108 protein-coding genes, 1 tRNA gene and 1 pseudogene (2 of these 110 running past the window's edge) are annotated in these 111026 nt (G+C 63.7%); 52 read left to right on the plus strand and 58 right to left on the minus strand.

The window, feature by feature from the left end; translation table 11 throughout:
• Together ACFSOZ_RS04670 and ACFSOZ_RS04675 are read left to right on the plus strand one after the other, a co-directional pair.
• Positions 1–34: the end of a hypothetical protein gene (locus ACFSOZ_RS04670; RefSeq protein WP_379094177.1), read on the plus strand. The gene continues 581 nt to the left of window position 1, outside the view; the window shows 34 of its 615 coding nt (coding positions 582–615); its start codon lies beyond the left edge, outside the window; the stop codon is at positions 32–34.
• 151 nt (positions 35–185) lie between these two features.
• Complete coding sequence (locus ACFSOZ_RS04675; protein ID WP_379094180.1) at positions 186–830, plus strand: glutathione S-transferase family protein; 645 nt, start codon at positions 186–188, stop codon at positions 828–830.
• Positions 831–1092: 262 nt separating this feature from the next.
• On the opposite strand, the gene ACFSOZ_RS04680 is transcribed toward ACFSOZ_RS04675, so the two are convergent.
• The 5 genes from ACFSOZ_RS04680 to ACFSOZ_RS04700 form a co-directional block, all read right to left on the minus strand.
• The gene (locus ACFSOZ_RS04680; RefSeq protein WP_379094183.1) at positions 1093–1635 is read right to left on the minus strand and encodes a hypothetical protein; all 543 of its coding nucleotides are present in this window, start codon (positions 1633–1635) and stop codon (positions 1093–1095) included.
• Between the two features lie 183 nt (positions 1636–1818).
• Complete coding sequence (locus ACFSOZ_RS04685) at positions 1819–3555, minus strand: SulP family inorganic anion transporter (RefSeq protein ID WP_379094186.1); 1737 nt, start codon at positions 3553–3555, stop codon at positions 1819–1821.
• 63 nt (positions 3556–3618) lie between these two features.
• Positions 3619–3897, minus strand: a complete 279-nt coding sequence (locus tag ACFSOZ_RS04690; protein WP_183446797.1) for a helix-turn-helix domain-containing protein — start codon at positions 3895–3897, stop codon at positions 3619–3621.
• A 281-nt stretch (positions 3898–4178) separates the two neighbouring features.
• Positions 4179–4880: a phosphatase PAP2 family protein gene (locus ACFSOZ_RS04695; RefSeq protein WP_379094190.1), complete on the minus strand. Its 702-nt coding sequence runs from the start codon at positions 4878–4880 to the stop codon at positions 4179–4181.
• A gap of 13 nt (positions 4881–4893) precedes the next feature.
• A complete protein-coding gene (locus ACFSOZ_RS04700) occupies positions 4894–5235 on the minus strand; it encodes a hypothetical protein (protein ID WP_379094193.1) in 342 nt (113 codons plus the stop codon).
• Between the two features lie 167 nt (positions 5236–5402).
• On the opposite strand from ACFSOZ_RS04700, the gene ACFSOZ_RS04705 reads away from it, so the two are divergent.
• Positions 5403–6794, plus strand: coding sequence for a sensor histidine kinase (locus ACFSOZ_RS04705; protein ID WP_379094196.1), 1392 nt, complete (start codon positions 5403–5405; stop codon positions 6792–6794).
• Entirely contained in the window at positions 6791–7453 is a 663-nt protein-coding gene (locus tag ACFSOZ_RS04710; RefSeq protein ID WP_379094199.1) for a response regulator, read from the plus strand. The genes ACFSOZ_RS04705 and ACFSOZ_RS04710 overlap by 4 nt, the downstream gene beginning before the upstream one ends.
• Positions 7454–7568: 115 nt before the next feature.
• Here the strand turns inward: ACFSOZ_RS04710 and ACFSOZ_RS04715 are convergent, their stop codons facing one another.
• Together ACFSOZ_RS04715 and ACFSOZ_RS04720 are read right to left on the minus strand one after the other, a co-directional pair.
• Entirely contained in the window at positions 7569–7946 is a 378-nt protein-coding gene (locus tag ACFSOZ_RS04715; RefSeq protein WP_379094201.1) for a hypothetical protein, read from the minus strand.
• A gap of 354 nt (positions 7947–8300) precedes the next feature.
• Positions 8301–8669 carry a hypothetical protein gene (locus ACFSOZ_RS04720; protein WP_379094203.1) on the minus strand — a complete coding sequence of 123 codons (369 nt, stop codon included), beginning with the start codon at positions 8667–8669 and terminating at the stop codon, positions 8301–8303.
• A gap of 40 nt (positions 8670–8709) precedes the next feature.
• On the opposite strand from ACFSOZ_RS04720, the gene ACFSOZ_RS04725 reads away from it, so the two are divergent.
• The 3 genes from ACFSOZ_RS04725 to ACFSOZ_RS04735 all read left to right on the plus strand — a co-directional run bounded on the left by ACFSOZ_RS04725 (position 8710) and on the right by ACFSOZ_RS04735 (position 11408).
• Positions 8710–8877: a hypothetical protein gene (locus ACFSOZ_RS04725; RefSeq protein WP_379094205.1), complete on the plus strand. Its 168-nt coding sequence runs from the start codon at positions 8710–8712 to the stop codon at positions 8875–8877.
• Between the two features lie 170 nt (positions 8878–9047).
• A complete protein-coding gene (locus ACFSOZ_RS04730) occupies positions 9048–11051 on the plus strand; it encodes a PhoX family protein (RefSeq protein ID WP_379094207.1) in 2004 nt (667 codons plus the stop codon).
• A gap of 132 nt (positions 11052–11183) precedes the next feature.
• On the plus strand, positions 11184–11408 hold the full coding sequence (locus ACFSOZ_RS04735) for a hypothetical protein (protein ID WP_379094209.1): 225 nt from the start codon (positions 11184–11186) through the stop codon (positions 11406–11408).
• Between the two features lie 20 nt (positions 11409–11428).
• Here the strand turns inward: ACFSOZ_RS04735 and ACFSOZ_RS04740 are convergent, their stop codons facing one another.
• The 3 genes from ACFSOZ_RS04740 to ACFSOZ_RS04750 all read right to left on the minus strand — a co-directional run bounded on the left by ACFSOZ_RS04740 (position 11429) and on the right by ACFSOZ_RS04750 (position 13894).
• Positions 11429–12109: a GNAT family N-acetyltransferase gene (locus ACFSOZ_RS04740; RefSeq protein ID WP_379094211.1), complete on the minus strand. Its 681-nt coding sequence runs from the start codon at positions 12107–12109 to the stop codon at positions 11429–11431.
• Positions 12106–12591: a MarR family winged helix-turn-helix transcriptional regulator gene (locus tag ACFSOZ_RS04745; protein ID WP_379094213.1), complete on the minus strand. Its 486-nt coding sequence runs from the start codon at positions 12589–12591 to the stop codon at positions 12106–12108. The genes ACFSOZ_RS04740 and ACFSOZ_RS04745 overlap by 4 nt, the downstream gene beginning before the upstream one ends.
• Positions 12592–12697: 106 nt before the next feature.
• Positions 12698–13894, minus strand: coding sequence for a flavin-containing monooxygenase (locus ACFSOZ_RS04750; protein WP_379094216.1), 1197 nt, complete (start codon positions 13892–13894; stop codon positions 12698–12700).
• Between the two features lie 346 nt (positions 13895–14240).
• On the opposite strand from ACFSOZ_RS04750, the gene ACFSOZ_RS04755 reads away from it, so the two are divergent.
• Positions 14241–15278 (plus strand): phosphatidylglycerol lysyltransferase domain-containing protein, encoded by a 1038-nt coding sequence (locus ACFSOZ_RS04755; protein WP_379094218.1) that lies wholly within the window; start codon positions 14241–14243, stop codon positions 15276–15278.
• Positions 15279–15296: 18 nt separating this feature from the next.
• Here ACFSOZ_RS04755 and ACFSOZ_RS04760 read toward each other — a convergent pair whose 3' ends face one another.
• Together ACFSOZ_RS04760 and ACFSOZ_RS04765 are read right to left on the minus strand one after the other, a co-directional pair.
• Entirely contained in the window at positions 15297–16058 is a 762-nt protein-coding gene (locus ACFSOZ_RS04760) for an ABC transporter permease (protein ID WP_379094220.1), read from the minus strand.
• Entirely contained in the window at positions 16055–16981 is a 927-nt protein-coding gene (locus tag ACFSOZ_RS04765; RefSeq protein ID WP_379094222.1) for an ABC transporter ATP-binding protein, read from the minus strand. The genes ACFSOZ_RS04760 and ACFSOZ_RS04765 overlap by 4 nt, the downstream gene beginning before the upstream one ends.
• Positions 16982–17286: 305 nt before the next feature.
• Between ACFSOZ_RS04765 and ACFSOZ_RS04770 the strand changes: the two genes are divergently transcribed.
• Positions 17287–18648: a cytochrome ubiquinol oxidase subunit I gene (locus tag ACFSOZ_RS04770; protein WP_379094224.1), complete on the plus strand. Its 1362-nt coding sequence runs from the start codon at positions 17287–17289 to the stop codon at positions 18646–18648.
• A gap of 10 nt (positions 18649–18658) precedes the next feature.
• Positions 18659–19663, plus strand: a complete 1005-nt coding sequence (locus tag ACFSOZ_RS04775; protein WP_379094226.1) for a cytochrome d ubiquinol oxidase subunit II — start codon at positions 18659–18661, stop codon at positions 19661–19663.
• 97 nt (positions 19664–19760) lie between these two features.
• Here the strand turns inward: ACFSOZ_RS04775 and msrA are convergent, their stop codons facing one another.
• From msrA to ACFSOZ_RS04800, 5 genes are all read right to left on the minus strand, one after another.
• Positions 19761–20495, minus strand: a complete 735-nt coding sequence (gene msrA / locus ACFSOZ_RS04780; protein ID WP_379094228.1) for a peptide-methionine (S)-S-oxide reductase MsrA — start codon at positions 20493–20495, stop codon at positions 19761–19763.
• A gap of 137 nt (positions 20496–20632) precedes the next feature.
• Entirely contained in the window at positions 20633–20989 is a 357-nt protein-coding gene (locus ACFSOZ_RS04785; RefSeq protein WP_379094230.1) for a hypothetical protein, read from the minus strand.
• Between the two features lie 136 nt (positions 20990–21125).
• Complete coding sequence (locus tag ACFSOZ_RS04790) at positions 21126–21824, minus strand: DUF1223 domain-containing protein (protein ID WP_379094232.1); 699 nt, start codon at positions 21822–21824, stop codon at positions 21126–21128.
• Positions 21825–22087: 263 nt separating this feature from the next.
• Positions 22088–22459 (minus strand): endonuclease domain-containing protein, encoded by a 372-nt coding sequence (locus ACFSOZ_RS04795; RefSeq protein WP_379094234.1) that lies wholly within the window; start codon positions 22457–22459, stop codon positions 22088–22090.
• A 141-nt stretch (positions 22460–22600) separates the two neighbouring features.
• Positions 22601–23674 (minus strand): TadE/TadG family type IV pilus assembly protein, encoded by a 1074-nt coding sequence (locus ACFSOZ_RS04800; protein ID WP_379094236.1) that lies wholly within the window; start codon positions 23672–23674, stop codon positions 22601–22603.
• 183 nt (positions 23675–23857) lie between these two features.
• Between ACFSOZ_RS04800 and lepA the strand changes: the two genes are divergently transcribed.
• Both lepA and ACFSOZ_RS04810 read left to right on the plus strand, forming a co-directional pair.
• The gene (gene lepA / locus ACFSOZ_RS04805; RefSeq protein WP_379094238.1) at positions 23858–25663 is read left to right on the plus strand and encodes a translation elongation factor 4; all 1806 of its coding nucleotides are present in this window, start codon (positions 23858–23860) and stop codon (positions 25661–25663) included.
• A gap of 558 nt (positions 25664–26221) precedes the next feature.
• Positions 26222–26734 carry a hypothetical protein gene (locus tag ACFSOZ_RS04810; protein WP_379094240.1) on the plus strand — a complete coding sequence of 171 codons (513 nt, stop codon included), beginning with the start codon at positions 26222–26224 and terminating at the stop codon, positions 26732–26734.
• Positions 26735–26995: 261 nt separating this feature from the next.
• Here ACFSOZ_RS04810 and ACFSOZ_RS04815 read toward each other — a convergent pair whose 3' ends face one another.
• The 9 genes from ACFSOZ_RS04815 to ACFSOZ_RS04855 all read right to left on the minus strand — a co-directional run bounded on the left by ACFSOZ_RS04815 (position 26996) and on the right by ACFSOZ_RS04855 (position 37899).
• Positions 26996–28633 (minus strand): ABC transporter substrate-binding protein, encoded by a 1638-nt coding sequence (locus ACFSOZ_RS04815; RefSeq protein WP_379094242.1) that lies wholly within the window; start codon positions 28631–28633, stop codon positions 26996–26998.
• A 373-nt stretch (positions 28634–29006) separates the two neighbouring features.
• The gene (locus tag ACFSOZ_RS04820; RefSeq protein WP_379094244.1) at positions 29007–29951 is read right to left on the minus strand and encodes an alpha/beta hydrolase; all 945 of its coding nucleotides are present in this window, start codon (positions 29949–29951) and stop codon (positions 29007–29009) included.
• An 18-nt stretch (positions 29952–29969) separates the two neighbouring features.
• The gene (locus tag ACFSOZ_RS04825) at positions 29970–30650 is read right to left on the minus strand and encodes an isochorismatase family protein (RefSeq protein WP_379094246.1); all 681 of its coding nucleotides are present in this window, start codon (positions 30648–30650) and stop codon (positions 29970–29972) included.
• Positions 30647–31942, minus strand: coding sequence for a M24 family metallopeptidase (locus ACFSOZ_RS04830; protein WP_379094248.1), 1296 nt, complete (start codon positions 31940–31942; stop codon positions 30647–30649). Before ACFSOZ_RS04830 ends, ACFSOZ_RS04825 begins: the two co-directional genes overlap by 4 nt.
• Positions 31943–32082: 140 nt before the next feature.
• Complete coding sequence (locus ACFSOZ_RS04835; RefSeq protein WP_379094250.1) at positions 32083–33054, minus strand: GlxA family transcriptional regulator; 972 nt, start codon at positions 33052–33054, stop codon at positions 32083–32085.
• A gap of 128 nt (positions 33055–33182) precedes the next feature.
• On the minus strand, positions 33183–34373 hold the full coding sequence (locus ACFSOZ_RS04840) for a trans-sulfuration enzyme family protein (protein ID WP_379094252.1): 1191 nt from the start codon (positions 34371–34373) through the stop codon (positions 33183–33185).
• Positions 34370–35794, minus strand: a complete 1425-nt coding sequence (locus tag ACFSOZ_RS04845) for a pyridoxal-phosphate dependent enzyme (RefSeq protein ID WP_379094254.1) — start codon at positions 35792–35794, stop codon at positions 34370–34372. The genes ACFSOZ_RS04840 and ACFSOZ_RS04845 overlap by 4 nt, the downstream gene beginning before the upstream one ends.
• Positions 35795–36083: 289 nt before the next feature.
• Entirely contained in the window at positions 36084–37418 is a 1335-nt protein-coding gene (locus ACFSOZ_RS04850) for an FAD/NAD(P)-binding protein (protein WP_379094256.1), read from the minus strand.
• Positions 37419–37449: 31 nt separating this feature from the next.
• Positions 37450–37899 (minus strand): RrF2 family transcriptional regulator, encoded by a 450-nt coding sequence (locus ACFSOZ_RS04855; protein WP_379094258.1) that lies wholly within the window; start codon positions 37897–37899, stop codon positions 37450–37452.
• A gap of 708 nt (positions 37900–38607) precedes the next feature.
• Here ACFSOZ_RS04855 and tauA point away from each other — a divergent pair.
• The 8 genes and pseudogenes from tauA (at position 38608) to ACFSOZ_RS04895 (ending at position 45608) form a co-directional block, all read left to right on the plus strand.
• A pseudogene (gene tauA / locus ACFSOZ_RS04860) lies at positions 38608–39617 on the plus strand (taurine ABC transporter substrate-binding protein).
• 183 nt (positions 39618–39800) lie between these two features.
• The gene (locus ACFSOZ_RS04865) at positions 39801–40574 is read left to right on the plus strand and encodes a taurine ABC transporter ATP-binding protein (protein ID WP_379094260.1); all 774 of its coding nucleotides are present in this window, start codon (positions 39801–39803) and stop codon (positions 40572–40574) included.
• Positions 40571–41431 (plus strand): ABC transporter permease subunit, encoded by an 861-nt coding sequence (locus ACFSOZ_RS04870; protein ID WP_379094262.1) that lies wholly within the window; start codon positions 40571–40573, stop codon positions 41429–41431. Before ACFSOZ_RS04865 ends, ACFSOZ_RS04870 begins: the two co-directional genes overlap by 4 nt.
• Before the next feature lie 20 nt (positions 41432–41451).
• The gene (locus tag ACFSOZ_RS04875; protein ID WP_379094264.1) at positions 41452–41640 is read left to right on the plus strand and encodes a hypothetical protein; all 189 of its coding nucleotides are present in this window, start codon (positions 41452–41454) and stop codon (positions 41638–41640) included.
• Positions 41641–41891: 251 nt separating this feature from the next.
• Positions 41892–42788: a sulfonate ABC transporter substrate-binding protein gene (locus tag ACFSOZ_RS04880; protein WP_379094966.1), complete on the plus strand. Its 897-nt coding sequence runs from the start codon at positions 41892–41894 to the stop codon at positions 42786–42788.
• A 75-nt stretch (positions 42789–42863) separates the two neighbouring features.
• Positions 42864–44027 carry an FMNH2-dependent alkanesulfonate monooxygenase gene (gene ssuD, locus ACFSOZ_RS04885; RefSeq protein WP_379094265.1) on the plus strand — a complete coding sequence of 388 codons (1164 nt, stop codon included), beginning with the start codon at positions 42864–42866 and terminating at the stop codon, positions 44025–44027.
• Entirely contained in the window at positions 44024–44800 is a 777-nt protein-coding gene (locus ACFSOZ_RS04890; RefSeq protein WP_379094267.1) for an ABC transporter permease subunit, read from the plus strand. Before ssuD ends, ACFSOZ_RS04890 begins: the two co-directional genes overlap by 4 nt.
• A gap of 10 nt (positions 44801–44810) precedes the next feature.
• The gene (locus ACFSOZ_RS04895; protein WP_379094269.1) at positions 44811–45608 is read left to right on the plus strand and encodes an ATP-binding cassette domain-containing protein; all 798 of its coding nucleotides are present in this window, start codon (positions 44811–44813) and stop codon (positions 45606–45608) included.
• 228 nt (positions 45609–45836) lie between these two features.
• On the opposite strand, the gene ACFSOZ_RS04900 is transcribed toward ACFSOZ_RS04895, so the two are convergent.
• Complete coding sequence (locus ACFSOZ_RS04900; RefSeq protein WP_379094271.1) at positions 45837–46022, minus strand: hypothetical protein; 186 nt, start codon at positions 46020–46022, stop codon at positions 45837–45839.
• Between the two features lie 309 nt (positions 46023–46331).
• Here ACFSOZ_RS04900 and ACFSOZ_RS04905 point away from each other — a divergent pair, with 309 nt between their 5' ends.
• The 4 genes from ACFSOZ_RS04905 (at position 46332) to ACFSOZ_RS04920 (ending at position 49524) form a co-directional block, all read left to right on the plus strand.
• On the plus strand, positions 46332–46697 hold the full coding sequence (locus ACFSOZ_RS04905) for a septal ring lytic transglycosylase RlpA family protein (RefSeq protein ID WP_379094273.1): 366 nt from the start codon (positions 46332–46334) through the stop codon (positions 46695–46697).
• 315 nt (positions 46698–47012) lie between these two features.
• Positions 47013–48290, plus strand: a complete 1278-nt coding sequence (locus ACFSOZ_RS04910; RefSeq protein WP_379094275.1) for a polyhydroxyalkanoate depolymerase — start codon at positions 47013–47015, stop codon at positions 48288–48290.
• 193 nt (positions 48291–48483) lie between these two features.
• Positions 48484–49101, plus strand: coding sequence for a transglutaminase-like cysteine peptidase (locus tag ACFSOZ_RS04915; RefSeq protein WP_379094277.1), 618 nt, complete (start codon positions 48484–48486; stop codon positions 49099–49101).
• A gap of 189 nt (positions 49102–49290) precedes the next feature.
• On the plus strand, positions 49291–49524 hold the full coding sequence (locus ACFSOZ_RS04920; protein ID WP_379094278.1) for a hypothetical protein: 234 nt from the start codon (positions 49291–49293) through the stop codon (positions 49522–49524).
• 93 nt (positions 49525–49617) lie between these two features.
• Here ACFSOZ_RS04920 and ACFSOZ_RS04925 read toward each other — a convergent pair whose 3' ends face one another.
• From ACFSOZ_RS04925 to ACFSOZ_RS04940, 4 genes are read right to left on the minus strand one after another with little or no spacing between them, the layout of a single operon-like run.
• Positions 49618–49986, minus strand: a complete 369-nt coding sequence (locus ACFSOZ_RS04925; protein WP_379094280.1) for a helix-turn-helix domain-containing protein — start codon at positions 49984–49986, stop codon at positions 49618–49620.
• A gap of 10 nt (positions 49987–49996) precedes the next feature.
• A complete protein-coding gene (locus ACFSOZ_RS04930; protein ID WP_379094282.1) occupies positions 49997–50527 on the minus strand; it encodes a Smr/MutS family protein in 531 nt (176 codons plus the stop codon).
• Entirely contained in the window at positions 50524–51630 is a 1107-nt protein-coding gene (gene mltA, locus ACFSOZ_RS04935) for a murein transglycosylase A (RefSeq protein WP_379094284.1), read from the minus strand. The genes ACFSOZ_RS04930 and mltA overlap by 4 nt, the downstream gene beginning before the upstream one ends.
• Before the next feature lie 25 nt (positions 51631–51655).
• A complete protein-coding gene (locus ACFSOZ_RS04940; RefSeq protein WP_379094286.1) occupies positions 51656–52363 on the minus strand; it encodes a Tim44/TimA family putative adaptor protein in 708 nt (235 codons plus the stop codon).
• A gap of 215 nt (positions 52364–52578) precedes the next feature.
• Here ACFSOZ_RS04940 and ACFSOZ_RS04945 point away from each other — a divergent pair, with 215 nt between their 5' ends.
• Both ACFSOZ_RS04945 and secB read left to right on the plus strand, forming a co-directional pair.
• Positions 52579–53079: an FxsA family protein gene (locus tag ACFSOZ_RS04945; RefSeq protein WP_379094288.1), complete on the plus strand. Its 501-nt coding sequence runs from the start codon at positions 52579–52581 to the stop codon at positions 53077–53079.
• A 124-nt stretch (positions 53080–53203) separates the two neighbouring features.
• Positions 53204–53707 (plus strand): protein-export chaperone SecB, encoded by a 504-nt coding sequence (gene secB, locus ACFSOZ_RS04950; RefSeq protein WP_379094290.1) that lies wholly within the window; start codon positions 53204–53206, stop codon positions 53705–53707.
• Between the two features lie 92 nt (positions 53708–53799).
• Here secB and ACFSOZ_RS04955 read toward each other — a convergent pair whose 3' ends face one another.
• Entirely contained in the window at positions 53800–55125 is a 1326-nt protein-coding gene (locus tag ACFSOZ_RS04955; protein ID WP_379094292.1) for an adenylate/guanylate cyclase domain-containing protein, read from the minus strand.
• A 37-nt stretch (positions 55126–55162) separates the two neighbouring features.
• On the minus strand, positions 55163–55852 hold the full coding sequence (locus tag ACFSOZ_RS04960; RefSeq protein ID WP_379094294.1) for a tetratricopeptide repeat protein: 690 nt from the start codon (positions 55850–55852) through the stop codon (positions 55163–55165).
• A gap of 193 nt (positions 55853–56045) precedes the next feature.
• On the opposite strand from ACFSOZ_RS04960, the gene ACFSOZ_RS04965 reads away from it, so the two are divergent.
• Positions 56046–56177: a GIY-YIG nuclease family protein gene (locus tag ACFSOZ_RS04965; RefSeq protein WP_379094296.1), complete on the plus strand. Its 132-nt coding sequence runs from the start codon at positions 56046–56048 to the stop codon at positions 56175–56177.
• An 83-nt stretch (positions 56178–56260) separates the two neighbouring features.
• Here ACFSOZ_RS04965 and dnaQ read toward each other — a convergent pair whose 3' ends face one another.
• The 5 genes from dnaQ to ACFSOZ_RS04990 all read right to left on the minus strand — a co-directional run bounded on the left by dnaQ (position 56261) and on the right by ACFSOZ_RS04990 (position 59981).
• Positions 56261–56965 (minus strand): DNA polymerase III subunit epsilon, encoded by a 705-nt coding sequence (dnaQ, locus tag ACFSOZ_RS04970; protein WP_379094298.1) that lies wholly within the window; start codon positions 56963–56965, stop codon positions 56261–56263.
• A 76-nt stretch (positions 56966–57041) separates the two neighbouring features.
• A complete protein-coding gene (gene coaE / locus ACFSOZ_RS04975) occupies positions 57042–57647 on the minus strand; it encodes a dephospho-CoA kinase (RefSeq protein WP_379094300.1) in 606 nt (201 codons plus the stop codon).
• A complete protein-coding gene (locus ACFSOZ_RS04980; RefSeq protein ID WP_379094302.1) occupies positions 57644–58486 on the minus strand; it encodes a shikimate dehydrogenase in 843 nt (280 codons plus the stop codon). The genes coaE and ACFSOZ_RS04980 overlap by 4 nt, the downstream gene beginning before the upstream one ends.
• Positions 58479–59078: a Maf-like protein gene (locus ACFSOZ_RS04985; RefSeq protein WP_379094304.1), complete on the minus strand. Its 600-nt coding sequence runs from the start codon at positions 59076–59078 to the stop codon at positions 58479–58481. The genes ACFSOZ_RS04980 and ACFSOZ_RS04985 overlap by 8 nt, the downstream gene beginning before the upstream one ends.
• Positions 59079–59159: 81 nt before the next feature.
• Positions 59160–59981, minus strand: a complete 822-nt coding sequence (locus ACFSOZ_RS04990) for a pyruvate, water dikinase regulatory protein (RefSeq protein ID WP_379094306.1) — start codon at positions 59979–59981, stop codon at positions 59160–59162.
• 404 nt (positions 59982–60385) lie between these two features.
• Here ACFSOZ_RS04990 and hemE point away from each other — a divergent pair, with 404 nt between their 5' ends.
• From hemE to yddG, 4 genes are all read left to right on the plus strand, one after another.
• Positions 60386–61417 carry a uroporphyrinogen decarboxylase gene (gene hemE / locus ACFSOZ_RS04995; RefSeq protein WP_379094308.1) on the plus strand — a complete coding sequence of 344 codons (1032 nt, stop codon included), beginning with the start codon at positions 60386–60388 and terminating at the stop codon, positions 61415–61417.
• A complete protein-coding gene (gene hemJ, locus ACFSOZ_RS05000; RefSeq protein ID WP_379094310.1) occupies positions 61417–61962 on the plus strand; it encodes a protoporphyrinogen oxidase HemJ in 546 nt (181 codons plus the stop codon). The genes hemE and hemJ overlap by 1 nt, the downstream gene beginning before the upstream one ends.
• Before the next feature lie 176 nt (positions 61963–62138).
• On the plus strand, positions 62139–63404 hold the full coding sequence (rho, locus tag ACFSOZ_RS05005) for a transcription termination factor Rho (protein ID WP_109663581.1): 1266 nt from the start codon (positions 62139–62141) through the stop codon (positions 63402–63404).
• A 174-nt stretch (positions 63405–63578) separates the two neighbouring features.
• Positions 63579–64505: an aromatic amino acid exporter YddG gene (gene yddG / locus ACFSOZ_RS05010; protein ID WP_379094312.1), complete on the plus strand. Its 927-nt coding sequence runs from the start codon at positions 63579–63581 to the stop codon at positions 64503–64505.
• 2 nt (positions 64506–64507) lie between these two features.
• Here yddG and ACFSOZ_RS05015 read toward each other — a convergent pair whose 3' ends face one another.
• The gene (locus tag ACFSOZ_RS05015; protein ID WP_379094314.1) at positions 64508–66526 is read right to left on the minus strand and encodes a thioredoxin domain-containing protein; all 2019 of its coding nucleotides are present in this window, start codon (positions 66524–66526) and stop codon (positions 64508–64510) included.
• 62 nt (positions 66527–66588) lie between these two features.
• Between ACFSOZ_RS05015 and mnmE the strand changes: the two genes are divergently transcribed.
• The 5 genes from mnmE to ACFSOZ_RS05040 all read left to right on the plus strand — a co-directional run bounded on the left by mnmE (position 66589) and on the right by ACFSOZ_RS05040 (position 72669).
• Complete coding sequence (mnmE, locus tag ACFSOZ_RS05020) at positions 66589–67920, plus strand: tRNA uridine-5-carboxymethylaminomethyl(34) synthesis GTPase MnmE (protein ID WP_379094316.1); 1332 nt, start codon at positions 66589–66591, stop codon at positions 67918–67920.
• Positions 67921–68332: 412 nt separating this feature from the next.
• Positions 68333–70240 carry a tRNA uridine-5-carboxymethylaminomethyl(34) synthesis enzyme MnmG gene (gene mnmG, locus ACFSOZ_RS05025; RefSeq protein WP_379094318.1) on the plus strand — a complete coding sequence of 636 codons (1908 nt, stop codon included), beginning with the start codon at positions 68333–68335 and terminating at the stop codon, positions 70238–70240.
• On the plus strand, positions 70237–70869 hold the full coding sequence (gene rsmG, locus ACFSOZ_RS05030) for a 16S rRNA (guanine(527)-N(7))-methyltransferase RsmG (RefSeq protein ID WP_379094320.1): 633 nt from the start codon (positions 70237–70239) through the stop codon (positions 70867–70869). The genes mnmG and rsmG overlap by 4 nt, the downstream gene beginning before the upstream one ends.
• Before the next feature lie 42 nt (positions 70870–70911).
• Entirely contained in the window at positions 70912–71712 is an 801-nt protein-coding gene (locus ACFSOZ_RS05035) for a ParA family protein (RefSeq protein ID WP_379094322.1), read from the plus strand.
• Positions 71713–71781: 69 nt separating this feature from the next.
• Entirely contained in the window at positions 71782–72669 is an 888-nt protein-coding gene (locus ACFSOZ_RS05040) for a ParB/RepB/Spo0J family partition protein (RefSeq protein ID WP_379094324.1), read from the plus strand.
• Between the two features lie 59 nt (positions 72670–72728).
• Here ACFSOZ_RS05040 and holA read toward each other — a convergent pair whose 3' ends face one another.
• A complete protein-coding gene (gene holA, locus ACFSOZ_RS05045; protein WP_379094326.1) occupies positions 72729–73772 on the minus strand; it encodes a DNA polymerase III subunit delta in 1044 nt (347 codons plus the stop codon).
• Positions 73773–74145: 373 nt separating this feature from the next.
• Between holA and ACFSOZ_RS05050 the strand changes: the two genes are divergently transcribed.
• The 4 genes from ACFSOZ_RS05050 (at position 74146) to lpdA (ending at position 79349) form a co-directional block, all read left to right on the plus strand.
• Positions 74146–75378: a 3-methyl-2-oxobutanoate dehydrogenase (2-methylpropanoyl-transferring) subunit alpha gene (locus ACFSOZ_RS05050; protein ID WP_379094328.1), complete on the plus strand. Its 1233-nt coding sequence runs from the start codon at positions 74146–74148 to the stop codon at positions 75376–75378.
• Positions 75379–75380: 2 nt separating this feature from the next.
• Positions 75381–76394, plus strand: a complete 1014-nt coding sequence (locus ACFSOZ_RS05055; protein WP_378921550.1) for an alpha-ketoacid dehydrogenase subunit beta — start codon at positions 75381–75383, stop codon at positions 76392–76394.
• Between the two features lies 1 nt (position 76395).
• On the plus strand, positions 76396–77718 hold the full coding sequence (locus tag ACFSOZ_RS05060) for a dihydrolipoamide acetyltransferase family protein (protein WP_379094330.1): 1323 nt from the start codon (positions 76396–76398) through the stop codon (positions 77716–77718).
• A gap of 239 nt (positions 77719–77957) precedes the next feature.
• Positions 77958–79349, plus strand: coding sequence for a dihydrolipoyl dehydrogenase (gene lpdA / locus ACFSOZ_RS05065; protein WP_379094332.1), 1392 nt, complete (start codon positions 77958–77960; stop codon positions 79347–79349).
• Between the two features lie 201 nt (positions 79350–79550).
• Here lpdA and ACFSOZ_RS05070 read toward each other — a convergent pair whose 3' ends face one another.
• Positions 79551–80750: a saccharopine dehydrogenase family protein gene (locus ACFSOZ_RS05070; protein WP_379094334.1), complete on the minus strand. Its 1200-nt coding sequence runs from the start codon at positions 80748–80750 to the stop codon at positions 79551–79553.
• Between the two features lie 22 nt (positions 80751–80772).
• On the opposite strand from ACFSOZ_RS05070, the gene ACFSOZ_RS05075 reads away from it, so the two are divergent.
• Positions 80773–81201 (plus strand): Lrp/AsnC family transcriptional regulator, encoded by a 429-nt coding sequence (locus ACFSOZ_RS05075; protein WP_379094337.1) that lies wholly within the window; start codon positions 80773–80775, stop codon positions 81199–81201.
• A gap of 58 nt (positions 81202–81259) precedes the next feature.
• Here the strand turns inward: ACFSOZ_RS05075 and ACFSOZ_RS05080 are convergent, their stop codons facing one another.
• The 3 genes from ACFSOZ_RS05080 to ACFSOZ_RS05090 all read right to left on the minus strand — a co-directional run bounded on the left by ACFSOZ_RS05080 (position 81260) and on the right by ACFSOZ_RS05090 (position 84192).
• On the minus strand, positions 81260–82630 hold the full coding sequence (locus ACFSOZ_RS05080) for a HAMP domain-containing sensor histidine kinase (RefSeq protein ID WP_379094339.1): 1371 nt from the start codon (positions 82628–82630) through the stop codon (positions 81260–81262).
• Positions 82627–83304 carry a winged helix-turn-helix domain-containing protein gene (locus ACFSOZ_RS05085; protein WP_379094341.1) on the minus strand — a complete coding sequence of 226 codons (678 nt, stop codon included), beginning with the start codon at positions 83302–83304 and terminating at the stop codon, positions 82627–82629. The genes ACFSOZ_RS05080 and ACFSOZ_RS05085 overlap by 4 nt, the downstream gene beginning before the upstream one ends.
• Before the next feature lie 93 nt (positions 83305–83397).
• Positions 83398–84192 carry a COG4705 family protein gene (locus ACFSOZ_RS05090; RefSeq protein ID WP_379094343.1) on the minus strand — a complete coding sequence of 265 codons (795 nt, stop codon included), beginning with the start codon at positions 84190–84192 and terminating at the stop codon, positions 83398–83400.
• A gap of 236 nt (positions 84193–84428) precedes the next feature.
• Between ACFSOZ_RS05090 and ACFSOZ_RS05095 the strand changes: the two genes are divergently transcribed.
• The gene (locus tag ACFSOZ_RS05095; RefSeq protein WP_379094345.1) at positions 84429–85064 is read left to right on the plus strand and encodes a methyltransferase family protein; all 636 of its coding nucleotides are present in this window, start codon (positions 84429–84431) and stop codon (positions 85062–85064) included.
• Positions 85065–85169: 105 nt separating this feature from the next.
• Here the strand turns inward: ACFSOZ_RS05095 and ACFSOZ_RS05100 are convergent, their stop codons facing one another.
• Positions 85170–85655: a hypothetical protein gene (locus tag ACFSOZ_RS05100; protein ID WP_379094347.1), complete on the minus strand. Its 486-nt coding sequence runs from the start codon at positions 85653–85655 to the stop codon at positions 85170–85172.
• A gap of 219 nt (positions 85656–85874) precedes the next feature.
• Between ACFSOZ_RS05100 and ACFSOZ_RS05105 the strand changes: the two genes are divergently transcribed.
• Complete coding sequence (locus ACFSOZ_RS05105) at positions 85875–86240, plus strand: RidA family protein (RefSeq protein WP_379094349.1); 366 nt, start codon at positions 85875–85877, stop codon at positions 86238–86240.
• Positions 86241–86280: 40 nt separating this feature from the next.
• Complete coding sequence (locus tag ACFSOZ_RS05110) at positions 86281–87516, plus strand: amidohydrolase/deacetylase family metallohydrolase (protein ID WP_379094351.1); 1236 nt, start codon at positions 86281–86283, stop codon at positions 87514–87516.
• Between the two features lie 33 nt (positions 87517–87549).
• Here the strand turns inward: ACFSOZ_RS05110 and ACFSOZ_RS05115 are convergent, their stop codons facing one another.
• The 3 genes from ACFSOZ_RS05115 to ACFSOZ_RS05125 form a co-directional block, all read right to left on the minus strand.
• Positions 87550–89343 carry an NAD(P)-binding domain-containing protein gene (locus tag ACFSOZ_RS05115; RefSeq protein ID WP_379094353.1) on the minus strand — a complete coding sequence of 598 codons (1794 nt, stop codon included), beginning with the start codon at positions 89341–89343 and terminating at the stop codon, positions 87550–87552.
• A gap of 81 nt (positions 89344–89424) precedes the next feature.
• The gene (locus tag ACFSOZ_RS05120) at positions 89425–90369 is read right to left on the minus strand and encodes a MurR/RpiR family transcriptional regulator (RefSeq protein ID WP_379094355.1); all 945 of its coding nucleotides are present in this window, start codon (positions 90367–90369) and stop codon (positions 89425–89427) included.
• Between the two features lie 95 nt (positions 90370–90464).
• Entirely contained in the window at positions 90465–91709 is a 1245-nt protein-coding gene (locus tag ACFSOZ_RS05125; protein ID WP_379094357.1) for a M24 family metallopeptidase, read from the minus strand.
• Positions 91710–92170: 461 nt separating this feature from the next.
• On the opposite strand from ACFSOZ_RS05125, the gene ACFSOZ_RS05130 reads away from it, so the two are divergent.
• On the plus strand, positions 92171–92965 hold the full coding sequence (locus ACFSOZ_RS05130) for a SapC family protein (protein WP_379094359.1): 795 nt from the start codon (positions 92171–92173) through the stop codon (positions 92963–92965).
• A 192-nt stretch (positions 92966–93157) separates the two neighbouring features.
• Here ACFSOZ_RS05130 and ACFSOZ_RS05135 read toward each other — a convergent pair whose 3' ends face one another.
• The 4 genes from ACFSOZ_RS05135 to ACFSOZ_RS05150 all read right to left on the minus strand — a co-directional run bounded on the left by ACFSOZ_RS05135 (position 93158) and on the right by ACFSOZ_RS05150 (position 99614).
• Positions 93158–93499 (minus strand): hypothetical protein, encoded by a 342-nt coding sequence (locus ACFSOZ_RS05135; protein ID WP_379094361.1) that lies wholly within the window; start codon positions 93497–93499, stop codon positions 93158–93160.
• Between the two features lie 781 nt (positions 93500–94280).
• Positions 94281–95612, minus strand: a complete 1332-nt coding sequence (locus tag ACFSOZ_RS05140; RefSeq protein ID WP_379094363.1) for a gluzincin family metallopeptidase — start codon at positions 95610–95612, stop codon at positions 94281–94283.
• Positions 95613–95745: 133 nt separating this feature from the next.
• Positions 95746–97623 carry a TPR end-of-group domain-containing protein gene (locus tag ACFSOZ_RS05145; protein ID WP_379094365.1) on the minus strand — a complete coding sequence of 626 codons (1878 nt, stop codon included), beginning with the start codon at positions 97621–97623 and terminating at the stop codon, positions 95746–95748.
• 269 nt (positions 97624–97892) lie between these two features.
• Positions 97893–99614, minus strand: a complete 1722-nt coding sequence (locus ACFSOZ_RS05150; protein ID WP_379094367.1) for an adenylate/guanylate cyclase domain-containing protein — start codon at positions 99612–99614, stop codon at positions 97893–97895.
• Between the two features lie 111 nt (positions 99615–99725).
• On the opposite strand from ACFSOZ_RS05150, the gene ACFSOZ_RS05155 reads away from it, so the two are divergent.
• The gene (locus ACFSOZ_RS05155) at positions 99726–99944 is read left to right on the plus strand and encodes a helix-turn-helix domain-containing protein (RefSeq protein ID WP_379094369.1); all 219 of its coding nucleotides are present in this window, start codon (positions 99726–99728) and stop codon (positions 99942–99944) included.
• Between the two features lie 16 nt (positions 99945–99960).
• Here ACFSOZ_RS05155 and ACFSOZ_RS05160 read toward each other — a convergent pair.
• Positions 99961–100035: transfer RNA gene (locus tag ACFSOZ_RS05160), tRNA-Gly, on the minus strand.
• A 311-nt stretch (positions 100036–100346) separates the two neighbouring features.
• On the opposite strand from ACFSOZ_RS05160, the gene ACFSOZ_RS05165 reads away from it, so the two are divergent.
• From ACFSOZ_RS05165 to ACFSOZ_RS05180, 4 genes are all read left to right on the plus strand, one after another.
• Positions 100347–100844: a prolyl-tRNA synthetase associated domain-containing protein gene (locus ACFSOZ_RS05165; protein ID WP_379094371.1), complete on the plus strand. Its 498-nt coding sequence runs from the start codon at positions 100347–100349 to the stop codon at positions 100842–100844.
• Between the two features lie 84 nt (positions 100845–100928).
• The gene (gene trxA, locus ACFSOZ_RS05170) at positions 100929–101930 is read left to right on the plus strand and encodes a thioredoxin (RefSeq protein ID WP_379094373.1); all 1002 of its coding nucleotides are present in this window, start codon (positions 100929–100931) and stop codon (positions 101928–101930) included.
• A gap of 155 nt (positions 101931–102085) precedes the next feature.
• Complete coding sequence (locus tag ACFSOZ_RS05175; protein ID WP_379094375.1) at positions 102086–102757, plus strand: LON peptidase substrate-binding domain-containing protein; 672 nt, start codon at positions 102086–102088, stop codon at positions 102755–102757.
• A 19-nt stretch (positions 102758–102776) separates the two neighbouring features.
• Positions 102777–103019, plus strand: a complete 243-nt coding sequence (locus tag ACFSOZ_RS05180) for a Trm112 family protein (RefSeq protein WP_379094377.1) — start codon at positions 102777–102779, stop codon at positions 103017–103019.
• Positions 103020–103100: 81 nt separating this feature from the next.
• Here the strand turns inward: ACFSOZ_RS05180 and ACFSOZ_RS05185 are convergent, their stop codons facing one another.
• The 4 genes from ACFSOZ_RS05185 to ACFSOZ_RS05200 all read right to left on the minus strand — a co-directional run bounded on the left by ACFSOZ_RS05185 (position 103101) and on the right by ACFSOZ_RS05200 (position 109613).
• Positions 103101–106448, minus strand: coding sequence for an error-prone DNA polymerase (locus tag ACFSOZ_RS05185; RefSeq protein ID WP_379094379.1), 3348 nt, complete (start codon positions 106446–106448; stop codon positions 103101–103103).
• Entirely contained in the window at positions 106445–107920 is a 1476-nt protein-coding gene (locus tag ACFSOZ_RS05190; protein WP_379094381.1) for a DUF6504 family protein, read from the minus strand. Before ACFSOZ_RS05190 ends, ACFSOZ_RS05185 begins: the two co-directional genes overlap by 4 nt.
• Positions 107862–108869 (minus strand): ImuA family protein, encoded by a 1008-nt coding sequence (locus tag ACFSOZ_RS05195; RefSeq protein ID WP_379094383.1) that lies wholly within the window; start codon positions 108867–108869, stop codon positions 107862–107864. Before ACFSOZ_RS05195 ends, ACFSOZ_RS05190 begins: the two co-directional genes overlap by 59 nt.
• A gap of 111 nt (positions 108870–108980) precedes the next feature.
• Positions 108981–109613 (minus strand): LysE family translocator, encoded by a 633-nt coding sequence (locus tag ACFSOZ_RS05200; RefSeq protein ID WP_379094385.1) that lies wholly within the window; start codon positions 109611–109613, stop codon positions 108981–108983.
• A gap of 136 nt (positions 109614–109749) precedes the next feature.
• Between ACFSOZ_RS05200 and ACFSOZ_RS05205 the strand changes: the two genes are divergently transcribed.
• A complete protein-coding gene (locus ACFSOZ_RS05205) occupies positions 109750–110172 on the plus strand; it encodes a metallopeptidase family protein (protein ID WP_111544069.1) in 423 nt (140 codons plus the stop codon).
• Between the two features lie 22 nt (positions 110173–110194).
• On the opposite strand, the gene ACFSOZ_RS05210 is transcribed toward ACFSOZ_RS05205, so the two are convergent.
• On the minus strand, positions 110195–110848 hold the full coding sequence (locus tag ACFSOZ_RS05210; protein ID WP_379094387.1) for a TetR/AcrR family transcriptional regulator: 654 nt from the start codon (positions 110846–110848) through the stop codon (positions 110195–110197).
• A 138-nt stretch (positions 110849–110986) separates the two neighbouring features.
• Between ACFSOZ_RS05210 and ACFSOZ_RS05215 the strand changes: the two genes are divergently transcribed.
• Positions 110987–111026, plus strand: partial view of a hypothetical protein gene (locus tag ACFSOZ_RS05215; protein WP_379094389.1) — the beginning only. Its footprint extends 644 nt past the window's final position; 40 of the gene's 684 nt are visible here — the first part of the coding sequence; its start codon is at positions 110987–110989; its stop codon lies off the right edge, out of view.

The raw sequence follows: 111026 nt of genomic DNA on the forward strand, positions 1-111026 counted from the left end.
GGACGCGTTCGAAGACGAGGGACTGCTGCGCTAGCGCGGCTGTAAGCGGAGCCGGGAGCACTCGGGTTCGGGCGACGAAACAGGTGGCAAAAAGCAGGCTGGTTGTCGGAAATCACGCCGGCCGTTCGTCCTGTGGGGCAAGCAAGAACTGGACACCTCACCGAGCAACCACCAGGAGCCTTCCAATGACACCCACCATCACAGCCTTTGAGCGCTCGCCCGACCGCGGCAGAGGACAGGCACGTGACATGCGTGTTCGCTGGGCACTCGAAGAAGTGGGCCAACCTTACGACGTTCGCCTTGTTTCGTTCGCAGAGATGAAGGAGCCCGCGCATCGTGCGCTGCATCCTTTCGGGCAGATTCCGACCTATGAAGAAGGCGATCTCGCTCTGTTCGAGTCAGGCGCGATCGTGTTCCATATCGCGCAGCGCCATGCGGGCCTGCTGCCGGACGATGCCGATGCCCGGGCGCGCGCGATCACCTGGATGTTCGCCGCGTTCGGCACGGTTGAGCCGCCGATCCTTGAACGGGAAACCGCGAGGTTCCTTGAGCGCGACGAGATCTGGTACGAGCAGCGTCTGCCGCTTGTCGAGAAGCGCATCCGTGACCGGGTGGGCCAGCTTTCCAATCGCCTGGGTGATGCCGACTGGCTCGATGGTGCGTTCAGCGCGGGCGACCTCGTGATGGTGGGAGTCCTGCGCCGGTTGAGCGGATCGGGTCTGCTGGATCCGAACCTCGCCGCCTATGTCGCCCGCGGCGAAGCGCGGCCCGCCTTCAAGCGTGCTTTCGACGCTCAATTGGCGGTTTTCACCGCCGCATCGACCGGCTGATGAACGCGATTCTGGGTTCGAAAGTTGACATTCAACCAGCGGACAATTTGTGCCGGCAAGCGAGGCGACCGCGGCAGCATTCTGCGACCTCCGCGGCGGCTAATAGCCCAGGCGCTTCAGTTCAGCCTTGACCGCCGCGATCGTCTTGAAGCGGGAATGCTCCGTCGCTCGTGCTGTGTACGAAAGACCCTCACCGACAAAGAGCCTTGGGCCGACAGGCGCGGGCGAAACAAGCGTTTGCGCCCGCGTGGCCTTTATTCAGCTACTTAACCGGGATCATGAGATGTGCGTAGGGAGTGCCCGCCCACATCACATAGGGCTTGGACGTGTCCGGCTTGGCATCCGTCGGATAGCCCCGCATCATGTCCATTGCGTTGACGATCATCACGTGCGGGCCGGTCTCTACCCAATTGTTGCCTTCCGCGGGCTTCGTCGCATAAGGGTCGGTGTTGCTGCCGTCGGTGCCGCCGGACAGCATATACATGAAGCCGACCTTGCCCTTGGGCGGTTCCTTTTTTTCGATCCAGGCCATTGCCCATTCCATCGAGTTGGCATCGCCACACATCGGGTCTGGACCAGGCGTGGAAGGGCTGTCCGGCATGCACCAGAAGCCGTTTTTGCCCTCGCGCAGCGTTCGCGTGGCACCCTTCTCATCCATGGCGTAGATCGCAGCGCCGCTTCCCACTGTGGCGGGCGCGGCGGATTCAGCGCTCTTGATCATCGCAGCATCATCGGCCGCTGCTCTATGCATTGTAAACAAACTGCTCGCCGCCAAAAGGGCAGCGACCGTCAGAAGCCGTTTCATGGCCGTTCTCCGGTTTGAGTTGGTCTTGTGCATGATGTCGGACGCGCGGCTATCCAGAGCCGTTTGTCGGTATCAAAACAGTAGCAGATCGCATGCTTCCGGACAATGAAGCCTTAGCTATACCTAATGTACGGCGAGTGGTTCATGCTGATGGTGCAACCACCGGCCGGCAAGTCCTGCTTGCTATTCCGTCTCCCGTTTCCCGTTCAGCTGCGCTCGTGCATCCCGGATCGAAGCGGCGTAGGTCACCAGCGGTCGCTTGACGCCGTGGTTGATCAGCATGCGCCGGGTCTGCGGCGAGGCGCCTGATATGATGAAGCGGACGCCGGCGCGCTTGGCCTTGTGCGCGGCGCCCTCGATGACATTGGCCGCCGTCGAATCGAAGAACGGCACGGCCGAACAGTCGAGGATGAAGTTCCTGCGCTGGTCGGCGATGCGGTCGAGCACGGTGCCGACAGTCGAGGCAGCGCCGAAGAAGAAAGCGCCCGAAATGCGGTAGACGACGGTGTCGGCGTCGCTGGCCTCGCTGGCATCATAGGCGCGGCCGCTGCTGTCGGCGACATCGTCCTGCACCAATGGCAAATCCGCCTCCACCGCGATCGACTTGGCCATACGGTCGATGAACAGGATCGAGCCGAGCGCGAAGCCGACGACGATGCCTTCGGTCAAGTCGCGGAAGACGACGATCAGGAAGGTTGCCAACAGCACCAGCGCGTCGCCGCGCGAGGCGCGCAGCAGCGTGGCGAAGGCCTGCTTCTCGAACATGTTCCAGCAGACCACCGCCAGCACGCCCGCAAGGGCGGCAAGTGGGATGTAGCTGGCGAGCGGTGCGGCCACCAGCATGAAGGCCAGCAGGAAGACAGAGTGCAGCATCCCCGAAACCGGCCCGTGCGCGCCGGCCCGCACATTGGTCGCGGTGCGGGCGATGGTGCCGGTGGTGCAGATGCCGCCGAACAGGGCTGAGGCAATGTTGGCGAAGCCTTGCGCCACCAGTTCGCAATTGGAACGGTGCCGACGTCCCGTCATGCCGTCTGCGACGACCGCCGACAGCAGCGATTCGATGGCGCCGAGCAGCGCGAAGGCGAAGGCGTCCGGCAGCACGGCGATCGCCTTGTCGAGGCTGAGCGCCGGCAGCGCCGGAAACGGCAGGCTGCGCGGAATGCCGCCGTAGCGCGTGCCGATCGTTTCCGCCGGCAGCGCCAGCAGCGCCACCATCAGCGAGGCGATGCCGACGGCGATCAGCATGCCCGGCCAGCCCGGCCGCCAGTGTTTCACCGCGACAATGGTGACGATGGTCAGCACCGCCACCAGCGTCGCCGAGATGTTGAGCGTGCCGGCCGCCTCGCCGATCGCTACCAGTTTCGGCAGCAGCGGCCCGGGCTCCGGCCGGCCGAGTTTCAGCCCGAACAGTTCGACGATCTGGCCGGAGAAGATGATGATCGAGATGCCGGCGGTGAAGCCGACCGTCACCGGATAGGGGATGAATTTGATGTAGGTGCCAAGCCGGAGATAGCCGATGGCGAGCAGGAAGACGCCCGACATCATCGTCGCCAGCAGCAGCCCGTCGACGCCTTCGCGCTGAACCGTTGCTGCCACCAGCACGATGAAGGCGCCGGCCGGCCCGCCGATCTGGAACCGGCTGCCGCCCAGCGCCGAGACGATGAAGCCGCCGACGATGGCGGTGAACAGCCCACGCTCCGGCGTCACGCCCGAGGCAATCGCAATCGCCATCGACAGCGGCAACGCGACGATAGCGACGGTCAGGCCGGCCATGAAGTCGGCCTTGAACTGCGGCAGGCGGTAACCTTCGCGCCAGACCGTCACCAGTTTTGGCGTGAACAATTCGGAAAATGTCGGCTTCGCCGACCTTTGGGCCGACTTCTGGGTCGGTCGATGCACTGCCCGCTGCGTCTGATCCATGGCCTTCCGCTCCAGAAGGCGGCGGGATCGTCGGCAGGACTGTCGGCGGTCGCCGTCGCGACTTTATGCCGGCTCAGCTTTCGGATCTGGCGGCACGACCGGCTTGAGGCGCACGCCCCTGCCGCCGCGCTCGCTGGTCTGGTTCTCGCCGATCAGCTCCACCCCGGCCTCGTCGAGAGCCTGGATGACCTTCATCAGCGTATCGACCACGCCCCTGACCACGCCGTCGCTCGCCTCCATGCGCTGGATGGTCGGCAGCGAAACGCCGGCGCGTTCGGCGAGCGTCTTCTGATCGATGCCGGCCAGCGCCCTTGCGGCGCGCATCTGCGCGGCAGTGATCATCGGCCGAAATCCCCGTCTGAGTCTGCAGGTCTAGCGTATAATACCATTATTGTGATGTTTCAAGCATCAATATGAATGTCTGAGGCGTAAGTGGCATGCCTGCTTGTCCATTTTTCAGATACTTCCTGAGGAATGCGAGCTAGAGGTGTTCCATCTGGGGTAGGGGGTAACGCGGTTGACTATTTTCAGGACCTTCATGACATCGGCATGCTTGCTGTCGGTGGTTTTCCTGCTGACGGGCTGCGGACACCTGATCAACAGGCTGATCTGACGGCGGCCGGTCAGGCCTTGTCGCCCTGTCCGCGCCATCGTTGCAGAGCCCGCGCCGCCAGCCAGCACAGCATCGCCCAGGCGAAGCCGGCGCACCAGCCGGCCAGCACATCCGATGGCCAGTGGACGCCGAGATAGATGCGGCTGACGCCGACCAGCACCGCCGTCAGCACGGCGAACGACAACACATAGATCTTCGTCACCCGGCCTGGCAGGAAGCGGGCCGCCAGCGAGCCGAGGGTCAGATAGGTCACTGCCGACAGCATGGCATGCCCGCTTGGGAATGAGAGCGACGTCTCGTTGACGAGATGCGAAACCAGCTCGGGCCGCGGCCGGTCGACGCCGAGCTTCAGCAGGCTCGACAGCATCTGGCCGCCCGCCACCGCAACGAAGATGAGCAGCGCCGTCGCCGGCCGGCGGATCAACAGAAGATAGACGATCGTCGCCGCCGTGATCAGCACCAGCACGCTGGCGCTGCCAAGGCTGGTGATGTCGCGCATCGCGCCCTCCAGCCAAAGCGGGCCGATTGGCACCCCCGGCTGGCCCGGCTGGCGGAAGGCGAGCAGGATTTCGGTGTCGAAGGCGTGCGGCGTGGTGGCCCGCGCCACCTCCATCAACTCCTCGAATCCCCACAGGCAGCCGGCGATGACCATGCCGGCCAGCAGCACCGGGAATTCGACCCGGTTCATGAGAGCGTTCGCGGCGTTCTTCATCGGCACTCGCCTGTTACAACCGCCCTTGCAGATAGGGCCCGAGCGTGATCAGCGCCACGGCGGCGATCGCCAGAACGATGCCGGTCGCCTGCAGCGCGTTGACGCGCTCGCCGAAGAAGACCAGGGCGACGACATTCACTGACACTAGCTGGATGACGGCCGAGAGGCTGAACGACACCGACATGCCGAATTCGCGGATCAGCCGCAGCATGACCAGATTGCCCAGCGAATAGAGCGCAAGCGTCAGCAGGATCTTGCCGAGGCTTGGCGCCAGACCCCATTGCTTGGCCGCCGTCGCTGCCAGCAGGAAGATCACCGTCGAAAAACCAAGCTGCAGCAACCCCGAAAAGCTCACGTCCCACCCCTCTCGAAGCGGCTCGCGCCGCGTGTCTCGCGGACCTTGTTTCCGAAGCGTGCCGGGACGTCAAGCGACGTTGATCAACGTAGGTCTTGGCAACAGCAAGAGGGAGGCTCAATGTGCTGGCATCGCCCAGCTATCGATTGAAGGGCGGTCAGGGGGCCATGATTCGTTTTTTTCAAGACTTGGCGCGGCGCTGGAGCGAGCTTTCTCTTGCCCTGCAATTCGTCATTGCCGGCGGCTTTGGCCTGCTGGCCGTCATGCTGGTGGTGGGTGCCTGGGTGACGACACAGATCCGGGAAGGCGTCATGCGCAATTCCGCCGCCACGACGGCCCTCTACGTCGACAGCGTGATTGCGCCGCTGCTGCCCGACTTGCGCAAGAGCCAGGAGCTCAGCGACTCCGTCAAGCAGGCGCTCGACGAGACGCTTGGCCAGGGCGCGCTCGGCAAGCGCATCGTGTCGTTCAGGCTCTGGCGCCGTGACGGCACGGTACTCTATGCGAAGGAGGCGGCCTTGATTGGCCGCCGCTTCGATCCGAGCATCGGTCTGCGTTCCGCCTTCCAGGGCAATGTCGTCGCTCAATTCGATACGTTCGATGAGAACGAAAGCCAGGAACAGGCGATCGGCGTGCCGTTGCTGGAGATCTACAATCCCGTGCGCGAGCCGTGGTCCGGCGAAGTGGTGGCCGTCACCGAATTCTATGAGATCGCCGACGACTTCAAAGCCACACTGGCTTCCGCTCTCCTGTCAAGCTGGCTGATCGTGGCCAGCGCGACCCTGGCGGCATTTCTGCTGCTGTCTGGCATAGTCTTGCGCGGCAGTCGCACCATCGACGATCAGCGCGGGGCGCTGCGCCGCCAGGTGTCGGAGTTGCAGGGCCTGGTGGCGCAAAACAGCGCCTTGCGGCTGCGCGTGCAGCGGGCGTCCCGCCGCGCTACCGCGCTCAACGAAAGCTACCTGCGTCGCATCGGCGCCGACCTCCATGACGGTCCGGCCCAACTCGTGGCGCTGGCGGCGCTGCGCATGGATAGTCCGGTATTTTCCGGCGATGGTCATTCAAGCGAAAGCCGAACGACCGAGGTCGCGATGATCCGCAAGACACTGGAGGATGCGATGCGCGAAATACGCGGTATCTGCACCGGCCTCGTCCTGCCGCAGATAGAGACGGCTGCCGCAACGGACATTCTGCGGCTGGCCGTCAACGAACACGAGGCGAGGACGGGAACGTCCGTGACACTCACGCTGGCCGGACAGTTGCGAGAGCCCGGCGCCTCTGAGAAGATCAGCATCTATCGCTTCGTGCAGGAAGGGCTGAACAATGCCTATCGCCACGGGCGAGGCAAGGATCAAGCGGTGACTGCCGGGATGAAAGGTGGCAGGCTCTTTGTCGAAGTATCGGACGGCGGGCCAGGCTTCGATCCGGCACGGGTCGAGGGCCTGGGCCTCGCCGGCCTCAGAGAGCGGGTTGAAAGCATTGGCGGCCAGTTCGAAACCGTCACCGGGCCGCAAGGCACGCGATTGGTGATCCGTTTATCGGTCGAGGAGCAAGCATGATTGGTGCCATTCGTATCGCCATTGTCGACGATCATCCCCTCTTTCGCGAAGGCGTGACGCGCAGCCTGGCGGAAATCGGAGGCTTCGAGATGGTTGGCGAGGGCGCCACTGCGCAGGATGCCGAACGCATCGTCTCGACGATACGGCCCGACATATTGCTGCTCGATATCTCCATGCCGGGCGGCGGTCTGGCCGCGGTTGCGACCATCCTCGACGGCCATCCAGCCCAGAAGATCGTCATGCTGACCGTTTCGGAGGCCAATGCCGATGTGACCAGGGCCCTGAACGCAGGGGTGCGTGGCTATGTCCTCAAAGGTATCGGGTCGCGCGCGCTGGCCGACATTCTGCATAACGTGGCGGCCGGCGAAAGCTATCTTTCGCCGACGCTGTCGGCCCGCCTGCTTTCGGATCTCCAGTCCCTGCAGCCGACCAACGGCATAGAGGACCGGCTGCGGCAACTCACCGAGCGTCAGGCGGAAATTCTGCGGCTGGTGGCGGAGGGGCTAAGCAACAAGGAAGTGGCCTTGCGGCTGGAGTTGCAAGAGAAGACCGTGAAGCATCACATGACCGGCGTGCTCTCGAAACTCAACGTGCGAAACCGCACCGAAGCCGCCTTGATGATGCGTGAGGCGCGCGACCGAGACCGGAACCATTCGTAGAGGCTTCCGTCATCGCACTGCTGGAAAACCGGGTGACGCCGGGCAAAAACGAGGTCACCTCCGCCGGGGGCGGCGGAGGTGACGTGTGAAGCCGGCCGTTGCCTGTTGGCCGACTTCACAAGGCCTTGAGGCGGCTGACATCCGCCGGCGTGACCTGGCGATCGATGATCGTACGCCCCAGCGCATCCTCCATCCTGAAACGGCCGTTCTCGATCGTTTCCGTTATGCCGTCGGGATGCTGGACCGTGATCTTGTTGCCGTCCACGTCAACCTCGTCACCGGTCTCGGCGTTGACATGATGGCCGTTGTCGTTCTGCCCCTTGCTGGCCCCCTTGCCGTTGCCACCGCTGCTGTTGCCGCCGCTGTTGCCACCATTGCCGTTTCCGCCGCCGTTTCCGCCGCCGCCACCGCCGCCCTTGCCGGCCTGTGCACTAGCGGCGTAGATCCCGGGAGCGTAGCCGTGGAAGGCAATTTGATAGGGAGCGATGATCAACGCCAGCGCGGCTGCGGATCTGAGTGCCAGCCGGCAACAACGGGGCGTGATCGATCTGTGCATCCTGATCTCCGTCGATTGAGCTGGCGCGCCCACCGTCGACGTTGCAGTTGCACCAGCATCGCCGAAAGAAGTGATCCCCGAAAGCCGCGTCCGACCGTTGCGCTTGTTACCCAGGACCTTTGCAAGCACAAGATTGGACTAAAGTCCCAAGAGTGTGATAATAAATACCTCTTATGAACGGCGGCGACCGCCATCGCCGACGGGAAGCTGGCTTTCCTGACGCCTGGCGGCGGCAGATGCCGAACATCAAGTCACCTCCGCCGGGGGCGGCGGAGGTGACTTGTAGGACCTTCACAAAGCTTGGAGACGACTGATGTCGTCCGCCGTCGCCGGACGTTCGACAATCGTGCGGCCGAGTGCATCCTTCATCTCGAAGCGACCGTTCTCGATCTCCTCCGTGATACCGTCGGGATGTTCGACTTCGATCTTGTTGCCTTTCACTTCGACCCTGTCGCCGGTCGCCGCATTGACATGATCCCCATCATCGTCGTGGCCTTTGGAGTTGCCGACATCGCCGTCGTTTCCGCTGTTGCTGTTGCCACTCCCGCCGCTGCCGCTGCCGCCACCATGTCCGCCATCCTTGGCATGCGCGCTTGCCGCTAGGATGCCGGGAGCCGCGCCGTGGAAAGCGAGTTGACAGGGGGCGATGGCGAGCGCCAATGCCGACGTCGCCCTCAGTGCCAGCCAGCAATAACGGATCGTGATCGATCTGCGCATCCTGGTCTCTTCTTCAATCGGGCCGGCGGATTTCAAGCAGGCGAATTTCAGGGCCGGCGTTCGCAAGTGGCCGACCATGGCCGACAGCGCGGCCTCGCGTAATCGGCCCACGACCGATGCGATGCCGCCAAGGGACCTTTGCCGGGCCTGACAAGGGACCTTTGTCCCAGCGCTGCGTGCTGCTCCCAGAATGCTTGGCCAACGGCGCGCAATGCCTGTTGCGGCTGAACGGTCTCGATGTCACGAAAATGTGATCAGGCGACTATAAGGGGGTTGAACAGGCAACCCGCTCCAGCCACCCTAAAGCCAGAGGCAAGCCAGATGACCGAACACCGCTCCCCCGACGCCAAATTCCGCACCAGCCTGCTTGAGGAAAATGACGGCCCGGCCACCAATCCCTCCGACAACCGCACCATGGGCGAGATCATCGCCGCACGGTTCTCGCGCCGTGGTTTCCTCAAGGGCTCGCTGGCCGTCTCGGCCATTGCCGCCACCGTCAGCCCACTGGCGCTGGTCAGCGCCGACCAGGCCCGCGCCGCCGAAGGCTCGGCCTTCGCGTTCGACGAGTTGGAGGCCGGCATCGACGACAAGCATCATGTCGCGCCGGGCTACGATGCCGATGTGCTGCTGCGCTGGGGCGATCCGCTGTTTGCCGATTCGCCGGAGTTCGACCCGACCAAACAGTCGGCGCAGGCGCAGTCCAGACAGTTCGGCTACAACAACGACTATGTCGGCTACATCGCAATCGACGGCTCGGCCGAACACGGCCTGCTGGTCGTCAACCACGAATACACCACCCCGCATCTGATGTTCCCGGGCATCGTGAAGATCGTCGAGAAGGACGGCAAGAAATCGGCCGACGTCGCACCGCTGAGCAAGGAGCAGGTCGATGTCGAGATGGCCGCGCATGGCGGTACCATCGTCGAGATCCGCAAGGACGGCGGCAAATGGCAGGTGGTGCGCGACGGCAAGCTCAACCGCCGCATCACCTCCAACACCGAAATGGCGCTGTCCGGCCCGGTTGCCGGCCATGACCGCGTCAAGACCAACGCCGATCCGTCCGGCACCAAGGTGTTCGGCACCTTCAACAACTGTGCCGGCGGCGTCACCCCCTGGGGCACCTATGTGATGGCCGAGGAGAACATCCACGGCTATTTCTCCGGCGAATTGCCCGAGGGCCACAAGGAAGCTGCCAACTACAAGCGCCTCGGCATTCCCGAAGGCGCCTATGAATGGGCGGCACACCATGACCGTTTCGACCTGTCCAAGGAGCCGAACGAGGCCAATCGTTTCGGCTGGATCGTCGAGGTCGACGTCAACGATCCGACCTCGACGCCGAGGAAGCGCACCGCCATGGGCCGCTTCAAGCATGAGGGCGCAGAATCGATCGTCGCCAAAGATGGCCGCGTCGTCTTCTATCTCGGCGACGACGAGCGCTTCGACTATGCCTACAAGTTCGTCACCAAGGCGGCCTTCAATCCGAACGACCGCGCCGCCAACAAGGATCTGCTCGACGACGGCACGCTGCATGTCGCCAAGTTCGCCGAGGATGGCTCCGTCGAATGGCTGCCGATCGTCTTCGGCCAGGGCCCGCTGACCCCCGAGAACGGCTTCGCCAGCCAAGCCGACGTGCTGATCGAGACTCGGCGCGCCGCCGACCTGCTCGGCGCCACCAAGATGGACCGCCCCGAGGACATCCAGCCCAACGGCGTCAACGGCAAGGTCTATGTCATGCTGACCAACAATTCGAAGCGCAAGGCAGACCAGATCGACGCCGCCAACCCGCGCGCCGAGAACACCTTCGGCCACATCATCGAGATCGCCGAGGGTGGCGGCGATTTCGCCGCCACCCGAGGCAAGTGGGAAGTGCTTTTGAAATGCGGCGATCCGGCGGTTGCCGATGTCGGCGCCACCTTCTCGACCGCAACGACGGCCAATGGCTGGTTCGGCATGCCCGACAATTGCGCGGTCGATTCGGCCGGACGCCTGTGGGTCGCCACCGACGGCCAGGGCCCGAAAGCCACCGGCCGCACCGACGGCCTGTGGGCGGTCGACACCGAAGGGTCGGCACGGGCGACCTCAAAACTGTTCTTCCGCGTGCCGATCGGTGCCGAAATGTGCGGCCCGCTGTTTGCGCCCGACGACCAGACCGCCTTCGTCGCCGTCCAGCATCCGGGCGACGGCGGCGAAGACTGGGAAGCGTTCGGCCGCCCGTCCTACTATGAGGACCTGTCGACGCGCTGGCCCGACTTCAAGCCCGACATGCCGGTGCGGCCGGCGGTCGTCGCCATCACCAAACAGGGCGGCGGCAAGATCGCGGTCTGACACGCCGATTCGCAATCTGAAGGAGGGGCTGCGGTGACCCGAGGCCCCTCCTTTTTCGCGTTAAATCAGTCAAGCCTCAGGAAAGATTGGCAATTTACACATGGCGCCCTAGGTCTTTACCAGGAGATCGCCATGCCGAAGTCCGTCTATGACCGTGGCCTGCTCAAACCTGCCGAAGTCGCCACCTTGCAACGTGTGTTCGACGAAGCCTGCCGGAGGCGCGAAGCGCATCCCGAATCGGCCGAGGCGCGCGAACTGGCTCTCACCCTGCTAGCGCTGCACAATGCCGGCATGGTCGAAGAGGACATGCTGATGGAGGCCGTCGGTTTCCGCCGGCTCGAACCGAAGTCGGCCTGAAGCCCGACAAGCGGGTTCGCTCACCCTGCGCGCTGAACCACAGCCACATTCATCATGCTTCTCAAGCTGAAGCCGATGGTCTCGTACAATCCTATGGCTGCGGCGTTGCTGGCATAGGCGTGGAGATAGGGTATCTCGCCGCGCGCCATGATCTGATTGGCCACGAAAAGGGAAAGCAGCCGGCCGAGGCCGCCGCCGCGAAACTCGGGGTGCGAGCACACGCCGCTGAGTTCGGTATAGCCAGGCTGCTTCATGCGCTCGCCGGCCATCGCCACCAGCCTGCCCTCGACTTTTACACCCCAGAAGTCGCCAAGGCTCAACGCCCCGAGCGTGAACGGGCCAGGCTTGGTGAGTGACGCCAGAGCGAGCATCTCGGCTGCATCGTCTTGTGTCAGGCGCTGCACGCGTTCGTCCGCCACGGCCTGCAACGGCGCCTCGGCAACCATCTGCACAGCGGCGGTCGTCGAGATCGCCGACAGCTCCACAGGAAGAGCAACGGCATCCACTTGGGCCATGACGACGCTCTCGCCAGGGGAAACAAGTGCTGCGAGCGCCCGCAGGCTTTCGGCATCGTCTGTGGCTGTGGCTATGAAGGGCGCAATCGACGGTGGATACCGCCGGGCGAGACGGCCACCTTGCGCAAGGGCCTGATGGCGGGTGTCGAGAGCACTCCACACGGGGCGATCGAGTATATGTCTCATTGCACTGCGCCCTTCTCCACACGGCGATCGAGCGGGGCCGCGGCCAGAGCGTCTTCGATGGCGGCCAGCTGATCGAGCAAAGGCCCCGAAAGACCTTGGCACAGATCGGCGACGGCCTTGTCGATGCGCGGCCAGACGTCTCGTTTGGCAATATCGACCAGGCGCCGACCGGCCTTGGTCAGAGTAACCATCCTGCGCCGCTGGTCATCGTTCGACGGGATGGCCTCGACCAGTCCCAACTCGACCAGAAGCGACACGCTTCGTGTCACGCCCGGCTGGGTTACTCCGAGCGATTGCGCCAGTTCGCCGACAGCCAGCGGCCCCAACTTGTCGAGTGCCGCCAAAAGCGGGTATTGGCTGGACTGAAGTGGAACGTCCAAGCCGTCAAGCAGGCGCTGCGCATCGGCCTGCAATTGCTCGCCGATACGCTTCAGCCTGCTGCCCAGGCACAGATAACCAAGAGACCGCAACACGTCTTCCATCGCCAGCTCGCCTGCATTTAAAAACCATTACATGTTATATAACATGACAAGAAATAGATGAAAATTTCTGGCTTTTCAAGGGGAGGCTCGGCTGCTCACGTCGAAATCAGCGTGAGGCACCGGATTGGCGGGACGCACCGGCTGAGCCGGCAATCCGCTTGGCGATTGCTTTGGCCATGATGCCGGCATTGGCGAAGCAGCCGCGAATGCTTGGCCGCATGCCGGTGAACCACAGGCCGGGCAAGTTCGGATCGGCTTGCCCGCCGTTGAAGAGCGGAACGCCCTTGCCGTCGAGCACGCCGAGCTTGCCGACCATGGGCTCCAGCCCGGTGCGGTAGCCCGTCGCGGCAATGACGATGTCGGGATAAATCAGGCTGCCATTGGCCAGGATAACGCCGTCACGGGTGAATTCGCGTATGACCGGCACCACGGTGATCTTGCCGGTCTTGATGGCGCCAACGGCTCCGTCATCGGCGGCGATCGCGGTGTAGTCCGAGGTCAGGCGGCTGGCGCCGCCCGACGGCGCGGGCGGCAGGCCGAACTTGGTCAGGTCGCCGAAAACCAGGCGCTTCGTTGCCGCCATCACCGCATCGGCGACCCGCAAGGGCAAACGCGCCATGAACGGCGAAAGCCGGTGCACGGCGATCTTGCCGATCCGCTTGGGCAGGATGGCGGGGCCGTTGCGGGCCGACAGCCAGATGGCGGCCGTGTTTATGCCGGCCAGATGATTGAGGGCGTCGAAGCCTGAATTGCCGGCGCCGACGACCAGCACTTTCTTGCCGGCATAGTCCTGCGCATCGCCGAAATCCGCCGCATGGATGATGCGGCCGGCGAAACCCTTCATCCCCCTCCATTCGGGAATGAAGGGCTGCCTGTCGCGCCCGGTGGCGATGACGACATGGCGGGCCAGGCGCAGTCCGGCGTTGGTCAGCACCGCCCAGTGATCGCCCTTGAAGGCGATCTCTTCGACGGCAACGCCAAACTGCACCGGCAGCCGGTTCTCCTCTCTGAAATCATTCATGTGGCGGATGACGACCGTCCTGTGCGGAAAGGCAGGGGTTCCCGGCGGATAGGCAAGACCTGGCAGCGAAGAAAGATCCCGATGTGTGTTGAGGTGCAACTGCCGGTGCCGCCGGTGCCAGGGCTCGGCCAGCCGGCTTTCCTTTTCCAGGATCGCCGTCGGCACGCCGGCGTTCATCAGGGCATGCGCGACGGCCAATCCGGCAGCACCGGCGCCGACGACGATTGCCGGCTCGACTGTCACCGGCTGGTCCGCCACCCATCTGATTGTCGTATCAGCCATTCACTCTCGAGTTCCCTGTTCGACCGTCGCGGCCAAAGCGTCGCAGGACGCTGTAACCGTTTGATCCCTCGAAAGGAGAGATCCATATAACAAACCGCTGCCGATTTTCGAGCCATACGCCGGGGCCGCGGTTGCGCTCTATATGGCATATGCGCGATATCAGCGGTAATCAGGTCGCGGCAATGTGATTGATTCGAGGCCTCGGGGGCTGGCGGGTCTCTGTTATCCCCCACGCGCATGCTCGAAATCGCGTTCGATTTCCGAGGTCATGCGCAGAATCAAAGTGTTACGGCACCTTTGCGCGTCCTCGACGCGCGGCGCTGTAGGCGGCACCGGAATCTCGACCATGCCCTCCTTGCGGATCTATTTCGACAAAATCCTTGAGGGCGCCGCACCCAAGGTGGCGCGGCAGGAGCTGACCCATGTCGAGCGCCTGGCGCTCGCGCGCCGCCATGGCGACTTCTCGCTTGCCTATTCGACCGCGGTCCAAAACAAGCTTTCCTATTTCGGCGATGCCGACGGCTACATCGCCTTCGGCACCAAGATGAAGCATCATTTCGCGCTCGGCGATCCGGTGGCGGATCCAATGCTGCGGCCCGATTATATCGGACGCTTCGTCGAGAGCGCCGGCAGCCCGTGGTTCGTGCAGATCGGCGAAGCGACGGCGCGGGTGCTGGCCGGGCTCGGCTACAAGGTCAATCGTCTCGGCATCGACACCCGCCTCAACCTGCCCGACCATGATTTTTCCGGCAAGCGCAACGAGACAGTGCGGTACTCCGAGCGCTGGCTGCTGAAGAAGGGCTTTTCGTTCGCCGAGGACAGACGGACGGTCTTTTTGGATGAAATTGCCCGGCTCTCCGAAAACTGGCGCGGCGACCGGATCGTCAAGCGCTGGGAGATGGGCTTTCTCAACCGCCCGTTCGCCGACCATCTCGGCATCGACATGCGCCGTTTCGTCCTGCATGGCCCCGATGGCGAGCTGATCGCCCTGCTCGACTTCGACCCGCTGTTTGCCGACGGCAAGGTCATTGGCTACACCACGGCTTTCAAGCGCAAGCACATCGACGCCTCGCCGCATGCCGAGATCGGCCTGACCAAATTCGCCGTCGACCGTTTCCGCGAGCAAGGCATCTCGGTGGTCACGCTTGGCCTGTCGCCGCTCGTCGACATCGGGCCAAGCGGATTTGCCGAAAGCGATTTCTGGCGCAACACCTTCCAGCGCGCCTACACTTCGCCATGGGTCAACCGCCGCAGGTTCAACCTGCAAGGCCAGGCGGCCTTCAAGCGCCGCTTCCACGGTGTCGAGGAGCCTGTCTACCTCGCCTTCCGCGAGGGGACTTATGTCGAGATGCTGGGGCTGCTGCGGCTGGTCAAGGCCATTTGAGGTCTGAGCAGGACCCGCTCAGTTCCTCAGCCGGTAGCCGGTCCTGAAGATCCAGGCGACGATCGCGATGCAGACCAGCAAGAAGACGATGGTCATGCCGAGGCTGATGCCGACCGAGACATCGGACTTGCCATAAAAGCTCCAGCGGAAGCCGCTGATCAAATAGACGACCGGGTTGAACAGCGTCACCGTGCGCCAGATTCCGGGCAGCATGTTGATCGAATAGAAGCTGCCGCCGAGGAAGGTCAGCGGCGTGATGATCAAGAGCGGCACCAGCTGCAGCTGTTCGAAACTCTTCGCCCAGATGCCGATGATGAAGCCGAACAGGCTGAAGGTCACCGCCGTCAGCACCAGGAAGGCGACCATCCAGAACGGGTGCAGGATGGTGAGCGGCACGAACAGCGAGGCGGTGGCGAGGATGATCAGGCCGAGAATGATCGACTTGGTTGCAGCACCGCCGACATAGGCGATGACGATCTCCAGATAGGAGACCGGCGCCGACAGAAGCTCGTAGATCGAGCCGACGAATTTCGGAAAGTAGATGGCGAAAGAGGCGTTGGAGATCGACTGCGTCAGCAGCGACAGCATGATCAGTCCCGGCACGATGAAGGCGCCGTAGCTGATGCCGTCGATCTCGGTGATGCGCGAGCCGATGGCCGAGCCGAAGACGACGAAATAGAGCGATGTCGAGATGACCGGCGAGACGATGCTCTGCAGGACGGTGCGAAAGGCACGCGCCATTTCCATCCGGTAGATCGCCCATACTGCGCGCAGGTTCATGGCTCTCTCCTCACCAGATTGACGAAGATCTCCTCGAGCGAGCTGTTTTGCGTGTCGATGTCGCGAAACTGGATGCCGCCGGCCTCGAGGTCGCGGATCAGCGAGGCGACGCCCGGCCGCTCGGCCTGGTTGTCATATGTGTAGGTCAGCTGCCCGCCATCCGGCGACAGCTCCAGCGCGTAGTGCGAAAACGCCTCCGGGATGGCCGTCAGCGGGCTGCGCAGCTCCAGCACCAGCCGCTTGCGGCCGAGCTTGTGCATCAGTTCGGCCTTGTTCTCGACCAGGATGATCTCGCCTCGATTGATGACGCCAACGCGGTCGGCCATCGCTTCGGCTTCCTCGATATAGTGGGTGGTGAGGATGATGGTGACGCCGTCCTCGCGCAGCCGGCGCACCATCGCCCACATGTCCTGGCGCAATTCGACGTCGACGCCGGCGGTCGGCTCGTCGAGGAACAGGATGCGCGGCTCGTGCGACAGCGCCTTGGCGATCATCAGCCGGCGCTTCATGCCGCCCGACAGGGTGATCGCCTTGGCGTCCTTCTTGTCCCACAGCGAGAGATCCCGCAGCACCTTCTCGACGAAGGCCGGGTTGGCCGGCTTGCCGAACAGGCCGCGGCTGAAATTGACCGTTGCCCAGACGCTCTCGAAGGCGTCAATGGTCAGTTCCTGCGGCACCAGCCCGATCAGGCTGCGCGCGGCGCGGTAATCCTTGTTGATGTCGTGGCCGTCGACGGTGACGGTGCCCGACGAGCGGTTGACGATGCCGCAGACGATCGAGATCAGCGTTGTCTTGCCGGCGCCATTGGGGCCGAGCAGCGCGAAGATCTCGCCGCGCTCGATATCGAGGTTGACTTGCTTGAGCGCAGTGAAACCGGTGGCGTAGGTCTTGGAGACCCCGGAAATGGACAGGATGGAGGGCATGGTTGAAAACGGCTGCCTGAAAGAGGTCCCCTGATATAGGCTGTATGTCGGTGCGTGCAACCGCAAGTCGGTGCCGCTGCTGACAGTTCTCGACAATCGTTGCCGGACGGTGGGGCCTGCGACTGATGCACAAGTTCGCGGATGCGCTTGGCGAGGCGCCGGCCACCGGCGCGTAGGCTGGGCGCTGCGGCGCATGCGTCATCTTGCCCGAGCGCTGCGGCGTTCCGCCTCGCGGCGGGACGCCGCTTTGACCGACCAACGCGACAGGCCTATTCTTGCCTCATTAGAAGCAGCCGGAGCCCAGCATGGACCCGCTCATCCTGTCGCGCATGCAATTCGGCGCGAATATTTCGTTCCACATCCTGTTTCCGACGATCACCATTGCGCTTGGCTGGGTGCTGCTGTTCTTCAAGCTCCGTTACAACGCGACCAACGATTCCGCCTGGATGCGCGCCTATTTCACCTGGGTGAAGGTGTTCGCGCTGTCCTTCGCCATGGGCGTGGTGTCGGGCGTCACCATGAGCTTCCAGTTCGGCACCAACTGGCCGGGCTATATGGAAAAGGTCGGCAACATTGCCGGGCCGCTGCTGGCCTACGAAATCCTTACCGCCTTCTTCCTCGAAGCCGCCTTCCTCGGCATCATGCTGTTCGGCTTCCGCCGCGTCTCCAACCGCATCCACACGCTGGCGACGGTGCTGGTGGCCGGCGGCACGACCGTCTCGGCGTTCTGGATCATCGCGCTCAATTCCTGGATGCAGACGCCGGCCGGCTTCGAGATGCGCGACGGCGTGGCGCACGCCGTCGACTGGTGGGCGATCGTCTTCAACCCGTCGATGCCCTACCGGCTGGTCCACATGCTGCTCGCCTCCGGCCTGACGGTATCGTTCCTGATCGCCGGCCTGTCGGCGCTGCGCTACCTCAACGGCGACCGCTCGGAATCGATGTGGAAGGCACTGCGCACCGGCGTCTTCACCGCGGCGATCCTGATCCCGATCCAGATCTTGGCCGGCGACCAGCACGGGCTGAACACGCTGGAGCACCAGCCGCAAAAGATCGCCGCCATGGAGGCCAACTGGAACACCGGCCCCAACGTGCCGCTGGTTCTCTTTGCCCTGCCCGACGAGGCGGCGAAGGAGAACAGGTTCGAGATCGCCATTCCCGACGGCGCCAGCCTGGTGCTGCGGCACAGCACCAGCGGCGTGGTGCCGGGGCTGAACGACTATCCCGGCAACCATCCGCCGGTCTTTCCAATCTTCTGGAGCTTCCGCATCATGGTCGGCACGGGACTGCTGATGCTTGCCGTTTCCTGGTCGGCCGCCTTCTTCCTCAAGCGCCGGCATAGCCTGCCGAAACCGCTCGCCATGCTGATGGTGCCGATGGCGCTGTCGGGCTGGCTGGCGACGCTGGCCGGCTGGTACACCACCGAGATCGGCCGCCAGCCCTGGCTGGTGACCGGCGTGCTGAAGACCGCCGACGCCGTCGGCCCGGTGGGCGGCAGCCATGTCGCGCTGACGCTCGCCATCTACCTCATTCTCTATGTGCTTTTGTTGATCGCCTATCTCGGCGTGCTGGTGCATCTGGCGCTGAAGGCGGCGAAGGACGGCGATTCATCGCCGCTGCCGGGCGTGATGAACGCAGCTCTGTCGCAGCCGGCGGCGGGCGCGTGAGGAGAAGAAAATGACCTTCGACTGGCCAACCCTGCTGCCGCTGATCTTCGCCGGCCTAATGGGCCTCGCCATCCTGATCTACGTCATTCTCGACGGTTTCGATCTCGGCATCGGCATCCTGTTCGCCGCCGCTGAAGACGCCGAGCAGGACACGATGATCGCCGCGATCGGTCCGTTCTGGGATGCCAACGAGACCTGGCTGGTGCTGGCCGTCGGCCTGCTGCTGGTCGCCTTCCCGCTGGCGCATGGCGTCATCCTGTCCGCGCTCTACATTCCGGTGTTCGTGCTTTTGATCGGGCTGATCCTGCGCGGCGTCGCTTTCGATTTCCGCGCCAAGGTGCCGAGCGGCAAGAAGCATCGCTGGAACCGTATTTTCTTCCTGGGTTCCGTCATCGCCTCGCTGGCGCAGGGCTATATGCTGGGCGTCTATGTGCTCGGCCTCGACGTCGGCCTGGGCGGCATGGCGTTCGGCGTGCTGGTGGCGTTCTGCCTTGCCGCGGCTTACGCGGCGATGGGCGCCGCCTGGGTGATCTACAAGACCGAAGGCGACTTGCAGAAGAAGGCGGTACGCTGGCTGCGCACCGCACTGGTGGTGACCGCGCTCGGCATGGCCGCGGTGTCGCTGGCGACGCCCTTCGCCAGCCCGCGCATCTTCGACAAATGGTTCGTCTGGCCCTCGATGCTCTATCTGTCGCCGCTGCCGATCCTGTCGGCGCTGCTGTTTCTGTGGCTGTGGCGGCAAACCTTCCATCTGCCCAGGCCCGACGACCGCCATTCGCTGACGCCGTTCCTGACGCTGGCCGCGATCTTCGCGCTCGGCTTTGCCGGGCTCGCCTGGTCGTTCTACCCGTTCGTGGTGCCCGATCGTCTGACCATCTGGCAGGCGGCTTCGGCGCCGGAAAGCCTGGCCATCATCCTGGCCGGCACCGTGGTCGTGCTGCCGGTCATCATCTTCTATTCGTTCTATGCCTACCGGGTGTTCGGCGGCAAGGCGACCGACCTGACCTACGACTGAGAGCGGTTGAACGCACGGACCTCAGACGCGAGGCGCCCCCTCTGGCCGGCAGGGCAGAGGGGGCGCTGACCCGCCGACATCTCTTCGATAAGCCGGCTCAGTTGCTGGCCGACAGCACCAGCACCGGCTTCTCGCTGTACAGCGCCGGGAACAGCTGCTTCAGGTTCGCCACCTTGGGCAGGTCGTTGTAGACGATGTAGGGATAGGTCGGGTTCAGCGTCAGGAAGTCCTGATGATAATCCTCGGCCGGATAGAAGGTCTTGCCGGTTTCCAGCGTGGTGACGATCGGCTTGGGGAACACCTTGGCCTGGTCGAGCTGGGCGATGTAGCTCTGCGCGATTTTCATCTGTGCATCGTTTTCGGCAAAGATTGTCGAGCGGTACTGCGTGCCGCTATCGGGCCCCTGGAAATTCAGCTGGGTCGGGTTGTGGGCGACCGAGAAATAGACCTGCAGCAGCTGGCCATAGGTGACCTTCGATGGGTCGTAGGTGATCTCGACGGATTCGGCGTGCCCGGTGCGGCCTGAGCCGACCGTCTCGTAAACGGCGGTGTCCTTGCTGCCGCCGGTGTAGCCGGAGACGGCCTTGCTGACGCCCTTGACGTGCTGGAAGACGCCTTGCACGCCCCAGAAGCAACCACCGGCAAAGATTGCCTTTTCATTGCCGCTGGCCGCCTTTTCATCGATCGACGGCGGCGGGATCACCACCGCGTCCTCCGCGGAAACGGCCGGCGTCAGCCAGAAGGCGGCGCCCGCGGCGGCTAGGGCAAGGGCTGCGAGCGCGCTCCTGAAGAAATTCGACGATCTGGCGGCTGGTTTTTGCATGTCGGTCATGGCTGAGCTCCTGTGACGTCCATCATGTGGAGTCTATTGGATAAGAGTGGATCATGCGACGGGTGAGTCGTGGCCGAAGCCTCACTTTCGCGTGCGTCCGGATCCGGACCTGGTCGGGACCGAATCCGGAAACAGCGCTAATTGGCCGGAGCCATGGCATCCGCCGCCGGTTTCATCGCGTCGGCGGCCGGCTTCATCGCATCGGCTGCTGGCTTCATGGCGTTGGCGGCGGGCTTCATCGCATCCGCCGCCGGCTTCATCGCATTGGCGGCGGGCTTCATGGCGTTCGTGCTCATCGCGTCGGGCGCCATCGCGCCGGCCGGTTTCATCGCGTCGGTCGCCGGTTTCATGGCATTGACGGCGGGCTTCATCGCGTTGGTCGCGTCGTCGGCGCGGGCGATGCCGCCGGCAAACAGTGCCGTCGAGCATAGTGCGAGAGCGAGCGCCGGCAGCGTCAGGCGGGCCAACAATGTTAGCCGGGAGAAAGTGGTCATGATGGTCTCCTTGAGGGGGTTTGGTCGTTGGAAGGTGGCGCACCTTTCAGTGGCCGGGCTGTAGCGGCGCCGCTCGTGCGGCGTTGCGCGGGTCGTTGCCTGCGCATGATTCTTTCTGGGATCATGCGCTGGGAATTCAGTTGGTGGCGGCGGCGAGGATCGGTCCGCCGCCCTGCGACTGCACGAGCACGGCGGTGCTCAGTCCGTCCGAAGCCGCCGGTACATCCAGCGCCGTGGCGGTGCCGGTCCAGTTGCCGAGTTTCTTCAGCGCATGCACGACATTGGCGTGCGGCAAGGTACGGCCGGTGTTTTCGCCGCGCGCCACCGGCACATCGATCACGCCCTTGGCGTAGCGCACCAGCCAGACATCGGCCCGGCCGCCCGGCGCCGAACCGGTGCCGATGCTGACCTTGCCGCCATCAAGCGACAGCGACGGGCCGCTGATATGGCCGGCGCTCGAGATCAGCTGCTGGATTTCACCGGGTGCGGCGCCGACGACATCGGCATGGCCGTTGACCACCACCTGCGGGGTGAACGGGCCGTCATGGCCGAGCGGCGGCTCGTAGGTGACCTGGCGCTGGGTGAATTCCTGGCGGCCGAACGTGTCCTTCCAGCCGAGATAATCCCAGTAGGTGACGTTGAAGGACAGCGCCAGCACGCCGGGCTGGTCCTTGACCTTGATCAGATTGGCATTGGCCGGCGGACAGGACGAGCAGCCCTGGCTGGTGAACAGCTCGACCACGGTGAGCGGCTGGGCGGCGGCCGCGCCAAGCGACACTGCCAGCGCAAGCATGCCCAGGCTGGACACTGCGACGAACTTTCTGGATCCCGACATCGGCTTGCTCCGTGGGTGGCGGCGCCCGGATGCGCCGCTGATATCCCCACTTCGCCGCTGCCGCGGACTTCGTTACAGCGCTCACCGGTTTGTGATCGGGTTCTTTTCCCTTCTCCCTCTTGTGGGAGAAGGTGGATCGGCGCGCAGCGCCGAGACGGATGAGGGGTGTTGGACGGAGTGCCGTCGGTGCCAAGCTGGAGCACCCCTCATCCGTCGCCTTCGGCGACACCTTCTCCCACAAGGGGAGAAGGGAAGTCGGAGCCCTACCGCCAAGGCTGCAAATTCGTATCCCGTACATAGGCGATGATCGTATCGCAGACGGCGTTCAGGTCTTTCAGAACATCGTCGTTCCAAAAGCGCAGAATGCGAAAGCCTCGCGCCTTTAGCTCAGCCTCGCGGATCCGATCAGAATCCGACTCCGCGTGCTGGCTACCATCGACCTCGATGATCAGGCCAGCTTCAAGGCAAACGAAATCGGCAATGCATTTTCCGAATGGAACCTGGCGACGAAATTTTATCCGGTCGAGCCTGCGGTCACGCAGTTCATGCCGCAGCCTGTCTTCCGCCTCGGTCATTTCGCGTCGCAGCGAACGGGCAAAGCTGCGTTTGGCCGGAGGGACAGGTTGATGCGGCATAGTGCCAGATCAACCGGCCTTTGCGTTCCGTCCAGCACCCCTCATCCGTCTCTGCGCTGCGCGCCGATCCACCGCCCTGGGCGAGTCACGGGTCTCGCCCCTTTGGCCCCCACAAGGGGGGAGATGGCAAGAGCGTCACCCTTACTGCGTCAGCAGCGTGTCGGAGGGCCGCTTGTTGAAGTCGCACTTGCCGGTGACGTTGTAGAAGAAGTCGGCCTGGGTCGTGCCGACCGCGGCACTCGTCGGCACCGTGGAGCCGCCGTCTTCCCAGGCCTGGCTGCTGGGCTGGCCGCAGGGCACGGCGGTGAAGATGTCGACGATCTGGCCGGTCGCCACCTCGGTGCCGTCGATATAGAGCCGGTTGGAGGTGGTCGGATCGTTCGACTTGAGGTTTTGCGGGTTGCCCGACGGCACGTTCATCTGCAGGTAGAGGCCGCCCATCTGGCTGACGTCGATCGCCGCGCCGGCGCTGTTGGCCGGATACATGGTGTTGGCGCAGGTGGTCAGGTACTTCTTGTTACCGCTGGTCTGGGTGATCCCGCCGGTGGGCACATTGTTGAAGTTGTTCACCGTGCCCGTCGAGCAAACCTGCGACTGGACGACGGTGCTGATGTCGGCGCCGCCATTGTTGGTGATCGTGGATACGGTGGTCGTGCCATAGCCTTTCGGATCGCCGGCGCCGTTATAGGTGTAGGTGATCGTCATCAGCGGCTTGGCAACGGTCGCACCGAATTGCGTGCCGTACAGCGTCATCGTCTTGTTCCACCAGCCCGACACCTTCTCGACCTTGAAGGTGCTCTGCACCAGCGCCGGCGTCTTGCTCACCGCCGACCCGACGGCGACCGGCACAGCGGTGATCCTGGCGATCTGCATGAAGACGGTCGGCATGGAGAAGCTTGCCGTGGCCTGCGCGGTGGCGGTGCCGCCGGCGTCAACCACGAAGTTCTTCAGCGTCGTGGTGCCCTGTCCACCGTTGGCGTCGTAGGAAGTCTGCAGCGCCACCTGGCGCTGCGCCAGCGTCGAATTCGTCGCCATCGTGGTGATCGACAGGATCGCGGCATCGAGCGCTGCCTGCATGTTCGACCGGGTCTGTACCGCCGAGGTGTAGTCGACCGAAAAGCCGATGGCGGCAAGTATCGGCATCATGCTGAGGACGAGTATCGGCGCGAACGAGCCGCTCCTCGACCTGATAAACCTGCCTGCTAACCCCCGCATGCCGTGATCCTTACAAACGAATATCTCCCGTCGCTAACATGCCACTCACAAATTATGCTCTAACGGACTTGGTTAAAATTTATCGACTTTCTGACAGATCCCAGGGAAAAGCCGACAAATGCCCGCGCTGGCAGCGGGCTGCGCCGCTTGCCCGGGCAAGCTGCCCCTGCTAAAGCGCGCGACATGAGCACGCCCCTCGACCACATCCGAAATTTCTCCATCGTCGCCCATATCGACCATGGCAAATCCACGCTTGCCGACCGGCTGATCCAGCTGACCGGCGGGCTGGAGCTGCGCGACATGAAGGAGCAGGTGCTGGACTCGATGGACATCGAGCGCGAGCGCGGCATCACCATCAAGGCGCAGACCGTGCGGCTGAAATACCACGCCAACAACGGCGAGGACTATATCCTCAACCTGATCGACACGCCCGGCCATGTCGACTTCGCCTATGAAGTGTCGCGCTCGCTCGCCGCCTGCGAAGGCTCGCTGCTGGTGGTCGACGCCAGCCAGGGCGTCGAGGCGCAGACGCTGGCCAATGTCTACCAGGCGATCGACAACAACCACGAGATCGTCGTGGTGCTGAACAAGGTCGACCTGCCGGCCGCCGAGCCCGAGCGCATCCGCGAGCAGGTCGAGGAGGTGATCGGCATCGACGCTTCCAACGCGGTGCTGATCTCGGCCAAGACCGGGCTTGGCATTCCCGATGTGCTGGAGGCGATCGTCCACCACTTGCCGCCGCCGCGCGAGGGCGACGCTTCGGCACCCTTGAAGGCCATGCTGGTCGACAGCTGGTACGACGCCTATCTCGGCGTCATCGTCCTGGTGCGCATCATCGACGGCGTGCTGAAAAAGGGCCAGACCATCCGCATGATGGGCACCGGCGCCAAGCATCTGGTCGAGCGCACCGGCGTGTTCACGCCGGCCCGCATCAATGTCGACGAGCTCGGCCCCGGCGAGTTCGGCTTCTTCACCGGCTCGATCAAGGAAGTGGCCGACACCCGCGTCGGCGACACCATCACCGAGGACAAGCGCCAGACGGCCAAGGCGCTGCCTGGCTTCAAGCCGGCGCAGCCGGTGGTGTTCTGCGGCCTGTTCCCGGTCGACGCCGCCGATTTCGAGGATCTGCGCGCCGCGGTCGGCAAACTGCGCCTCAACGACGCCAGCTTCTCTTATGAAATGGAAACCAGTGCGGCGCTCGGCTTCGGCTATCGCTGCGGCTTCCTTGGCCTGCTGCATCTCGAAATCATCCAGGAGCGGCTGGAGCGCGAGTTCAACCTCGACCTGATCGCCACCGCGCCGTCGGTCGTTTACCGGCTGCTGCTCACCGACGGGTCGATGAAAGAGCTGCACAACCCGGCCGACATGCCCGACGTGGTCAAGATTTCGGCCATCGAGGAGCCGTGGATCCGCGCCACCATTTTGACGCCCGACGACTATCTCGGCGGCATCCTGAAACTCTGCCAGGACCGGCGCGGCATCCAGGCCGACCTGTCCTATGTCGGCAAGCGCGCGATGCTGATCTACGACCTGCCGCTCAACGAGGTCGTGTTCGATTTCTACGACCGGCTGAAGTCGATCTCCAAGGGCTATGCCTCCTTCGACTACCACCTCACCGACTACAAGGAAGGCGACCTGGTGAAGATGTCGATCCTGGTCAATGAGGAGCCGGTCGACGCGCTGTCGATGCTGGTCCACCGCACGGCGGCGGAAAAGCGCGGCCGGCAGATGTGCGAGAAGCTGAAGGAGCTGATCCCGAACCATCTGTTCAAGATCCCGATCCAGGCCGCGATCGGCGGCAAGGTCATCGCCCGCGAAACCATCTCGGCGCTGCGCAAGGACGTCACCGCCAAGTGCTACGGCGGCGACGTCTCGCGCAAGCGCAAGCTGCTGGACAAGCAGAAAGAAGGCAAGAAGCGGATGCGGCAGTTCGGCAAGGTGGATATCCCGCAGGAGGCGTTTATCCAGGCGCTGAAGATGGGGGACTGAGCGGTCCGGCCTTCGGCCGGACGCATCGACCCGGTGGGTCGATGCGAGCGCAAGTCCGGGTGGGAGCTGCCGTAGGCAGCGGGTCCCACCCCGGGTGTTGCGGCAGTGCGGTCCACCTCCCTTACGGTTGGAGCTCCATCGCCTCTATCTCTCGGCACCTCACCCGCCATGTCCGCCCCGTCTAAATCAGCAACTCCGGGAAGCTCTTTCCCGCACGTGGGCCGCTCATCGGCGCAGCGCTCGGCTGTGTCCCAGGGAAGGGTTGGTACAAGTCCGCACCAACCCTGAGTTGGTTGATCCTGCAGCACCGGAGCGGTAGAAAAATCGCGCGGCGGACCTTAATCAGTTCGCCAGTGGCCGGCGCGGGGCTCAGGCAATTGTCTCACCGGCATCCGCGCCGGCCATTTCCCCGGACGGTGCGGGGCGGGTGGCAATCACCCAAAGCAGGCGGCGACCTCTCGACACCTCTGCCGGTTCCGTTTCGCGACTGCCCTCCGGACAACGGCTTTTAGATCACGCCGCCTGGGAGTATCCTCTGCACGGCTTGGGGGATCTCAAATGCGTTCCACTTCGGACATCGTTGCCGCAACGGGCCTCGCCATCGGTGGCGCTTTCGGGCTGGCTGGCACCTTCGTGGGCAGCGACGCGCTGCGCGAAACGCTGTGGACGATCGACGGCGTGGCACTGGTGGTGGCGACCGCGCTGCTGACGATGAAGTATCAGCGGCTGGGCAATGACTGCGTCGCGGCCGGGTTCCTGACCTTCCTCGCCGGCGAGAGCCTGCTGCTGGCCGGCAACGCGGCAGGTCTCGAGGCCAGCGTTCCCTCCTATGTCGGGGGCATCTCGCTCTGGGCGGCAGCACTGGTCATGGTCAGCGCGCCGAAAACTTTTGCCTTGTGGATGCGGCTGACCGCTGTCGTGGCGGCCGCGCTGTTTGTCGTCTCAGTGGGTATGGTCCTCTGGGGCGCGCCTCTGCTGCCGACCTCGGCGCCGCTGCCCGCCGCCGGCTATCCGTTCCTGGTGCTGACCTTTATCGGCTGGATCTGGACCTTGCTCAGGCCTGGGCGGTGATGGGGGCGGCGGGACTGCGCCCCTTGCCTTCTCCCCTTGTGGGAGAAGGGAGGATCGGCGCGCAGCGTCGAGACGGATGAGGGGTGCTGGACGGAATGAGGCGTTGGTGGTTCTCGCTCAAATGCAGGTCACTGTTGACGTACAGCCAAGCTGGAACACCCCTCATCCGTCTTGCCGCTTTGCGGCAATCCACCTTCTCCCCTTGTGGGAGAAGGTAAGATCGCGCTCCGCCTTCACCAGCGATGAGGACCTAAGTACAGATCAGCTCTCAATCCACACTTTCTCAAAATGCTGTTCCAGCGCCTGGTGCTGCTCGCAACCCTCAACACCCTTGCGGTAGGTGCGGTAGACCGAGCGCCAGTAGGGTTGGATGATGATGCCGCTGTCGCGCAAATTCTGCTCGATCTTTCCCATGATCTCCTTGCGCGCCTTGGCGTCCGGCGTCGCCAGCGCCTTGTCGAGCAGGGTGTCGAACTCGGGATTGGCGTAGGCGCTTTCGTTCCAGGCCGCACCCGATTTGTACGCCAGAGCCAGCACCTGGACGCCGAGCGGACGGCCGAGCCATTCGGTGCAGGAGAAGGGGTATTTGCTCCAGTCGTTCCAGAAGGTGGCGGCGGGCAGCACGGTGCGCTTGATCTTCAGGCCGGCCTCTCGCATCTGCGCGGCGATGGCGTCGCCGGTGCTCTTTTGCCATTCGACATCGACGGAGATGAGGTCGAACTCATGGTCGGCCTTGCCGGCCTCGGCGAGCAGTTTCTTCGACCCCTCCACGTCACGCTTGGCCGGGCCGATATCGGCATATTCGGGGTGCATGGGGCCGACGTGATGGTTGTCGGCGGGCTTGCCGCGGCCGCCGAGACCGAGCGTCAGCACCGCCGAATTGTCGACCGCGAGCTGGGCGGCGCGGCGCACCTTGACGTCATCATAGGGCGCGTTGCCGACATTGAAGCGGGCGACGATGGTGGAGCCGGTGGCGATCTCGGAATTTTTCAGCCCCATCTGATCGGTCTGCGAGACGGCATCGGAGGCGGTTTCGTGGTCGGTGTCGATCTCGCCGGATTCGAAGGCCGACAGCATGGCATTGGGGTCGGAGCCGTAATCGACCCATTTGATGCCGTCGAGCCAGAACTCGCCCTTCCACCATTTGTCTTTGCGTTTCACCTCGGCGCCGGTCTCGGCATCCCAGCTGACCAGCTCGCAGGGGCCGGTGGTGATGGAAAGCGCCTTCTTGGGGTCGCCGTCGCCCTCATAGGAGCGGTGCATGATCAGCGCCGGATAGTCGGCCATGCCGGCGATCAGCGAGATGTCGGGTTTGGGCAAATTGAGTTTTATCGTGAAGTCATCGACCTTCTGGATGCCGCCGTCGACCAGCTTCTTGGTGTCGGCATTGACCAGCGCGCCCATGCGCGCGGCCACCGAATTGCCCGGCACCGAGGCGTCGCACCAGCGGGTGAGGTTGTGGATGACATCGTCGGCGTTGAAGGCATCGCCATTCGACCAGGTGATGCCCTTGCGCACATGCAGCGTCAGGGTCCTGGCGTCGTCGCTGGCCTCCCAGCTTTCGAGCAGCCAGGGCTCGAAGGAGAAGTCGGTGTTCCAGCGCACTAGATATTCGTTGCAGTGGCGGGCGACGTTGGACATCTCGACGCCGTCGAAGGTGCGCGGGTCCTTGAAACCCTTGACGTTCATGGCAACGCGCAAGGTGCCGCCGCGCTTGGGCTCGGCCGCGCGGGCAGGCGTGGCGGCAAGGCCGCCCAGCGCCAGCGCGCCGGCGGCGCTCACGCCGAGGCCGGCCATCAGCGCGAGATATTCACGGCGGTTGATGCCGCCCGTCCTGAAATCGTCGGCGACGGGTTTGGCCTGCAGGTGCAATTTGCGGTCGGTCAGCATGAATTTCATCGTCGTTCCCTCTTGTTGGGCGCCCCGGCCGATCGACAGACGCGGGGGCGGACGCGACCGCCGGGACGCCATTGCCTGGAGGGATGATAAAGCGGGGTGACGCTGGGGAGTGTTCGGATTTCCGCAGTGATTGTGCGGTGCTCCGCAAGGGGGGTGACGGCCGATCTCCCCCTTGTGGGGGAGATGTCCGGTAGGACAGAGGGGGCGCTGTCCCGCCCGACCTCTCAGCCAAGGTCAACTGAGCCCTCAAAGAATTTCGGATGATCAGAGGATCGAAGGCTGGCGATCCTTCGCGCCCCCCCTCTGCCCTGCCGGGCATCTCCCCGACGAGGGGGGAGATTGGCGCCGGCCGCTGGCGCCTCTCCTCAGCCGCTCAATACGGCCACTCGCCCTTACCCAGCGCAGCAACCGCCGCGATGATCCGCTCAAATGCTTCTGCCGCCGCCGGCACCGTCGCGCGGCCGCGCAGGAAGCTGTGCACGAGGCGGGGCTCCTCGTGCCAGAATGCCTTGCCGCCGGCGGCCAAAATGCGGTCGCGATAGGTCTCGCCGTCCGACGACAGCGGATCGCATTCGGCGGTGACTATCACCGTTGGCGGCAGGCCGGAGAAATCGGTGTCGCGCAGCGGCGAGAAGGTCGGATCGTCTGGCGATTGGCGCTTGGCCGAGCGGACGTCTCGGTAGAAGGCGATGTCGTGCAGCGATAGCAGCGGCGCGTCGGCGTGCTCGACATAGGAGCCGGCGCTCTCGTCGCCGCCGAGCTCGGGATAGATCAGCACCTGGCCGATCACGGCGCCGCGTCGCGTCGCCTGCGCCACCCCTGCTGCGAGATTGCCGCCGGCGCTTTCGCCGCACAGCACGAGCGGCAGGCTGGTGGCCGCCGCCGCCCATTCGAAGGCGGTGACGGCATCGTCGAAGGCGGCGGGGTGCACATGCTCCGGTGCCAGGCGGTAGTCGACCGACAGCACGTCGAAGCCGGTGCCGGCGCAGATTTCGGCGCAGATGTCGTCATGGCTTTCGAGCCCGCCCAGGATGAAACCGCCGCCGTGGTAGTAGAGCACCGTCGCCCGCGCGGCCTTGCCGGCAAGCTGGTAATGGCGGACCGGGATGTCGCGGCCGGCGGCGGCAATCAGGCCGTCGCTGGTCTTGACCCCGGGTGGGCGGCCCCGGTGGAAGGCCCGGCACATCCTGTCGTAGACCGCGCGCTGCTTGTCGATCGGCAGGCCGATGATCTCGGGCGGATACCAGGCGTTGACGGCATCGATGTACGCCCAAAGAGCTGGATCGAGCCGGGTTTCGTATTTGCCACGGCTGGTCATTTTAGTTTGCCCAACCTGTCATAGATCCGCGTAGAGCTCCGCCGCGTTTGCAAAGCTGAAGCGCAGCGGCACCGAGCCTTCGACCTGCCAGACGGTGACGCTTTCACCAGCCAGCAGCCGGCAGGCGCCATCGGTGTCGGTGACGGCGCCGCCATAGAGCCGGTTGGCGAGGTTGAGGATGCCGGTCTGGTGCATGGCGGCACTGCCGCTGCCGCAGGCATCCTTGACCAGCAGCACGCGAAAGCCTTTCGCCACCGCATCCTTGACGGTGGCGTCGATGCAGGCCTCGGTCCACACGCCGGCAACGACCAGCCATTCGAAGCCGGCCGACTTGAGGTCGCGGGCCGCCGGCCCGGATCGGAAGGCGCTGGCCTCGGCCTTGATCAGCAGGGGCTCGCCATTGACGGGCGCGACCTCGTGGCAGATTTCGGTCAGCGGGTCGCTCTTGTCGGAAAAGGCCGACTTGCCGTCGGCACCGAGCGGATGAAACGGTCGGTCCTGCTTGTCCAGATCGACGATGTAAGCCCAGTGGTAGAGCGGCACATGGTTCTGCCGCGCCGCCGCCTGCAGGCGCTGGACGTTGGCGAGGATGCCGGCAAAGCCCTCGACCAGATAGCGCTGGTCCTGCCGGTGCTCTTCCTGCAGGTCGATGAAGACCGCGGCCACCGTGCCGCGTTTGAGGGAGATGGGAGCCTTCACGCGAGGAACTCATCCTCATAAGGAAAGCGCGACAGGAGTTCGGTGCCGGTGTCGGTGATCAGGATCTCGTCCTCCAGCTTGACGCCCTCGCGGCCGCCCTTCTCGCCGATATAGCTTTCGACGCTGACCACCATGCCTGGCACGATATGGCCGTCGCGGCCATAGGTCTCGTAGTCCATGGCATGGGCGATGAACGGCGTTTCGCCATGCATGCCGACGCCGTGCATGACCGAGGTGTAGCGCTGGTCGACGAAGCGGTCGGGGATTTTCCAGGCCTTCTCGGCGATCTCGCGAAAGGCCATGCCGGGTTTGACGACCCCGATGTTGTGCTGAACCTGGTCGTGCGCCATGCGGTAGAGCGACTTCTGGTAGGGGGTCGGCTTGCCCGGTCCGCAGCGGAAGGTGCGGGAGAAATCGGAATAATAGCCGTAGCAGCCGATGGTGTCGGTATCGAGCGCCAGCAGTTCGCCGGGCCGAATCTTGCGGCCGCTGGCCTCGTTGAACCACGGGTTGGTGCGCTGGCCGGAGGTCAACAGCCGCGTCTCGATGAACTCGCCGCCCTGGCGGATGACCTCTCCATACATGATGGCGAACAGGTCGTTTTCGGAGACGCCGGGCTTGATCGCCTCGCGCACCGCATAGACCGCGGCCTCGGCGCCGGCCATCGACACCTGCAGGCATTTGACCTCCTCGGGCGTCTTCACCGCGCGCACGGCGAGGATTTCGCCCTGGCAGTCCCGGACCTCGCAGCCGCGCTTTTCCAGCGCCAGCGCCTGCAGATGGCTGCAGCGGTCGAGGCCGAGCTTCATCGACCCGCCGCCATGCTGCTTCAGCAGCTCGGCGATCTCGTCGGCGAAGGGGCCGGCGGTCTCGTCGTCGCGGCCGGAGACCGACGACCAGACCAGCTTGGACGGCCGCGCCTCGTCGATCGTGTCGAGCACCATCGAGACATGGTAGCTCTGCGGGTATTCGAACAGCACGATCGGCCCGACGGTGGGCACGAAGAAATAGCGGGTCGAGTTGCGCAGGAAGTAGCCGAACATGTTGCGCGAACCGGTGGCGTAGCGCTGGTTGTAGGGGTCGAACAGAACCACGCCGCCATAGCCGGCCTCGCGCATCCAGCCGCGCAGTTTTGCCAGCCGGCCTTTACGCAAAGCATCCGCATCGATGAAGGACGGCTCGGTGTCGGACAGCCACATGCCGCCGGCCGGATCGGCCGCTGCGGGGTGGCGCATGCGATCCTTGAAGTCGACGTCCTGCGTGCTGTCGGGGTCGAATACGACGATGCTCATGGGGGTACGGCCTTGCGTGGGTTGCGAGGTCTGAGCATGGCGCAGAAGGGGCGGAGGGATTGTGCGGAAAACCGCGTGGGTTATGCGGGATGCCGCTGGCAGGTGAGTAGCGTCGAGATCCTTCGCGCCAGCATCAGCCCCTAATGTCTTCTCGCCAGCTTCGGCGGATGGCCATGTTCCTCGCGAAAAGCCCGAGCGAAGCTCGACATCGAGGCGAAGCCGCAGGCCAGCGCCACGTCGCGCACCGCGAGCGTCGAGTGCGCCAGCAGGTCGGCGGCGCGCTTCAGCCTGAGGCGGCGGTAGTAGCCATTGGGCGAGATGGCGAGTTCGGAACGAAAACTCCGTTCGAGCTTGTCGGACGACACGCCGAGCCTGGCGGTGAGCTCGGCCATGCCGAGCCGCTCCTCGACCGCATCCTCCATGATGGCGATGGCCGACAGCACCAGTTCGTTCTGGACGCCGGTGCGCAGGCGCAGCGGCATCATCTTGCGGTCGATGCTGGAGCGCAACTGGCTGTGCACGAACCATTCGGCGACGCCGGCGGCGAGCTCGGCGCCATAGTCGCGGGTGATGATCTCGAGCATCATGTCGAGGCTGCCGACGCCGCCGGCCGAAGTGAAGCGCTTGCGGTCGATGACATAGAGGTCGCGCCTGAGCTCGATGTTGGGAAACGCCTCGGTGAAGGCGGCCTGGCTGGTCCAGTGCAAGGTACAGGCATGGCCGTCGAGCAGGCCGGCGCGTGCCAGGAAGAACGCCGCATCCGCCACCGCGCCGATATGGGCGCCATTGCGCAGGCTTTTGCGGATCCAGCTGGCGGCGTCCTCGGCGACGAGGTGATCGGCGTCACCGCCCGAGCAGACGACGATGCGGTCGACCTTGGGCGCGTCCTCGGCGTAAAAGCCCGGCTGGATGACGACGCCGTTCGAGGCCTCGACCGGCCCCCTTGTGCCGCCGACGATGATCCAGCGATAGCACTGCCGCTTGGCCAGCACATTGGCGGCGCGCAGCGGCTCGATAACGGAACTGAACGCCATCATCGGAAAGCCGGGGAACACCAGCACGGCGAAGGTGAGGGGTGTTTCCGTGGGTTTGGGTAGGTCGCGCGTGGCCATGGCGTCCGGAGCCGGGAGGATCGGGGCGCTACAATTCGGGCAGATGGGGTTCGGGGTCAACCGGGGGATAGGCCCATGTTACCTGAGAGGTTGACGCTGCCCCTTGGCCATTAAATCGCGAGTACTTTCTAACCCCCCAGCGCCTGGTCCAGATCCGCGATCAGATCATCGCCATCCTCGATGCCGGCCGACAGCCGCACCAGCGAATCCGAAATGCCGATCTCGGCCCGCTTCTCCACCGGGATCGAGCCATGCGTCATCAGCGCCGGGTGCTCGATCAGGCTCTCCACTCCGCCGAGGCTTTCGGCCAGCGTGAACAGCTGCGTGCGTTCGAGGAAGCGTTTGGTGCCGGCAAGGTCGCGGTCGAGCACGGCTGATATCATGCCGCCGAAGGCATGCATCTGCCTTTTGGCGATGTCATGCTGTGGATGGCTGGCGAGGCCGGGATAGATGACGCGGCGCACGTCCTTGCGGCCTTCCAGCCACTGCGCGATCTTCAGCCCGTTGGCGGAATGGCGCTCCATGCGCAGTGCCAGCGTCTTCAGGCCACGCAGCGCCAGAAAGCTGTCGAACGGGCTCGAGATGGCGCCGATGGCGTTCTGCAGGAATTTCAGCTGGGCGGCGAGATCCTTGTTGTCGCCGACCACGGCGACGCCACCGATCATGTCGGAATGGCCGTTGAGGTATTTGGTCGTCGAGTGGATGACGATGTCGATGCCGAGCTCCAGCGGCCGCTGAATGTAAGGGCTGCAAAAAGTGTTGTCCGCGACCGTGAGCACCCCCTTGCGTTTGGCGAGCGCGGCGACACCTTCGAGGTCGACGATGCGCAGCAGCGGGTTGGTCGGCGTCTCGACCCAGAGCAGCTTCGTCTCCGGGCGGATCGCCGCCTCGACGGCGGCCAGGTCGGTGAAATCGACGAAGCTGACCTGCAGATTGGCCGAGCGCTTGCGCACCCGCTCCATCAGCCGGAACGAGCCGCCATAGATGTCGTCGGTGGCGACGATGTGGGCGCCGGAATCGAGCAGTTCCAAAACAGTGGCGATCGACGCCAGGCCGGAGGCAAAAGCGAACGCGTTGCTGCCGCTTTCGAGGTCGGCCACGGCGCGTTCGAAGGCAAAGCGGGTCGGGTTCTGGCTGCGGGCGTATTCGAAACCCTTGTGCACGCCGGGCGACTGCTGGCCATAGGTCGAGGTGGCGTAGATCGGCACCATCACCGCGCCAGTCAGCGGGTCGTGACTCTGGCCGCCATGGATGGTGCGCGTCGAAAAGGCCAGGCGGTTCTTGCCCGATGGGCCGGCTGGCGGGGTGTTGCTGGTCATCGTGCGCGCCTCAGATGGTTGATCAGGTCGATGCGGGTTATCAGGCCGACGAACTCGTCGCCGTCGAAGATGATCGCGACCTCGTTGCGGTCGAACACCGGCAGCAGAGCGTCCAGCGTCTGGCTGGCCTGCAGCGTGTGCAGGTTGGAGGTCATCGCCGTGCGCACCGGGCCATTGAAGCGCTCCCAGCGGCCGTCATGCGGGCCATCGACCTTGGCCAGGATGTCGCTTTCGTCGACGATGCCGACGAGCTTGCCATTGTCGAGCACCGGCAGCTGCGAGACATCGGAGCGGCGCATGCGGCCATAGGCGTTGAGCAGGCTTTCGTCCGGGCCGACAGCGACGGTATCGCCGGTGCGGTGCGAGCGCATCACCAGGTCGCGCAAATCGCCATGCTGCTCCTGCTCGGCCAGGCCTTGCTCGGCCAGCCAGAAATCGTCGAACACTTTCGACAGATATTTGTTGCCGCTGTCGCAGACGAAGGTGACGACGCGCTTGGGCACCGTCTGTTCGCGGCAATAGCGCAAGGCGGCCGACAGCAGCGTGCCCGACGAAGAGCCGGCCAAGATGCCTTCCTTCGAAAGGAGGTCGCGCACCGCCAGCATGCTCTGCTTGTCGGGAATGGCATAGGCCTTTTTCACCAGCGACAGATCGGCATTGGGCGGCACGAAATCCTCGCCGATGCCTTCGACGGTCCAGCTGCCGGCCTCTTCCATCTTGCCGGTCTTGATCAGCGGCGCCAGCACCGAGCCGACCGGATCGGCCAACACCATCTCGGTCTTCGGCGAGACCTTGGCGAAGTAACGGCCAAGCCCGGTCAGCGTGCCGCCGGAGCCGACGCCGACGACCACCGCGTCGACATCGCCCTCGAGCTGGGTGAAGATCTCCGGCCCGGTCGTCGTCTCATGCGCCAGCGGATTGGCCGGGTTGGCGAACTGGTTGGCATAGAAGGCGCCAGGCACCTCAGCGGCGATCTTCTCGGCCATGTCCTGGTAATATTCTGGATGACCCTTGCCGACATCGGAGCGGGTCATGCGCACCTCGGCACCGAGCGCACGCAGATGCTGGATCTTTTCGCGCGACATCTTGTCGGGCACGACCAGCACGATGCGATAGCCCTTGGGGATGCCGACCTGCGCGAGACCGAGACCGGTGTTGCCGGCGGTCGCCTCGACGATGGTGCCGCCCCGCCTGAGCTTGCCCTGTTTTTCAGCCGCCGCGATCATCGACAGCGCGATGCGGTCCTTGATCGAGCCACCGGGGTTCTGGCTTTCGAGCTTGATGAACAGCCGGCATTTGCCGGTGTCGAACTTGGTCAGTTCGACCACCGGCGTCTGGCCGATCAGGTCGAGAACCGACGCATAGGGCGGACGCAGGCGGGACACTGTGCTTTCCGACGCGGCGATCTTGTGCTCGCTCATATCGATGCTCCATGATCAAGCGACCGCCTCGGGGCAGAGCGGCAGCGTATCCTCTTTTCCAGTCCTTTACAGTCGGAAAGAAGATAGATCGTACCAATCAACCGGCCAGATGGGGAATGAAATTCCAGCTTCGCCTCAAGGGCTCCGAGGGTGCGTCGAGATTCAGGTCAGGCCGATCCGAGAATGGTGGATTCCGAGAACCGGAGCGGAGCGTACTTAAAGTACGTGAGCACCGGAAGCGCAGGTATCAGCCATTCGCATGCCGGCATCACCTGAATATCGACACACCCTAACCCAGCAGCTGCTTGCTCAGCCTGGCGCATTGAACGCGAATATCGGGGATGGCGTCGATCTCGAAGAAGGTGCCGCGCGTCAGCGGGCCGACCGCCAGGATCTTGGCGGACACGCCGCCGTCGCTGGCGATGATCCCGCAATTGGCCGACACGTCGAGGCCGATGCGCAGGGGATCCGGCCGCGCCAGGCCGCGATCGACCAGCGAGCGCACCACGCTGTTCGACGAGGTCGAAATGTCCCTGACGATGCCCGAGCAATCATAGATGCGGGCGACCTCGAATGTCTCGAGGCGCTGCGTGTGGCGCGACTGGACCTGGACCGTGAACTCGCCATTGCGCGCGATGTCGACGACGCGCCCGGCGACAAGTCGGATGCGGCCGGATTGCACCGCCTCGGTGACGCGGGCATAGACCTCGGGCGCCATGCGATGGCGGTGGATGTCCCACCAGGCCTTGGTGTGTTCGACGAAGCGGCGCTTTGCGGAAGCCGGCCAGTTCTGCCAGATCTTCTGGTTGAACGGCCGCAAGCCGTCGACGACGTCGCGCCAGTCGATGCCGACCTTCTGGTTCTCCTTGATCAGGTCGCGGAACCAGCCGACGAAATAGGACAGCTGGGTGCCCAATGGAATGTCGGCGACGTCGAGCTTGATCGGATTGCCCTTGCGATGCGGCGAGGGCAGCAGGCCGCGACGCGACACCGCGATGATTTCGCCGCGATGGCCGCGCTGCTCCAGCGCGAGGAAGGCGTCGACCATGCTGAGACCGGTGCCGAGCACCATGACGCGACTGTCCGAGGGCAGTGCCGTGTCGGCTTCCGAGCCCATCCTGATTGCATGTCCCTGGGCCGGCTCCTCGTCATGGCCGGTGGCCAGCACGCCGAGATGGGCGACGACGCTGGTGCCGTTGGCGAGCGCGACCTCAACGCCGGACGGGGTGGGCGTGATCGAGAGGCTTTCCTCACGGATCAGGCGCAGCCGCCCGGATTCGCGCTCGCGCGTTTCCAGATCGTCAAGCAGTTCCTTGAGGTAGCGGGCATAGAGGCTGCGCGGCGCGTAGACAGGCGCCTGGTCGGGGGTCGCCAGGCCGCGCTCCAGCAGCCAGCGCCAGAAATTGCCGGGATCGTCGGCATAGGCGCTCATGCCGGCGGCACTGACATTCAGCACATGCGCCGACAGCAGGGTCGAATAGGCGATGCCCTGGCCGAAATGCGGGCGCTTTTCGATCAGCGTGACACGCAGATCGGGATTGGGGGATTTCAGGAGATGCGCGGCCATCACGACGCCGCTGCCGCCGCCGCCGACAATGATGATCGAGTTGGCGCGCCCGGTCATGCGCAGGACTGCCTTGGCCGAAGCGCCGGTGTCAGGCCTGGATTTTCAACCCCGTCGACAGCTCGTCGCCAGCCATGTCGCGCATTTCGGCGAGGCTGCGCTGATCGAGCACCTCGGCGATCGCCTGCCGGACCTCGAGCATCAAATGTCGGACTTGGCATGTCGCCTCGTTGCAATCTTCACAGCGCTGGTACTGGGTGCGGCTGGCGCAGGGAATTGGCGCCAGCGGCCCGTCGAGCACGCGCACGACATGGCCAACCTTGATCTCATCGGCAGGCCGCGCCAGGCGATAGCCGCCATCCTTGCCCTTGCGGCTCTGGACGAAGCCGGCATTGCGCAACTCGCCGAGGATGGCGTCGAGGAATTTCTTCGGGATGTTGTTGCCGGTGGCGATGTCGTTGACGAAAGCGAGCTGTCCGACCGGCAGTTGCGCGAGGTGTACGAGCGCCTTGAGGCCGTACTTGCCCTTTTTCGTGAGCATGAAATCAAAATTTCTCTGTCATGCGACGGCGCGAAACCATCGGTTGCGAAACGCCTGGCGTGCGTCTCCGCCGCGTCCAAGCCCACATGACACATAAATTCTAGTGACATGATGTACAAGCCGAGAGTTGTTGATTTTGCTTCGTTTTCAAGCCGCTATGGCCATTTTGTCGGGACTTTGTGCCCGTGAGGACACAAAAGCGCACGACTTTGGCGCCCGAAGCGCGTTGCCCGCGATGATCGCGTTACGGTGGCCGCTCATCGTCGCCTCCAGTTCCCAATGTCGATAAGGTTACTATACTTACCCCCGAACACGCGAAACGGGATTTTAAATCCGCCGCTGTTTGAGGCATGGATTTGCCTGAAATTGGGCGGGATGGGAATTCTCGTTCGCGGTGGGTAGCGCGGACGGTTGTCGATAGGGCCGGCCCTCCTGACTTTCGTCATCCCAGGCCGGAGGAGGAGCGAAGCGACGTCGCGGAGACCCAGGGATGATGACGCAGTCGCGAGGTTCGCAAAGCGCCCCATTCCCGGCGGGCTAGTCGTCCTAACAAGTCGGCCGCAGCCGCCCTATCCCCTCCAGCAGCCCGCCACCGGTGGCTTTTTTCTAACAAGACCGCTTCGGCTAGAAGGATTTAACTCTACAAGAGCGATAGAATTAGCTGACTATCATGGGGCATTCCGGTTTTCTCTTTTTCAGGAGCCCTTCATGTCCACCATTTCGCGACGCATCATTCTCCTCTCATCGGCGGCACTCGCGGGTGCCGCCTTCCTCGGCCCGGCCATGGCCGACGACCTCAAGATCACCATCGGCTACCAGACGGTGGTCGAGCCCTCGAAAGTGCCGCAGGCCGACGGCACCTATGAAAAGGCGACCAAGGCAGCAATAGACTGGCGCAAATTCGATTCCGGCGCCGATGTCATCGCCGCGGTCGCTTCCGGCTCGGTCGACATCGGCTATGTCGGCTCGAGCCCGCTGGCGGCGGCGGCCAGCCGCGAGCTGCCGATCCAGACCATCTTCATCGTCGGCCTGATCGGTGAATCCGAGGCGCTGGTCGCCCGCAACGGCGCCGGCATCGAGAAAATCGCTGACTTCGCCGGCAAGAAGGTGGCCGTGCCTTTCGTCTCGACGACGCATTACAGCCTGCTTGCCGCGCTGAAGCATGAGGGCGTCGATCCGAAGTCGGTCTCCTCAATCTCAGGCCACCGGAAATCGCCGCGGCTTTCGCGCGCGGTGACATCGACGCCGCCTATGTCTGGGATCCGGCGCTCGGCCAGATCAAGACGACGGGCAAGGTCGTGCTGGATTCTTCGCAGGTCGCCGCCTGGGGCGCACCGACCTTCGATGCCTGGATCGTGCGCACCGACTTTGCCGAAAAGAACCCGGAAGCGGTGCGCGACTTTGTCAAGGTGACGGGCGCGTCCTATGCCGAATTCCTGGCCAAGCCGGATGCGTGGTCGGTGACGTCGCCACAGGCGGCCAAGATCGCCAAGCTCACCGGCGCCAAGCTGGAAGAGGTGCCGCAGCTGCTGAAGGGCTATGTCTTCCCCACACTCGAAGAGCAGGCCTCAAACAAGTTCCTCGGCGGCGGCACGGTCAAGGCGGTCGAGGCAACCTCCGCCTTCCTCAAGGGGCAAGGCAAGATCGACGCGGTGCTGCCTGACTATTCGAAATACGTCTCCTCGAAATACGTCGCCGAGGCGCTGGCCTCGAACTGAGCCCCTGACTGAAACGGAACGCGCGCGGATCTCCTTCCCTGACGCCGCGTGCTGCCTGCCCCGGAACCGCTGACGAGGAGCGGTTCCGGGGCAGACGGATTATCCATTCATTTGAGCATGATCTCTGGCGAAAGCCGGACGCCACTTTTCGGGATCATGCTCTAGAACCTCCTGCGAGGCTCAATGCCGCATCTCGTGCTCGACAAGGTCTCGATCCACTATGACGGTCAGGCGGCGCCGGCCGTCGAGCGGGTGTCGATCGATGTCGCCAAGGGCGATTTCGTCGTGCTTGTCGGCCGCTCCGGCTGCGGCAAGACCTCGCTGCTCAATGTCGCCGCCGGCCTGGTCGCACCGGCGCGTGGCGCCGCGACGATCGGTGGCAGGCCGATCACAGCGCCGGGGTCGGACCGGGCGGTGGTGTTCCAGAACGATGCCTTGTTCCCATGGCTGACGGCGCGCGAGAACGTTGCCTTCGCGCTGCGGCTGCGTGGTGTCGGGCCAGCCGAGCGGGCGCGCCGCGTCGATGAATTGCTGGATCTGGTGAAGCTCGCGGATGCCGGCGACAAGCGCATCTGGGAACTTTCCGGCGGCATGCGCCAGCGTGTCGGCCTGGCCCGCGCCCTGGCCGCCGAGCCTGAATTCCTGCTGCTCGACGAACCGCTCGGCGCGCTCGATGCGCTGACGCGCGAGCGCATGCAGACGACGCTGCTCGATTTGTGGACGGCCAGCGATGTCGGCGTGCTGATGGTCACGCATGGCATCGAGGAGGCGCTGGTGCTCGCCACCCGCATCGTCGTGCTGGCTCCCGGACCGGGCCGCGTGGTGCAAACCTTCGAGCCCGGCTTCAGCCGTCGCTATGCAGCCGGCGAGGCCATTCGCACCATCAAGGCCGACCCGGCCTTCGCCTCGGCGCGCGGCGAACTGACCGACGCGATCTTCGAGGGAGAAGCGGCATGACCATTTCCTCCTACACGGAACGGCCGAGCCACCAGATCGACGAGGCCGACGGCCTGTCGGTGCCATGGTCGCGGCCCAGCCCGAAGCGCAGAGCCATTTCGGCGCGCATGGTCAGCGCGGTCACCATTCTGGTGGTGCTGGCGGTGTGGGCGCTTTCGGCCCGCCTGCAGGTGGTATCGCCGGTCTTCCTGCCCTCGCCGGCCGCCGTGTGGAACAAGTTCATCGTCGTTGCCCGCGACGGCTTCGTCGATGCGACGCTGCTGCAGCATGCCGTCGCCAGCCTGGCCAGGGTGTTCGCCGCGCTGATCGCCGCCATCCTCATTGGCGTACCGGTCGGGCTGGCGATCGGCATCAGCACCATCGGGCGCGGCATTTTCGATCCGCTGCTGGAATTCCTGCGGCCGATCCCGCCGCTCGCCTATCTGCCGCTGGTCATCATCTGGTTCGGTATCGGCGAGCCGTCGAAGATCCTGGTGCTCGCCATCGCCATGCTGGCGCCGGTGGCATTGTCGACCGCATCGGGCGTTCGCGGCGTTTCGCAGGAACGCATCAACGCGGCGCGTTCGCTTGGCGCGACGCGCGCGCAAGTGGTCCGCCACGTGATCCTGCCGAGCGCGCTGCCGTCGATCCTGACCGGACTGCGCATCGCGCTCGGCGCCGGCTGGTCGACGCTGGTCGCCGCCGAACTGGTGGCGGCGACGCGCGGGCTTGGTTTCATGATCCAGTCGGCCGCCCAGTTCCTCGTCACCGACGTGGTGGTGATGGGCATACTGGTGATCGCGGCCATCGCCTTCGTGCTCGAATTCACCATCCGCAGGATCGAGCGCGTGCTCGTCCCGTGGGCGGGACGCGAATGATCGGAAAAGGGAGAATGACGATGCCCCATTCCACCGCCGTGTTGCTCAGCCATTTCGGCGCCTGGCTGCTCAGCCTTTCCAGGGACAAGCCGAACAGGCCGCAGGAGGACGGCCTGGCGGCGCCGATGCCAGTCCAGCCGGCCAGGCACAATCGCCTGCCGCCGCGCGACGAGAGTTTTTACTGGGCCTGGCAGTATTGGTCGCAGTGAAGGGCGGTCCGGTTGGCGCACCATTGGAACGAGCGCTGGCGATCTGTCCCGCCAATCGCGGAAAATGATTCCCCTTCTCCGACTCAACTCGCAAAATCGTTTCTCTACTAAGTTTATAGACCTACCTAGCCTGATCCATCTTCCACCCGGCGAGGACATTTCCCGACGCCGATCCGCATCGAAGGAGAGGGATCATGTTCAATCTAACAAGACGTGTTTTCGGCATCGGCCTGCTGGCGGCGAGCGTTGCCATGTCGTTTGGCGCTACGGCGCAGGAATTGAAGCAGTTCAGCATCGGCTATCAGAAGACCGGCCTGCCGGTGATCGCCAGGCAGCAGCAGGTGATCGAAAAGGTGCTGAGCGACAAGGGCGTCACGGTCAAATGGGTCGAGTTCACCGCCGGTCCGCCGCTGGTGGAGGCGCTCAATGTCGGCGCCATCGATGCCGGCTGGACCGGTGATGCACCGCCGATCTTCGGCCAGTCGGCCGGCGCCAACATCGTCTATGCAGCCGCACTGCCTTCCAATGGCGACGGCGAGGCGATCTTCGTCAAGCCGGCGTCGCCGATCCAGTCGGTCGCCGACCTCAAAGGCAAGCGCGTCGGCGTCGGCAAGGGCACCAGTGCGCATAATCTGCTGGTCGCGGCCCTGGAAAAGGCTGGCGTCCCCTTCGACCAGATCACGCCGGTCTATCTCAGCCCGGCCGATGCCGCCGCCGCCTTCGCGAGCGACCAGATCGATGCCTGGACCGTCTGGGATCCGTTCTTTGCCATCGCCGAAACCCGCTACCAACCGCGCGTGCTGGCTCGCTCCAGCGAGGTACTCAAGGTCAACACCTATTTCCTCGCCAACAAGGATTTCGCCAAGGCGCATCCCGAGATCGTCACCACGACGATTGCAGCCCTTGGCGAGGCGGCGAAATGGGCGGACCAGAACCGCGACAAGGTGGTCGCGGCGCTGCACGAGGTGACCGGCGTGCCGCTCGACGCACAGACCATCGCCGCCAACCGCACCAAATTCGGTATCTTTCCGATCACCGACGAGATCATCGCCGGCCAGCAGGCGACCGCCGACCGCTTCTACAAACTCGGGCTGATCCCGAACGCGGTGCGGATTTCCGACGCGGTGTGGACCGCACCAGGCAATTGATTTTTGTCCAGGCGGCGCCGGGTGAGACCGCCCGGCGCCGTTTCCCGTTTTCGCCTGCATCTCCGAGAGGCCGTCATGACCGCGTCAGCCAGCACCGCACCACTTGATTTCTTCTGGTTCATCCCGACGCATGGTGACGGCTCCTATCTCGGCTCCGAGCAACAGCAGCGGCCGCCGGAGTTCGGCTACTTCAAGGAGATCGCCCAGGCGGTCGACCGGCTCGGCTTCCCCGGCGTGCTGTTGCCGACTGGGCAGAACTGCGAGGATTCCTGGATCACCGCGACAGGCCTCGCGACGCTGACCGAAAAACTCAAATTCCTCGTCGCACTGCGGCCCGGCGTGACGCTGCCGACCTTCGCCGCGCGCCAGACGGCGGCGCTTGACCGGCTGAGCAACGGCCGCCTGCTGCTCAATGTGGTGGTCGGCGGCAACCCGACCGAACTCGCTGGCGACGGCGTCTTCCTGCCGCATGACGAGCGCTATGCCCAGGCGCATGAATTCCTGACCATCTGGCGCGGCCTGGTGTCAGGCGAACGCGTCAATTTCGACGGCAAATACTACCGCGTCGAGAATGGCCGCCTCGACCTGCTGCCGTTGCAGGAGCGGCCGCCGCTCTATTTCGGCGGATCGTCGGACGCAGGCCAAGACCTCGCCGCCGACCTGGTCGACATGTATCTGACCTGGGGCGAGCCGCCGGCACAGGTGGCCGAGAAACTCGCTTCGGCACGCAAGAAGGCAGCGTTGCGCGGCCGCACGCTGCGCTTCGGCATCAGGCTGCATTTCATCGTTCGCGAGACCGAGGACGAAGCCTGGCGGGCCGCCGACCGGCTGATCAGCCACGTCACCGATGCCCAGATCGAAAACGCGCAGGCGCGCTTCCTCAACCAGATGGATTCGGTCGGCCAGCGCCGCATGGCCGAACTGCATGGCGGCCGCCGCGACCGGCTGGTCGTCTCGCCCAATCTGTGGGCCGGGGTCGGGCTGGTGCGCGGCGGCGCCGGCACGGCGCTGGTCGGCACGCCGGAGCAGATCACTGAGCGCATCCGCGAGTACCAGGCGATCGGCATCGATACCATCATCGGCTCGGGCTATCCGCATCTGGAGGAAGCCTATCGCGTCGCCGAGCTTTTGTTCCCTCGGCTCGGGCTCGGCAGCAGGCGGCTGCGGGCGCGCGAAGAGATCGCCAACGAATTCTCGGTCGGCTTCCATGGCGCGGCCCGCCTGCAGGCCGGGTCATGAGCTTTTCCGCGCGCCTCCACAGGAACGGCATCGGCTGGCTGCTGCCGGTGCTGGTGATTGCCGGCTGGGAGATTGCCAGCCGCGCCGGCGTCATGCCGCCTAACGTGCTGCCGGCGCCAAGTGCCGTCGCCGAGGCCTTCTGGCGGCTGACGTTGTCGGGCGAGCTTATCCGCAACATCGGTGTCAGCACGGCACGCGCGCTTGCCGGCTTCGCCGTCGGCGGCTCGATCGGCTTTGCGCTTGGCCTTGCCAACGGGTTGTCGACGCTGAGCCGTGGCCTGACCGACACCACGCTGCAGATGATCCGCAACATCCCGCACCTGGCGCTGATCCCGCTGGTCATCCTGTGGTTCGGCATCGACGAGGAAGCAAAACTGTTCCTGGTGGCGCTCGGCGTGTTCTTTCCGATTTACGTCAACACGCTGCTCGGCATCCAGAGCGTCGACCCGCAGCTGGTCGAAATGGGCCGCGTCTACGGCATGGACCGCTCGACACTTTTCTTCCGCGTGATCCTGCCCGGCGCGCTGCCGGCGATCTTCGTCGGCCTGCGCTATGCGCTGGGCATCATGTGGCTGACACTGATCGTCGCCGAAACGATTTCGGCGAGCTCCGGCCTCGGCTACATGGCGATGCAGGCGCGCGAGTTCCTGCTGATCGATGTCGTCGTGCTGTCGATCCTGATCTACGCGCTGCTCGGCAAGCTTGCCGACAGCCTCGCCCGCCTGCTCGAGCGGTTGTCGCTCGGTTGGCATCCGGCGTTCCAAAACGGATAAGACAGTGCCCATGACAGCCGCCAGCCTGACCGCAGCCCGCTCCTTCATCGCCACGCCCGCACCGTCGCGGCCGATCGGCTCCGTCGAAGGCCGGCGGGCCTTTGCCTTCAGGAATGTCGGCAAGCGCTTCGGCGACAAGATCGTGCTCGATGGCATCGATCTCGACGTGCCGATCGGGCAGTTCGTCGCCGTGATCGGCAAGAGCGGCTGCGGCAAGAGCACGCTTTTGCGGCTGCTCGCCGGGCTCGACCGGCCGACGGCCGGGTCGCTGACATTTGGATCGGAAGCGGAAGGCCACAGCCGCACGCGCTTCATGTTCCAGGAGCCGCGGCTGCTGCCGTGGGCCAGCGTGGTGAAAAACGTCGAGGTCGGGCTGACCGGCATCGCCTCCGGCGCGGACGCAAGGCAACGGGCGCTCGCCATTCTTGGCGAGGTCGGGCTCGCCGATCGCGCCGACGAATGGCCGTCGGTACTGTCCGGCGGTCAGAAGCAGCGCGTGGCGCTGGCCCGCGCGCTGGTCGGCCACCCGCAGATCCTGGCGCTCGACGAGCCGCTGGGGGCGCTCGACGCCTTGACCCGCATCGAGATGCAGCAGTTGCTGGAACGCATCTGGCTCGCGCAGAAATTCACCGCCGTGCTGGTCACGCATGATGTCGCCGAAGCGGTTGCACTGGCCGACCGGGTCGTGGTGATCAATGCCGGCAAGATCGCGCTTGACCTGGATGTGCCGGTGGAACGGCCACGCCGGCGCGGTTCGGTCGAACTTGCCCGGCTTGAGGGCAATATTTTGGATCGGCTGTTCGGGTAGATCTCCGGCGCAGAAGCTGCCTTCGAGAGGTCGGCGGGACAGCGCCCCCCTCTGCCCTACCGGGCATCTCCCCCACTTGGGGGGAGATTGGCCGTCACCTCTGCTTTCGCCAATCGCTAGCATTGAAAGAAGGACGGCGAGGTCGAAGCCGCCAATCTCCCCCCTCGTGGGGGAGATGTCCGGCAGGACAGAGGGGGGCGCGCCGGATCGCCAGCGCTTGTTCGCAACTCACCCTCTTGAACGGTTTGCCCAGACCAGGCCCACCAGGCCGACCAGCGTGGTGACGAGGCCGACATAGAGCCATTGCGACTGGCCGGTCATGAAGCTGCCGCCGACCACGCCGACGCCCTGCAGCGACCACAGCACACCGATGGCGAGCACGATCAACGCCAGCAGATTTTTGGTCAGTCTCATTGACGGATCTCCCTTTCGAAGTCGATCGGTTGCGGCGTTGTGGGCACGATGAAAGAACTGAAGGAAGGGACCCGACCGCGTTCACTTCTACTTGGATATCAACGCTCGATCTTGTCAAACAAGTCCCCGACTTCAGCACGAAGATCATCGAGAATTGATTACCGGCCTGGCGAAAATCCCTAACAGACTGTTACCCAGCGACTCCAAACGTGTGCCGCCGCCATGGAACCGCCAGATACTTGCCGCATTTGTTGCCTTATTCGACACATAACGGCTGGGGTCTGTCAAAAACGGAGCCATCCCCCAAATATGAATACTACAAAACAGACCGCGCTTGTCGCGGTAACGATTGCTGCTGGCCTGATGGTCGGCGCTTCCGCCACTTCGGCAACCGCCGCCGGCCAGTGCGGCCGTGCCTCCTGGTACGCGCTGCATTCGAAGACCGCATCGGGCGAGCGCATGAATCCTTCGGCGATGACCGCCGCGCATCGCACCTTGCCCTTCGGCACCAAGCTCAGGGTGACCAACAAGAACAACGGCCGCAGCGTCGTCGTGCGCATCAACGATCGTGGCCCGTTCATCAAGGGACGCGTGCTCGACCTGTCGAAGGGTGCCGCCGGCCAGCTCGGCTTCATCGGCTCCGGCCATACCTCCGTCTGCATGGCGCGCGTTTGACGCTGCTGTTGCTTGGACCATGATCTCTGGACAAAACGGTTTTCCGTTTGTCCGACAAAAACCGCAAACCACGTTTCGGGATCATGGTCGGAGTGTCCGGCACCAAGTCCGGACACATTTCGTACACACTTCGCAACGCACAGTGAGCCGGCTGCGCCGTTCGGGCCGGATTTTCAAGGCCTTGGACGAAAGAAGCGTTGATCACGCCAAGTGACGTATTGCGTCGCAGCAATTAGTTGTTAACCTCCCCGCGAGATATCAAAGGCATGGCGCTGCTCGTCGTCCCTTCGGTCGCATGCAGCAGCGGGGTTCTTTATGTTCTACCAGCTCTATGAAATGAACCACGCGGCCATGCAGCCCGCGCGCCTCTATGCCGATGCGGTGCGCCTGTTCTACACCAATCCGCTCAATCCGTTTTCCCACACGTCCTGGGGCCGTTCGGTCGCGGCGACCGCCGAACTGTTCGAGCGCACCACGCGCCGCTACAGCAAACCGACATTCGGCCTCGACAAGACCGTTGTCGACTGGAAGAGCGTCGAAGTCGCCGAGAAGACCGTGTGGTCGCGGCCGTTCTGCAATCTCGTCCGCTTCGAACGCGCCGTGCCCGCCGGGCGCCGGCCGGATCCGAAGCTGTTGATCGTGGCGCCGATGTCGGGCCACTACGCGACGCTGCTGCGCGGCACGGTCGAGGCAATGCTGCCCCATGCCGACGTGCACATCACCGACTGGGTCGATGCCCGCATGGTGCCGCTCGCCGACGGCAGTTTCGATCTCGACGACTACATCGACTACATCATCGACATATTGCATACGCTCGGCCCCGACACGCATGTGATGGCGGTGTGCCAGCCTTCGGTGCCGGTGCTGGCCGCGGTGGCGCTGATGGAAACGCGCGGCGATCCCTTCGTGCCCTCGACGATGACGTTGATGGGCGGGCCGATCGACACCCGCCGCAACCCGACCGCGGTCAATCTGCTGGCTGAGGAAAAGGGCATCGACTGGTTCCGCGACAATGTCGTGATGCGGGCGCCCTGGCCGGTGCCGGGCTTCGGCCGCGAGGTCTATCCCGGCTTCCTGCAGCTGTCCGGCTTCATGAGCATGAACCTCGACCGCCACATCATCGCCCACAAGGACTTCTTCATGCACCTGGTGAAGCATGATGGCGACAACGCCGAGAAGCACCGCGATTTCTACGACGAATATCTGGCGGTGATGGATCTGACGGCGGAATTCTACCTGCAGACCGTCGACACCGTCTTCGTGCGCCATGCCTTGCCCAAGGGCGAGATGACGCATCGCGGCACCAGGATCGATCCGTCTGACATCCGCAACGTCGCCCTGTTCACGGTCGAAGGCGAGAACGACGACATTTCCGGCCTTGGCCAGACCAAGGCGGCGCATGATCTGTGCCCCAACATCCCCGCCGACAGGCATGCCCACTACATGCAGCCGGCGGTCGGCCACTACGGCGTGTTCAACGGCTCACGCTTCCGCTCCGAAATCGTGCCGCGCATCGTCGATTTCATCACCAGCTATGGCCGCCAGGACAGGGTGGCGGTGAAGCCGAAGCTGGTCCGCACCGCCAAGAGATAGTGCAAACAAAGCTTAACAGCGACAATCCCCGCCAATTGGCCGGCAAAATGCGGCCGGCCGGCCGATTCTGTTGCACAAGTGCCGCTGTCCTACCCCTCGGGTAACCATGCCATCAATCCGACCGTCGTCGTAATTGACACGGACTGTAAATCCCCTTTAACCTTTCGTTAATAACAAAGGGCGAGCGGGGACAATGATTTCCTCACCAATGGCGCGAAGGCTGCGCGCGTATGTGGCGGCCGGGCTGGCAGTAACGGGAGGCTGGGTGGCACCGGCTTTGGCGGCTGGAGCGATGGCGACCGGGGGCCTCACCTCGCAGCCGATCGGCCACTATGATTTCTGCAAGCTCCATCCGGGCGAATGCTCGATCCGCCCCGCCAATCTCGCGCCGGCCGCGATGACCGACGGGCTGATGCGCAAGCTGATCAACGTCACCGCCAGGGTCAATGCCGCCGTCAAGCCGATGAGCGACATGGAAATCTACGGCAAGGACGAAGTCTGGGCCTATCCCGACAAGGGCGTCGGTGACTGCGAGGACTACGTGCTGGAGAAGCGGCGCCAGCTTTCGCGCATGGGCATATCGCTTGCCGACCTTCTGATAACCGTCGTGCGCAAGCCGGACGGCGAGGGCCATGCGGTGCTGACGGTGCGCACCGACGACGGCGACTATGTGCTCGACAATCTGAACGACAAGGTCAAGGCGTGGGACCAGACCGGCTACCGCTTCCTCAAGCGGCAGGCGATCGACAACACCGGCCGCTGGGTCTCGATCCGCGGTGGCCAGCAGGTCCTGGTCGGCTCGGTTCAGTAGCCGTACGCAAACAGAGCGACTTCGGCGAAGGGTCGGCGATCCTTCGCGCTGTCCTGCCGGCGTCTCGCTATTGGCCCAGCGCCGCGCGCATCATGCCAACCCCCGACAAATCTCGCATTTCTCCGTGAACCATTTCCTCCCGGCCGACGACACATGGCCGTAGACGGAAACCAACCATGGAGACTTCAGATGACTGCACTTTTGCGCAATGCACTGCTTGCCGCCGTCGCGGTGTCTGGCATGGCCGGATCGGCCTTGGCCGATCAGACCATAAGCTGCGCCAAGACATCGACCAACGATTTGTGGAGCGGGCGCTGCTGCAGCAACGGCGACGCGAACTGCCTGGGCGGCGGAAACAACGGCAACGACCATGGTGACAAGGGCGGCCGGGGAAACAATGGCGGCGCGGCCGGCAAGAAATGATCTCATCACTGCTGAACGCCGGCGGGCTCTTCAAGTGAAGCGGACGCCGGCGCCAGCAGGAAACTCGCGCCCCACTGGCGCACCACCGCCAGCTTACGCCTGGCGACCCAGTGCCGCGCGGATCGATGCGGTGATGCGGCGCAGTTCCGCCTCGTCGAGTTTTTCGATGTTCTCGGCCAGCAGATTGGCGAGCTCGGTGGCGGCGGGGCTGAGACCCGACGTGTCGAGCTTCACGCGCGGATGCGAGGCTTCGGCCAGCCGCGCCAGCTCCTCGGCGTCATCCCAGATGACGTTGAAATAACCGATGATCTTCTGAATCAGCGTCCAGGTCGGCGCACCACGCCTTCCATGCTCCAGTGCCGACAGATAGGCGGCGCTGACACCGATGGCCGCCGCCATGTCCTTCTGGCTGACGCCGCGCTCGCTTCTGAGCGTCCGCAGCTTCTCGCCGAACGGGGTCATGCGCCCATCCTCATGCGCGCTGCCGCCGCAGCCGGATGTAGAGCGCGCCCGAACCACCATGGTTGCGGGCGGCATGGTCGTGGCTGGAGACCAGCGGCCGAAAGGCAGGCGTCGACAGCCAGGCGGGCACGGCCCGCCGCAGCACCCCGTCGCCGCCGGAGGACGAGCCCTTGCCGGTGATGACCAGCACATAGCGGATGCCGCCGGCATGCGCCCGGTGCAGGAACGAGAACAGCAGCGAATAGGCCTCGTCCTGGGTCAGGCCGTGCAAATCGACGCGGCCCTCGATCGGCAGCCGGCCCTTCGACAGTTTGTCCAGCGTCGGTTCGTCGAGCGCATGGGCGACATGCTGCGCCTTCGGCTTTGCCGCGCCTGGCTGATTGGCAATAGGCTGGGCCGGCTGCGACGGCGTTGGCCTGTTTTCAGCCGGGATATCGGGGATATCGACGGCAATCCTGCCCTTGAGCGGCTTGGCGGTGCGCGCCACCAGGTTCCACAGCACCCGGTCGTCTTCGCTGAGCTTATCCGAGCGCCGGGTCATCGATTCGCACCCGGAACGAGAACGCGCGGGATCAACGCATAAAAATCCGCCGCATGGCGCACCACGCCGGCGACCTCGCCGGCTCCATCGCCCGAGCCGGCGAAGAGATCTCCCCGCGCCGGTCCGGTGATTGCGGAGCCGGTGTCTTGCGCAATCATCAGGCGCCGGAACGGTTTTGCGTCGAACGCGGTCAGCGATGGTGCATCGATATGGAACGGCGTGCCGAATGTGTGCAGCAGGCGGTCGACAGCGATGGAGCGGCCCGGCGTCAGCGGCACCTTGGCGGCGGCGATCGGACCAAGGCCCGCGTCCTCCACATCAGCCTCGCGGAAGAAGATGTAGGAGCGGTTCTGCCAAAGGATCTCGTCTACACGATCCGGATGCGCCTTGAACCAGGCGCGGATCGACTGCATCGTCACCTTTTCCAGCGGGATTTCGCCAATCTCGCTGAGGATTTTGCCAGGCCCGGTGAAGCGCTGGCCGGATTTGGCGGCATAGGTGACACGGCGAAGCCGGCCATCGGTCATCTTCAGTCTGGCAGCACCCTGCACGTGAATGAAGAAGGCATCGACCTTGTCGGCCAGCCAGGCGATTTCCAGACCCTTGCCGGCGAGCGCGCCGCGCTCGATCTCGCCGCGGTCGGGATATTCGACCGGTCCATCCGGCGTCTGGCGGGCAAAAGCGAAGTAGGGATCCATGCCTGGCGGCCGGTTGGCGTCATCGATATCGACGAGATCGACTGGACGCGACAGCAGCGGCACCGAGAAGCGGTCCGTCCGCACCGGCGATGCCTCGACCTCGGGTTCGTAGAAACCGGTGACGAGGCCGGCGCCCCCATTCTCGGCGCGGATGTGCACGGGGATGAAATGGCGCTCGAAGAAGGCGCGGGCCTGCGACCGATTCGCCGGCGAAACAATGCGGGCCTCGGCGTAGGCCTCGGCAAAAGCGTCGAAGTCGACGCCAAGCGAACCGCTGCGATAGGGCTTGATCAGGACATGAAAGGCGGAACGGCGAAAGGCTGCAAAGGCTGCCAGATGGTCATCGTCGCCCCAGCCGGGGAGATCGGCAAAAGACCTGGCGACAAAGAGAGGCGATAGCGACACCGGAGCCTCGCCGCTTGTGCCGGGTTCAGTCTTCTTCCTCGGTGGCGACGAGCTTCCAGTTCGGATCGCGCGAGCGCGTGTCGCGGGCGAAGGTCCAGACGTCCTTGACCTCGGCGACGGTTTCGGGGTCGCCGTCGATAACGGCGCCGGCCTTGTCGCGGGTCGCCGAAATCAGCTCGCTGATGATGCGCAGCGTGACATGCGCCTCGCCGCCCTTCATCTCGGCCGAGACGATGTCGGCCTTGTCGATGCCGACGAAAGAGGACTGGATCTTTTCCGCCTTGGCCTCGCGTTCGCCGATCGCGGCGACAAAGCCGTCAAAGACTTCGCGCGACAACAGGTTCTTCAGCGTTTTGCGATCGCCGTCGGCATAGGCCATGACGATCATCTCATAGGCCATCTTGGCGCCGTCGACGAAGCCCTTCGGCTCGAAGGACGGATCATTGTCCTTGATCGTGCGCAGACCCTTGTTGAGGTCGGTGTCGGGTTTGGCGAAGGCGTCGATCGCCGCATAGGTGTCGGCCGCCGGCTCGCCCGGCAACCGCTTGCGCGGCAGCGACACGACATTTTCGGATTTCTGGGCGGCATCCTTGTCGCCGCTGCGGGCCGCCGTATAGGGGTCGAAGGGTGGCCGTTCGCTGCCGGTGCGACGGCCCAGCACATTGCGCAGCTGGAAAAAGATGACCACCGCCGCAATCAGGAAGAAAATCGTGCCGAAGTCGAAGAATCCCATATCTTCCGCCAATCAATCCCTGCCCTGTGGCCAGACCGCCGGCCCCAAAGGCCACGGTCGCATAGCGTTCAACATTCAAAGCATATAGAACGCAAGGCGCAATCATTCAAATCAAAGGCAGGCATACCTATCTAACAGCCTCAGTGCCAGCGGCGATTGCTCGCCGGCGGCCAAAACACCGAAACGGCCAAAACCATCGAGAGGGTTGGCAAGAGTTGCGCATTTCGTTCCTTCCGCTTTTTGTCCTCGCGCTACCGCTGCTGGAAATCGCCGGCTTCGTGGTTGTCGGGCGCCAGGTCGGCGCGCTGGCGACTGTCGGCCTGGTGCTGGCGTCGAGCATCGCCGGCGCGCTGCTGCTCCGACACCAGGGGTTCAGCGTCATGACGCGGATCCGGGCCGAGATGGACGCCGGCCGCGATCCGAGCCGCCAGCTCGCGCATGGCGCGATGATCGTGCTGGCGGCGATCCTTTTGATCATCCCCGGCTTCATCACCGACATTATCGGCCTGCTGCTGTTCCTGCCGCCGATCCGGGATCTCGCCTGGCGGGCATTGAAGGGCCGCGTGGTGCTGGCTACCAATTTCAGCACTGGCGGCTTCCGTGGCCGGCAACGCGACAAGACCATCGACCTCGACGATGGCGATTATTCGCGCAGCGACGACTATGCGCGCGGCCCGGACCACAACTCTCCCTGGCGCCGCCTCAAGGACGAGTAGGCAGCGTCTGGCCTGCTTCGCCCGAAGCAAGGCGGCAAACCTTGTCTTGTCATGCCGACCATGGTAGCGAACGCCCGATTTCAATTCGGTCAGCGATGCTGCCCAGGCAAGAGGACGAAGGCTTATGGCCAGCAAGGATGACGCGCCGGTCGGCGCGGCCAACGGGAACGGCAACACTGCGGCGCAGCCGTCGCTCAACGTGCTGGCCCAGTATGTGAAGGACCTTTCCTTCGAAAGCCCCGGCGCGCCGAATTCGCTGCGCGGCCGCGACAAGGCCCCCGGCATCGCCATCAACGTCAATGTCAACGCCAACCCGCTCTCCGACAAGCAGTTCGACGTCAACCTGACGCTGAACGCCAAGGCCTCCTTCGACCAGGAAGTGCTGTTCAATGTCGAGCTGGTCTATGGCGGTGTGTTCGCGATCGCCGGCTTCCCGCAGGAACACATGCTGCCGATCCTGTTCATCGAATGCCCGCGCCTGCTGTTCCCCTTCGCCAGGCAGATCATCGCCGAGGCGACGCGCAATGGCGGCTTCCCGCCGCTGATGCTCGACCCGATCGATTTCGCGCAGATGTTCCAGCAGAAGCTGGCCGAAGACCAGGCGGCGTCCAACGTCAAGGTGAGCTGAGGCATGCCTTGCAGAATTCATGAAAAGCCCGGCCTTGTGCCGGGTTTTTTGTATCGGAGGCTAGGTCGTATTCGTAGCTTGCTCTGTGGCCATCATCGAACTTCTCCGACGCCGGGATCGTTGGTGGACCTACCCGTGAGGAAGAAAAGTGGCATTTGGCCCTTACCCTTCACGTTGACCGTTCCACGCTCCTCGAACGTGTAGCTTGCTCCTAAGACGCGCTTCACTTCTGGTGTAATTTGAATGCGCCCGGGAACGCCGGAGGATTCCATCCGAGCCGCTACATTTATCGTATCACCCCAAACATCGTAGAATGGCTTGCGACGGCCTATGACACCTGCGACAGCAGGCCCGGAGTGGAATCCAATGCGAACTGCGACTTCCTCACCGAATTCGACGGTCAGGCGCCCTGCCACATTGATCATGTCCAGAGCCATGTTCGCGACCGAGTTTGTGTGCCCCTCAGCAGGAATCGGCATTCCTCCGGCCACCATGTAAGCGTCGCCAATCGTCTTGATTTTCTCCAGGCCGTGCTTTTCTGCCAACAGGTCGAATTCCCCAAAAATGCGCTCAAGGAATGCCACCAGTTCCTCTGGTTGCTTGCGCGCTGCGCTTGATGTGAAACCGACAACATCTGCGAAAAGAACGGTCACCGAATCGAACTTGTCCGCAATGACGCCGTCAGGACGCTCCTTGAGGCGCGTTGCTATGGGATTTGGCAGGAGGTTCTGCAGGAGAAGCTCAGACCGAGCGTATTCTCGCTGCAGGGATGCTTCGGCCGACTCCGCCAGGCGGAAGGCAACAAACGTTGTGCAGGCCAAAACTGCCTCAAGGGCGAACATCGACAAGATGAAGACGCTATCGTCAAATCCAATATCCAGCGACTCGGAAAACGGATTGCGTATTTGCGGAAGCCAAGGGCGTCCGGTGAACACCAGCGTCGGTAGTGTGAATTCAAGCACCAAGAACGTCGAAATAGCAATAAATGTAAACGCTGCAACAAGTATGGGCCGCCGGGTACCCAGTAGCAGCGGTAGAATCGGTCCGGCGGAAATTAGAAAGAAGTGTGCTCCGGCATCCCTCCCAGACAGCAGCGCCAACAGCACCACAATCGCGAACATGAAAGCCAGCAGAAGGTAAGCTGCAACGGCGTTTGAGAAGCCGTTTGTGAATGGCACCGACAGAAATAACAAACTGGCGACAAAGTTTATCGCCAGGAACCTGTCGTGATGAACGGCTCCTGCAACCATATTGAAGCCGCAGAAAAACAGACAGATCGAAGCCGCTCCCAACGCAACCACGTTTACCAGATAAACGCGCCGGCCCGATGCCACCCCATCATGCGGAATCCCTCGGCGTAGCACCGCTTGGAGGACCACATTAAACCGCATGACCAATCGACGGATGTGAGTTTTCATCGGCCGCCCAATCCGCACAAGCGCTCAGAGTGGCACCCTAACGGAAATTTCGCCTCCTATTCCATTGCTTTGCCTCTGAGGGATCGACGGGAGCGGCTCTGCCCGACCGATACATGTACTCCACGTTCCAGCCCGCGGATGTGTTGCCATTCTTCACCGCTTGTCGGTACCAGGCAATCGCCTGATCATCGTTTTGCGAAGTTCCAAGCCCGGTTTCGTACATCCAACCCAGTTCATTCTGGGCAAATGGCAGACCCTGGTCGGCAGCCAATTGCATCAGACGAAATGCCTCGTCTGCGTTCTGTCGGACGCCGCGGCCGTCAAGGTGAGCGAAACTTAGTTCAACCAGCGCCCACGGAAGACGCTGGTCAGCCGCAGCGCGAAGCCAAGTTGTCGCTTTGGCTTCATCAGCGCTAACGCCGCGGCCATTCAGATACGCATCCCAAAGGTTCAACTGCGCAGCCGGCTGGCCTTGGGTTGCGGCCTTGAGGAACCAATTCACCGCACGGGCTTCATCGCGAGCGACGCCTAAACCTTCATAGTAGAGCCATCCAATATCGTTCTCAGCCACTGCGTTCCCAGCGTCTGCAAGCGGCTCCAGCATTCTCATTGCCGCTGCATAATCTGCGCGCGCGATTGCGTCTTCAGCGTCATCTATCATGGAAGCGTGCGCGAACGACGAAACGCCGATCAATACAGCCGCAATGATTTCTCGCCGCCAGCTCATGAATGGTAGTCCTTTGACGCGGGACAACCTGGGCGCAAACTTATGGCATAGCTAATACTAGTTCGATCATGATCTCGCTCTAGGTGGTCGGTCAAGGCGCAAATGCGACCCAAGGCTTGGTCGAGGCGACGGCCGGTCCGAAGCGCAGTGTCAGCGGCGCGCGGGGTGTCCGCGCGAGTTCAGGGACGCGCTCATGACTGCGAGCCAGAAGGGCGGCATCTATATCGGCGTCACCAACGATCTCGGCCGCCGCATGCCAGAACACAAATCCGGCGAGGGTTCGGGTTCTACCTGTCGCTACGGCGTCCAACGGCTGGTTTGGTAATCGGCAATTCGCCAGAAGAACAGGCCAGGTCTCGAAGGTCTGCCCGCATAACCCCGCGCTGCCAACCAACCTCCAGCTGGTCGCTAGTTCCCAAGAACCTTCAGCCACAGCGCCTTTTCGCCGAGCGTGGCGACCATGCCGGCATGCGCGTCGCGCTCGGCGTCGGTCAGGCGCGGCGGCAGGGGCGCCGGGCGCTGGCTGATGGTGATTTCGATCTGGCGGACGTTCTCATTGCCCTGGGCCGGCGCGGTTGCGCTGTCGAGGATGAGGGCTGCCTGCTTGCCGCCGATCAGCTCGATATAGACCTCGGCCAACAATTCGGAATCGAGCAGGGCGCCGTGCTTGGTGCGCCTTGTGTTGTCGATGCCGTAGCGCCGGCAGAGCGCGTCGAGGGAATTGGGGCCCATCGGGTGCTTGCGGCGCGCCAGCGCCAGCGTGTCGACGACACGGCCATTGTCGATGACCGGATGACCGAGCCGGCCGAATTCGACATTGAGGAAGCCGACGTCGAACGTGGCGTTGTGGGCGACCAGCTTGGCGCCGTCGATGAAGGTCAGCCACTCCTCGGCAATCTCGGCAAAGGTCGGCTTGCCCGCGAGGTCCGCCATGCTGATGCCGTGAACCGCCTGCGCTTCGGCGTGGATCGCCCGGCCTTGAGGGTTGATATAGTGGTGGAAGGTCTTGCCGGTCGGAAAACGGTTGACCAGTTCGATGCCGCCAAGCTCGATGACGCGGTCGTCGCGCGAGTCAAGGCCGGTGGTTTCCGTATCGAAGATGATCTCGCGCATCGAATCAGTCCGCTCCAAGCGAGCAGAATCATGAGACCGGAACAAAATGGCAATGGGCAATACTGACGGCCTGCCGTCAGGAGCCGGCCTTGCCCGACTTATCCCCGGAGAGTTCGGCAATGATCGCCGCGACGGCGGCGCGGGCCGCATCCAACCCCTGGCCGGTGTCGATGATGAAATCGGCCCGACGGCGCTTTTCCGCATCAGGCACCTGCTTGGCCAGGATCGACGCCAGCTTTTCTTCCGTCATGCCCGGCCGCGCCAGCACGCGCTGGCGCTGCACTTCGGCCGGCGCGGTGACGACGACGACCTTGTCGACGCGGTTGCGGCCGCCGGTTTCGAACAGAAGCGGGATATCGAGGACGGCAAGCGGCGCGCCGGCGGCCCGATTGCGAGCGAGGAAGGCATCGGCATCGGCACGCACCAGCGGGTGGATGATGGCCTCGAGCCGTTTCAGCTCGGCGGCATCGGCGAGCACACGCTGGCCAAGCTTTGCGCGATCGACCACGCCGGAAACGGTCGTGCCGGAAAAGGCGGCCTCGACCAGGGGTGCAGCCTTGTCGGAATAAAGGCGATGCACCGCCTCGTCGGAATCGTGAACCGGCACGCCGGCCTCGGCAAACATCTTTGCCGTGGTCGACTTGCCCATGCCGATCGAGCCGGTGAGGCCGAGCACGATCATGGTTTCGGCACCAAGTCGGCCACGATGAGCGCGCGCAGTTCGGTTGTTACCTGCGGCTTGACGCCGAACCAGCGCTCGAAGCCGGGCACGGCCTGGTTGAGCAGCATGCCAAGCCCGTCGACGGTTTTCAGCTTCCTTGCACGCGCAGCGGCAAGCAGCGGCGTCTCCAGCGGCACATAGACGATGTCGGTGACGATGGCGTGGTCCGGCAGCAGCGCCGGATCGGCAGACAAGCCTTCATTGCCATGCATGCCGAGCGCCGTGGTGTTGACCAGCAGGCCGGCGTCGGCAAGCAATTCGCCGGTCGCCGCCATGCCATGCGCCGAAACGCCGGCGCCGAAACGATCGCGCAATTCCTGCGCCCTGGCCAGGGTGCGGTTGACGATGCGGATGTCGGCGACACCACGTTCCTTCAGCGCGTGGATGACGGCACGCGACGCGCCGCCCGCGCCAAGCACCACCGCCGGGCCGTTGCTTGCCCAGCCCGGCGCATGGTCATCGAGGTTGGCGGCAAAGCCGTGGCCGTCGGTGTTGCCGCCCCACAGGGCGCCATCCTCAAACCACAGCGTGTTGACGGCGCCGATCTCGTCCGCCGCCTGATCGCGGCGCTCGACCAGCGCGAAGGCGGCTTCCTTATGCGGGATGGTGACGTTGCCGCCCTGATAGAAGTTCGTCTGCAGCGTCGCCAGGAATTCGGCAAAGTCTTGCGGCTCTACGTCGATGGCCTGGTAGCTGCCGTCGATGCCATGCTTGGCCAGCCAGTGGCCATGGATCTTCGGCGAGCGCGAATGCTTGATAGGATGGCCGGTGACGAAGGCCTTTTTCGTCGCCTCAGCCATCGATCGCTCCGAGGTCACGAAGTTCGGCCAAAAGCGGCAGGAGCGGCAGCCCGACAATGGTGAAATGGTCGCCCTCGACCTTCTCGAACAGCTGGATGCCTTCGCCCTCGATCTGGTAGGCGCCGACGCTGGCCAGCGCCTTGGGACCGACGCGGGCGAGATGGCGGCCGATGAAGGCTGGATCGAGCTTGCGCATAGTCATGCTGGCGATGCCGACATGCCGCCACAGCACCGCGCCATCGCGGACCAGCACTGCGGCGCTGTTGAGCTGATGGGTCTGGCCCGACAGCGCCAGCAGATGACGGCGCGCGCCTTCCATGTCGGCCGGCTTGTGGAAGACCTCGTCGCCGAGCGACAGCGTCTGGTCGCACCCAAGCACCAGAGCGCCGGGCCGGCGCTCGCTCACCTCGGTGGCCTTGGCTTCGGCCAGCACAAGGGCGACGTCCTCCGGTGAAACACCGCTGTCCTGCAAGGGCGCCTCGAGAGCGCGCTCGTCGACATCGGCCGCAACCGCCTCGACGTCGACACCGGCATTGACGAGCATCGCTTTGCGGAACGGACTGCCCGAAGCGAGGATGATTGTCTCGGTCATGATTTTTCGCGCCTGACTTCTGGCACCGCCCAGGTGTGTTGAGATTCAGGTCAGGCCGGCATCACCTGAATATCGCCACGCCTAGCGCGTCTTGCCGCGCAGGGCAACGATCGCCGCCGCCGTTTCCTCGATCGAGCGGCGGCTGACATCGATCATCGGCCAGCCATGGCGCGTGCAGATCTGGCGGGCGTAGGCAAGCTCCTCGGTAATTGCCGCCCGGTCGACATAGTCGCTCGCCTCGTAGGTGCTGCTGTTGCCGAGAATGCGGTTTTGCCGGACATGCGAGATGCGCTCGGCGGTGGCGATCAATCCGACGATCAGCGGCGTCGTCGCGTTGACCAGGCTTTCCGGCACCGGCACGCCGAGGACGATTGGAATGTTGGCGGTCTTGATGCCGCGGTTGGCGAGATAGATGCTGGTCGGCGTCTTCGACGTGCGCGAGATGCCGATCAGCACGATGTCGGCATCGTCCATGTTGGCCGGCAGCTGGCCGTCATCATGCTCCATGGTGAAGTTGAGCGCGTCGATGCGGCGGAAATATTCGGCATCGAGGACATGCTGGGCGCCGACGCGGCGGCCGGCCGGCGTGCCGAGATAGGACTGGAACACGGTCAGCACCGGCTCCAGCACAGACACACAGGGCAGGCCCATGGTCGCGCAGCGCTCGTCGATGCCGCGCGCAAGCTTCTGGTCGACGACCGTATAGAGGATGATACCGGGCTCCTCCTCGATGTCTTCGAACACCTTGGCCACCTGCTTCTCCGTGCGGATGAGCGGATAGATATGCTCGATGGCGCGCGCATCCTTGTATTGCGCCGAAGCCGCCCGGCCAGCGGCGAGCAGCGTTTCGCCGGTCGCGTCGGAAATCAGGTGCAGATGGAAGAAGCTCTGGGGTTTGTTCACAGGGGGTCACTCCAGGCTGTGGGCGGCTGTGGATAAAGCGGGATGGAAAAACGCGCCGGTCACAGGCGACTGTATCAGATGGCAGTTTGTCCACAATTCGTTGTGCTGTCAGCTTCGTCGGGCGGCTGGGGACAAGTCTGGGGACGGCTTCCTTTGGCTTTCGTCTGTCCACAGGGCCGGCTTTCCCCGGCACTTCCTAACGCTTTGACTCCAGTGATGGATTCCCGGTCTTCCCCAGAACCCTACAGTTTGGAAAGAGAAGCGCGCGACAATATGCTGGCTGGTGTTTTTCAGGCCAAAGCGGGACAGGTGACAACCACCACAACCAACAGACTCTTAGAATCAGAAGAATCTTAGATATAAGAATATTTGATTATAGAGAGGCTTGGAGAAGCGAGCGCTCGATGCCCCAGAACCGGATCATGCTGGACGTCCTGAAGGGCAAGGCGGTGTTCCCTCCTCCGCTTTGGATGATGCGTCAGGCCGGGCGCTACCTGCCGGAATATCGTGAGACACGCAGGCGCGCCGGTTCGTTCCTCGACCTTTGCTACGATCCCGACCTGGCCGTCGAAGTGACGCTGCAGCCGATCGAGCGCTTCGGCTTCGATGCCTCGATCCTGTTCTCGGACATCCTTGTCGTTCCGCATGCGCTGGGCCGCGACGTGCGCTTCGAAGAGGGTCGCGGGCCGCTGCTGACGCCGATCACGGCGCCGGAGATTGCGGCTCTGGAAAGCAAAACGTTTCACGTGAATCTCGAACCGGTCTACGAGACGGTTCGCCGGTTGCGAACAAAACTGCCCGATGAGACAACGCTGATCGGCTTCTGCGGCGCGCCGTGGACGGCGGCGACCTATATGATCGCCGGCCACGGCACGCCCGACCAGGCGCCGGCGCGGCTGTTCGCCTATCGTGAACCAGCGGCCTTTCAAAACTTGCTGAAAGTGCTTGCCGATAACTCGGCCGCCTATCTCATTCGCCAGATCGAGGCAGGGGCGGATGTGGTGCAGATCTTCGATTCCTGGTCAGGCGTGCTCGATGATGAGTCCTTCGACCTGTTCTGCGTTCAGCCGGTGGCCGAGATCGTTGGCCGGATTCGGGCGGTTCATCCCGACGTTCCGATCATCGGTTTTCCCAAGGGGGCCGGTGCGCGCTACCGGACTTATCGCCAGAAGACCGGCGTAACGGCCCTGGGGATCGACTGGACGGTGCCCCTGATGGCGGCGAAGGATTTGCAGCGCTTGGGTGCGGTCCAAGGCAACCTCGATCCCTTGCGGCTCGTGGCTGGCGGCAAAGCGCTGTCCGATGGTGTCGAGGCGATCCTCGGCGCACTCGGAGACGGGCCGCTGATCTTCAATCTCGGTCACGGCATCACGCCGGAGACGCCGATAGCCCATGTCGAGGCGATGGTGAAACTGGTGAGGAGCGCGACACGCTGATGGCTCAATCGAACAACACTGGCAACACGAACAGCACCGGCCAGGCGATGATGCGCATGACCGTAGGCATTGCGGTGCTGGTTGTGCTGACGGCGCTTTTGTATTTTGCCGCGCCGGACAGCTTTTATCCATGGGCGAAAGCGATCCACATCCTTGCCGTCATCTCGTGGATGGCAGGCATGCTCTATCTGCCGCGGCTGCTGGTCTACCACGCCGATGCCGAGAAGGGCTCGGTGCAGTCCGAGACCTTCAAGGTGATGGAGCGCCGTCTGCTGCGCGGCATCATCAATCCGGCGATGATCGTGACCTGGGTTTTTGGTCTGTGGCTGGCCTGGAAAGCCTTTGGTTTCCAAGGTGGCTGGCTGCACGCCAAGATCGGGGCGGTGCTTTTGCTGTCCGCCGTTCATGGCTATCTCGCCGGCGCGGTGCGCAAATTTGCCGAGGACCGCAATGAAAAACCGGCACGGCACTGGCGAATCGTCAACGAGATCCCCACATTGCTGATGATCGCAATCGTGATCCTGGTTGTCGTCAAGCCGTTCTAGTCCATTTGGGCCTTATAAAACGCAGCTTGCTCTTTCATCCGACCGACGATAAAAGACGGGTCTTCCTTCCCGTCATGCGCCGCCCTTCGTTGCTTTCGGCCGCGCCCGGCATTTGTCGCATCCCGCCGATATTTTTCCCAAAGCTTACCCAGACTCCATCTATTCAAGGTCCGTCTATGCAAGAAATGAAACTCGCCGAGTTCAAGAACAAGAAACCGCCAGAGCTGATCGCTTATGCCGAATCGCTCGAGGTCGAGAACGCCAGCGTCATGCGCAAGCAGGAGCTGATGTTCGCGATCCTGAAGAAACTGGCCGCCCAGGACGTCGAGATCATCGGCGACGGTGTGGTCGAAGTGCTGCAGGACGGTTTTGGCTTCCTGCGCTCGGCCAACGCCAACTATCTGCCAGGTCCCGACGACATCTACATTTCGCCGTCGCAGATCAGGCGCTTTTCGCTGAAGACCGGCGATACGGTCGAAGGGCCGATCCGCAGCCCGAAAGAGGGCGAGCGCTATTTCGCGCTGCTCAAGGTCAACACGATCAATTTCGACGATCCCGAAAAGATCCGTCACAAGATCCACTTCGACAATCTGACGCCGCTCTATCCGACCTCGCGGCTGAAGATGGAAATGGAGGTTCCGACCTCCAAGGACATCTCGGCCCGCGTCATCGACCTGGTGGCGCCGCTCGGCAAGGGCCAGCGCGCCTTGATCGTGGCGCAGCCGCGCACCGGCAAGACGGTGCTGCTGCAGAACATCGCCCACTCGATCACCACCAACCATCCGGAATGCTATCTGATCGTGCTTCTGATCGACGAGCGGCCGGAAGAAGTGACCGACATGCAGCGCTCGGTGAAGGGCGAGGTCGTTTCCTCGACCTTCGACGAACCGGCGGTGCGCCACGTGCAGGTCGCCGAAATGGTCATCGAGAAGGCCAAGCGGCTGGTCGAACATGGCCGCGACGTCGTCATCCTGCTCGATTCGATCACCCGCCTCGGCCGCGCCTACAACACCGTGGTGCCGTCATCCGGCAAGGTGCTGACCGGCGGTGTCGACGCCAACGCCCTGCAGCGGCCGAAGCGCTTCTTCGGTGCCGCCCGCAACATCGAGGAAGGCGGTTCGCTGACCATCATCGCCACCGCGCTGATCGATACCGGCAGCCGCATGGACGAGGTCATCTTCGAAGAGTTCAAGGGCACCGGCAATTCGGAAATCGTGCTCGACCGCAAGGTTGCCGACAAGCGCATCTATCCGGCCATGGACATCCTGAAGTCCGGTACCCGCAAGGAAGACCTGCTGGTCGCCCGCCAGGACCTGCAGAAGATCTTCGTGCTGCGCCGCATCCTGGCGCCGATGGGAACCACCGACGCGATCGAGTTCCTGATCGACAAGCTCAAGCAGACCAAGACCAATGCGGATTTCTTCGATTCGATGAATACGTAACGGTCTGGCCGCAATCTTTCGGCCTGCGCATTGAAACCCCATTCCGGAAAGCCGGGATGGGGTTTTTCGTTGCCGGGATCAGGTCGCATTCCCGATACGGCGTGGCTGTATGCGGCAGCGGATAGCTCCGCAACCATGCGACAACTCGCATTTCCAGTGCTCGGAAGTGGCGACGTGAAAAAGGCAATCCCGACCCTGATCGGCTTTTCAGCCATCCTGACCTGGTCCTTCCTGGCGCTGCTATCTGCGGCCGCGGGCCCGATCCCGCCCTTTCAGCTGGCGGCCATAACATTCTTGCTGGGAGGGTTGGTCGGAGCGACGAGCTGGATTTTTCGTCCGGCCGCGATCCGGTCACTGTGGCAGCCATGGCCCGTCTGGGTGATCGGCTGCGCGGGATTGTGCATCTATCACTGCGCCTACTTCTTCGCGATCCAGTCGGCTCCGCCGGTCGAGGTAAGCCTGATCGCCTATCTCTGGCCTTTGCTGATCGTTGTCTTTGCTGCTTTCCTACCGGGAGAAAGACTGAAAGTTCATCACGTGGTGGGGGTGATCCTCGGTCTTGCAGGTGCGATCGTCGTCATCACCAAGGGTGGTACTGTCGGCCTGGCCAACGGCGTGATGAAGGGCCACGTCATCGCTCTGTTCTGCGCCTTCATCTGGGCCGGCTACTCCGTCCTGTCGCGCCGCTTTGGCCAGGTTCCGACCGATGTCGTGGCTGGTTATTGCTTCATCACGGCGGCGGTTGCCTTCGCGCTGCACCTGACCCTCGAGACCACTGTCTGGCCGCAGGCGCCGACACAGTGGAGCGCCATTCTCATCCTGGGCACGATTCCTCTCGGCGCCGGCTTCTACGCTTGGGACTATGGCTGCAAGCACGGCGACATCATGATTCTGGGCGCCCTCTCCTACGCCGCGCCGCTGTTTTCGGTGATCGTGCTTCTGCTGGCGGGGTTTGGTGTGTTCCACTGGTCCGTGGCGCTCGCTTGCATCCTGATCACTATCGGCGCGGTGGTTGCCGCCAGGGATCTGTTGTTAAAGCCACGGGACGCTGCGGCGTCGGCCGAGGCTTTCGCCTCGCCGAAGGAAAGCGAAGCATCCTGACCTTATTGTCGATGCAGGAGACGTTCGAGTTCTTCGGGATCGGTCACGGCAGGGAGACACACCTGCCCGGTGCAGAGCCATGCACCCGGCCTGTCGGTTGGTGGCAAGATACCGCCGGGCAGCACAGGTCGATTCGTTTCCGAACCGATTGAAACCACGATGTCGACACGACGGGGGTCAGGATTTCGATTCGTAACCGGAACAAGTTGTGGTTCGGTCAGGTCATCGATCAGCACGAGCTTCAGCGGTTCGATCGCTATTGCGCAGGCGTTGACGATGCCGGCTTGGCCATAGGCCTGCTGCGCGGCCCGGCCTGCGGCATGCTCGGCGATCTTCCAGGCTCGCTCCTGCAAATCGAGATTGCCAGTAACGGAAGCGAGCCGGACCAGCGCCTCGATGATCTGGCCGCTGGCGGAGGGAATGGCCTCGTCGACATCGCCGCGGATACGGATCGGCACGTCGCTGCTGTCCGATGCGGTCAGATAGTAGCCGGTCTTTTCCGCGTCGGCGTGCCAATGGTCGAGTTGCGCGATGAATTGACTGGCCTGCTCGACGTAGCTCCAATTGCCCGTTGCCTCGAACAGTGAAATCGCCGCGTTGGTCATGGCGGCGTAGTCGCTCGACAGGGCGGGGAATAGCTTCCTGGCGCCGAGCATCGAATGCGGCAAACGGTTGTCGCGGCTGGCGGCGCTGATATGGGCGAAGGCCTTTGCCGCGGCGTCGACCCAGTCCCGCCGCGCCAGCGACCGGCCAGCCTCGGCCAAGGCTGCAATCATCAGGCCGTTCCAGTCGGTGAGGGTCTTTGCGTCGAGCCCAGGCCTGACCCGTTCTTCCCTTATGGCGAGAAGTTTTGCCTTGAGCGGAAGAAGTTGGTCACAATCGACCACACTTTGTGCTTGCTGGGAGCGGGTCTGATGGACAACCGGCTTGCCTTCCCACCCATGCGGGCTCGACAGCGTGAAGTGCTTGAAAAACAAGGCGGAATCGTCGCCGAGGGTGGCTTCGATCTCTTCTCTGCTCCAGGTGTAGAACAGCCCCTCCTCGCCATCGCTGTCGGCGTCGAGGCTGGCGGCAAAGGCGCCGCCGTCAACACGCATTTCGCGCAGCAGCCAGTCGACCGTCTCTTCGATTCGTACCCGGAACAACTCATTGCCGCTCGCAGCATAGGCCCAGTTGCAGAAGCGGATGGACTGGGCGTTGTCGTAGAGCATCTTCTCGAAATGCGGCACCAGCCATTCGGCATCTGTCGAGTAGCGGCTGAGCCCGCCGCCAATATGGTCGTAGATGCCGCCGCTCAGCATCCGGTCGAGGCTGAGCAGGACGTCGTCGCGATGCGTCGCGTTGCCGTCGCGCAGCCAGGATAGCCAGAGTGTCAGCATGAATGGTGCATTGGGGAATTTCGGCGCCCCGCGCAGGCCGCCGAGATCGCGGTCGATCATGCCGTCGATGCCCCTGGCAAGGTTTTCCAGCGTGTCGCGGGCCAGCACTGTTTTCGCGTGTGAACCGGCGAGCCGCGCCTCGACATGCGTGGTCAGGCCGTCGGCGCTCTGGTTCAGGCTCGCCCGCTTCTCCCGCCAGGCCTTGTCGACCGCCTGCATCACCTGGATGAAACCCGGGCGGCCATAGCGCGGCTCGCGTGGGAAGTAGGTGCCACCCCAGAACGGCTTGCCGTCCGGTGTCAGGAACATGGTCAGCGGCCAGCCGCCTTGCTCGCCCATCGAGGAAAGCGCCGCCATGTAGATCTGGTCGATGTCCGGCCGCTCCTCGCGGTCGACCTTGATATTGACGAACAGACGGTTCATGACGGCGGCGACGTCGTCGTTCTCGAAGCTTTCGTGGGCCATGACATGGCACCAGTGGCAGGCGGCATAGCCGACCGAGAGCAGGATCGGTCGGTCCAGAGCCCTCGCCTCTTCAAGCGAAGCCGGCGACCAGCCCCGCCAATGGACGGGATTGCCGCTGTGCTGCTGCAGATAGGGGCTGGCTTCTTCGGCAAGCAGGTTTTGCGGAGGCAATGTCACGATGGCTTACCCGGCGGTCCATGATTGCGGGGGAAGCTAGGGCGGTTCGGGTGAGCGGGCAAATGATTTCAAGGGATTCGATTGTTGCGCTGTCGAGCGGCCGGCTTCCAGCTGGCGTCGCCGTCATTCGCATTTCCGGCCCAGAGACTCGATTCGTTGTCGAAACGATCGCCGGCGCTATGGTTAAGGATCGGGCGGCGGTTTTGCGAAAGCTCCAGGCGCCGGATGGAACCGTGCTCGACAATGGGCTGGTTGTCTTTTTTCCTGGCCCGGCAAGCTTCACCGGCGAGGATGTCGCGGAATTCCATGTCCATGGCGGCCGCGCCGTGGTGGCGAGGATGCTGGAGACGATCACCAGTTTTTATGGTGTCAGGCATGCCGAACCCGGCGAATTCACCCGCCGCGCCTTCCTCAATGGCAAGATCGACCTGGTTGAGACCGAGGCGCTGGCTGATCTCGTCAATGCCGAAACCGAGGCGCAGCGGCGCTTTGCGGTCCAGAATGCTCAAGGCGTGCAGAGTGAACTCTATCTCGGCTGGCGCCGCCGCCTGATCCATGCCCGCGCCATGATCGAGGCTGAGATCGATTTTACCGATGAGGATGATGTGCCGGGTTCCGTTTCGGATACGGTTTGGTCAGATGTCCGGACAATGATCGGCGAGATCAACCGGCACCTGTCGGGATTTCGCGCTGCCGAGATCATCCGTGACGGCTTTGAGGTCGTTATCCTCGGTGCGCCCAATGCCGGCAAGTCGAGTCTCTTCAACGCCTTGGCGCGGCGCGATGCTGCTATTGTAACGGATGAGCCGGGCACCACCCGCGACCTGCTTGAGGTGGTGCTGGATCTCGAAGGGTTGCGGGTCCGGTTGACCGACACCGCCGGACTGCGCGATGCGCCGGGGAAGATCGAGGCAATCGGCATCGAGAAGGCTCGAGCCAAGGCCGATCGCGCCGATCTTTTGCTGTTTTTGCAGGACGTTGCGGATCCGAACAAGGTTGATTTGATCTCGGCTGCGTCACCGGTTTTGCGTGTCGGCACCAAGATTGATCTGCTGGACAGGCTGTCGGCTCGCGATGCTGACAAGCGCTATGATCACACCATCTCAGTGGTTAACGGGACAGGTATAGAGGAGTTGCTGGCGGAAATCGGCCAGCGTGCAGCGAATGCTGCCGGCAATGCCGGCGATATTCTGCCGTCGCGACTGCGCCATGTCGAACTCCTTGGTGAGGCGAACCGGCATCTGCGCCGTGCGAGCGACGGCCAGTCGTTCGGGCAGGAGTTGCGCGCCGAGGAGTTGCGGCTCGCCGCTGATCGCCTGGGCCGAATCGTTGGCGCCATCGATGTCGAAGACATGCTGGACGTGATTTTTGCGCAGTTCTGTATTGGGAAATGACTCACGTGAAACAATCGCAGCCCGCTTAGAGATAGGTGGGATGACTCACGTGAAACGTAGTGGAAGATGTTGGCGCCGCCCCTCATTGCCTTGCCGGGCATTTCTCCCCGTATAGGGACGGGGAGAAATAGGTTGCCCGCAACGCCGTCGCTTCTCCTGCAACGTTGGGGGTTGCGAAGCCATCGATGACAGCGCCCCTCTCCCCGTCACTATAAGGGGAGAGGACGCCGGCAGGCAGAGTGAGGGTTGGCGCTGACCAGCAATAGATTGCCTCCTTGCGCTGATTCAGGTGAAGCATGGCTGCAAGGCCTCGTCACCTGTTTCACGTGAAACGACTCGCGGAGTTTTCTTGACAGCACAGCCTCGCGGGGACATGTGTCACTCAATCTTTTTGAGTCCAGGACGTATGGAAATGACCGATCACTATGATGTGGTTGTGGTGGGCGGCGGCCACGCGGGTTGCGAGGCGGCCAGTGCGGCTGCGCGCGCCGGCGCCAAAACTGCCCTGGTGACGCTGCGCGTCGACACGATCGGCGTAATGTCGTGCAATCCGGCCATCGGCGGGCTCGGCAAGGGTCATCTCGTTCGCGAGATCGATGCCATGGACGGGTTGATGGGCCGGGTGGCGGATGCCGCCGGCATCCAGTTCCGCTTGCTCAACCGCCGCAAGGGGCCGGCGGTGCGCGGCCCGCGCACGCAGGCTGACCGAAAGCTCTATCGCCTTGCCATGCAAGAAGCGATTCGGCTCCAGAACGATCTCGACGTGGTCGAGGGCGAAGTGCTCGACTTCGAAATCGTCGACGGGCAGCTCACGGCTGTTCTCCTGGCTGACGGCAGGCGGCTGGCCTGCGGCGCCGTGGTTCTGACGACCGGGACATTCCTGCGCGGGCTCATCCATATCGGCGACAAGAAGATCGTCGCCGGCCGCATGAACGAGCAGGCCAGCCTCGGCCTGTCGGCGACAATGGACCGTGCCGGTTTCAAGCTCGGCAGGCTAAAGACGGGCACGCCGCCAAGGCTGGATGGAAAAACCATCGATTGGGCCTCGCTGGAGAAGCAGGCGGCGGATGAAGATCCGGTGCCGTTCTCGCTGATGACCGATCGCATCACCACACCCCAGATCGAGTGCGGCATCACGCGCACGACCGTGGCGACGCATGATCTGATCCGCGCCAATCTCGGCCGCTCGGCGATGTATTCGGGCTCGATCGAAGGGGTGGGGCCGCGTTATTGCCCGTCGATCGAGGACAAGATCGTTAAGTTCGGCGATAGGGACGGGCACCAGATTTTTCTCGAGCCGGAAGGCCTCGACGACGATACGGTCTATCCCAACGGGATTTCGACCTCGCTGCCGCAGGATGTGCAGCTCGAGATTCTTAAAACCATCCCCGGGCTTGAGCACGCCGTCATGCTGCAGCCCGGCTATGCCATTGAATATGATCATGTCGATCCGCGCGAATTGCATCAGACGCTTGAGACGAAGCGGGTTGGCGGTCTCTTCCTAGCCGGGCAGATCAACGGCACCACCGGATATGAAGAGGCGGCCGGGCAAGGCCTCCTCGCTGGCTTGAACGCCTCGCGGCGCGCGGCGGGGAGCGAGCAAATCGTGCTCAGCCGCACCGAAGCCTATATCGGCGTCATGGTCGACGATCTGACCAGCCGCGGCATTAGCGAGCCCTACCGGATGTTCACCTCGCGGGCCGAATTCCGGTTGTCGCTGCGCGCTGACAATGCGGATGAGCGGCTGACGCCTGTCGCCGCGAAGCTGGGGATCGCCTCGGATTTGCGGCTGAAGCGCTACGGTGGTGTCATGCAGCGCCTCGACGAGGCGCGGGAGCTGGTGCAGGCCCTCACCTTGACCCGCAATGAAGCGGCGCGGCATGGGCTGGAGATCAATCGGGATGGCGTGCGCCGCTCCGGCTATGAGTTGCTGGCCTATCCCGGGGTCGACGTCGCCTGGCTGGCTCGTGTCGAGCCTAGATTTGCGGATATCGACGCCAAGACGGCGGAGCGGCTCGAAACGGAAGCGAAATATTCGGTCTATCTCGATCGCCAGAAGACGGATGTGGCGCAGATCCGGCATGAGGAGAGCCGCCTGATTCCGGAGACGGTCGACTTCGCCGGCGTGCCTGGGCTGTCCAACGAGCTGAAGCAGAAGATGCAGGCGCGGCGGCCGCGCTCGATCGCCGATGCCCAGCGCATGGAAGGCATGACGCCGGCGGCGCTGGCGATCATTGTTGCGCATGTCCGCCACGCCGAGAGCGCGAAGAGGCCCGAGACTGACCAAAGGCCCAATGGGACTCAAAGGATTGTTGCGTGAGTTCTTTTTCATGGGAGAGCCTGCAGGACGCGGCCGGCCCGGTTTCACGTGAAACATTCGATCGACTGGTGGCGTTCGAGCAGATGTTCCAGAAATGGAATCGCAGCATCAACCTGGTTGCGCAGTCGACGTCCGGTGATGTCTGGCAGCGTCACATATTGGACAGCGCGCAACTCGGGCGCATCGAGCCCACGGCCACACGCTGGGTCGACATAGGCTCGGGTGGCGGATTTCCGGGTCTTGTCATGGCCTTCCTGCTTGCCGAGCGCGACGCCGCCAGCATCGATCTGGTTGAAAGCAATCGCAAAAAAGCGTCGTTCCTGCAGACCGTCATCGGTCAGTTCAGCCTGCCGGCGCGGGTCGTGGCGCGCCGCATTGAAGACAGCCATGCGCTTGTTTCGACGCCACAAATCGTCACCGCGCGCGCCTTGGCCTCGCTTTCGACCTTGCTGGATCTATCAGCGCCCTGGCTGACGTCAGGCGCGCGAGGCCTGTTCCACAAAGGCCGGGATTACCGCGCGGAAGTGCAAGAAAGCGTTCACCGATGGGCCTTCGATCTGGTAGAACATCCAAGTGTGACCGACCCGCACGGCGTCATCCTTGAATTGTCCGATGTACGACCTGTCTGATCTGCTCCAGGCGACCCGAAAATGAATTTCTGGCATAGACCCATGATGAAGAATGGCCCTCGAATCATCACCGTAGCCAACCAGAAGGGCGGCGTCGGCAAGACGACCACCGCCATCAATCTGGCTACGGCGCTCGCGGCAATCGGCGAAAAGGTGCTGATCGTCGACCTCGATCCGCAAGGAAATGCGAGCACCGGCCTCGGTATCGACCGCAAGGATCGGACGGTGTCGTCCTATGACGTGCTGACGGGTGAACTGGATCTCGAAGCCGCGGCGATCCCGACGGCGGTGCCCGGCCTGTCGATCGTGCCGTCGACGCTCGACTTGCTCGGCATCGAGATGGAGATCGCCTCGGCGCCGGACCGGGTGCTGCGGCTGCGCAACGCCTTGCGCGCCTCGGCCGAACGATCGGCCGGCTTCGGCTATGTGCTGATCGACTGCCCGCCGTCGCTCAACCTTCTGACGCTCAATTCGATGGCTGCCGCCGATTCGGTGCTGGTGCCGCTGCAGTGTGAATTCTTTGCGCTCGAAGGCCTCAGCCAGTTGCTCGAAACTGTCGAGCAGGTGCGCCGTTCGATCAATCCGAACCTGACCATCCAGGGCATTGTGCTGACCATGTATGACGGCCGGAACAATCTCGCCAACCAGGTGGTACAGGACGTGCGCGCCCATATGGGCGACAAGGTCTACGAGACCATCATTCCGCGCAATGTGCGGGTGTCCGAGGCGCCGTCCTACGGCAAGCCGGCGATCCTCTACGACCTCAAATGCTCGGGCAGCCAGGCCTATCTGCAGCTGGCGTCGGAAGTGATCCGCCGTGAACGCAAATTGCGCGCCGCTTGATTGGCTGGCATGCATAATTAATAGCCGATTCGATACCGAAACGATCTGGAACAGCCAACTGGAAGTGTTATGAGCGAAGACCTTTCGAGAAAAAGACTGGGCCGTGGGCTGGCGGCGCTGATCGGCGAGATCGATCGTCCGGCCGCACCCGAAAAACCTGGTATGAGCGGCGACGGCAAGGTGCCGATCGAGTTCCTGACCCCCAATCCGAAAAATCCGCGCCGGCATTTCGGCGAAGCGGAGTTGACCGATCTTGCCCAGTCCATCCGCGAACATGGCGTGGTGCAGCCGGTGGTGGCGCGGCCTTCGCCGACGCTGGCTGGCCGCTACGAGATCATCGCCGGCGAGCGGCGCTGGCGAGCGGCGCAGCGCGCCGGGCTGACCGAGATCCCAGTCATCATCCGCGAGGTCAACGACCGCACCGCGCTCGAGTTGGCGATCATCGAGAACGTCCAGCGCACCGACCTCAATGCGGTCGAGGAAGCGCTTGGCTATCAGCAATTGATCGACGATCACGGCTATACCCAGGCCGACCTCGGCCAGGTGATCGGCAAGAGCCGCAGCCATGTCGCCAACACGCTCAGGCTGCTGAAGCTGCCGGATGTGATCCGCGACATGCTGGTCGACGGTGCACTGTCGGCGGGCCATGCCCGTACGCTGGTCACGGCGGAGGATCCGGCCGGGCTTGCCAAGCGCATCGTCGAAGAAGGGCTTTCGGTGCGCCAGGCCGAGGCGCTGGCGCAGATGCCGGCCGGCCCTACTCCAGCCAAACCGAAGCAAGCGCAAAGCACGCCGGAAAAGGATACCGATACGCTGGCGCTGGAAAGGCTGATGACCAACACCATCGGCATGATCGTGTCGATCGATCACAAGAGCAAGGGCGGCACGCTTCGTGTAGCGTATCGGTCGCTGGAGCAGCTCGACGAGCTGTGTCGGCGACTGAAGCAGGAGCGGTAGTTAGCCGGCAAATTATTGATGCTCGCCGGCCTTCCCTTCAAGGAAGAAGGAAGAAACAACTATCGCTGCGCCAGCCGGCTGCTCTCCACCACAATGCCGAGCAGCGCCTGGCGCGCCAGCGCGACGGAGAGGTCCGGCCGCCGACGCGTCTGCAGCACCGCGGTCTGCAACCGGGTCAGTGCGCGGCCGAGCGCTTCGCTGCTCCAGCGCTCCAGCGCTTTCTCCACCAGCTTGCGCCGCGAGAAAAACACCGGAGGCCGCGCCGCGGCAACGACCGAGGCTGCGTTGCGGCCCGCTGAATCCATCTGGCCACGCATGGCCTGGATCGACTGCAACTGCCGCATAGCCGAGGACAGCACCAGGAAGGGCTGGCCGCCGGACTGGCAATGGCGGGTGAAGGCGGTGTCGAAGTCGCCGACCTTGCCTTCGAGAAGCGCGTCGACCGCGTCGTCGAAAGAGGCGCCGGACACGTCGCCCGACATCGCCCGGACCTCTTCCAGGCCGATCTCCGTCTGGCCGTGGGCGTAGAGGATGAGCTTTTCGATCTCGCCGCGCGAGGCCAGCCGGTCGCCGCCGAGATTGCGGCGCAGCGCCTGCCTGGCTTCCATGGTCATCGACATGCCGGCCTTGTGCAGTTCGCCGTCGATGACGGTGTCGATATCACGGGCCTCATCGGCATAGCATGGCAGCGCCATGGCGCTATCAGCCGCTTCGACGATGGCACGCAGGCCGACGCCCTTCTTGAGATCGCCGGCCTCGATCAGGATGATGGCGTCACGCGGCGGCTCGGCCGTCAGCGCCTTGACGTCGTCGGCCAATGCCTTCTGGCCGCTGGCATTGCGCACCCAGAGCAGCCGCCGATCGGAAAACATCGGCACGGTGCGCGCCTCGTCGAGCAGCCGGCCCTCGTCGCGGTCAACCTCCGAGCCGTCCAGCCGGACCACCGAAAAGGGATCGTCGAGCGGCAGGCCGGTTTTCTCGGCAAAGGCTTTTGCGCGCTCGGCGACGAGGCCGCGATCGGGGCCATAAAGCAGGACGATGGAGATGCGCTGGTCCGGTCGGGCCAGCCAGGAATCGACCTCGAAAGCTTTCTTCTGTGCCATGGAGGTTGGTTAGCATGATGCGGGGTCGGAGTGAACGGCCTCAAGCTTGGGTTCCTCGCCCCCACGAAAGTGGGGGCGAGGAACCCAAGTCTTGAGAGGAGATTGGCGGCTTCTGCCGCAATGCCAAGGCCACGCAATCCGCCCCCAATCACCTTATCTTCCGGAAAACCCTGGGCAATCTTGCCCCTAATTGCGCATCCCCGCCCAACATCGACAAGAAATTTCGCGGACATATCTTCATCTTGTGCTGGGGAGGCTCATCGGCCGGCGCGGCCGGGACCGAGGCGTGACGGCTTGCCCGACGAATTCGCACTGGTCTGGAAGCGCAGATATGCAAATATCCTTGGCCAGGCAACATTGGAGGACAAAGGTCATGGCCGATGCTGGGATGTTGCGTTTTCACGTTCCGGAACCGGAAGTGCGGCCGGGCGGAACGCCCGACTTTTCCAACGTACCCATCCCGAAGGCCGGCTCGGTGCCGCGCCCCGACATCGATGTCGATCCGCGCACCATCCGCGAGCACGCATTCTCGATCATCCGGGTGCTGAACCGCAATGGCGAAGCCGTCGGCCCCTGGGCCGGCCTGCTTTCCAGCGACGAGCTTCTGGCCGGCCTGCGCCACATGATGACGCTGAGGACCTTCGATGCCCGCATGCAGATGGCGCAGCGCCAGGGCAAGACCTCGTTCTATATGCAGCATCTGGGCGAAGAGGCGGTGGCCTGCGCCTTCCGCAAGGCGCTGGCGCCCGGCGACATGAATTTCCCGACCTATCGCCAGGCAGGCCTGCTCATCGCCGACGGCTATCCGATGGTCACGATGATGAACCAGATCTATTCCAACGAAGCCGACCCGCTGAAGGGCCGGCAATTGCCAATCATGTATTCGTCGAAAGAGCACGGCTTCTTCTCGATCTCCGGCAATCTGGCGACGCAGTACATCCAGGCGGTTGGTTGGGCGATGGCCTCGGCGATCTCGAACGATTCGAAGATTGCCGCAGCATGGATCGGCGACGGCTCGACAGCAGAGTCCGATTTCCATTCGGCGCTGGTGTTCGCCTCCACCTACAAGGCGCCCGTCGTGCTCAATGTCGTCAACAACCAGTGGGCGATCTCGACCTTCCAGGGCATTGCCCGTGGCGGCTCGGGCACCTTCGCGGCCCGCGGCCTCGGTTTCGGCATTCCGTCACTGCGCGTCGACGGCAATGACTATCTCGCTGTCCATGCGGTGGCCAAATGGGCGGCCGAGCGGGCACGCAGCAATCTCGGGCCGACGCTGGTCGAATATGTCACCTACCGCGCCGGCGCTCATTCGAGCTCGGATGATCCTTCGGCCTACCGGCCAAAGACCGAATCCGACGCCTGGCCGCTCGGTGATCCGATCGTGCGGCTGAAGAACCATCTGATAGGGCTCGGGGTCTGGTCGGACGAGCGGCACGCGCAGGCCGAGGCGGAAATCCTCGACACGGTGATCACGGCACAGAAGGAAGCCGAAAGCCACGGTACGCTGCATGCCGGCGGCAAGCCGTCGACGCGCGACATGTTCGAGGGGCTCTATGCCGAGATGCCGCCGCATCTGCGGCGCCAGCGCCAGCAGGCGGGGGTCTGACCATGCCAAGACGGACCATGATCGAGGCCATTCGTGATGCCATGGATGTGTCGATGGGACGTGACGAACGCGTTGTCGTGTTCGGCGAGGATGTCGGCTTCTTCGGCGGCGTCTTCCGCTGCACGCAGGGCCTGCAGGCCAAATACGGCAAAAGCCGCTGCTTCGACGCACCGATCAATGAATCGGGTATTGTCGGCTCGGCCATCGGCATGGCCGCTTACGGGCTGAAGCCGTGCGTGGAAATTCAGTTTGCCGACTACATGTATCCGGCCTACGACCAGCTGACCCAGGAAGCGGCGCGGCTGCGCTACCGTTCGAACGGCGATTTCACCTGTCCGATCGTGGTGCGGATGCCGACCGGCGGCGGCATCTTTGGCGGCCAGACGCACAGCCAGAGCCCGGAGGCGCTGTTCACCCATGTCTCGGGGCTGAAGACCGTGGTGCCGTCCAACCCGCATGACGCCAAGGGGCTGCTGATCGCGGCGATCGAGGATCCCGATCCGGTGATCTTCCTCGAACCGAAGCGGCTCTACAACGGCCCGTTCGACGGCCACCACGACCGCCCGGTGACGCCCTGGTCAAAGCACGAGCTCGGCGAGGTCGCCGACGGCCACTACACGGTGCCGCTCGGCAAGGCGGCGATCCGCCGGGCGGGCTCGGCGGTCACGGTGCTGGCCTATGGCACCATGGTCTATGTCGCGCAGGCCGCCGTCGAGGAGACCGGCATCGACGCTGAGATCATCGATCTCAGGACCCTCTTGCCGCTCGACCTCGACACCATCGTCGCTTCGGTCAAGAAGACCGGGCGCTGCGTCATCGTGCACGAGGCGACGCTGACCTCCGGCTTCGGCGCCGAGCTGTCGGCGCTGGTGCAGGAGAACTGCTTCTACCATCTGGAGGCGCCGGTGGCGCGGGTCGCCGGCTGGGACACGCCCTATCCGCACGCGCAGGAGTGGGACTATTTCCCCGGTCCCGCCCGTGTCGGCCGGGCACTGCTCGAAACCATGGGAGCCTGAGATGGGCGAACACATCATCAAGCTGCCCGATGTCGGCGAAGGCGTCGCCGAGGCCGAGCTGGTCGAATGGCACGTCAAGATCGGCGACATCGTGCGCGAGGACACCGTGCTCGCCGCCGTCATGACCGACAAGGCGACGGTTGAAATCCCGTCGCCCGTCGATGGCGAAATCCTGTGGCTGGGCGCCGAGATCGGCGACACGGTGGCGATCGGCTCGCCCATCGTGCGGCTGAAGGTGGCGGGCGAGGGCAATGTGAAGCCGCAAGGCGGCGACGTGGAAGCGGTGGCCGCCGAGCCGCCGGCGAAGCTGCCGACCCCGAAGCCCGAGGCCGCCGCGCCAGCCGCGAAGACGCCGCCAAAGGCAGGCGGGACGGACGTGAAACCTGCTCCGGCAGTCGCGAAAAGCCCGCAACAGCCTTCCGTCTCCGGCGCGCCACGCCCCGAAGGCGAGAAGCCGCTGGCGTCGCCGGCCGTTCGCCTGCGGGCAAAAGAGGCTGGCATCGATCTGCGGCAAGTTGCGGGAAGCGGCCCGGCCGGCCGCATCGGCCACGAAGACATCGAGGCCTTCCTGGCGCGCGGTCCGCAGGTCGCCAGGGCCTCCGGCCTTGCCCGCAATGACGCCATCCAGGACATCAAGGTGGTGGGCCTGAGGCGCAAGATCGCCGAGAAGATGACGCTGTCCAAATCGCGCATCCCGCACATCACCTATGTCGAGGAGATCGACGTCACCGCGCTGGAGGATCTGCGCGCCGCGCTCAACAAGGAAAAGCGCGCCGGCAAGGTGGAGCGGCCAAAGCTGACGCTGCTGCCATTCCTGATGCGGGCGATGGTCAGGGCGATATCAGACCAGCCCAATCTCAATTCGCTGTTCGACGACGAGGCCGGCATCATCCACCAGCATGGCGGCATCCATATCGGCATTGCCGCGCAGACGCCGTCGGGGCTGGTGGTGCCGGTGGTCAAGCATGCCGAAGCGCGCGACATCTGGGAGTGCGGCGCCGAGGTGATCAGGCTTGCCGAGGCGGCCAAGTCGGGCACCGCGACACGCGACGAGCTGTCCGGTTCGACCATCACCATCACCTCGCTCGGCGCCATGGGCGGCGTAGCGACGACGCCGGTCATCAACCATCCGGAAGTGGCGATCATCGGCGTCAACAAGATGATGGTGCGGCCGGTGTGGGACGGCACCCAGTTCATCCCGCGCAAGATGATGAACCTGTCGTCCAGCTTCGACCACCGGGTGATCGACGGCTGGGACGCCGCCGTCTTCATCCAGCGCATCAAGGCGCTGCTGGAAACGCCGGCGCTGATTTTTGTGGATTGAGGGGTGATGGAGTTGATCGTCCCTCCCACCACCGATTGCCAACCGAGACGCTGGCTTTCCCTTCTCCCCTTGTGGGAGAAGGTGTCGCTGCAGGCGACGGATGAGGGTTGCTCCAGCTTGGCGCCGACGGCACTCCGTCCAACACCCCTCATCCGTCTCGGCGCTGCGCGCCGATCCACCTTCTCCCACAAGGGGAGAAGGGACCGCGCGCATTGGCCATCGCCGAAAGGACAGCTGATATGAAAGAAATCTCCTGCAAGCTGCTCGTCATCGGCGCCGGCCCCGGCGGCTATGTCTGCGCCATCCGCGCCGGCCAGCTCGGCGTCGATACGGTGATCGTCGAAGCCGGCAAGCCGGGCGGCACCTGCCTCAATGTCGGCTGTATACCCTCCAAGGCGCTGATCCACGCGGCGGAAGAGTTCGAGAAGGTGTCGCACATGGCCGGCGGCAACAGCCCGCTCGGCATCTCGGTCACGGCTCCCGTGCTCGACCTAGCGAGGACCGTCGCCTGGAAGGACGGTATCGTCAGCCGGCTCAACAGCGGCGTCGCCGGCCTGCTCAAGAAGGCCGGGGTCAAGACGGTGCATGGCTGGGCGTCGTTTCGCGACGGCAAGACCGTCGCGGTCGAGACCGAGACCGGCGTGCAGGTGATCCGGGCTGAGGCGATCGTCATCGCCACCGGCTCGGCACCGGTCGAATTGCCGTTCGTGCCGTTCGGTGGCCCGGTGATTTCCTCGACCGACGCGCTGGCGTTGAGCGAAGTGCCGAAGAAGCTCGCCGTGGTCGGTGGCGGCTATATCGGCCTCGAACTCGGCATCGCCTTTGCCAAGATGGGGGCTGAGGTGACCGTGGTCGAGGCCTTGCCGCGCGTGCTGGCGCAGTATGATGCGGAGCTGACGCGGCCCGTCGTCAAGCGTCTCACCGCCCTCGGCATCGAGGTGATGCTGGGTGCCAAGGCCAAGGGGACCAAGGGCGACGCGCTGCTGGTCGAGACATCGGATGGCAAGAGCGCCAAAATCGCTTCGACCAAGATCCTGGTGACGGTCGGCCGAAAGCCGGTCACCGAAGGCTGGGGGCTCGAGCAGATCGATCTCGACATGGCGGGAAAGTTCATCCGCATCGACGACCAGTGCCGCACCTCGATGCGCGGCGTCTTCGCCATCGGCGACGTCACCGGCGAGCCGATGCTGGCGCACCGGGCGATGGCGCAAGGCGAAATGGTCGCCGAGCTCGTTGCCGGCCACAAACGCAGCTGGGACAAGCGAAGCATTCCCGCGGTGTGCTTCACCGATCCGGAGCTGGTGACGGCTGGCCTGTCGCCGGAGGAGGCGAAGGCCCTGGGCGGCGAGATCAAGATCGGGATGTTCCCGTTTGCCGCTAACGGCCGGGCGATGACGAAGCTCGGCGAGGATGGTTTCGTCCGCGCGGTGGCACGCGCGGACAATCATCTGGTGCTCGGCATCCAGGCGGTCGGGCAAGGCGTGTCGGAACTGTCGGCGGTCTTTGGGCTGGCGCTGGAGATGGGCGCGCGGCTGGAGGATATCGCCGGGACGATCCATGCGCACCCGACGCAAGGCGAAGGGTTCCAGGAAGCAGCGCTCAAGGCGCTGGGGCACGCGCTGCATATTTGAGGCGGTCGCCTTCCCTTCTCCCCTTGTGGGAGAAGGTGTCGCCGAAGGCGACGGATGAGGGGTGATCCAGCTTGGCACCACCTGCGCTCCGTCCAACACCCCTCATCCGTCTCGGCGCCGCGCGCCGATCCACCGCCCTGGGCGAGTCACGGGCCTCGCCCGCCCTGCGGGCCCCACAAGGGGAGCAGGGAAGGCGGCGCCTCAGCTCGCGAGCCGGCTCACCATTTCATGCTGCGCATAGGCGCGGCCAAAACGGTTGGCGAGGAAGGCGTCGAGTGCGATGTCTTCCTGCTTGACGAAGCCAGTCGCGGGCAAAGTCCCGTCGGCCAGCATGTCGAGCACGGCGCAGATGCCGGAGGCGGTGGTGATCTGGATGGCGCTGCGCACGACGTCACCTACCCGCTTTGAGTAGATCTTGTTGGCGTAGGTCTCCTGCAGCAGGCGGCCGTTCTTGCGGCCCGAGACGGTGACGAAGACGATGACGACGTCCTGCAGCGTCGCCGGCAGGGCGCTCTCGAAGATGTCCTTCAGCACGTCGCGGCGGTGGCGCAGGCCAAGGTCGTTGAGCAGCGCCTTCATGATCGCCGCGTGGCCGGGATAGCGGATGGTGCGGTAGTTCAGCGTGCGCACCTTGCCCTTCAGCGTCTCGGCCAAAGTGCCCAGTCCGCCGGAGGTGTTGAATGCCTCGTAGGTGACACCGTCGAGCGAGAATTCCTCGCGCTCCTCGAGCGGCGGCACTTCGATCAGCTCGCCCTCGACGATCGCCTCGCAAGGCTCGCAGTATTCGTTGATGACGCCGTCGGTGCTCCAGGTCAGATTGTAGTTCAGCGCATTGGACGGGTATTGCGGCAGGGCGCCGACGCGCATGCGCACGCTTTCCAGCGAATCGAAGCGGCTGGCCAGATCATTGGCGACGATCGAGATGAAGCCTGGCGCCAGGCCGCATTGCGGGATGAAGGCGCTCTTGCCCGAACGCGCCAGTTCCTTGACCCGCCTGGTGCTGACGACATCCTCGGTGAGGTCGAGGTAATGCACGCCGGCGTTTGCCGCCGCCTCGGCGATGCGTGTGGTCAGGTGGAAGGGGGCGGCGCTGAGCACCGCGAACTTGCCGGCCAGGGCCGCTTCGAGCGCGCCCGAGGCTTCGATGTCGAGTTCCAGCGTGGAGACCGTTGCCGGCAGTTCGGCAGCAGTGAACTGTGCCGCCGAGCGGTCGACGAGCGTGACCTGATAGTCCCCGGTGGTGGCGAGCATCTCGGCAATGGTCGAGCCGATCTTGCCGGCGCCGACAACAACAATTTTTTTCATGACCGATCCCTCAAAAGCTGATTGTGCGCACAGATTGGCAGCTTGCCCGTCGAAAGGAAGCGTGGAATTGTTCGAAACGAAACTCTGATTGCGCACTATGCCGAAGGGAATCGTCGAAATGCTCAGTGAAGCCGAACAGGCCCTGCTTTCCCTGCTGCGCGACAATGCGCGCGCCTCGACCGCCGAACTTGCGCGCAAGCTTGGCGTCTCACGGACAACGGTGCAGAGCCGGATCGAGCGGCTGGAGCAGCGCGGCATCATCACCGGCTACGGCGTCCGGCTGGCGCCGGACTACGAACAGGGGCTGGTGCGGGCGCATGTGCTGCTCACCGTGACGCCCAAACTCGCCGACAAGGTGGTGCGTGGCCTGCGGGCGCTGGCGCCGGTCAGGACGCTGCATTCGGTCAGCGGAAATTTCGACATGATCGTCATCGTCGACGCGCCGTCAATCCGGGACCTCGACATGCTGCTCGACCAGATCGGCGCCATGGACGGGGTCGAGCGGACCTTATCGTCGATCATCCTGTCGACGCGCATCGACCGTTGAGCGGACTTCTGAGGAACCCAAGCTGAACTAGCGCCGCCAGCACCAGGCACTTCGCCGGCTAGTCCATGGCCAAGGGAAAGCTCACCACCACGGCGAGGCCCGGCCGACAATCCTCGAGGGCAATGGATGCGCCATGCAGGTCGGCGATGGCCCTGACCAGGCTGAGGCCGAGGCCGCTGCCCGGTGTCGACCGGCTGTGGTCGAGCCGGTAAAGCCGCTGGAACACCTTCTCGCGCTCGTCGGCGGGAATGCCGGGCCCGTTGTCGGCAACGCTGGCGACAACGCGTTCGCCCCGGCGCGTCACCGACAGCTTTATCGTCGTGCCGGGCGGGCAATGGCGCAGCGCATTCTCGACCAGATTGGCGAACATCTGCGTCAACAACTCGCGATCGCCGTGGATCCGCTCCGCCTTTTGATGCAGTTGCGACGCCGACAGCGACTTGCCGTCATCCTCGGCAACGTCTGTGTAGATCTCGGCGATGATCTTCAGGATCTCACCGAGATCGACCTCGGTGAACCGCGCCCTGCGCGCGCCGGCCTCGATCTGCGCGATGCGCAGCAGGGCGTCGAAGGTCTCGTTGATCTGCAGGCTCTCGGCATGCGCCTCAGCCAGTTCGCTGGAAATCTCTTGGCCCGACAGGTTCTTTTCCGACGCGGTGTCGAGGATCATCTGCAGCCGGTTGAGCGGCGTCTTCAGATCGTGGGCGATGTTGGCGCTGACCTGTTTCATGCCTTCGACCAGCGCCGACAGGCGGTCGAGCGCCGCATTGACCTGCCTGGAGACGATGTCGATATCGTCGCCCTTGCCGGTCAGCGGGATGCGGGTATCCAGCCGGCCATGCGAGACATCCACCATGGTGGCGGCGATGCCATCGAGGCGGCTCTGGACGCGCGAGGCGAGCAGAGCGCCGCCGGTGACCGCCAGACCAGTGATGATCAGCGTTGCCCAGCCGAAACTCATCAGCATGATCGTTTCCAGTTCCTCCGTCTCGTCGAGGCTGAAGGCGACCGTCAGATTGTTGCCGCCGATCGAGCCGGAATAGGCCCGATATTCGGCACCCGGGGGCACGCCGGGCATTTCGGCGTTGAACATCGAGAAGCCGTCGGGAAGCCCTGCCGCGATGAAATTGCCGGCCAGGCGAGTCCCGGCCGCGTCGGTCAGCGAAAACAGCTGTTCCTTCCTGGGGCTGCGCATGGAGTGGCTTTCGATGGTCTCCACCAGCTCCTTGAGATCGTTGTCGGCATAGGTCGCGGCGACGACCGCGTAGGTTTCCTTGATGGTGTCGTCGAGCCGTTCGGCAAGATCGGCGCTCATCATCTGGTAGACGATGGCGCCCGACAGCACGAAGGCCAGCATGAACAGGAAGGCGAAGGTCAGAGCGAGCCGGAACGGCGTGCTGCGCAGCAGGCGGGACCATGTTCCGGTCATGGCGGTGCGTGCAGGCTGTAGCCGGTGTTGCGGACCGTGTGGATGAGCTGGGTTTCGAACGGCTTGTCGATCTTGGTCCGCAGCCGGCTGATATGGGTTTCGACGACGCTGGTCCTGGGATCGAAATGAAAATCCCAGACCCGCTCCAGAAGCATGGTGCGGGTGATGACGCGGCCTTCGCCGCGCATCAGCACCTCCAGCAGGCTGAACTCCCGCGGCTGCAGGTCGATCGGCTGGCCCTGCCGCGTAACGCGCCGCATGATCAGGTCCATCTCGAGATCGGCAACCCGCAGAACCGTCTTCTGCTCTTGCGCAGCGGGCCGCCGGCCAAGCGCGTTGATGCGGGCGAGAAGCTCGGAAAAGGCGAAGGGCTTGACCAGGTAGTCGTCGCCGCCGGCCTCGAGTCCCTCAACGCGGTCGTCGACGCCGCCGACGGAAGTAAGAAAGATCGCCGGTGTCCGGACGCCGGCGGCGCGGATCGCCTTGACCATCGACAGGCCGTCGAGGCCCGGGATCATGCGATCGGCGATGATCACGTCATAGCTGCCGCTGGTCGCCGCGAACAGCGCGTCGTGGCCGTTGCGCAGCAAGTCGCAGACATGGCCGGCCTCGGTCAATCCCCTGACGACATAGTCGGCCGTCCTGTGGTCGTCCTCGACAAGAAGAAGTCGCATGGCAGTTCCGGTCCGTTGCCGAGATCGGCGACAGGCTAGCACCGGCATGGGTTCGTTCCTAGGATGTCCACGGGCTCCCGTTCTCCGCTGGAGTCAGTCCGATTCCGCCAAGAGCTCGTCGGCCTCGTCGGTTGTGTCCTTCAGGGTCATGTGGAGGACGAGGGCGACGATGCAGCCGAGGAAGAGCAGGCTGGTAAAAATCGTGCCGAAGCCCAGGCCGCCATGTCTGGCCGACCGCGACAGCAGGTCGCCGAAGGAGGCGCCGAGCGGCCGCGTCAGGATATAGGCGAGCCAGAAGGCCAGGATGCCGTCGAGGTTGAGCAGATACCAGGCGAGCGCGATGAGGGCGATGACGCCGCCGAACAGCAGGCCGGCGGTCCGATAGCCCATGTCGAAGCTCTCGGCGACGAGGTCGCCGGCGGCAGTGCCGAGCGAGAAGGTGAACAGGATCGCCAGCCAGTAGAATATCTCGCGCCGGGTGGTGAAGATGGTGTGGATCGACAGCGTTCTTTCGCTGGCGTACCAGACCGCGAATGTCGCGGCGAGCGCGACTGAGAAGGCAATGGTCGTCGTCTGCAGGCGCACGCCGAAATTATCGACGAGGTTGTCGGTGACCAGCGTGCCGACGACGCTGATCAGCACCACCGCCAGCCAGTAGGCCCACGGCACATAGCGTTTCTGCGCGAACTGCAGGACAAGCGCGGCGATCAGGATGCCGGTCATGATCAGCGACGTGACGGTCAGTCCAAGGCTGAGTTTGACGGCAAGGTAGTCGGCCGCCGTCTCGCCCATGGTCACCGCCATCAGCTTGATCAGCCAGAAATCGACGGTGACGTCCGGGACCCTGTTGTGGCTCGGTGCGGCGTGTTGCGCATTGGGCGAGAGCATGGCGGACGTCCTGACGGATGCGGCGGAGCGGAAGCAGCATCCGTAGGCAGCGGAGTTCTCGCCCGCCTGTCCGGCGGCATACAAATTCGTAAGAATGGGCGTGGGCCGCGCGAAAGGCTTGCGAATGCCCCGCGGTGCGCCGATAGAAGGCTGGTGCCTTGCATCCGCCATCAATGTGGTGGCCCAGTGCCTGCGGGCTTGCCGGCGCTCGCTTGTCAGTGCCCCAGGAAAACGTGATGACCTCCGCTTCCCTAAAACCGGTTTTACAACCCTTCGTCCAGCGCAAGCGGCTGATCTTCGTGCGGGTTGCGGCTGTGCTCGCGGTGCTGCTGCTGTTTCTCACCAAACCGGCGCTCAGCGAAGGCTCGAATGGGCACGAAACGCTCGAATTCCTCGGCCTCGCCCTGGTGCTCGTCTGCGTCGCCGGACGGCTGTGGAGCAGCCTCTATGTCGGTGGCAGGAAGAACGAGGAAGTGGTTTCGACGGGACCGTTTTCGTTAACGCAGAACCCGCTCTATTTCTTCTCGACGGTGGGTGCGGTCGGCGTCGGATTGCTGTTCGGTTCGCTGCTGGCGGCCGTGGCGCTGGGGACTGCCAGCTTTTTCATCTTTCGCGTCACGGCGCGCAAGGAAGCCGAATTCCTGCTCGGCAAGTTCGGCCCAAGCTACCTTGCCTATGTCAAGAGCACGCCTCGGTTCTGGCCAAATCCTCGTCTGTACCACGACCATGTCCAGATGCAGTTCTCGACGCGCGCGCTCAAACGCACGTTCTTTGACGGGCTCTATTTCCTTGCGATCTTCCCGGCCATCGAACTGGTCGAGTATTTGCGGGCGACCGGCTTCTTGTTCCCAGCCTTCGTCACGCTCTACTGATCAGCGGCGCCATACCTCGCGCCCTATCTCTTTGCTTGACGCAATTCCGGACGGTTTGAGCATGATCTTTCCCGAAATCCGGATTCCACACTTCGGGATCATGCTCTAGCTGCCAAGCGGATGCGGCATGTAGCCGACGAAGCCCGCGATCTTCCAGCTGCCGCCGACCCTGGTGCAGAAATACAGCGTCTGCCATTTCAGCCTGTCGACGCTGCCGTCCGCCTTGGCGACCGAGCCGTCGAATTTCTTGTGCAGCACGGCGCGGTCGCCGTCGACATCGATGTCGCGCATGTTGGTGACGCGAAACAGTGCCTCGCGCAGCGGCTCGGCGAATTTTGTCGCCGCGGTCTCCTTGGCCTGGCGCAGCCACTCGTCGCGATAGATGTCCAGCCGCGGAAACTGCAGCCGCCACGCGTCGGCATTGCTGAGGAAATGCGCATGCATGCCGAAGAAGCTTTCAGCTACGAAATCATGCTCGACCATCGACCAGTCCTGGCCGATGAAGGCGTCGATGTCGCGCCGCACCAGCATTTCCCAGAGCGCGTGGCGATCGGCATCGCCGGCCGGAAACGGGTTCCTGTCGTAGGTCATTCTCGGTCTTCTCCGGTCTGAAAATGCGTCTGTCCGTTGCGGCTGCAAAGCAACCCGCGGGCGCGCACGATGCAAGCGCTTCTGTAAGAAAGCAACATGAATTCCTGGGAATGTTGCTTTCCAACATGGCCCCTATGAGGAACGCGCCGATCGGGGTAAATGTCGACCGAAGCGGGAGCCGCCACGGCATCCCATCCTGTCATCAGAGGAGGTCATCCCTTGCCGAAGCAGTGTTTTGGAACGTCGCATGTGCCGCTGTCGCCGGCAGTACGCGCCGGCGATCTGGTCTATGTCTCCGGCCAGGTACCCGTCGGCAGCGACGGCATCGTGGTCAAGGGCGGCATAACAGAACAGACCGAGCAGGTGCTCGCCAACGTGAAGGCAGCGCTGGCGCTCGCCGGCTGCACCCTGGACGATGTCGTCAAGACGACGGTCTGGCTGGAAGACGCGCGCGATTTCGGCGCCTTCAACGCTGTCTATGCCAGGCACTTTCCGAAAAATCCGCCGGCCCGCAGCACGGTCGAGTCGCGGCTGATGATCGACATCAAGATCGAAGTCGAGGCGGTCGCCTACCGGCCAGTCTAAAAGACTGAGCCGGCAAAACAATGAACTGGAGGTGACCTCAATGCAATTCGACCTCCTGCTGAAGGGCGGACGGCTGATCGACCCGGCGTCGGGGCTCGATGCGCCGTGCGATGTCGCCATCGCCAATGGCCGCATTGCCGCGGTCGACGCCGACATTCCGGCCGACCGCGCCGCTCAGGTCGTCGATGCCGGCGGCTGCATCGTCACGCCGGGCCTCGTCGACCTGCACAGCCACGTCTATTGGGGCGGCACCTCGCTCGGCGTCGATGCCGACCGGCTGGCCGCCAAGAGCGGCACCACCACCTTCATCGATGCGGGCAGTGCGGGTGCCGGCAATTTCCTCGGCTTCCGCCGCCATGTCATGGAGCGCTCGAAGGTCCGCGTCCTCGCCTATGTCAACATTTCCTTTGCCGGCATTTTCGGCTTCTCGCAGACGGTGTCGGTCGGTGAGTGCAGCGATCTCAGGCTCTGCGAGCCGCGCGAGGTCGTTGCGGCGGCGCGCGAGCACCGCGATGTCGTGGTCGGCGTGAAAGTCCGTTCCGGACGCCATGCCGGCGGCACCAGCGGCATCGCCCCGGTCGACCTGGCGCTGGAGGCAGCCGACCAGGCCGGCCTGCCGCTGATGGCGCATATCGACGAGCCGCCGCCCGGCCGTTCCGAAGTGCTGCCGCGGCTGCGCAAGGGCGACATCCTCACGCACTGCTTCCGGCCGTTTCCCAATGCGCCGGTGTTCGCCTCCGGCGCGGTGCGGCCGGACATGCGGCTGGCGCGCGAGCGCGGCGTCATCTTCGATCTCGGCCATGGCATGGGTTCGTTCGATTTCGCCGTCGCACGAGCCATGCTCGAGGAAGGACTGGCGCCCGACGTGATCAGCAGCGACGTGCATCTCTACTGCGTCGACGGACCGGCCTTCGACATCCTGGTCTGCATGTCGAAGCTTTTGGCGCTCGGCATGCCGCTGGTCGAGGTTTTGCGCGCTGCGACGCAGGCGCCGGCGCGAGCGATCGCCAGGCCTGATCTCGGCACGCTGGCGGTCGGCACCGTCGGCGACGTCGCCGTGCTCCGGCAGCGCCCGGGCCGCTTCACTTTCGTCGACGCGGTTGGCGCTTCGCTGGTCGCCGACCAGCGGCTGGTCTGCGAAGGCATCGTCATCGGCGGCACCTGGTGGCCGAACGAGGCGGCAAACGATCTCAGCGAGACCGAGCGTTTCGAGGCACATGCGCACCACACCCATGTCGAGGTCGCGGCCCGGCACTTCGGACACCGGCATGAGTGACAGCTGATCTCCGACCTCGTGGGGGAGATCACCTTACGACCGGCCGGAGTTACTCGGCGCCCCATAAACCGGCGTCGCGATGCCTTCCATCCGTGCCTTGATCTGCAGCGCCACGTATTTCGAATAGAAGCGCGACAGCGCCAGGTTGCCGCCGTGGAACCACAGCGAGTCTTGCGCCGTCGGCTTCCACATGTTGCGCAGCTCGCCTTGCCATGGGCCGGGGTCGCCCTTCACGCCCGAGCCGAGCCCCCAGCACGGACCGACCTTGTCGGCGACCTCGCGCGAGACGATCGCGGCCACCGTCTCGTTCATCGACTGATAGCCGGTGCAAGAGATGATCGCGTCGGCGGCCAGCTCGCTGCCATCCTCAAAGAGAATTCCGGTCGGCGTCAGCGATTTGATGGCGACGCCGCTGCGGACGCCGATCTCGCCGTCGATGATCAACTCGGAAGCGCCGACGTCGATGTAGTAGCCGGAGCCGGTGCGGTAGGCCTTCATCAAGAGCCCGGTCTCGTCGTCACCGAAATCGATGGCGAAGCCGGCGGCGCGCAGGCGGTCATAGAAGGCCGCGTCGCGCGCCTTGATGACCTCGTAGAGCGCCCGCTGGCCCTTGGGCACCAGCGCGAAGGGCGTCGAGGCGACGATCATGTCGGCCTTCTCGGTGGTGATGCCGCGCGCCAGTGCGTTTTCTGAGAAGATCTCGAAGCCCACTTCCATCAGCGTGTCCGATTTGACCACCGTCGTCGGCGAACGCTGGATCATGGTGACGTTGGCGCCGCTCTCCCAGAGATCGACGCTGACATCATGCCCCGAGCTTGCCGCGCCGATGACCGCGACTTTTTTGCCGCGAAATTTCTCGCCGCTGGAATACTGGCTGGAATGCAGCAACTCGCCTTTGAACGTGTCGGCGTCTGGCAGATCGATCCGCCGCGGCGCACCATAGGCGCCAGTGGCGAAGACGATGTGCTTGGGCTTCAGCGTGATGTGGCGGCCGACACGATCGACGACGACGGTCCAGACCTTTTCGGCCTCGTCATAGGAGGCGCTCACGCACTTGGTGGCGACCCAGTAATTGAGCTCCATGACGCGCGTGTACATTTCCAGCCAGTCGCCCATCTTGTCCTTGGGCGTGAACACCGGCCAGTTTTCCGGAAACGGAATGTAGGGCAGATGGTCGTACCAGACCGGATCGTGCAGCACGAGCGAGCGGTAGCGGTTGCGCCAGGAATCACCGGGCCGCGCATTCTTCTCGATGACGATGGTCGGCACGCCCAATTGCCTGAGCCGCGCGCCCAGCATGATGCCGCCCTGGCCGCCGCCGATGACCAGGCAGTAGGGCTGCTCGTCGCCGCCGAGGTCGCGCGTCTCGCGCGCCCTCGCCTCCGACCAGGTCTCGCGGTTGGGGTCGGCCTTGTGGCGCACGCCCAGCGGCCGCGCCGCTCCCTTGCGCTCCTCGAACCCCTTCAGGTCGGTCATCGCGGTGAACAGGGTCCGGCAGCGGCCATCGCGCAGGCGCATGACGCCCTGGCCTGAAGCGACCGCCGTTTCGAAGCTGAACCAGGCCTCGATGGCGCCTTCGTCCGAGGTCGCCTCGCCGGTCAATTGCCAGGCCGTCGGCTTTGTCACCGCCAGCGTCGCCGCCAGCATGCCGGCGATCGCCTCGCGGCCTTCCATGGTGGTGACGTTCCAGGTGAAGGTCAGAAGGTCGCGCCAGTAGCAGTCGTCGACGAACAGGTTGCCCGCTGCCGCCACGTCGCCCGCTTCGAGCGCACGGGCAAAGGACCCGAGCCATGCGGCTGCCTGTTTCGATGGTGCCATGTCGAGCATTTCTTCCCTCTTTTTGCATGCTCCCAATCCGTATTGGGACCGTCAATTGTCAAACTCGGCAGCGCCCCCGCTATTCATGCCTCAATCCCCGAGCGGTTCCATTTCCTTGCCGGTGCGGTGGATCTGGGCGTTGTACTTGATGCGGCGCACGGTTTCGCGGGCCGAGCCGTCGAGCCTGTAGGCGGAAGCCACGGCCAGCAGGTCGATCGCGGCCAAAAAGGCATAGCGCGAGGCCGTAGGCTTCAGTGTGTCGGGATATTCGGGCACCGCGACCGTCAGCCGGACGTCGCAGGCGCGCGCGAGTTCGGTGTCGGGCGCCGTCACGGCGATCGCATTGGCGCGGTAGTGCTTGGCGAGTTCGACGGCCTCGATCACCTCGCGCGTGCGTCCCGTCGCTGAAATGGCGATCACCAGGTCGCCCGGCTTCAAGGTCGAGGCGGTCATGCGCATCAGATAGGGGTCGCACTGGGCATTGACCGTGATGCCGTAGCGAAACAGCCGGTACTGGGTTTCCTGTGCCAGCGCCGAAGAGCTGCCGCCGAGGCCGAACACGGTGACCTGGCGCGCCTTGGCGATCAGCTCGGCTGCCTTCCGCAACTGTGCCGGATCGAGCTGCCGCTCGGCTTCCTGCAGCGCCCGACGGGCCTCGCCGAACACCGCGTTCCAGAACGGCATGCCGTTGTCGCCGCTGGTTTGCGGCGGCTTGCTCAGATAGAGCGCGCCGACGACGAGGCTCTGCGCCAGCTTCAGCTTGAAGTCGCGCACGCCTTCGCAGCCGATGGCTCGGCAGAATCGGGTCACCGTCGGTTCGCTGACCCCGGCGCGCTGCGCGAGTGCGGCGTTGGAGGCGTCGACGGCGTATTTGACATCGTCGAGCACGACATCGGCGACGCGGCGTTCGGCTGGGCGCAACTCGCTGTAGGAATCCTTGACCAGCGAGATGATGTCGGGGATGCGCCGGACGGGCTCGCGGCCCTCCGCCTCGTAGTTTGGAACAGGCCCTTCCTGGCTGCCAGCTTCGCTCATGAAGTGCTAGTCTTTCCCTGGGTTGCGAGGCTCACGTCTTAGCATGCTTGCAGGCCATGGCTCCACGTGCCTGCCCCCCGAACAACCCGCCCTCGCTAGCCGATCGTCTCCAGCCGCCTCGGCAAGCGGTTCATGGCAACAGGTCCGTCCGGCGTGATCAGGAACTGGTCCTCGAGATTGAAGCTGGCGAGGCCGTCGATGTAGAGCGGTATCTCGAAGGCCAGCACCATGCCGGCTTCGATCACGACTACGCTGTCAGCCGCAATGAACGGCCATTGCTCGGAAAACACCGACTGGCCGACGCCATGGCCGAAATGGCCGCGGCGGTAGGAGTGCAGGCCTTGCCGGGCCAGGCTCTCGGTGGCGACGCGATGCACGTGGGCGAGCTTATTGCCAGGCACGAGGGATGCCAGCCCATCCTCGAAGGCCTGCTCGGCGATGGCGTGCAGCTCGGCCTGTTCGGCGGATGGTGGCCCGAAAATGAAGTTGCGCGACATGTCGGAAGCGTAGCCGCCAACCGTGCAGACCATGTCGCACTTCAGCGGATCGCCAGGCATGGCCTTCGCATCGGTGCCTTTGGCCCGGGCGCCCAGCGTCACATATTCAGCCGTCGTCACCGGATGCGACAGGCCCGCCGCAGCCGTGGCGATGCCCTCCCGGTAGAGGGAAATGAGATCGGCCTGGCGCATGCCGGCCATTGCATCCACCTGCAGCCGGTCGAGCCCGGCTTCCGACAGGATGATGCCTTGCTGGAGCAGGTCGACCTCGCGTTGCGACTTGACCGACCGCAACCGATCGAGCGCCGCCGAACCGTCGACCATCGAACAGCCCGGCAGCATCGCCTGCATGGCTGAGAAATCGGCAGTGGCAATGAAGTCGAGATCGACGCCGATCGTCGCTCGGTCGAGCCCGAACCCGGTCAAAATCTGCTTCAGCTCGCGGACGGAATTGGCCAGCTCGAACGTCGCCGGCCGGGAAAAGTCGGGCGAACGGCCAGAGGATGCGAGACCGGCCTCGATGCGTTGTGCCAGCAGATGACCGGAGGTCGAGGCGTCGAGCGTGGCGGATTCGATCCAGATCGGGTGGCTGCGGACAACAGCGTCGGGGAGTGCCGCTTGCAGCGGTGCCGCATTGAAGTCCGCCACCACGACGCCGATCGGCAGCTCTTGCCGGGCCGGGATGACCACGAAGCCGGCGCCCGCCCGCCGGAACAGTCCCGCCGGGCCGATCCAGGCACCGGTCGCATAGTGGAATGCCTCGGGCGCGCAAAGCACCAGCGCCTCGATGCCGGCGCGCTCCATCAGTTGAGCCGCGCGCTCGCGGTCGACAAAGCCTGTCATGAATCGTCTCCGTCCGAAGCGGTAACGGAGCACTCCGGGTGTAGACAATCAAGCGGCAAGATGCCGGGCAAGCGGCTGCTGCGGGACGCGCATCCGGCGGACTGACAGGCGGCTGGTCGGCGGGTTGCGTGACGGCTGCCAGGACAATCGCTTCAGGTTATGCACCCGCCCATTTCCAGACGTGCCCGGCAGGGCGATGAGGGGCGGCGCCAACTTTCGACAATTGGTGGTCTCCGCCACAAGTTGGAAACTGTCGGTTGCCAGGCGACGCCCAAGTCAATTGGCCGGAGCAAACTTCAAAATACAGCACTGCCTGTCCTTTTATGCGTGCTAGAGACGCTGTAGTACTTTGTTCCTGCGCGGAATTGTTTCCAGAACAAGATCAGCGCAGCAAAACGGATTCCGGCCTTCGGGGTCCGGCAGTGGCGGCCTGAGCGGCTTGCGGGAGAAGGGACGGACGGATGGCAGAGACTGGCGCAAAGACGGAAGCGGCAAGCGAAGCGATGCCGTTGTTCTATTCCAGGCCGGAGGCGCTCAACCCGGTGCGGCACGGCTCGCTCGGCCTGACCGCGCGCAGCAACTTCGGCTTTGCCCGCTCGGCGCACGCCATTCCGGTGGTGGCGTCGGAAATGCCGGCGGCGATGCGCTCCTACCCGATCGTCTTCATCGGCCCGGCCAAGGCACCGGTGATCATCACCGGCGTGCGCCAGGACGAGAACCTGTTCGTCGGCGCCGACGGCAAATGGACCGGGCCGCACTACATCCCCGCCTATGTCCGCCGCTATCCCTTCATCCTGGCCGAAGACCCGAAGGCGCCCGGACGGCTGACGCTGTGCGTCGACCGGGCAAGCGACCGCGTCGTCGACCAGTTGCTGGCGCCGTTCCGTGACGAGACGATGCTGCCGTTCTTCGCCGGCACCGAGGCGACCGAAGCGACGAAACAGGCGCTCGCCTTCTGCAACCAGTTCCAGATCGATTTCAACGCCACCCGCGCGATGGTCGAAAGGATCGACGCGCACGGCCTGTTCGCGCCACGCCAGAGCAAGGTGACGCTCGAGGGTGGCGAGGTGCTCAACCTCACCGACTTCCAGGTGATCGACGAGCCGGCCTTCAACAAACTGAGCGACGAGGCATTCCTCGATCTGCGCAAATCAGGCGCGCTCGGCCTGCTCTACTGCCACCTCGCCTCGACCAACAGCTGGACCTCGCTGGTCCACCAGGCATCGCTGCGGAAGGTGCGGCTGCCGGCGGGCTGATTTCTCGCTGGCCCTCAAGTTCGTCTGTAACAAGGAGGCGAAATGAAAGACTTGAGGGCAGCTGCGGAAGCCGCGTGATCGCAGACATCATGAAACCCGGCAAGATCTTGCCGGCATGAGAGCAGAGCCGCTGATGCCGATGTGACTTGTGACTTTGCGGGTCATCACAGCGTTTTTTGGAGGCGGTTAGTTTTATGACACCGTAATAGTTCCAACATTAGAGTCACTTATGACAATTTCATTTAGTTTTGTATTCTTGATTATAACATAGTACTCTCCGAGTAAAGCATCAGCTTTTGCGCTAACTTTGAAGGTGATAGTTATATTATCTATGATGGTTATGCTTCCGTGTACTTTCAGATGCGCCGTGATGGCTAAGTTGGCAGCATAAACAAAGCCAATTACCAAGTCTTTCTTGTCGTCGAACCAACCAGTATCTGAGGGGTCTATCGTCACACTGACCGTAACCGGATCTCCGCCTCTGACAGCATTCCCTTCAGGTGTCTCAACACGCACTATAACTACACTTGCCATGGTCCATCTCCCTTCGGCATTCTCAATTATCGATCGGAAACGCTAGAGCCGGATGACTTCAGGTCCGAATCTACCTGAAATCTGAATCCGCCTCTAAATCAAAGAGATAGAGCATGATGTCGTCCGAAAACCGCTTCACACTTTTCGGCATCATGCTCTAGTCCAAATCGCCGCGCCCGCTGCGGTTCATGGCGCCACCGGACCGTCCCATCGCACCGCCGGACCTGCCCATGGCGCCGCCAGATCGCCCCATCGCACCGCCGGATCTGCCCATTGCTCCACCCGATCGACCAAACGAACGCGGGTCCAGCTCTGCACTCAAGAGGACATCTTCGAGCGTTTCCGGTGTCGAGTTCCAGCCGCATTGTCAGGTCACTCTTGTCGTAGACCCAGACCTGCATTCCGCGCGCAAACGAGCCTATCTGCGATGACAGTCCGGTATAGGCAGGGTCGCTTGGACCGCGGCTCATGACCTTGAGATCGGTTTCGGTCGGGGCTGGATAATCAACGACAGTTCCAGGCCCATGGACAAGAAGTATGGTCGGTCGGGCCAGCTCGTAGAACTGCGCTTCAAAGGTGAACGCATAAATCCTTGCCAGCAGGCTACCGGAGGCGTCGATCTGGCTCTGCAGGAATCTATTGTTGCCAAGCCTTGGAGGCCGCCCCCCATCGATCCTCTTCGTAAGCTTCAAGTCTTCAAGAACTCGACCGAACAAATGTATGGCTGAGCTACTTAGGATGGTTTCAGTTACCATAGATCACCCCATCTTCTGCATGCCGATCAAAGATCGGCGCCACTTCTGGACATCCAGTATTTCTCGAAATAGCTCATATCCGGCAGACGCGCCTGGTCCCGTGGACGAACGATTCGGCCCTCATGGACATGGCTCTTTCGGCCTGACTTCGTCAGGCGAGGCCCGGCACGGTAGCGAAAAATCCCTCTCCGGTCGAAATCCCGGAAGATGATGCTTGATAGTTCTCCTCCGGTCATACTGTCGTCGACCGCGAGCATCGTTCTCGCCACGTCACCGTAGTCCAGGAAATCCGGGGCGAGAGCCCACAGCGTCTCGGCAAGAAGGGTACCCACGATATCCCGCGCGTCGAGCAGCGCGTCGACGAAACCTTCTGGATTGCGAGCGAAATCGCGGTCGAAGACTTCCTGGACCGGCTGCTCCGCAGCTGGGTCGATCTCGGCGAGGTCGGCAAGATCTTCGGCCTCCGGCGAGATCAGTCCTCGAGCCACCAGGCTCTCGTGAAAGACATCGACCAGAATGTCGAAGATGGCGCCCGTGAGGGGTTGTGACAGTGCATGCTCGTCGGTCCAGCCGTCCGCAAAATCGGCCATCGTCAGTTTGTTGTTGGCTTCGCGTATCTGGCGGTGCGGCGAGAATTCCGAGAAGCGAGAGAGTTGGTTTGCGATGTAGAGATTGCCACGCGTCTCCGTCAGAACATTTTCGATCACGGAGGGAAAATGCATGGCCGCGATCAACGAAACGCAGTCGGAAAAGGCCTCCTGAAAGCCCAGATATTCGGGGAACTCAGCTCCCGGGTTCGGTATGCCGAGGACGCTGTAGACGAACGCATGGCCAACCTCGTGCGCGATAATATCGAAGTCGAGGCTGAAGGGGAGCGCGCGTCCGTCTTTCAGGAATTGGCTGCCGAGCTCGAGGAAGCCATAGCCGTATTGGGCGTTATCCCAATCCGGCAGGATCGAGATTTCCAGACGGTCGTAGTGATCGCGGAAATGCCAGGTGAGCGGCTGGCCGATGTAACGCTCCCAAACGTCGAGCGTGAAGCGCACGCAACCGAACGCGTGCGCTGCTTCGAACCCGGGCGTCGAGGGCTGATAGTGATCGAAATTGCCTTCCTCGTCGGGAACGGCCTGATCGAGGATCGCTCGCGTCCAGGGCGGCAGGGAGATCAAGGGCGTGCCCAACGGGCCGTGGTTGACGCCATAGGGCCGCGTCTTGTCGACCGGCTCGACGACATACATACGATCGTCGGATGGGCCAGGTCCGACGCTGCCTGGCGGGGACGAAACCGTAATGATCTCAGGGCTTGACGTAGGGTCTTCGAACGGAGGCTGAACGAACAACCTGAACCGGGTACCCATTCCCCCACCTCTCGGTTATATTAGTAACCTAACATAATATCAGTGGGATGGCGAGGACGTTGGTTGTCAGGTTAAATCTTCCTGAAGGCCGGTTCTTGATTTGAGGCAATTGCCTCAAGAACAATGCGTATCGCTACTGCAGGAGCTGGAGCAATTTCTGGTAGCGGGGATGACTGCGAACAGAGGCGAAATCGGAATCGTTCTTGAACCAGAGTCTCATCTCGGCGCCAGCCTGCGGCAGCCACGCTTCCAAAAGGTCGATCGAGCGTTCGAACTCCCCCAGCAACGCATAGGTACAAGCGGCGTTGTATTGGACGTTGATATCGCTGGGGTCGATCGCCAGAGCCCGGTCAAGCCATTTCGCCGCCTTATCGCGTTCGCCAAGGAAGGCCAGCACGATAGCCCCCAGGCAGGCACAATTGGCGTTCTCCGGATGCTGACGGAGTTCCTCCTCGGCTCTCTCCAATGCGATCCGCGCATAAAGCTCCGCGTCGTTCTGTTGGCCGAGCGTGCGGAACACGTTCACCAGCATGACCGGTGCACCGTAGTCGGTCGGTTTGATCTCCATCGCGCGTATGAAGTACGTCGCGGCGAGCTCGAACTGGCCGCCGGTTACGCAGAACTCGGCATAGTAGCGGTTGGCCTCGTGGCAATTGGAGTCGAGCGTGAGAGCCTGTTCGAACGCCGCCGCGGCCTCGGAACGGCGGTCGGCGAGGGACAGGGCAAAGCCCCTGGCTGAATGCGCCTCGGCCAAATTCGTGTCCAGAGCCAGGGCCTTGTCGGCGGTCGCGAGAATGTCGTCCACTTGGATCGTTGAGCCGTAGATCGACTGAAGGCGTACGTCGCAGACCGCCAAGCCTGCATATGCGCGGGCATATCCCGGATCAAGCTCGATGGCCCTGATATAACTTTGTCGGGCCATCAGGTGGTTCGCCCTGGTCGCGATGTGGCTGTAATCGCGGCCTCGAAGATAATGCGTATAGGCTTCCACATTGTCCGTCGGCGCCAGCTCAATAGCCTTCTTCTCCTCGGGCAGGAGCCTGACCCTGAGCTGCGCCACGACCGCCTTGGCGATTTCGTCCTGCACGGCGAAGATGTCGGTGAGGTCGCGGTCGTAGCGGGCAGCCCAGACGTGTCCGTCTGTGGCGCCCTCGATCAGCTCGGCATTGATCCTGACCCGGTTTCCCGCCTTGCGGACGCTGCCCTCGACAATGTAGCCGACGCCAAGCTCCCTGGCGATGCGTTCCATCTTGTCGGTCCGGCCCTTGAAGGCGAAGACCGTATTGCGGCTGAGTACGAACAGGCCGGAGACGTTCGAGAGGTCGGTTATGATATCTTCAGTGATGCCGTCGCTGAAATACTGCTGGTCGCGATCATTGCTCAGATTGGCGAAGGGTAGGATCGCCACCGACGGCTTGTCGGACCGCACCAGCGTCTGGACGCTCCTGGCCGCAATATGCGTCTCGACATGGGGGACGCCCTGGCCCCAGTTGGCGAAATAGACGTGCACCGGCTGAGCAATGTTCTTGACGGTCATGGCGCCCTGATCGGCGAAGTCGACGCCCAGCTTGTTGCCGACCGCTTGGCGAACCGCTTCCGAGCAGGCGATGCCGCCGGGTATCGCGAGGCCCTGCAGCCGCACTGCAAGGTTGACGCCGTCGCCATGGAAATCATCGCCGTCGACGATGATGTCGCCAAGGTTGATGCCCATGCGAAACTTGAAATGCCGGTCCTCGGGGATGCCGGCGTTCCGCTCGGACATGCCGCGTTGGATCTCGACCGCGCAGCGCGCCGCATTGATTACGCTGCCGAACTCCACCAGGAAGCCGTCACCCATCACCTTGAAGATGCGCCCACCGTGCTTGGTGACGGTCGGATCGAAGAACTCCCGTCGATGTTGTCGAAGGAGATTGAGCGTGTGCTCTTCGTCGACCTCCATAAGACGGCTATAGCCGACCACATCTGCGGCCAGGATCGCCGCCAGCCGACGCTCAACATGCTCCTCGGACATGTCGTCTCCTGAAATCGCAGACAGTGGTTCTGCCTGATTTAGTTCTATCTGATTTACCTGCCCGGCGCCAACGCCACCCGCGCGATGATCGAAAGGATCGACGCGCACGGCCTGTTCGCGCCACGCCAGAGCAAGGTGACGCTCGAAGGCGCCGAGGTGCCCACGCGCGCGTCAATGTCAGATCCGTGGGAATGGCGCGATCGTCTACGAGCCGTTCTTCTACGAGGGAGGGCTCGCAACATGCTGTCGAAGCGGCTCAGGTGAGCACGTCAATCCGAAATGCCTGCTTTCCGCAGCCCCTCGAGCCAGTGCTCTACGTTCTCCTGCCGACGATATGGAGAGTCGCGCTTGTAATCAGACAGAGTGAAACCTGGCTTCCGTTCAAGGCATCTGGCCCAGGCCAATCGCGCCTCTTCGGTGCGTCCTAGCTGGCCCAAACATGCAGCCATATTGGCGAATCCGCGATCATAGTTGTTGTTATCCCAGCGGCGGAACGACTGCAGTGACGCCTCATAGTCGCCGAGCAGATAATGCGTAAATGCGAGCAGCTCGTGGATATCGCGGTCTTCCAGTGGATTGAGCCGTCGCAGCCGCTCGCCTATCTCGCGGGCCTTGACGAGTTGACCGTCCCAAAGGGAGATGTAGCCAACCCAGTTGAGTGCCATCGCATTTGTGGGTCCGAGCACGAGCGCGCGTTGCCAATGGGTCTCAGCAGTCTCGAAGTCGCCTTTCCATGCATGTAGAGCGGCAACAACCGCCTCTGCGAGTCCGCTGGCGTCGCCGAGTTCAATCGCCCGCAAGGCCGACTGCATCGCCAACGCTTTCAGACCTCCGTCGGCCCTGAAGGCAGAGAGCGTCGCGTAGGCGTCCGCGAGGCATGCATGCGCCCGCGCCGAATCAGGCTCCCAGCCAAGAGCCAGCTTGAAGAACTCGACAGCAGCGACGGTGTCGTCTTCCGTAAAACGGTGCGTAGCCTCGAGTCCGCGCAAGAATGCGTCATAGGCACCAAGGCTCGTTTTCGTCTGTCGGGTCCGGGCGATCTCCGCAGCTCCGACCTTGCCGACCAACGCCCAGGCGATCCGTTCTGTCACCTCGTCTTGCACGGCGAAGAGGTCGTCGATGCTTCGATCATAACGCTCAGCCCAGACGTGATTGCCGGATGATGCTTCTATTAGCTGCGCCGTGATCCTCACCCGTGCTCCGGCCTTCCGAACGCTTCCTTCGACGACGTAGCGTACGCCGAGCTTCCTCCCGACCTCGGTAATACTTACGGACTGCCCCTTGAAAACGAAGGAGGAATTGCGAGCGATTACGAACAAGGTCTGGCTACGGCTAAGTTCCGTGATGAGGTCCTCGGTTATTCCATCCGAGAAGTAATCCTGCTCGGGGTCCGCCGACATATTGGTGAAGGGAAGCACGGCCACCGACGGTTTGAACGGGAGCGGCAAATCCTCCGCCGAATCGATAGAGCGAGGAGCTTCCGGTCCCCGTTGTCCCATTTGGACCTGGTAAGCACGAACAGCCCCGGCGATGTTCTTCATCGCCTGCTCACCGAGATCGACGAGCTCGTAGGCAAGCTTTCCTTTCACGTGCTCGTAGACACTGCGGCCAATGACAACGCCTCCGGCCTCGCTGACTTTTTCCAGCCTGGCAGCGACGTTTACGCAGTCACCGTGGATGGTCGTATCATCCAGGATAACCTCGCCGGCGTTGACACCCATTCTGAAGGCCATGCGCCTTTCTTCGGGAAGGTCATCATTGCGTGCCGCTATTCGCACTTGAGTCTCGACTGCACACTGCAATGCATCGACGGCGCTGGGAAACTCGATCAGCAAGCTGTCGCCTGCCGTGCCGACCAGCCGACCATTGAATTGCGCAATCTTCGGATCGATCACCTCGGCGCGCAGTGTCTTTAGGTGCAAAAGGGTTCCGGCCTCGTCGGCCCCCATCAGACGCGAGTACCCGACAACGTCCGCAGCCAGGACCGCCACGAGTTTCCGTTCCGGCCGCGCCACTCTGCCTCCCTACCCAAAGATGTCGGGTTTCCCTGGAGGGTACCACCGGAAGCCCCGCTTCTCTAGCGAAACCCCACGCCCAGGGCCTTGCGGAAAGCCAACCGGAACATCGATGAGATCGGCCGCGCCGTCGGCTATGAGTCGGCGCCTTCGTTCTCGCAGACTTTCACCCGCCTCACCGGCCAAGCGCCTGGCCGCTATCGCAGGAGCCTGCAATCGTCCGATGTCAAACCAACGATCCGCGTGCCTGACCGGCAGTCTCAAAAACGAAAAAGCCGCGGCGAACCGCGGCTTTTCGATGCTTGATTCCCTGGAAGGAAACTGGAGCGGGTGAAGCGATTCGAACGCTCGACCCCAACCTTGGCAAGGTTGTGCTCTACCCCTGAGCTACACCCGCTCACACGGCGTCTTGGCCGCAAGCCGGGCCTATATGGCTGAAGAGCGCGGCGATTGCAACAGGGAAATGTCAGGCTTTTTGTAACGCGGCAGGCGGCACCGGCACCAATGCATGTCGCCCAAAAGTGGCTCCGGTTTTGGGAGAACGACATGCATAAAAACAAAGAGGCTAAAGCGCGTCGCCTGGATCCGTTCAAACGCGACGCGCTTTAGGCGGCGGGCGCGCTCGCCGGGATGTCGCATGACGGTCTTGTGTCGGCCGCCCCATTGGCCGTAAACGGCTTGGCAGGAAACGGGACGAAGTCAAAACCGATGCCGAAGACCGAAGCTGAACTGATGGGATTTCTTGCCGAACTCGGGATCGCTGCCTCGACGCGGCGCCATCCGCCGCTGTTCACGGTCGCCGATTCGCAGGCGCTGCGCGGCGAAATCGCCGGCGGGCACACGAAAAACCTGTTCCTGAAGGACAAGAAGGACAATTTCTTCCTGGTCACCGTCGGCGAGGAGGCGGTCGTCGACCTGAAGCAGATCCACCAGCTGATCGGCGCCGCCAGCCGCGTTTCCTTCGGCAGGCCGGAGATGCTGATGGAGCTGCTCGGCGTGACGCCGGGCGCGGTGACGGTCTTTGGCCTGATCAACGACACGGCGGGCCGGGTCAAGGTCGTTCTCGACGCCGCGCTGATGGAACATGCGGTGATCAATGCGCATCCGCTGACCAATGAGGCGACGACGTCGGTCGCGGCGGCGGACCTGATCAGATTCGTCGAGGCAACCGGGCACGATGCTGCTATCTTGAAAGTCTCCGCGTGATCGCCACATGGATGGCTTGAAACCGATTGTCTGAGAGGATGTGGCGCTGGCCGACGGCCGGCCGCGCCACGGAAGGGTAAAGAGATGAGCGACAACAATCCGTTTGGCGGCCCCTTTGGCGGCACTGGCGGCCAATACTCCACCACCGTGCAGTATGGTGGAGCCGAGGCCCCACGTGCAAAGGTCGTGCCTGGCGATGCGCCTGCCGTCGCCACCGATGTCATCAAGGACACGACGACCGCCGGCTTTGCCGCCGACGTCATCCAGGAATCGCGCCGTCAGCCGGTGCTGGTCGATTTCTGGGCACCCTGGTGCGGACCTTGCAAGCAGCTGACGCCGCAGCTGGAAAAGGCGGTCAAGGCCGCCGGCGGCAGGGTCAAGCTGGTCAAGATGAACATCGATGACCATCCCTCGATCGCCGGCCAGCTCGGCATCCAGTCGATTCCCGCGGTCATCGCCTTCAAGGACGGCCAGCCGGTCGATGGCTTCATGGGCGCCATCCCCGAGAGCCAGATCGCCGAATTCATCACCAAGGTCGGCGGCAAGGGCAATGGCGTGCCGCCGGTGGCCGAAGCATTGGCCGCGGCTGCGGAAGCGCGCGAGGCCGGCGACATGCCGACGGCCGCCGACATCTACGATGCCATTTTGGCGCAGGCGCCGGAGACGATCGAGGCGATTGGCGGGCTGGGCGACCTGTTGTTCGAGGCCGGCGACACCGAGGGTGCCGAAGCCCTGCTGGCGACAGCGCCGGAGGCGAAGAAGGATGCTCCGCCGCTGGCGGCCCTGCGCGCCAAGATGGCGCTTGCGGCGCAAGCGGCAGCGCTTGGCAACCCGGCCGAGTTCGAGCGCCGCCTGGCGGAAAATCCCAAAGACCATCAGGCGCGTTTCGATCTGGCCATGATCCAGAACGCCAACGGCGACCGTACGGCCGCCGCCGACAATCTGCTGGCCATCATCAAGGCGGACCGGACCTGGAACGAGGACGGTGCCAGGACGCAATTGCTGCAGCTGTTCGAGGCCTGGGGCATGACCGACGAGGCGACGCTTGCGGCGCGCCGCAAATTGTCGGCCCTGCTGTTTTCCTGAGCGGTTGTTTTTGCCGTACGGGCTTGCGGCCGGCGATGATTGCGCCAGATTACCAGACCTCAATGCATGTCGCGCAAAAAAAGTGGCTACGGTTTGTGAGAGCGACATGCACAGAACAACACCCGCTTCCCTATGGAAGCGATCGGAGGAATGAGGTGCAAGCGGGAAACGCGCATTACCGGCTCGCCAAGGATTTGCCGTCGACGATCCCGATCTTTCCGCTCGAGGGTGCGCTTTTGCTGCCGGGAGGCCGCATGCCGCTCAACGTCTTCGAGCCGCGCTACCTGCAGATGGTGGACGAGGCCATCGCCGGCGCGCGGCTCATCGGCATCATCCAGCCCCGTCTCGACGGCGCGCTGCGCGACGACGGCGAGCCGGAGCTCTGCAATGTCGGATGCGCCGGGCGCATCATCGCCCTGTCCGAGACCGGCGACGGCCGCTACCTGATTTCGCTGCAGGGCGTATGCCGGTTCCGCATCGCCCGCGAACTGACGGTCAAGACGCCGTTTCGCCAGTGCAAGCAGGCGCCCTTCCTTGCCGATCTCGATGAGGATCAGGCGGCGAACGAGATCGACCGGCCATCGCTGCTCAAGGCATTTCGCGCCTATCTACAGGCCAATGACCTGGAGGCCGACTGGGAAAGCGTCAGCCGCGCCGAAAACGCCATGCTGGTCAACGCGCTGTCGATGATGGCGCCCTACGGGCCGGCCGAAAAACAGGCGCTGCTTGAGGCGGCGGATTTGAAGACCCGGGCCGAGACGCTGATCGCCATCACCGAAATGGCGCTGGCGCGTGAGAATGAGGATTTTGGTTCGAGCTTACAATAGGCCGGAGAAGAGTGACCACATGGCGGCGGATGGACGTGACGGGAAGAAGATCAATGTCGACCCCAAGCTGCTGGAGCTGCTGGCCTGCCCGCTGACCAAGGGGCCGCTGAGTTGGGATCCGGAGCGCGGCGAACTGATTTCCAGGGTCGCCAAGCTCGCCTACCCGGTGCGTGACGGCATCCCGATCATGCTGCCTTCGGAGGCGCGGACGCTCTCCGTGGAGGACGTGCTGTCGCCGCCGCGATTGAGCGGGCCGGCTTGAACGACGGCGTCTTTGCCGGCGGCGCAGAAGTTTGCCGGAGGCTGGCGAAGGATCGCCGGCGTTCGCCCCGGAGGCCATGCCCTACTGAAAATTGCGTCCCTTGGGCATGACCTTTTCCGCCTCTTCCGACAGCGTTGCGAGGTCCTGCCCGATCGGCGCGTTCCCTATCGCGGGGCGGCTGTCGCGATCCGGACCCCTGGCGTCCGGTGAACCGGCGACCGGCAGGCTGGCCTGGCTGACCTTCTCCAGGAGCACGGTCAGCCAGGGCGTCAGGTCCTCGATCTTCTCGGCGACGATATGGATGACATCCGATTCCGATTGCAGTTTGCCGGTGACGCGGACGAACCTGGCGCCCATGATGACGGGCCGATAGCGGTCGAAGGTTCTCTGCCAGATGATGACGTTGGCGACGGCCCTGTCGTCCTCCAGCGTCAGGAAGATCGCGTTGCCCTTGCCGGGGCGCTGGCGCACCAGCACGAGGCCGGCGACGGAGACACGCCTGCCATCGCGCACGGATGGCAATCGGGCATTGGGCGTGACGCCGGCCCGGTCGAGCCGCTCGCGCAGGAAGGCGACCGGATGCGCCTTCAGCGACAGGCCGAGCGAGCGGTAGTCGTGGATGACATGTTCGCCGAGCGGCATCTTGGGCAGCTTCGTCTCGGGCTCCAGCTCGCGCAGGCGGATATCCTTCTGGTCGAACAACGGCAGTTTTTCGGCGGCGCTCTTGCCGTCGAGCGCGCGCACCGCCCACAAGGCTTCACGACGATCAAGGCCAAGCGAACGGAAGGCGTCGGCCTGCGCCAGCCTTTCGATCTCGTCGACATCGAGGCCGGAGCGCAGCCAGACATCCCTGACCGACTCGTAGCCTGAACCGCGCCGCTCGACGAACAGGCCCATGCGCTCCTCCGACAGGCCCTTGATCTGCCTGAAGCCGAGCCGCAGGGCATGATCTGTCGCGATGACACCACGCATCGTGGCGTGGCGTTCGAGGATGCGGGCCGGATCGAAGGGCGCTTTTTCCAAAGTGCAGTCCCAGACGGAGAAATTGACGTCGACGTCGCGGATGTCGACGCCATGGTCGCGCGCGTCACGGACGAGCTGGGCCGGCTGGTAAAACCCCATCGGCTGCGAATTCAGGATCGCGGCGCAGAACACGTCGGGATAGAAGGTCTTGAACCAGCAGGAGGCATAGACGAGCAGCGCGAAGGAAGCGGCATGGCTTTCGGGAAAGCCATATTCGCCAAAGCCCTCGATCTGCTTGAAGCAGCGCTCGGCGAAGTCCTTTTCGTAACCCTTGCCGACCATGCCGTCGATCATGCGCTGGCGGTAATTGCCGATGGTGCCGGTGCGCTTGAAAGTGGCCATGGCGCGGCGCAGTTCGTCGGCCTCGCCCGGCCTGAAACCGCCGGCGACGATGGCGATCTTCATCGCCTGTTCCTGGAACAGCGGAACGCCCAGCGTCTTGCCGAGAATTTCCTTCAGCTCCGGCTTGGGGTATTCGGCCTGCTCCTTGCCTTGCCGGCGGCGCAGATAGGGGTGGACCATGTCGCCCTGGATCGGGCCCGGCCGCACGATCGCCACCTCGATGACGAGGTCGTAAAAAGCGCGCGGCTGAAGGCGCGGCAGCATCGACATCTGGGCGCGCGATTCGATCTGGAAGACGCCGAGCGTGTCGGCGCGGCAGATCATGTCGTAGACATCGTCATCTTCCGGCGGCAGGGTGGCCAGCACATAGGGCTGCCCATACGCATCCCGCGCATTTGGATAGTGATCCGTAAGCAAGGTGAAGGCGCGCTTCAGGCAGGTCAGCATGCCGAGCGCCAGCACGTCGACCTTGAGGATCTTCACTGCGTCGAGATCGTCCTTGTCCCATTCGACCATCTTGCGCTCGTCCATCGCCGTCTTGACGATGGGCACGATCTCGTCGAGCCGATCCCTGGTGATGACGAAGCCGCCGACATGCTGCGACAAATGACGGGGAAAGCCCATGATCTCGTTGGCGCGTTCGATCACGTGCCGCGACACCGGATCGGTTCGGTCGAGGCCGCCGGCGCGGGCTTCCTTCTCGCCGAGCTCCGAGGTCGACCAGCCCCAGATCGAGCCGGACAGCGACCCCCTGACATCTTCCGACAGACCCATTGCCTTCGACACTTCGCGCAGCGCCGAGCGGCCGCGATAGCTGATGACGGCGGCGGCAAGTGCGGTGCGCTTGGCGCTGTATTTCTCGTAGATGTACTGGATGACGATTTCGCGCTTTTCATGCTCGAAGTCGACGTCGATGTCGGGCGGTTCGTTCCTCTCCTCGGAAATGAAGCGCTCGAACAGCGTGTCGATCCTGTCCGGCCCGACTTCGGTGATGCCGATGCAGAAGCAGACGATCGAATTGGCGGCCGAACCGCGTCCCTGGCAGAGGATGTCCTGGCTGCGGGCGAATTGGACGATGTCATGGACCGTCAGGAAATAGCGGGCGTAGTTGAGGCGCTCGATCAGAGCGAGCTCTTCCTCGATGCGCCTGGTCACGGACGCAGGCACACCCGCCGGATAGCGGTTGGCCGCCCCTTCCCGCGCCAGCCGCTCCAGCTCGGCCTGCGGCCCGAGACCCGATTGCGTCGGCTCGTCGGGGTAGTTGTACTGGAGGTCGCTGAGCGAGAAGGTCAGCTCCTGCGCAAAGCGCAAGGTCTCGGCCAGCGCCTGCGGATGCCTGCGGAACAGGCGCGCCATTTCCATCGGCGGCTTCAAATGGCGCTCGGCATTGGCGGCCAGCTGCAGCCCGACCTCGGCGACGGGCGTGTTGAGGCGGATCGCGGTCAGCACGTCCTGCAACGGGCGCCGTTCGACCGTGTGGTAGAGAACGTCGTTGGTCGCCATCAGCGGGATGCCGGCATTTTCCGCCATCGCGGCTGCCTGCTCGATCCGGAAACGGTCATTGCCCGCATAGTCCGGCGAAACGGCCAGACGGAGGTTTCTTCCGAAACGATCCTTAAGCTGGCCAAGCAGAGCGAGACTGCCGTCCACGCCCGCCGACAGATCGGGCAGGACCGCCAGCGACATCAGATCCCCCCATTCAAGCAAGTCGCTGCGCTGGAGAAGGGTGGCGCCCTTTTCGTTCTCGTCGCGCAGATTGGCTTGGGTCAGCATGCGGCAGAGATGCCCCCAGCCCTTGCGGTCCTGCGGATAGGCGAGAATGTCCGGCGTGCCGTCGTCAAAAACCAGCCGGCAGCCGGGATGGTAGGAGAGCGTCTCGACCCTGGCCTGCTGCCAGGCGCGCACCACGCCGGCCACCGTGTTGCGGTCGGCAAGCCCGATCGCCGAGAAGCCCATCAGCTTGGCCGCGACCACCAGCTCCTCCGGCTTGGAGGCGCCGCGCAGGAAGGAGAAATTCGACTGGATGCCGAATTCTGCATAGGGAATGACGGTCAGCGCGTTCATGCGAAAACCCCATGCATGAACCAGCGCGGCGGGATTTGGGCGCCGCCATAAAGACCTTGCCGGTAGAGCCAGTAGCGGCGGCCGTCGGCATCCTCGATGCGGTAATAGTCGCGCGTCGATGCCGCCTCGTCGCTCGCGGCCTCGCACCACCATTCCGCGGCGATGCGTTCCGGCCCCTCGGCACGCGTCACCCGGTAGAGCGCGCGGCGCCAGCGGAAGTTCAGCGGCGGTCCCTCCGGCATTTCGGTGGCCGGCACCTCGATGGGTTCGGGCGAATGGAAGAGCCGGATCGGCCGTTCCGGCGGGAAGATGGTCGTCGGCGCCTGCATCCTGTCCGGCTTCTTCGGCGGCGTGGTCCGGCGCGGGGCCTCGGTGAAGGGGATCGTGGCGACGGCGCGCTCCGGCAGATGGCTTTCCACAGCGACCGGCTGCAGGACCGCGCCCTCGCCGAGCCGGGCGCGGATGCGGTCGGCGAACAGCGCGATATCGGCGCCGTCGTCGGTCACTTCGCCGGCAAGGTCGGCCTGCTGCATGTCGAAGGCGGCGGCCGTCAGCACCGAGAGCCGCACCAGATCGAAGCCATAACCGGCATCGATATCCTGCTCGAGCGCGGCCAGCCTTTCATGGAACAATTTCTGGATCAGCGAGGGTTCGCGCATCGGCCGCGAGGTGCCGATGGCAATGCGGCTGACGGCGCCGTCGACGCGAAACAAAAGCAGCGCCAGCGTCCTGGCACCCTCGCCGCGGCGCTCGAGGTCGGTCTTCAATGCCGTCGCCAGCATGCCGACCAGCCGTTCGATGTCCTCGGTCAGGGTGACGGGCTCGCTGAGATGACGTTCGACCGAAAGCGGCGCGACGGGAAGACGTGGCGAGACCGCCTCGTCGAGACGGCCAAGCGCCTGGTCGAGGCGCAACAGCAGCGAGGCGCCGAAGCGGCGGGCGAGCGGCGCGCGCGGTGCCGCCATGACGGCGCCCGCCGTGCGCAGGCCGACGCTTTCCAGACTGGTGCGGGTCGCCGGTTCGATGCGCAGTGCTGCCAAAGGCAAGGGCGCGAGCAGCGCTTCCTCCTCGCCGCCGGCGACGATGCGGTCGCCGGAAAACCGCGCCGCCGCCCAGGCCGCGCCCGGTGTCGCGGCAAGCCCGGCGCGGACATCGAACCCCTGATGGAAGAAGCGCGACAGGATGTCGTCCAGCATGGCGCGTTCGCCGCCGAAAAGATGGGTGCAGCCGGTGACGTCGAGAAACAGGCCGTCCGTTGCGTCCAGCGCCACCAGCGGGGTGTAGCGGTCGCACCAGTCGGCAAGGCCTTCGAGCAGGCGGCGGTCGGCCTGCGGATCGGCTTCGACGATGTCGATCGAGGGATGCATGGCGCGCGCATCGGCGATGCCCATGTCGCGCTTCAGGTGCAGCGACTCAGCCCGCTCGTCGAGGGCCGAGATGCGCTGCGCGTTCCCACGGCGATGGCTGATCACCAGCGGCAGGTGATCCGACGGCCGGGAACGCCAGGACCGCCCCAGACGCTGCCGCAGGATCCTTTCCACTGCCAGATAGGGAAACCACAGGGACAGGATTCTTTGCTCTTTCCTCGCCCCTTCTTTCATCGAATCCGCGTTCATCGGGGTTCCACTCCAGTGTGAATTGTCCAGGCAGGGCCGTGCGGCTCTTGCCGATGGTGATGGTGAAGGCCGGGCGGCCGATCGAGCCGGCGAGCGGCCCGGCTATGGTGTCGCGCGGCACCGCCGGCGCCGACGCGACAATGAGACGAACCGGTGCCGCCGTCGGTTCGGGCCCGGCGGCCTGCCGCAGCAGAAACACCGGCCGGCCGGCACTCTGCGCGCGGGCATGCAGCCGGCGCGTGGCGGTCAGGTCGAGCCGCTGCGGATTGCCACGAATCTCGAGGATGACGGCAGCGAGCGCCGTCATCCTTGCAGCCTCCTCGGCGACCCACAGCGCATCGACAAGTTTTGGCGCCTCGGAAAACAGCAATTGCTCCGGTTCGATGCCGAACGAGGCATGAAGTCCCCTGGCATAGGGAAAGCCTGCCTCGCGGAAAATCTCCGATGTGCCGATCCACAGCACCGGCAGCCCTTGTGCCCGCTTGAGGATCAGGCTTGTCAGCGACAAAGCGAAGCCGGCGACGGCTCCGGCATCGCGGGTTTCAATGCCATGGATTTCGCTCAAGGCGGCTTTCGGCAGGCCGCCGCTCAGGGCGGCATCGAGCCGCTCGACGCCGGTGGGCAGGAACGCATCCGGCAACGCCGCGGCAACGCCGCGCCGGATGATGGTGAGATCGGCGCTGACATCGGCATCAGGGGTCGCACCGACCGGCGCCTGCAGGCGCTCGGGCAGCGTTCCCTCGATCTTCGCGATCTGGCGGCGCAGGGCAAAAACAGTCTCCCGCGCCACGGCGGTCATCGCCATGACGGTCAGCTTCCACTCACAATTGTTCCTGTTATGTTCCTATAGATTCCAGAGAGGACCCCAAGAGTCAAGCAGAGTCATGGGGAATTTATTCCTCTACAGTCGCTTGATCTAGCGCTGACCGCCGAAGGCCAGTCGTGCCGCAAGCCCTGCAAAGACGGTTCCCAGCAGAATCTGCGGCGCCCGCCGAAACCGCGTCCGCCTCGACAAGGCCGCACCGATCCGGCTTGCGGTCAGGATGACCAAGCCATTGACCACCAGCCCGATCAGGTTGAGCACGGTGGCCAGCACCAGGATCTGCGCCGCCACCGAACCGGCCTGCGGCTGCACGAACTGCGGGAACAGCGCCAGCACGAACAGCGCCATCTTCGGGTTGAGCAGATTGGTCAACAATCCCTGCCGGAAGATGCGGCCTTGCGAGTAGCGCGGCAGGCCAGCGACCGGTGCAAGCGCTGTTCCATCGGAGCGGAACGCCTTCCAGGCGAGATAGGCGAGGTAGGCCGCTCCGGCATAGCGGACGATGTCGAAAGCGATGGGCGCGGCAAGGAACAGTTGCGACAGGCCGAAGGCGGCGGCCAGCGCATGGCAATAGGTGCCGGTGGCGATGCCGGCATAGGTCGCAAGGCCCGAGGCGCGCCCCTGGCTGGCGCTGCGGGATGCGATCAACAGCATGTCCGGCCCCGGCGTCGCGGTCAGAGCGAGGCAAGCAATGGCGAAAAGTCCAATGATGGAAAGGTCCGGCATGAGAACTCCTGTTACATGGCCGGAACTGACCCCTACGCGATTCCTCCGCGGCGGCAAAGCACCCGAAGCCGGAATTGCCGGCATCATTTGCCGATTCCGGTGCGAAAGCCTATATGCCGGGATCAAAGGACAAAGCATGGCCCGCATCTACAAGACCCGCACCTGGCACGACGAACTCTCGCCCTCGATGGAGGAAATGGAGTTCCTGGCGCTGGAGGCTTACGCGCATCTGCCGGAGGATTTTCGCAAGCTGACCGGCGAGATCGTCATCCAGATCGCCGAATTCCCGACCGACGAAATCATGGACGACCTGTCGCTGGAAACGCCGTTCGACCTGCTCGGCCTGTTCGAGGGACGCGGCATCGCCGAACGCTGGAATCCGCAGACCGGCGAGGGTCCGAACCGCATCACGCTCTACCGCCGCGCCATCCTCGACTACTGGTCCGAGAACGAGGAGACGCTTGGCGACATCGTCACCCACGTGCTGATCCACGAGATCGGCCACCATTTTGGTCTGTCGGATGATGATATGGAGAAGATCGAAGAGGCGGCTGAATAAAACTAATTCCTACGTCGGGTCATCATTTCCCAATGAGTGTCACGAAATGCTTTAATACGTTCTGCGCAGTCTGCTCTTCAGTATGTCCGGCCACTGCCCATTGCGCAAAGTGTCCATCAATGTACATGCGTGCGAGCCCGTAGACGAGCGCCCTCGCGGCAATCTGGGTCTCTGCTATGTCGTCTGACCGGAGCATGTTTCGTCGCTGCGCTTCTGCCATCGACCCTTCCATTAGCGAACGTACCGCTTCGTTATCGTGACGCAGCGACTCCGAACTATCCCAATCAATAAGACTGCGTGTCGAGATGATCTGGAAATGGGTGGGGTTTCGAATTGCCCAGCGCAAATAGGCGATGCCAACAGCGGCAAAGCGCTCAATCGGGTCGTCCGTCGCAAGGTTCTCGACTGCATTCGTAATCTCCGAGCGGAATCGGCTCATTGCCTGCTCTGCGACAGCCGTCATCAATGCGGTCTTGTTGCTGAAGTGGCGGAATGGCGCGCCGGGGGAAACGCCGGCACGCTTCGCGGCTTCGCGCACGCTCACATTGTCGGGGCCGCCTTCCTCAACGAGTTGAACCGCGGCATCGATCAGCGTGTCGCGCAAATTGCCATGGTGGTAGCTGGAGCGGCCAGGCGTCTTGGCTTTTGCCATCTCTTTCCCTTCGTTCTGCTTCACGCGTCTCTAGCATGATTTCGCCACTTATGTAATCATTGTTTACTTCTCCGAAGAGGGCATGTAAGCAGTGATTACAGGTGGGATCGGAACAGGCCTGCGGTCTTCGCGGTTCCCGAATTCCCAGATGAGGAGACGAACATGCTTGCCAGAACCGCCGAACCCCGCCGTCCGCAATCGG

It is taken from the genome of Mesorhizobium newzealandense, from assembly GCF_042682145.1.
Taxonomy (GTDB): Bacteria; Pseudomonadota; Alphaproteobacteria; order Rhizobiales; family Rhizobiaceae; genus Mesorhizobium; species Mesorhizobium newzealandense.

What these genes read in the sequence shown, in the direction of transcription:
- ACFSOZ_RS04695 (WP_379094190.1), bottom strand. Translation starts at nt 4,880, where the DNA reads ATGAAGAACGCCGCGAACGCTCTCATGAACCGGGTCGAATTCCCGGTG.
- ACFSOZ_RS04785 (WP_379094230.1), bottom strand. Translation starts at nt 20,989, where the DNA reads ATGACCACTTTCTCCCGGCTAACATTGTTGGCCCGCCTGACGCTGCCG.
- ACFSOZ_RS05090 (WP_379094343.1), bottom strand. Translation starts at nt 84,192, where the DNA reads ATGCTCTCGCCCAATGCGCAACACGCCGCACCGAGCCACAACAGGGTC.
- ACFSOZ_RS05195 (WP_379094383.1), bottom strand. Translation starts at nt 108,869, where the DNA reads ATGGCGATGACCGCCGTGGCGCGGGAGACTGTTTTTGCCCTGCGCCGC.
- ACFSOZ_RS04680 (WP_379094183.1), bottom strand. Translation starts at nt 1,635, where the DNA reads ATGAAACGGCTTCTGACGGTCGCTGCCCTTTTGGCGGCGAGCAGTTTG.
- ACFSOZ_RS04855 (WP_379094258.1), bottom strand. Translation starts at nt 37,899, where the DNA reads ATGCTCACGAAAAAGGGCAAGTACGGCCTCAAGGCGCTCGTACACCTC.
- ACFSOZ_RS04850 (WP_379094256.1), bottom strand. Translation starts at nt 37,418, where the DNA reads ATGACCGGGCGCGCCAACTCGATCATCATTGTCGGCGGCGGCGGCAGC.
- ACFSOZ_RS04765 (WP_379094222.1), bottom strand. Translation starts at nt 16,981, where the DNA reads ATGCCCTCCATCCTGTCCATTTCCGGGGTCTCCAAGACCTACGCCACC.
- trxA (WP_379094373.1), top strand. Translation starts at nt 100,929, where the DNA reads ATGAGCGACAACAATCCGTTTGGCGGCCCCTTTGGCGGCACTGGCGGC.
- ACFSOZ_RS04915 (WP_379094277.1), top strand. Translation starts at nt 48,484, where the DNA reads ATGATTTCCTCACCAATGGCGCGAAGGCTGCGCGCGTATGTGGCGGCC.
- ACFSOZ_RS04675 (WP_379094180.1), top strand. Translation starts at nt 186, where the DNA reads ATGACACCCACCATCACAGCCTTTGAGCGCTCGCCCGACCGCGGCAGA.
- ACFSOZ_RS05110 (WP_379094351.1), top strand. Translation starts at nt 86,281, where the DNA reads ATGCAATTCGACCTCCTGCTGAAGGGCGGACGGCTGATCGACCCGGCG.
- ACFSOZ_RS04905 (WP_379094273.1), top strand. Translation starts at nt 46,332, where the DNA reads ATGAATACTACAAAACAGACCGCGCTTGTCGCGGTAACGATTGCTGCT.
- ACFSOZ_RS04745 (WP_379094213.1), bottom strand. Translation starts at nt 12,591, where the DNA reads ATGGAAGACGTGTTGCGGTCTCTTGGTTATCTGTGCCTGGGCAGCAGG.
- lpdA (WP_379094332.1), top strand. Translation starts at nt 77,958, where the DNA reads ATGAAAGAAATCTCCTGCAAGCTGCTCGTCATCGGCGCCGGCCCCGGC.
- ACFSOZ_RS05080 (WP_379094339.1), bottom strand. Translation starts at nt 82,630, where the DNA reads ATGACCGGAACATGGTCCCGCCTGCTGCGCAGCACGCCGTTCCGGCTC.
- ACFSOZ_RS05035 (WP_379094322.1), top strand. Translation starts at nt 70,912, where the DNA reads ATGATGAAGAATGGCCCTCGAATCATCACCGTAGCCAACCAGAAGGGC.
- ACFSOZ_RS04770 (WP_379094224.1), top strand. Translation starts at nt 17,287, where the DNA reads ATGGACCCGCTCATCCTGTCGCGCATGCAATTCGGCGCGAATATTTCG.
- ACFSOZ_RS05075 (WP_379094337.1), top strand. Translation starts at nt 80,773, where the DNA reads ATGCTCAGTGAAGCCGAACAGGCCCTGCTTTCCCTGCTGCGCGACAAT.
- ACFSOZ_RS04875 (WP_379094264.1), top strand. Translation starts at nt 41,452, where the DNA reads ATGCCCCATTCCACCGCCGTGTTGCTCAGCCATTTCGGCGCCTGGCTG.
- ACFSOZ_RS04985 (WP_379094304.1), bottom strand. Translation starts at nt 59,078, where the DNA reads ATGACCGAGACAATCATCCTCGCTTCGGGCAGTCCGTTCCGCAAAGCG.
- ACFSOZ_RS04900 (WP_379094271.1), bottom strand. Translation starts at nt 46,022, where the DNA reads ATGAGACTGACCAAAAATCTGCTGGCGTTGATCGTGCTCGCCATCGGT.
- ACFSOZ_RS04870 (WP_379094262.1), top strand. Translation starts at nt 40,571, where the DNA reads ATGACCATTTCCTCCTACACGGAACGGCCGAGCCACCAGATCGACGAG.
- ACFSOZ_RS04920 (WP_379094278.1), top strand. Translation starts at nt 49,291, where the DNA reads ATGACTGCACTTTTGCGCAATGCACTGCTTGCCGCCGTCGCGGTGTCT.
- rho (WP_109663581.1), top strand. Translation starts at nt 62,139, where the DNA reads ATGCAAGAAATGAAACTCGCCGAGTTCAAGAACAAGAAACCGCCAGAG.
- ACFSOZ_RS04880 (WP_379094966.1), top strand. Translation starts at nt 41,892, where the DNA reads ATGTCGTTTGGCGCTACGGCGCAGGAATTGAAGCAGTTCAGCATCGGC.
- ACFSOZ_RS04750 (WP_379094216.1), bottom strand. Translation starts at nt 13,894, where the DNA reads ATGGCTGATACGACAATCAGATGGGTGGCGGACCAGCCGGTGACAGTC.
- ACFSOZ_RS04845 (WP_379094254.1), bottom strand. Translation starts at nt 35,794, where the DNA reads ATGAGCGAGCACAAGATCGCCGCGTCGGAAAGCACAGTGTCCCGCCTG.
- ACFSOZ_RS05115 (WP_379094353.1), bottom strand. Translation starts at nt 89,343, where the DNA reads ATGCTCGACATGGCACCATCGAAACAGGCAGCCGCATGGCTCGGGTCC.
- secB (WP_379094290.1), top strand. Translation starts at nt 53,204, where the DNA reads ATGGCCAGCAAGGATGACGCGCCGGTCGGCGCGGCCAACGGGAACGGC.
- ACFSOZ_RS04690 (WP_183446797.1), bottom strand. Translation starts at nt 3,897, where the DNA reads ATGATCACTGCCGCGCAGATGCGCGCCGCAAGGGCGCTGGCCGGCATC.
- ACFSOZ_RS04820 (WP_379094244.1), bottom strand. Translation starts at nt 29,951, where the DNA reads ATGACCAGCCGTGGCAAATACGAAACCCGGCTCGATCCAGCTCTTTGG.
- ACFSOZ_RS05140 (WP_379094363.1), bottom strand. Translation starts at nt 95,612, where the DNA reads ATGGGTACCCGGTTCAGGTTGTTCGTTCAGCCTCCGTTCGAAGACCCT.
- ACFSOZ_RS04925 (WP_379094280.1), bottom strand. Translation starts at nt 49,986, where the DNA reads ATGACCCCGTTCGGCGAGAAGCTGCGGACGCTCAGAAGCGAGCGCGGC.
- ACFSOZ_RS04790 (WP_379094232.1), bottom strand. Translation starts at nt 21,824, where the DNA reads ATGTCGGGATCCAGAAAGTTCGTCGCAGTGTCCAGCCTGGGCATGCTT.
- ACFSOZ_RS04910 (WP_379094275.1), top strand. Translation starts at nt 47,013, where the DNA reads ATGTTCTACCAGCTCTATGAAATGAACCACGCGGCCATGCAGCCCGCG.
- ACFSOZ_RS05060 (WP_379094330.1), top strand. Translation starts at nt 76,396, where the DNA reads ATGGGCGAACACATCATCAAGCTGCCCGATGTCGGCGAAGGCGTCGCC.
- hemJ (WP_379094310.1), top strand. Translation starts at nt 61,417, where the DNA reads ATGGCTCAATCGAACAACACTGGCAACACGAACAGCACCGGCCAGGCG.
- ACFSOZ_RS05145 (WP_379094365.1), bottom strand. Translation starts at nt 97,623, where the DNA reads ATGTCCGAGGAGCATGTTGAGCGTCGGCTGGCGGCGATCCTGGCCGCA.
- dnaQ (WP_379094298.1), bottom strand. Translation starts at nt 56,965, where the DNA reads ATGCGCGAGATCATCTTCGATACGGAAACCACCGGCCTTGACTCGCGC.
- ACFSOZ_RS05050 (WP_379094328.1), top strand. Translation starts at nt 74,146, where the DNA reads ATGGCCGATGCTGGGATGTTGCGTTTTCACGTTCCGGAACCGGAAGTG.
- ACFSOZ_RS05130 (WP_379094359.1), top strand. Translation starts at nt 92,171, where the DNA reads ATGGCAGAGACTGGCGCAAAGACGGAAGCGGCAAGCGAAGCGATGCCG.
- ACFSOZ_RS05085 (WP_379094341.1), bottom strand. Translation starts at nt 83,304, where the DNA reads ATGCGACTTCTTCTTGTCGAGGACGACCACAGGACGGCCGACTATGTC.
- msrA (WP_379094228.1), bottom strand. Translation starts at nt 20,495, where the DNA reads ATGACCGACATGCAAAAACCAGCCGCCAGATCGTCGAATTTCTTCAGG.
- ACFSOZ_RS05135 (WP_379094361.1), bottom strand. Translation starts at nt 93,499, where the DNA reads ATGGCAAGTGTAGTTATAGTGCGTGTTGAGACACCTGAAGGGAATGCT.
- ACFSOZ_RS04965 (WP_379094296.1), top strand. Translation starts at nt 56,046, where the DNA reads ATGACTGCGAGCCAGAAGGGCGGCATCTATATCGGCGTCACCAACGAT.
- ACFSOZ_RS05165 (WP_379094371.1), top strand. Translation starts at nt 100,347, where the DNA reads ATGCCGAAGACCGAAGCTGAACTGATGGGATTTCTTGCCGAACTCGGG.
- ACFSOZ_RS05100 (WP_379094347.1), bottom strand. Translation starts at nt 85,655, where the DNA reads ATGACCTACGACAGGAACCCGTTTCCGGCCGGCGATGCCGATCGCCAC.
- ACFSOZ_RS04710 (WP_379094199.1), top strand. Translation starts at nt 6,791, where the DNA reads ATGATTGGTGCCATTCGTATCGCCATTGTCGACGATCATCCCCTCTTT.
- ACFSOZ_RS05185 (WP_379094379.1), bottom strand. Translation starts at nt 106,448, where the DNA reads ATGAACGCGCTGACCGTCATTCCCTATGCAGAATTCGGCATCCAGTCG.
- ACFSOZ_RS04930 (WP_379094282.1), bottom strand. Translation starts at nt 50,527, where the DNA reads ATGACCCGGCGCTCGGATAAGCTCAGCGAAGACGACCGGGTGCTGTGG.
- ACFSOZ_RS04940 (WP_379094286.1), bottom strand. Translation starts at nt 52,363, where the DNA reads ATGGGATTCTTCGACTTCGGCACGATTTTCTTCCTGATTGCGGCGGTG.
- ACFSOZ_RS04840 (WP_379094252.1), bottom strand. Translation starts at nt 34,373, where the DNA reads ATGACCAGCAACACCCCGCCAGCCGGCCCATCGGGCAAGAACCGCCTG.
- coaE (WP_379094300.1), bottom strand. Translation starts at nt 57,647, where the DNA reads ATGATCGTGCTCGGCCTCACCGGCTCGATCGGCATGGGCAAGTCGACC.
- ssuD (WP_379094265.1), top strand. Translation starts at nt 42,864, where the DNA reads ATGACCGCGTCAGCCAGCACCGCACCACTTGATTTCTTCTGGTTCATC.
- hemE (WP_379094308.1), top strand. Translation starts at nt 60,386, where the DNA reads ATGCCCCAGAACCGGATCATGCTGGACGTCCTGAAGGGCAAGGCGGTG.
- ACFSOZ_RS04685 (WP_379094186.1), bottom strand. Translation starts at nt 3,555, where the DNA reads ATGGATCAGACGCAGCGGGCAGTGCATCGACCGACCCAGAAGTCGGCC.
- ACFSOZ_RS04760 (WP_379094220.1), bottom strand. Translation starts at nt 16,058, where the DNA reads ATGAACCTGCGCGCAGTATGGGCGATCTACCGGATGGAAATGGCGCGT.
- ACFSOZ_RS05040 (WP_379094324.1), top strand. Translation starts at nt 71,782, where the DNA reads ATGAGCGAAGACCTTTCGAGAAAAAGACTGGGCCGTGGGCTGGCGGCG.
- ACFSOZ_RS04705 (WP_379094196.1), top strand. Translation starts at nt 5,403, where the DNA reads ATGATTCGTTTTTTTCAAGACTTGGCGCGGCGCTGGAGCGAGCTTTCT.
- ACFSOZ_RS05125 (WP_379094357.1), bottom strand. Translation starts at nt 91,709, where the DNA reads ATGACAGGCTTTGTCGACCGCGAGCGCGCGGCTCAACTGATGGAGCGC.
- ACFSOZ_RS05200 (WP_379094385.1), bottom strand. Translation starts at nt 109,613, where the DNA reads ATGCCGGACCTTTCCATCATTGGACTTTTCGCCATTGCTTGCCTCGCT.
- ACFSOZ_RS04730 (WP_379094207.1), top strand. Translation starts at nt 9,048, where the DNA reads ATGACCGAACACCGCTCCCCCGACGCCAAATTCCGCACCAGCCTGCTT.
- ACFSOZ_RS05180 (WP_379094377.1), top strand. Translation starts at nt 102,777, where the DNA reads ATGGCGGCGGATGGACGTGACGGGAAGAAGATCAATGTCGACCCCAAG.
- ACFSOZ_RS05205 (WP_111544069.1), top strand. Translation starts at nt 109,750, where the DNA reads ATGGCCCGCATCTACAAGACCCGCACCTGGCACGACGAACTCTCGCCC.
- ACFSOZ_RS05120 (WP_379094355.1), bottom strand. Translation starts at nt 90,369, where the DNA reads ATGAGCGAAGCTGGCAGCCAGGAAGGGCCTGTTCCAAACTACGAGGCG.
- ACFSOZ_RS04980 (WP_379094302.1), bottom strand. Translation starts at nt 58,486, where the DNA reads ATGGCTGAGGCGACGAAAAAGGCCTTCGTCACCGGCCATCCTATCAAG.
- ACFSOZ_RS04830 (WP_379094248.1), bottom strand. Translation starts at nt 31,942, where the DNA reads ATGAGCATCGTCGTATTCGACCCCGACAGCACGCAGGACGTCGACTTC.
- ACFSOZ_RS04740 (WP_379094211.1), bottom strand. Translation starts at nt 12,109, where the DNA reads ATGAGACATATACTCGATCGCCCCGTGTGGAGTGCTCTCGACACCCGC.
- ACFSOZ_RS04795 (WP_379094234.1), bottom strand. Translation starts at nt 22,459, where the DNA reads ATGCCGCATCAACCTGTCCCTCCGGCCAAACGCAGCTTTGCCCGTTCG.
- mnmE (WP_379094316.1), top strand. Translation starts at nt 66,589, where the DNA reads ATGATTTCAAGGGATTCGATTGTTGCGCTGTCGAGCGGCCGGCTTCCA.
- ACFSOZ_RS04890 (WP_379094267.1), top strand. Translation starts at nt 44,024, where the DNA reads ATGAGCTTTTCCGCGCGCCTCCACAGGAACGGCATCGGCTGGCTGCTG.
- holA (WP_379094326.1), bottom strand. Translation starts at nt 73,772, where the DNA reads ATGGCACAGAAGAAAGCTTTCGAGGTCGATTCCTGGCTGGCCCGACCG.
- mnmG (WP_379094318.1), top strand. Translation starts at nt 68,333, where the DNA reads ATGACCGATCACTATGATGTGGTTGTGGTGGGCGGCGGCCACGCGGGT.
- ACFSOZ_RS04865 (WP_379094260.1), top strand. Translation starts at nt 39,801, where the DNA reads ATGCCGCATCTCGTGCTCGACAAGGTCTCGATCCACTATGACGGTCAG.
- ACFSOZ_RS05095 (WP_379094345.1), top strand. Translation starts at nt 84,429, where the DNA reads ATGACCTCCGCTTCCCTAAAACCGGTTTTACAACCCTTCGTCCAGCGC.
- ACFSOZ_RS04775 (WP_379094226.1), top strand. Translation starts at nt 18,659, where the DNA reads ATGACCTTCGACTGGCCAACCCTGCTGCCGCTGATCTTCGCCGGCCTA.
- ACFSOZ_RS04755 (WP_379094218.1), top strand. Translation starts at nt 14,241, where the DNA reads ATGCCCTCCTTGCGGATCTATTTCGACAAAATCCTTGAGGGCGCCGCA.
- ACFSOZ_RS04960 (WP_379094294.1), bottom strand. Translation starts at nt 55,852, where the DNA reads ATGAGCTGGCGGCGAGAAATCATTGCGGCTGTATTGATCGGCGTTTCG.
- ACFSOZ_RS05055 (WP_378921550.1), top strand. Translation starts at nt 75,381, where the DNA reads ATGCCAAGACGGACCATGATCGAGGCCATTCGTGATGCCATGGATGTG.
- ACFSOZ_RS04810 (WP_379094240.1), top strand. Translation starts at nt 26,222, where the DNA reads ATGCGTTCCACTTCGGACATCGTTGCCGCAACGGGCCTCGCCATCGGT.
- ACFSOZ_RS04895 (WP_379094269.1), top strand. Translation starts at nt 44,811, where the DNA reads ATGACAGCCGCCAGCCTGACCGCAGCCCGCTCCTTCATCGCCACGCCC.
- ACFSOZ_RS04800 (WP_379094236.1), bottom strand. Translation starts at nt 23,674, where the DNA reads ATGCGGGGGTTAGCAGGCAGGTTTATCAGGTCGAGGAGCGGCTCGTTC.
- ACFSOZ_RS04955 (WP_379094292.1), bottom strand. Translation starts at nt 55,125, where the DNA reads ATGAAAACTCACATCCGTCGATTGGTCATGCGGTTTAATGTGGTCCTC.
- ACFSOZ_RS04835 (WP_379094250.1), bottom strand. Translation starts at nt 33,054, where the DNA reads ATGGCCACGCGCGACCTACCCAAACCCACGGAAACACCCCTCACCTTC.
- ACFSOZ_RS04815 (WP_379094242.1), bottom strand. Translation starts at nt 28,633, where the DNA reads ATGAAATTCATGCTGACCGACCGCAAATTGCACCTGCAGGCCAAACCC.
- lepA (WP_379094238.1), top strand. Translation starts at nt 23,858, where the DNA reads ATGAGCACGCCCCTCGACCACATCCGAAATTTCTCCATCGTCGCCCAT.
- ACFSOZ_RS04735 (WP_379094209.1), top strand. Translation starts at nt 11,184, where the DNA reads ATGCCGAAGTCCGTCTATGACCGTGGCCTGCTCAAACCTGCCGAAGTC.